Annotated in this window: 115 protein-coding genes and 1 pseudogene; 61 read left to right on the top strand and 55 right to left on the bottom strand. The window is 65.5% G+C overall.

The genetic code is table 11. From position 1 onward, the window contains the following. Positions 1-75 precede the first annotated feature (75 nt). Complete coding sequence (locus U8L64_RS03505; protein WP_333394036.1) at positions 76-2094, bottom strand: ribonucleoside triphosphate reductase; 2019 nt, start codon at positions 2092-2094, stop codon at positions 76-78. Positions 2095-2331: 237 nt separating this feature from the next. Between U8L64_RS03505 and U8L64_RS03500 the strand changes: the two genes are divergently transcribed. Then, positions 2332-3009 (top strand): Crp/Fnr family transcriptional regulator, encoded by a 678-nt coding sequence (locus U8L64_RS03500; RefSeq protein WP_054093522.1) that lies wholly within the window; start codon positions 2332-2334, stop codon positions 3007-3009. 99 nt (positions 3010-3108) lie between these two features. Continuing rightward, a complete protein-coding gene (locus tag U8L64_RS03495) occupies positions 3109-3504 on the top strand; it encodes a putative zinc-binding protein (RefSeq protein WP_043297961.1) in 396 nt (131 codons plus the stop codon). A 101-nt stretch (positions 3505-3605) separates the two neighbouring features. On the opposite strand, the gene ubiT is transcribed toward U8L64_RS03495, so the two are convergent. The 5 genes from ubiT to norR form a co-directional block, all read right to left on the bottom strand. Further along, positions 3606-4094, bottom strand: coding sequence for a ubiquinone anaerobic biosynthesis accessory factor UbiT (ubiT, locus tag U8L64_RS03490; protein ID WP_043297962.1), 489 nt, complete (start codon positions 4092-4094; stop codon positions 3606-3608). Continuing rightward, positions 4088-4978: a U32 family peptidase gene (locus U8L64_RS03485; protein WP_234303318.1), complete on the bottom strand. Its 891-nt coding sequence runs from the start codon at positions 4976-4978 to the stop codon at positions 4088-4090. The genes ubiT and U8L64_RS03485 overlap by 7 nt, the downstream gene beginning before the upstream one ends. A gap of 14 nt (positions 4979-4992) precedes the next feature. Next, on the bottom strand, positions 4993-5988 hold the full coding sequence (gene ubiU / locus U8L64_RS03480; protein ID WP_043297964.1) for a ubiquinone anaerobic biosynthesis protein UbiU: 996 nt from the start codon (positions 5986-5988) through the stop codon (positions 4993-4995). Between the two features lie 196 nt (positions 5989-6184). Further along, on the bottom strand, positions 6185-6394 hold the full coding sequence (locus U8L64_RS03475; RefSeq protein ID WP_003287976.1) for a hypothetical protein: 210 nt from the start codon (positions 6392-6394) through the stop codon (positions 6185-6187). Between the two features lie 81 nt (positions 6395-6475). Further along, the gene (gene norR, locus U8L64_RS03470) at positions 6476-7999 is read right to left on the bottom strand and encodes a nitric oxide reductase transcriptional regulator NorR (protein WP_043297965.1); all 1524 of its coding nucleotides are present in this window, start codon (positions 7997-7999) and stop codon (positions 6476-6478) included. Positions 8000-8150: 151 nt separating this feature from the next. Between norR and ytfE the strand changes: the two genes are divergently transcribed. The 4 genes from ytfE to U8L64_RS03450 all read left to right on the top strand — a co-directional run bounded on the left by ytfE (position 8151) and on the right by U8L64_RS03450 (position 10120). Next, entirely contained in the window at positions 8151-8822 is a 672-nt protein-coding gene (gene ytfE / locus U8L64_RS03465; RefSeq protein WP_043297966.1) for an iron-sulfur cluster repair protein YtfE, read from the top strand. Positions 8823-8882: 60 nt separating this feature from the next. Then, entirely contained in the window at positions 8883-9041 is a 159-nt protein-coding gene (locus tag U8L64_RS03460; RefSeq protein ID WP_156716262.1) for a hypothetical protein, read from the top strand. 145 nt (positions 9042-9186) lie between these two features. Then, complete coding sequence (locus U8L64_RS03455; RefSeq protein WP_008567389.1) at positions 9187-9870, top strand: Crp/Fnr family transcriptional regulator; 684 nt, start codon at positions 9187-9189, stop codon at positions 9868-9870. A gap of 52 nt (positions 9871-9922) precedes the next feature. Further along, positions 9923-10120 (top strand): DnrP protein, encoded by a 198-nt coding sequence (locus U8L64_RS03450; RefSeq protein WP_333394022.1) that lies wholly within the window; start codon positions 9923-9925, stop codon positions 10118-10120. Positions 10121-10202: 82 nt separating this feature from the next. Here U8L64_RS03450 and U8L64_RS03445 read toward each other — a convergent pair whose 3' ends face one another. After that, positions 10203-11366, bottom strand: coding sequence for a type III PLP-dependent enzyme (locus tag U8L64_RS03445; RefSeq protein ID WP_043297967.1), 1164 nt, complete (start codon positions 11364-11366; stop codon positions 10203-10205). 393 nt (positions 11367-11759) lie between these two features. Here U8L64_RS03445 and U8L64_RS03440 point away from each other — a divergent pair, with 393 nt between their 5' ends. Then, entirely contained in the window at positions 11760-13343 is a 1584-nt protein-coding gene (locus tag U8L64_RS03440; protein ID WP_043297968.1) for a peptide chain release factor 3, read from the top strand. 68 nt (positions 13344-13411) lie between these two features. Continuing rightward, a complete protein-coding gene (locus U8L64_RS03435) occupies positions 13412-13720 on the top strand; it encodes a hypothetical protein (protein ID WP_138301060.1) in 309 nt (102 codons plus the stop codon). A gap of 21 nt (positions 13721-13741) precedes the next feature. Here U8L64_RS03435 and U8L64_RS03430 read toward each other — a convergent pair whose 3' ends face one another. Continuing rightward, positions 13742-14059, bottom strand: coding sequence for a TraR/DksA family transcriptional regulator (locus U8L64_RS03430; protein ID WP_043297970.1), 318 nt, complete (start codon positions 14057-14059; stop codon positions 13742-13744). 144 nt (positions 14060-14203) lie between these two features. Between U8L64_RS03430 and U8L64_RS03425 the strand changes: the two genes are divergently transcribed. From U8L64_RS03425 to U8L64_RS03405, 5 genes are all read left to right on the top strand, one after another. Beyond that, positions 14204-14509: a nucleotide pyrophosphohydrolase gene (locus U8L64_RS03425; RefSeq protein WP_138301059.1), complete on the top strand. Its 306-nt coding sequence runs from the start codon at positions 14204-14206 to the stop codon at positions 14507-14509. Further along, complete coding sequence (locus U8L64_RS03420) at positions 14506-15255, top strand: methyltransferase domain-containing protein (protein ID WP_333394016.1); 750 nt, start codon at positions 14506-14508, stop codon at positions 15253-15255. Before U8L64_RS03425 ends, U8L64_RS03420 begins: the two co-directional genes overlap by 4 nt. A 16-nt stretch (positions 15256-15271) precedes the next feature. Next, entirely contained in the window at positions 15272-15877 is a 606-nt protein-coding gene (locus tag U8L64_RS03415; protein WP_077682620.1) for a DUF4136 domain-containing protein, read from the top strand. 88 nt (positions 15878-15965) lie between these two features. Continuing rightward, complete coding sequence (locus tag U8L64_RS03410; protein WP_043297974.1) at positions 15966-16526, top strand: DUF4136 domain-containing protein; 561 nt, start codon at positions 15966-15968, stop codon at positions 16524-16526. Between the two features lie 87 nt (positions 16527-16613). Continuing rightward, entirely contained in the window at positions 16614-17063 is a 450-nt protein-coding gene (locus U8L64_RS03405) for a DMT family transporter (RefSeq protein WP_043297975.1), read from the top strand. Between the two features lie 6 nt (positions 17064-17069). Here U8L64_RS03405 and U8L64_RS03400 read toward each other — a convergent pair whose 3' ends face one another. After that, positions 17070-17999: an SdiA-regulated domain-containing protein gene (locus U8L64_RS03400; protein WP_043297976.1), complete on the bottom strand. Its 930-nt coding sequence runs from the start codon at positions 17997-17999 to the stop codon at positions 17070-17072. A 243-nt stretch (positions 18000-18242) separates the two neighbouring features. On the opposite strand from U8L64_RS03400, the gene U8L64_RS03395 reads away from it, so the two are divergent. The 3 genes from U8L64_RS03395 (at position 18243) to U8L64_RS03385 (ending at position 20465) form a co-directional block, all read left to right on the top strand. Next, the gene (locus U8L64_RS03395) at positions 18243-18536 is read left to right on the top strand and encodes a hypothetical protein (protein ID WP_043297977.1); all 294 of its coding nucleotides are present in this window, start codon (positions 18243-18245) and stop codon (positions 18534-18536) included. 89 nt (positions 18537-18625) lie between these two features. After that, complete coding sequence (locus U8L64_RS03390) at positions 18626-20005, top strand: MATE family efflux transporter (protein ID WP_043297978.1); 1380 nt, start codon at positions 18626-18628, stop codon at positions 20003-20005. A gap of 1 nt (position 20006) precedes the next feature. Then, complete coding sequence (locus U8L64_RS03385) at positions 20007-20465, top strand: DUF2214 family protein (RefSeq protein ID WP_043297979.1); 459 nt, start codon at positions 20007-20009, stop codon at positions 20463-20465. Between the two features lie 6 nt (positions 20466-20471). On the opposite strand, the gene speA is transcribed toward U8L64_RS03385, so the two are convergent. The 9 genes from speA to U8L64_RS03340 form a co-directional block, all read right to left on the bottom strand. After that, positions 20472-22382, bottom strand: a complete 1911-nt coding sequence (gene speA / locus U8L64_RS03380) for an arginine decarboxylase (protein ID WP_234303313.1) — start codon at positions 22380-22382, stop codon at positions 20472-20474. A 117-nt stretch (positions 22383-22499) separates the two neighbouring features. Then, positions 22500-22871, bottom strand: coding sequence for a translation initiation factor Sui1 (locus U8L64_RS03375; RefSeq protein WP_138301054.1), 372 nt, complete (start codon positions 22869-22871; stop codon positions 22500-22502). Positions 22872-22972: 101 nt separating this feature from the next. Then, positions 22973-24076, bottom strand: a complete 1104-nt coding sequence (thiO, locus tag U8L64_RS03370; protein ID WP_333394006.1) for a glycine oxidase ThiO — start codon at positions 24074-24076, stop codon at positions 22973-22975. 60 nt (positions 24077-24136) lie between these two features. Then, a complete protein-coding gene (locus tag U8L64_RS03365) occupies positions 24137-24553 on the bottom strand; it encodes a type IV pilin protein (RefSeq protein WP_333394003.1) in 417 nt (138 codons plus the stop codon). Further along, positions 24550-27786 carry a pilus assembly protein gene (locus tag U8L64_RS03360; RefSeq protein ID WP_333394000.1) on the bottom strand — a complete coding sequence of 1079 codons (3237 nt, stop codon included), beginning with the start codon at positions 27784-27786 and terminating at the stop codon, positions 24550-24552. The genes U8L64_RS03365 and U8L64_RS03360 overlap by 4 nt, the downstream gene beginning before the upstream one ends. 8 nt (positions 27787-27794) lie before the next feature. Beyond that, positions 27795-28283 carry a pilus assembly PilX family protein gene (locus tag U8L64_RS03355; protein WP_333393997.1) on the bottom strand — a complete coding sequence of 163 codons (489 nt, stop codon included), beginning with the start codon at positions 28281-28283 and terminating at the stop codon, positions 27795-27797. A gap of 5 nt (positions 28284-28288) precedes the next feature. Beyond that, the gene (locus U8L64_RS03350; RefSeq protein WP_175415073.1) at positions 28289-29311 is read right to left on the bottom strand and encodes a PilW family protein; all 1023 of its coding nucleotides are present in this window, start codon (positions 29309-29311) and stop codon (positions 28289-28291) included. Further along, positions 29308-29745, bottom strand: coding sequence for a type IV pilus modification protein PilV (gene pilV / locus U8L64_RS03345; protein WP_138301049.1), 438 nt, complete (start codon positions 29743-29745; stop codon positions 29308-29310). Before pilV ends, U8L64_RS03350 begins: the two co-directional genes overlap by 4 nt. After that, positions 29745-30242 carry a GspH/FimT family pseudopilin gene (locus U8L64_RS03340; RefSeq protein WP_333393993.1) on the bottom strand — a complete coding sequence of 166 codons (498 nt, stop codon included), beginning with the start codon at positions 30240-30242 and terminating at the stop codon, positions 29745-29747. The genes pilV and U8L64_RS03340 overlap by 1 nt, the downstream gene beginning before the upstream one ends. A 132-nt stretch (positions 30243-30374) precedes the next feature. On the opposite strand from U8L64_RS03340, the gene U8L64_RS03335 reads away from it, so the two are divergent. Then, positions 30375-30887: a GspH/FimT family pseudopilin gene (locus U8L64_RS03335; protein WP_333393991.1), complete on the top strand. Its 513-nt coding sequence runs from the start codon at positions 30375-30377 to the stop codon at positions 30885-30887. On the opposite strand, the gene ispH is transcribed toward U8L64_RS03335, so the two are convergent. The 6 genes from ispH to murJ form a co-directional block, all read right to left on the bottom strand. After that, positions 30884-31828: a 4-hydroxy-3-methylbut-2-enyl diphosphate reductase gene (gene ispH, locus U8L64_RS03330; RefSeq protein ID WP_333393988.1), complete on the bottom strand. Its 945-nt coding sequence runs from the start codon at positions 31826-31828 to the stop codon at positions 30884-30886. The two genes, U8L64_RS03335 and ispH, sit on opposite strands and share 4 nt — an antisense overlap. 106 nt (positions 31829-31934) lie before the next feature. Then, entirely contained in the window at positions 31935-32372 is a 438-nt protein-coding gene (locus U8L64_RS03325; RefSeq protein WP_043297990.1) for an FKBP-type peptidyl-prolyl cis-trans isomerase, read from the bottom strand. Further along, the gene (gene lspA, locus U8L64_RS03320; protein WP_054093503.1) at positions 32365-32868 is read right to left on the bottom strand and encodes a signal peptidase II; all 504 of its coding nucleotides are present in this window, start codon (positions 32866-32868) and stop codon (positions 32365-32367) included. Before lspA ends, U8L64_RS03325 begins: the two co-directional genes overlap by 8 nt. Before the next feature lie 21 nt (positions 32869-32889). Next, the gene (gene ileS, locus U8L64_RS03315; RefSeq protein WP_333393982.1) at positions 32890-35721 is read right to left on the bottom strand and encodes an isoleucine--tRNA ligase; all 2832 of its coding nucleotides are present in this window, start codon (positions 35719-35721) and stop codon (positions 32890-32892) included. Next, positions 35718-36671, bottom strand: coding sequence for a bifunctional riboflavin kinase/FAD synthetase (ribF, locus tag U8L64_RS03310; RefSeq protein ID WP_333393980.1), 954 nt, complete (start codon positions 36669-36671; stop codon positions 35718-35720). Before ribF ends, ileS begins: the two co-directional genes overlap by 4 nt. An 83-nt stretch (positions 36672-36754) precedes the next feature. Beyond that, the gene (gene murJ, locus U8L64_RS03305) at positions 36755-38302 is read right to left on the bottom strand and encodes a murein biosynthesis integral membrane protein MurJ (protein ID WP_333394098.1); all 1548 of its coding nucleotides are present in this window, start codon (positions 38300-38302) and stop codon (positions 36755-36757) included. 220 nt (positions 38303-38522) lie between these two features. Between murJ and rpsT the strand changes: the two genes are divergently transcribed. Next, positions 38523-38801 carry a 30S ribosomal protein S20 gene (gene rpsT / locus U8L64_RS03300; RefSeq protein WP_003288018.1) on the top strand — a complete coding sequence of 93 codons (279 nt, stop codon included), beginning with the start codon at positions 38523-38525 and terminating at the stop codon, positions 38799-38801. An 85-nt stretch (positions 38802-38886) separates the two neighbouring features. Here the strand turns inward: rpsT and U8L64_RS03295 are convergent, their stop codons facing one another. The 5 genes from U8L64_RS03295 to rplU form a co-directional block, all read right to left on the bottom strand. Further along, complete coding sequence (locus U8L64_RS03295; protein WP_054093499.1) at positions 38887-39351, bottom strand: CreA family protein; 465 nt, start codon at positions 39349-39351, stop codon at positions 38887-38889. Between the two features lie 7 nt (positions 39352-39358). Continuing rightward, positions 39359-40477, bottom strand: coding sequence for a glutamate 5-kinase (proB, locus tag U8L64_RS03290; protein WP_333394096.1), 1119 nt, complete (start codon positions 40475-40477; stop codon positions 39359-39361). A 100-nt stretch (positions 40478-40577) separates the two neighbouring features. Continuing rightward, positions 40578-41795, bottom strand: a complete 1218-nt coding sequence (cgtA, locus tag U8L64_RS03285) for an Obg family GTPase CgtA (RefSeq protein ID WP_054093497.1) — start codon at positions 41793-41795, stop codon at positions 40578-40580. 152 nt (positions 41796-41947) lie between these two features. Further along, positions 41948-42205 (bottom strand): 50S ribosomal protein L27, encoded by a 258-nt coding sequence (gene rpmA, locus U8L64_RS03280; protein ID WP_008567431.1) that lies wholly within the window; start codon positions 42203-42205, stop codon positions 41948-41950. A 35-nt stretch (positions 42206-42240) separates the two neighbouring features. Next, positions 42241-42552, bottom strand: a complete 312-nt coding sequence (gene rplU / locus U8L64_RS03275; protein WP_043297998.1) for a 50S ribosomal protein L21 — start codon at positions 42550-42552, stop codon at positions 42241-42243. A gap of 242 nt (positions 42553-42794) precedes the next feature. Here rplU and U8L64_RS03270 point away from each other — a divergent pair, with 242 nt between their 5' ends. Together U8L64_RS03270 and U8L64_RS03265 are read left to right on the top strand one after the other, a co-directional pair. Continuing rightward, complete coding sequence (locus tag U8L64_RS03270; RefSeq protein ID WP_333393963.1) at positions 42795-43763, top strand: polyprenyl synthetase family protein; 969 nt, start codon at positions 42795-42797, stop codon at positions 43761-43763. Positions 43764-43904: 141 nt separating this feature from the next. Next, complete coding sequence (locus tag U8L64_RS03265) at positions 43905-44132, top strand: PA4570 family protein (RefSeq protein ID WP_138301043.1); 228 nt, start codon at positions 43905-43907, stop codon at positions 44130-44132. A gap of 33 nt (positions 44133-44165) precedes the next feature. Here the strand turns inward: U8L64_RS03265 and U8L64_RS03260 are convergent, their stop codons facing one another. From U8L64_RS03260 to U8L64_RS03245, 4 genes are all read right to left on the bottom strand, one after another. Continuing rightward, positions 44166-44783: an FKBP-type peptidyl-prolyl cis-trans isomerase gene (locus tag U8L64_RS03260; protein WP_043298001.1), complete on the bottom strand. Its 618-nt coding sequence runs from the start codon at positions 44781-44783 to the stop codon at positions 44166-44168. Positions 44784-44862: 79 nt separating this feature from the next. Continuing rightward, positions 44863-45351, bottom strand: coding sequence for a TIGR00645 family protein (locus tag U8L64_RS03255; protein ID WP_008567437.1), 489 nt, complete (start codon positions 45349-45351; stop codon positions 44863-44865). Positions 45352-45513: 162 nt separating this feature from the next. Further along, on the bottom strand, positions 45514-45855 hold the full coding sequence (locus tag U8L64_RS03250; protein WP_043298002.1) for a PA4575 family protein: 342 nt from the start codon (positions 45853-45855) through the stop codon (positions 45514-45516). 169 nt (positions 45856-46024) lie between these two features. Further along, positions 46025-48463, bottom strand: a complete 2439-nt coding sequence (locus U8L64_RS03245; RefSeq protein WP_167135961.1) for a Lon protease family protein — start codon at positions 48461-48463, stop codon at positions 46025-46027. Positions 48464-48731: 268 nt separating this feature from the next. On the opposite strand from U8L64_RS03245, the gene U8L64_RS03240 reads away from it, so the two are divergent. The 6 genes from U8L64_RS03240 (at position 48732) to U8L64_RS03215 (ending at position 55539) form a co-directional block, all read left to right on the top strand. Continuing rightward, positions 48732-49760: a cytochrome-c peroxidase gene (locus U8L64_RS03240; RefSeq protein ID WP_077682604.1), complete on the top strand. Its 1029-nt coding sequence runs from the start codon at positions 48732-48734 to the stop codon at positions 49758-49760. A 131-nt stretch (positions 49761-49891) separates the two neighbouring features. Continuing rightward, positions 49892-50227 carry a cupin domain-containing protein gene (locus tag U8L64_RS03235; RefSeq protein ID WP_223249989.1) on the top strand — a complete coding sequence of 112 codons (336 nt, stop codon included), beginning with the start codon at positions 49892-49894 and terminating at the stop codon, positions 50225-50227. Positions 50228-50417: 190 nt separating this feature from the next. Continuing rightward, entirely contained in the window at positions 50418-51287 is an 870-nt protein-coding gene (locus U8L64_RS03230) for a c-type cytochrome (RefSeq protein WP_043298006.1), read from the top strand. 42 nt (positions 51288-51329) lie between these two features. Beyond that, positions 51330-52700 carry a cbb3-type cytochrome c oxidase subunit I gene (locus tag U8L64_RS03225; protein WP_333393947.1) on the top strand — a complete coding sequence of 457 codons (1371 nt, stop codon included), beginning with the start codon at positions 51330-51332 and terminating at the stop codon, positions 52698-52700. A 5-nt stretch (positions 52701-52705) separates the two neighbouring features. Further along, positions 52706-53527, top strand: coding sequence for a CbbQ/NirQ/NorQ/GpvN family protein (locus U8L64_RS03220; RefSeq protein ID WP_242683874.1), 822 nt, complete (start codon positions 52706-52708; stop codon positions 53525-53527). Next, complete coding sequence (locus U8L64_RS03215; protein ID WP_333393941.1) at positions 53527-55539, top strand: nitric oxide reductase activation protein NorD; 2013 nt, start codon at positions 53527-53529, stop codon at positions 55537-55539. Before U8L64_RS03220 ends, U8L64_RS03215 begins: the two co-directional genes overlap by 1 nt. 57 nt (positions 55540-55596) lie before the next feature. Here U8L64_RS03215 and mscL read toward each other — a convergent pair whose 3' ends face one another. Next, positions 55597-56013: a large-conductance mechanosensitive channel protein MscL gene (gene mscL / locus U8L64_RS03210; RefSeq protein ID WP_155551484.1), complete on the bottom strand. Its 417-nt coding sequence runs from the start codon at positions 56011-56013 to the stop codon at positions 55597-55599. Between the two features lie 219 nt (positions 56014-56232). Here mscL and U8L64_RS03205 point away from each other — a divergent pair, with 219 nt between their 5' ends. Continuing rightward, positions 56233-56502 carry a YdcH family protein gene (locus U8L64_RS03205; protein WP_234303303.1) on the top strand — a complete coding sequence of 90 codons (270 nt, stop codon included), beginning with the start codon at positions 56233-56235 and terminating at the stop codon, positions 56500-56502. Between the two features lie 57 nt (positions 56503-56559). Here the strand turns inward: U8L64_RS03205 and U8L64_RS03200 are convergent, their stop codons facing one another. Then, on the bottom strand, positions 56560-56994 hold the full coding sequence (locus U8L64_RS03200; protein WP_333393933.1) for a CopD family protein: 435 nt from the start codon (positions 56992-56994) through the stop codon (positions 56560-56562). A 116-nt stretch (positions 56995-57110) separates the two neighbouring features. Here U8L64_RS03200 and radA point away from each other — a divergent pair, with 116 nt between their 5' ends. Continuing rightward, positions 57111-58472 (top strand): DNA repair protein RadA, encoded by a 1362-nt coding sequence (radA, locus tag U8L64_RS03195; protein WP_054093487.1) that lies wholly within the window; start codon positions 57111-57113, stop codon positions 58470-58472. Between the two features lie 3 nt (positions 58473-58475). On the opposite strand, the gene U8L64_RS03190 is transcribed toward radA, so the two are convergent. The 4 genes from U8L64_RS03190 to U8L64_RS03175 form a co-directional block, all read right to left on the bottom strand. Next, a complete protein-coding gene (locus U8L64_RS03190; protein WP_054093486.1) occupies positions 58476-58844 on the bottom strand; it encodes a PilZ domain-containing protein in 369 nt (122 codons plus the stop codon). A 58-nt stretch (positions 58845-58902) separates the two neighbouring features. Continuing rightward, positions 58903-59364 (bottom strand): methyltransferase family protein, encoded by a 462-nt coding sequence (locus U8L64_RS03185; protein WP_054093485.1) that lies wholly within the window; start codon positions 59362-59364, stop codon positions 58903-58905. A 73-nt stretch (positions 59365-59437) separates the two neighbouring features. Further along, complete coding sequence (locus tag U8L64_RS03180; RefSeq protein WP_333393928.1) at positions 59438-60070, bottom strand: response regulator transcription factor; 633 nt, start codon at positions 60068-60070, stop codon at positions 59438-59440. Positions 60071-60103: 33 nt separating this feature from the next. Beyond that, positions 60104-61453 (bottom strand): cache domain-containing protein, encoded by a 1350-nt coding sequence (locus tag U8L64_RS03175; protein ID WP_333393926.1) that lies wholly within the window; start codon positions 61451-61453, stop codon positions 60104-60106. Between the two features lie 213 nt (positions 61454-61666). Here U8L64_RS03175 and U8L64_RS03170 point away from each other — a divergent pair, with 213 nt between their 5' ends. The 3 genes from U8L64_RS03170 (at position 61667) to yjiA (ending at position 65114) form a co-directional block, all read left to right on the top strand. Continuing rightward, positions 61667-63724 carry a carbon starvation CstA family protein gene (locus tag U8L64_RS03170; RefSeq protein ID WP_333393924.1) on the top strand — a complete coding sequence of 686 codons (2058 nt, stop codon included), beginning with the start codon at positions 61667-61669 and terminating at the stop codon, positions 63722-63724. A 57-nt stretch (positions 63725-63781) separates the two neighbouring features. Next, complete coding sequence (locus U8L64_RS03165; RefSeq protein WP_043298018.1) at positions 63782-63985, top strand: YbdD/YjiX family protein; 204 nt, start codon at positions 63782-63784, stop codon at positions 63983-63985. 157 nt (positions 63986-64142) lie between these two features. Continuing rightward, the gene (gene yjiA / locus U8L64_RS03160; RefSeq protein WP_333393922.1) at positions 64143-65114 is read left to right on the top strand and encodes a GTPase; all 972 of its coding nucleotides are present in this window, start codon (positions 64143-64145) and stop codon (positions 65112-65114) included. 172 nt (positions 65115-65286) lie between these two features. Here the strand turns inward: yjiA and glyA are convergent, their stop codons facing one another. Beyond that, positions 65287-66540, bottom strand: a complete 1254-nt coding sequence (gene glyA, locus U8L64_RS03155) for a serine hydroxymethyltransferase (RefSeq protein ID WP_333393920.1) — start codon at positions 66538-66540, stop codon at positions 65287-65289. Positions 66541-66791: 251 nt separating this feature from the next. Here glyA and ettA point away from each other — a divergent pair, with 251 nt between their 5' ends. Both ettA and gdhA read left to right on the top strand, forming a co-directional pair. After that, the gene (gene ettA / locus U8L64_RS03150) at positions 66792-68459 is read left to right on the top strand and encodes an energy-dependent translational throttle protein EttA (RefSeq protein WP_333393918.1); all 1668 of its coding nucleotides are present in this window, start codon (positions 66792-66794) and stop codon (positions 68457-68459) included. A gap of 334 nt (positions 68460-68793) precedes the next feature. Further along, positions 68794-70134 carry an NADP-specific glutamate dehydrogenase gene (gene gdhA, locus U8L64_RS03145; RefSeq protein ID WP_043298022.1) on the top strand — a complete coding sequence of 447 codons (1341 nt, stop codon included), beginning with the start codon at positions 68794-68796 and terminating at the stop codon, positions 70132-70134. Positions 70135-70368: 234 nt separating this feature from the next. On the opposite strand, the gene U8L64_RS03140 is transcribed toward gdhA, so the two are convergent. Beyond that, positions 70369-71145 carry a ferredoxin--NADP reductase gene (locus tag U8L64_RS03140; protein WP_138301033.1) on the bottom strand — a complete coding sequence of 259 codons (777 nt, stop codon included), beginning with the start codon at positions 71143-71145 and terminating at the stop codon, positions 70369-70371. Positions 71146-71241: 96 nt separating this feature from the next. On the opposite strand from U8L64_RS03140, the gene U8L64_RS03135 reads away from it, so the two are divergent. Further along, positions 71242-72369, top strand: a complete 1128-nt coding sequence (locus U8L64_RS03135; RefSeq protein WP_333393912.1) for a class I SAM-dependent methyltransferase — start codon at positions 71242-71244, stop codon at positions 72367-72369. Here the strand turns inward: U8L64_RS03135 and U8L64_RS03130 are convergent. Beyond that, on the bottom strand, positions 72366-72923 hold the full coding sequence (locus U8L64_RS03130; protein WP_333393910.1) for a DJ-1 family glyoxalase III: 558 nt from the start codon (positions 72921-72923) through the stop codon (positions 72366-72368). The genes U8L64_RS03135 and U8L64_RS03130 overlap by 4 nt on opposite strands. A gap of 135 nt (positions 72924-73058) precedes the next feature. On the opposite strand from U8L64_RS03130, the gene U8L64_RS03125 reads away from it, so the two are divergent. Then, complete coding sequence (locus U8L64_RS03125; RefSeq protein ID WP_043298026.1) at positions 73059-74351, top strand: NCS2 family permease; 1293 nt, start codon at positions 73059-73061, stop codon at positions 74349-74351. A gap of 136 nt (positions 74352-74487) precedes the next feature. Beyond that, entirely contained in the window at positions 74488-75576 is a 1089-nt protein-coding gene (gene trmA, locus U8L64_RS03120; RefSeq protein ID WP_234303296.1) for a tRNA (uridine(54)-C5)-methyltransferase TrmA, read from the top strand. A 111-nt stretch (positions 75577-75687) separates the two neighbouring features. Here the strand turns inward: trmA and U8L64_RS03115 are convergent, their stop codons facing one another. Further along, a complete protein-coding gene (locus U8L64_RS03115; protein WP_333393907.1) occupies positions 75688-77301 on the bottom strand; it encodes a 2Fe-2S iron-sulfur cluster-binding protein in 1614 nt (537 codons plus the stop codon). Positions 77302-77440: 139 nt separating this feature from the next. On the opposite strand from U8L64_RS03115, the gene U8L64_RS03110 reads away from it, so the two are divergent. From U8L64_RS03110 to U8L64_RS03085, 6 genes are all read left to right on the top strand, one after another. Further along, the gene (locus U8L64_RS03110; protein WP_033937770.1) at positions 77441-77848 is read left to right on the top strand and encodes a DUF1924 domain-containing protein; all 408 of its coding nucleotides are present in this window, start codon (positions 77441-77443) and stop codon (positions 77846-77848) included. A gap of 9 nt (positions 77849-77857) precedes the next feature. Beyond that, positions 77858-78382, top strand: a complete 525-nt coding sequence (locus tag U8L64_RS03105; RefSeq protein ID WP_333393901.1) for a hypothetical protein — start codon at positions 77858-77860, stop codon at positions 78380-78382. A gap of 94 nt (positions 78383-78476) precedes the next feature. Next, the gene (locus U8L64_RS03100; protein WP_054093473.1) at positions 78477-79037 is read left to right on the top strand and encodes an RNA polymerase sigma factor; all 561 of its coding nucleotides are present in this window, start codon (positions 78477-78479) and stop codon (positions 79035-79037) included. Further along, positions 79030-79458: an anti-sigma factor family protein gene (locus tag U8L64_RS03095; RefSeq protein ID WP_054093472.1), complete on the top strand. Its 429-nt coding sequence runs from the start codon at positions 79030-79032 to the stop codon at positions 79456-79458. Before U8L64_RS03100 ends, U8L64_RS03095 begins: the two co-directional genes overlap by 8 nt. After that, positions 79455-79919: a periplasmic heavy metal sensor gene (locus U8L64_RS03090; protein ID WP_061340095.1), complete on the top strand. Its 465-nt coding sequence runs from the start codon at positions 79455-79457 to the stop codon at positions 79917-79919. The genes U8L64_RS03095 and U8L64_RS03090 overlap by 4 nt, the downstream gene beginning before the upstream one ends. A gap of 92 nt (positions 79920-80011) precedes the next feature. Next, positions 80012-80494: a hypothetical protein gene (locus U8L64_RS03085; RefSeq protein ID WP_043298033.1), complete on the top strand. Its 483-nt coding sequence runs from the start codon at positions 80012-80014 to the stop codon at positions 80492-80494. Positions 80495-80504: 10 nt separating this feature from the next. On the opposite strand, the gene U8L64_RS03080 is transcribed toward U8L64_RS03085, so the two are convergent. The 6 genes from U8L64_RS03080 to U8L64_RS03055 all read right to left on the bottom strand — a co-directional run bounded on the left by U8L64_RS03080 (position 80505) and on the right by U8L64_RS03055 (position 86461). Beyond that, the gene (locus U8L64_RS03080) at positions 80505-82625 is read right to left on the bottom strand and encodes an LTA synthase family protein (RefSeq protein WP_333393895.1); all 2121 of its coding nucleotides are present in this window, start codon (positions 82623-82625) and stop codon (positions 80505-80507) included. Between the two features lie 25 nt (positions 82626-82650). Further along, entirely contained in the window at positions 82651-83043 is a 393-nt protein-coding gene (locus U8L64_RS03075) for a diacylglycerol kinase (RefSeq protein WP_333393893.1), read from the bottom strand. Continuing rightward, positions 83033-83752, bottom strand: a complete 720-nt coding sequence (locus U8L64_RS03070) for a lipopolysaccharide kinase InaA family protein (RefSeq protein WP_333393890.1) — start codon at positions 83750-83752, stop codon at positions 83033-83035. The genes U8L64_RS03075 and U8L64_RS03070 overlap by 11 nt, the downstream gene beginning before the upstream one ends. 2 nt (positions 83753-83754) lie before the next feature. Next, positions 83755-84432 (bottom strand): class I SAM-dependent methyltransferase, encoded by a 678-nt coding sequence (locus U8L64_RS03065; protein ID WP_333393888.1) that lies wholly within the window; start codon positions 84430-84432, stop codon positions 83755-83757. 81 nt (positions 84433-84513) lie between these two features. Continuing rightward, a complete protein-coding gene (locus tag U8L64_RS03060) occupies positions 84514-85788 on the bottom strand; it encodes a sensor histidine kinase (protein ID WP_333393886.1) in 1275 nt (424 codons plus the stop codon). Then, positions 85778-86461: a response regulator transcription factor gene (locus tag U8L64_RS03055; protein ID WP_008570520.1), complete on the bottom strand. Its 684-nt coding sequence runs from the start codon at positions 86459-86461 to the stop codon at positions 85778-85780. Before U8L64_RS03055 ends, U8L64_RS03060 begins: the two co-directional genes overlap by 11 nt. A 102-nt stretch (positions 86462-86563) precedes the next feature. Between U8L64_RS03055 and U8L64_RS03050 the strand changes: the two genes are divergently transcribed. Together U8L64_RS03050 and U8L64_RS03045 are read left to right on the top strand one after the other, a co-directional pair. Beyond that, positions 86564-88522, top strand: a complete 1959-nt coding sequence (locus U8L64_RS03050) for an LTA synthase family protein (RefSeq protein ID WP_333393883.1) — start codon at positions 86564-86566, stop codon at positions 88520-88522. Between the two features lie 40 nt (positions 88523-88562). Next, complete coding sequence (locus U8L64_RS03045) at positions 88563-89303, top strand: phosphatase PAP2 family protein (RefSeq protein ID WP_054093465.1); 741 nt, start codon at positions 88563-88565, stop codon at positions 89301-89303. A 21-nt stretch (positions 89304-89324) separates the two neighbouring features. Here the strand turns inward: U8L64_RS03045 and U8L64_RS03040 are convergent, their stop codons facing one another. Further along, positions 89325-89714, bottom strand: coding sequence for a hypothetical protein (locus U8L64_RS03040; RefSeq protein ID WP_052079038.1), 390 nt, complete (start codon positions 89712-89714; stop codon positions 89325-89327). Between the two features lie 148 nt (positions 89715-89862). Next, complete coding sequence (locus U8L64_RS03035; RefSeq protein ID WP_054093661.1) at positions 89863-90813, bottom strand: SdiA-regulated domain-containing protein; 951 nt, start codon at positions 90811-90813, stop codon at positions 89863-89865. 245 nt (positions 90814-91058) lie between these two features. Here U8L64_RS03035 and U8L64_RS03030 point away from each other — a divergent pair, with 245 nt between their 5' ends. The 9 genes from U8L64_RS03030 (at position 91059) to codA (ending at position 99660) form a co-directional block, all read left to right on the top strand. Continuing rightward, positions 91059-91748, top strand: a complete 690-nt coding sequence (locus tag U8L64_RS03030) for a thermostable hemolysin (protein ID WP_156716226.1) — start codon at positions 91059-91061, stop codon at positions 91746-91748. After that, positions 91732-93177 carry an AMP-binding protein gene (locus U8L64_RS03025; protein WP_333393878.1) on the top strand — a complete coding sequence of 482 codons (1446 nt, stop codon included), beginning with the start codon at positions 91732-91734 and terminating at the stop codon, positions 93175-93177. The genes U8L64_RS03030 and U8L64_RS03025 overlap by 17 nt, the downstream gene beginning before the upstream one ends. Positions 93178-93205: 28 nt before the next feature. Then, positions 93206-93877 (top strand): TenA family transcriptional regulator, encoded by a 672-nt coding sequence (locus tag U8L64_RS03020; RefSeq protein ID WP_008570528.1) that lies wholly within the window; start codon positions 93206-93208, stop codon positions 93875-93877. Beyond that, positions 93864-94697: an SDR family oxidoreductase gene (locus U8L64_RS03015; protein ID WP_333393876.1), complete on the top strand. Its 834-nt coding sequence runs from the start codon at positions 93864-93866 to the stop codon at positions 94695-94697. Before U8L64_RS03020 ends, U8L64_RS03015 begins: the two co-directional genes overlap by 14 nt. Continuing rightward, complete coding sequence (locus U8L64_RS03010) at positions 94694-95344, top strand: tetratricopeptide repeat protein (RefSeq protein ID WP_333393873.1); 651 nt, start codon at positions 94694-94696, stop codon at positions 95342-95344. Before U8L64_RS03015 ends, U8L64_RS03010 begins: the two co-directional genes overlap by 4 nt. 61 nt (positions 95345-95405) lie before the next feature. Continuing rightward, the gene (locus U8L64_RS03005; RefSeq protein ID WP_333393871.1) at positions 95406-96065 is read left to right on the top strand and encodes a response regulator transcription factor; all 660 of its coding nucleotides are present in this window, start codon (positions 95406-95408) and stop codon (positions 96063-96065) included. Next, entirely contained in the window at positions 96059-97480 is a 1422-nt protein-coding gene (locus U8L64_RS03000) for an ATP-binding protein (RefSeq protein ID WP_333393870.1), read from the top strand. The genes U8L64_RS03005 and U8L64_RS03000 overlap by 7 nt, the downstream gene beginning before the upstream one ends. Before the next feature lie 39 nt (positions 97481-97519). Further along, positions 97520-98281 carry a phytanoyl-CoA dioxygenase family protein gene (locus tag U8L64_RS02995; protein ID WP_333393868.1) on the top strand — a complete coding sequence of 254 codons (762 nt, stop codon included), beginning with the start codon at positions 97520-97522 and terminating at the stop codon, positions 98279-98281. 143 nt (positions 98282-98424) lie between these two features. After that, complete coding sequence (gene codA, locus U8L64_RS02990; RefSeq protein ID WP_333393865.1) at positions 98425-99660, top strand: cytosine deaminase; 1236 nt, start codon at positions 98425-98427, stop codon at positions 99658-99660. On the opposite strand, the gene U8L64_RS02985 is transcribed toward codA, so the two are convergent. Further along, the gene (locus U8L64_RS02985) at positions 99654-100334 is read right to left on the bottom strand and encodes a c-type cytochrome (RefSeq protein WP_043298049.1); all 681 of its coding nucleotides are present in this window, start codon (positions 100332-100334) and stop codon (positions 99654-99656) included. The genes codA and U8L64_RS02985 overlap by 7 nt on opposite strands. A gap of 326 nt (positions 100335-100660) precedes the next feature. On the opposite strand from U8L64_RS02985, the gene U8L64_RS02980 reads away from it, so the two are divergent. Further along, entirely contained in the window at positions 100661-101164 is a 504-nt protein-coding gene (locus tag U8L64_RS02980) for an acyl-CoA thioesterase (RefSeq protein ID WP_008570537.1), read from the top strand. Positions 101165-101263: 99 nt separating this feature from the next. Further along, positions 101264-101608, top strand: coding sequence for a zinc ribbon domain-containing protein YjdM (locus U8L64_RS02975; protein WP_077682563.1), 345 nt, complete (start codon positions 101264-101266; stop codon positions 101606-101608). Positions 101609-101657: 49 nt separating this feature from the next. Here the strand turns inward: U8L64_RS02975 and U8L64_RS02970 are convergent, their stop codons facing one another. Further along, entirely contained in the window at positions 101658-102362 is a 705-nt protein-coding gene (locus U8L64_RS02970; protein WP_102827687.1) for a DUF1294 domain-containing protein, read from the bottom strand. 119 nt (positions 102363-102481) lie between these two features. Here U8L64_RS02970 and U8L64_RS02965 point away from each other — a divergent pair, with 119 nt between their 5' ends. The 3 genes from U8L64_RS02965 (at position 102482) to U8L64_RS02955 (ending at position 105635) form a co-directional block, all read left to right on the top strand. Then, complete coding sequence (locus U8L64_RS02965; RefSeq protein ID WP_333393859.1) at positions 102482-103315, top strand: NYN domain-containing protein; 834 nt, start codon at positions 102482-102484, stop codon at positions 103313-103315. 150 nt (positions 103316-103465) lie between these two features. Then, entirely contained in the window at positions 103466-103852 is a 387-nt protein-coding gene (locus tag U8L64_RS02960) for a hypothetical protein (RefSeq protein WP_054093451.1), read from the top strand. Between the two features lie 229 nt (positions 103853-104081). Continuing rightward, positions 104082-105635, top strand: coding sequence for a sensor domain-containing diguanylate cyclase (locus tag U8L64_RS02955; protein WP_333393856.1), 1554 nt, complete (start codon positions 104082-104084; stop codon positions 105633-105635). Between the two features lie 10 nt (positions 105636-105645). On the opposite strand, the gene U8L64_RS02950 is transcribed toward U8L64_RS02955, so the two are convergent. After that, complete coding sequence (locus U8L64_RS02950; protein ID WP_054093449.1) at positions 105646-105975, bottom strand: four-helix bundle copper-binding protein; 330 nt, start codon at positions 105973-105975, stop codon at positions 105646-105648. 195 nt (positions 105976-106170) lie between these two features. Here U8L64_RS02950 and U8L64_RS02945 point away from each other — a divergent pair, with 195 nt between their 5' ends. The 3 genes from U8L64_RS02945 to U8L64_RS02935 all read left to right on the top strand — a co-directional run bounded on the left by U8L64_RS02945 (position 106171) and on the right by U8L64_RS02935 (position 108423). Further along, entirely contained in the window at positions 106171-106761 is a 591-nt protein-coding gene (locus U8L64_RS02945) for an IMPACT family protein (protein ID WP_333393854.1), read from the top strand. Between the two features lie 430 nt (positions 106762-107191). After that, positions 107192-108142 (top strand): adenosine deaminase, encoded by a 951-nt coding sequence (locus U8L64_RS02940; RefSeq protein WP_043298057.1) that lies wholly within the window; start codon positions 107192-107194, stop codon positions 108140-108142. 110 nt (positions 108143-108252) lie between these two features. Beyond that, positions 108253-108423: a hypothetical protein gene (locus U8L64_RS02935; protein WP_175415072.1), complete on the top strand. Its 171-nt coding sequence runs from the start codon at positions 108253-108255 to the stop codon at positions 108421-108423. Here U8L64_RS02935 and U8L64_RS02930 read toward each other — a convergent pair. After that, positions 108424-108689 (bottom strand): annotated as a pseudogene (locus U8L64_RS02930) (Bcr/CflA family drug resistance efflux transporter); the annotation flags it as partial.

The following is a 108689-nucleotide window of genomic DNA, read 5'->3' as shown; positions in this document are numbered from 1 at the left end:
GTGCTTCTCCTTACTTGCTGGGGTGTGAGTATGCAGCGCCGCACCGCGCGGAGCTGCGGGGCATGCGGTCGCAGCTCAGGCGGGCAACGCCGCTTCGGCGCGCTGCTTGTGCAGCAGGGCCTCGTCGCACTTGGGGCAGAACTCGTGTTCGCCGGCCAGGTAGCCGTGCACCGGGCAGATCGAGAACGTCGGCGTCACCGTCAGGTATGGCAGGCGGAAACGCGACAGCGCGTTGCGCACCAGCTTCTTGCAGGCCTCGGTGGAGGAAATCTGCTCGGCCATGTACAGGTGCAGCACGGTGCCGCCGGTGTACTTGGTCTGCAGCTCGTCCTGCAGCGCCAGCGCCTCGAAGGGATCGTCGGTGAAGCCTACCGGCAGCTGCGAGGAGTTGGTGTAGTACGGCGCCTCGGCCGAGCCGGCCTGGAGGATGTCCGGGAAACGCTTGCGGTCTTCCTTGGCGAAGCGGTAGGTGGTGCCCTCGGCAGGTGTCGCTTCGAGGTTGTAGAGGTGGCCGGTGTCTTCCTGGAACTGCACCAGCCGCGCGCGGACATGGTCGAGCAGCTCCACCGCCAGCGCGCGGCCGGCCGGCGTGTGCATGCCCTCGCTGTCATCGGTGAAGTTGCGCACCATCTCGTGCAGGCCGTTCACGCCGATGGTGGAGAAGTGATTGCGCAACGTGCCGAGGTAGCGCTTGGTGTACGGGTAGAGCCCGGCATCCATGTGGTGCTGAATCACCTTGCGCTTGACCTCCAGGCTCTGCCGCGCCATTTCCAGCAGGGCATCCAGATGCTCGAGCAACGCCGCCTTGTCACCGGCATGCAGATAGCCCAGGCGCGCGCAGTTGATGGTCACCACGCCGAGCGAGCCGGTCTGCTCGGCCGAACCGAACAGACCGCCGCCGCGCTTGAGCAGCTCACGCACGTCCAGCTGCAGGCGGCAGCACATCGAGCGCACCTGGTTGGGCTGCATATCGGAATTGAGGAAGTTCTGGAAGTACGGCAGGCCGTAGCGTGCGGTCATCTCGAACAGGCGCTCGGCGTTCTCGCTGTCCCACGGGAAATCGTGGGTGATGTTGTAGGTCGGGATCGGGAAGGTGAACACCCGGCCGAGGCCATCACCGGCCTGCATCACCTCGATATAGGCCCGATTGATGAGCTCCATCTCGGCCTGCAGCTCGCCGTAGGCGAAGGGCATTTCCTCGCCGCCGATATAGGGAATCTGCTCACGCAGGTCCTCGGGGCAGACCCAGTCGAAGGTCAGGTTGGTGAACGGCGTCTGCGTGCCCCAGCGCGACGGCACGTTGAGGTTGTAGATGAACTCCTGGATCACCTGGCGCACCTCGTCATAACCGAGATTGTCCTTGCGCACGAAGGGCGCGAGGTAGGTATCGAAGCTGCTGAACGCCTGGGCACCGGCCCACTCGTTCTGCAGCGTGCCGAGGAAGTTGACCATCTGTCCCAGCGCACTGGACAGGTGCTTCGGCGGCCCCGCCTCGACACGCCCGGGAATGCCGTTGAAGCCCTCGTTGAGCAGCGTGCGCAGCGACCAGCCGGCGCAGTAGCCGGCGAGCATATCCAGATCATGGATGTGCAGATCGCCGTCGCGGTGGGCACGGCCGATCTCCGGGCTATAGACCTCGTCCAGCCAGTAGTTGGCGGTGACCTTGCCGGACACGTTGAGAATCAGCCCGCCCAGCGAATAGCCCTGGTTGGCATTGGCGCGCACGCGCCAGTCCTCGCGCGAGAGGTATTCGTTCATTGAGGAGGCGACATCGACGATGGCCTTGCGGTCGCGGCGCAGGCGCCCGTGGCGCTCGCGGTAGACGATGTAGGCGCGCGCGGTGTCGAAGTAACCCGCGCGCATCAGCGCATGTTCGACGCGATCCTGCACCTGTTCGACATCGACCTCGTCCAGCGCGCCAAGCTGCCGCTGCACGGTGTCGGCCAGCGTCAGCGCTGCCGCACCACCGAATTCGCCAGTGGCCTCACCCGCCGCGGCGATGGCGCGGCTGATCTTGTCCAACTCGAACGCGACCCGCCGTCCATCGCGCTTGCGCAGCATCCGTGACACCGCGCCCTCAACCCGCTCGTCCATCCCGCCTCCGAATACTATATGTAGATACTCAATTCACACATACACACAATATGGTGGGAATCTACGGGCTAAAGGGCTGCAGCGAATTGACCATCATCAAGTCGGGCAAAACATCGACCGGAGGCGTTCAGCGAGGTGCGACGGCGCCCCAACTTGTCCGCGGTCAAGGAAAATCCGGGCAGCCACCTTCTAGGATGCAGCCTCGAACCATCCCGGCCCGGTGCCGGGGGAGGAGCCATGCTTACAGAACCGTCGCTCATCGCCGGGCTGCGCCGTCATCACCTGTTCAGCCGCCTGCCGGAAGCCGCCATGCAGGAAATCTGCGCCACGGCCAATCTCAAGCGCCTGCCCGCAGGTGCCTCGCTATTTCATCAGGGCGACAGGGCCGACCGTTTCTATTTCCTGTTCAGCGGGCAGATCAAGCTGCACCGGGTCATCTGCGACGGCCAGGAGAAACTGGTCGAGGTGATGCGTCCGGGCGAGTCGTTTGCCGAGGCGCTGCTGTTTCGCGGCACCCCGCTGTATCCGGTCAGCGCCACAGCGCTCAAGACCAGCCTGGTCGCCAGCCTGAACGGCCCCCAGTACCGCCGCATGCTCGAGGAGCACCCGGCGATCTGCCTGGAAATCCTCGCCACGCTCAGCGTGCGCCTGCACCAACGCATGGGTGAGATCGACACCCTCACGCTGGCCAACGCCAGCCGCCGCGTGGCGCGCTTTCTCGCCCAGGCGCAGAGCGACGACAGCGGCGTAATCACACTCGACGTGCCCAAGCGGCTGATCGCCTCCAAGCTGGGTATCCAGCCGGAAACCTTTTCGCGCATCCTGCATCGGCTGGTGGAGTCCGGAACCATTGCCGTGCAACGCCGCCGCATCGAGATTCTCGACAGCCGCGCGCTGACCGCCTACGACGAATAGACCTGCGGCAGATCGCCTCAGGCATCTTGATCATCATCAAGGCCGCGCCCGGGGTCGGGCGCGATACTGCCTTTCGGTTTCACGCAGCGGGAGGAGCTCATGACCAAGTCCAGCATTCAACCTTTGGTGTATTCCTGCTCGGGCTGCTCCAACGTGGCGCAGATGGCCAATACCCTCGCCGTACGCCTCGACCGCGCCGGGCTGGCGGAAATGTCCTGCATCGCCGGCGTCGGCGGTCGCGTCGAGGCGCTGGTGCGCAAGGCGCATTCCGGCCGGCCGATCCTGGCCATCGACGGCTGCCCGCTGCATTGCGCCCGCGCATGCCTGGCACAGCATGGCGTCACGCCCGACGTGCACATCACCCTCAGCAGCTACGGTCTGCGCAAGCGCTATCGCGAGGACTGCAGCGAGGAAGAAGCCAACGCGTTGTTCGAGGACATGAAGGACATCATCGCCAGCGACCGCATGCAGCCGCGCCGCCTGCGGGTCTGCTGAACCACACGATCCATCTGCGCGCGCTTAGCGGCGCTTCGAAGTACGAATAAAAAAGGCGGGGCATGCCCCGCCTTGTCGCCCCCCTCAGAGCAACTATCTCGTTACGCCGGCTGTGCCTTGCCTGCGCGCGCCACTTCCTCACCGGCGCCTTGCAGCATCTTCCACAACCAGGACGGCAGCGTATCGGGATCGAGGCTGTCGATCAGGTTCTTGATCGCCAGGCCCAGCTCGGTATCGCCTTCGATGATCAGCCGACGACGGAAGAACAGCGTGTCCGGGTCTTCCTGACGGCTGGCCAGCAGGAGGAATTCGCGCCAGTTGCCGCGGATGCTCACTTCCACCGGCGCCTGCGCGGCGATGCGCAGCTTTTCCCGGTCGCAGGTCAGACACCAGGCCAGTCCGAGATCGATGACCTCGAGCTTCATCCAGTGGCCTTCCAGCACGTCGAAGGCGCCATCGGCCAGCGCCTCGGCGAAGATCTGATTGAGACTGCGCTCCAGCGCCAGGCGCTGCAGCAGGAATGGCGTCTTGGCCGCCAGCGGCAGCAGGCGCCCGCCGAGGTTCACCAGATGGGCACGCGGGTTCAGCATAGACCGGCCTCCTCGGCACGCAGCATGCCCGGCTGGCCATGCCAATAACCATTGCAACCGTCCACCGCCAGCGGCGGCAGTGCGCCCTTGCGCACGGCGTCGAACGCGGCGATCACCTCTTCCATGCCGGCGGCACGCGGGCTCAGACGCAGCAGGTCGGCACCACTGTCGACCAGCCCTTCGTAGTCGGCCAGCAGGTTGCTGACCGAGGCAGACATAGTCTGGATGCCGTTGATGGTGAACAGCGCCTCGCCCTCCTGGCTGAGCAGCGGAATGCCCTCGGGGTAGTTCTGGCAGCAGAACTGGCAATCGTCCTTCGGCCGATTCTCGGCGCGGGCGGTGAAGCAGCGCGCCGAATAGGCCAGCGGCAGGTGGCCGTAGGCGAAGATCTCGATCTCCGGCAGCGTGACGCCCAGCCGCTGCAGCTGCGCGCGGGCGCTCTTGATCAGCGCGCCGGAGGCCTCCACCGGCGGCACCCAGCGCTGCATGCCACTGTTGACCAGTTCGGCCAATGCATGGCCGTTGTACAGGTTCAGCGCCGGACCGCCGACGAACGGCAGCTTGCGTTCGGCCAGCAGTTGCACCGCGCCCATGTCGTTGGCTTCGACCAGCAGCTGGCCGTTCTCGCATAGGCGGCGCAGGCTGGAAAGCTCGGAGGCCGCCTCGACCAGCGTCAGGCCCGACAGCACCAATTGTGCCGAGGTGACTTCGGCCAGATCGCGCGCCAGCCCCATCCAGTCGTCGAGCATCATCGCGCGGCGCTTGGAGCAGACCGTCTCGCCCATGTAGATCACGTCCAGCGGCTGGCTGGCCATGTTGGCGTAGAAGTCCAGGGTTTGCTGACGGTCCCAGTAGAACAGGATGGGGCCCAGGGAAAGTTTCATGGTGGCTTCCTCGTTCATTGCCAGGCCCGGTGGTAGGCACCCAGGGTGGTTTGCGAGCCTTCGGACAGCCCGTCGAGCGCCTCGCGCCACGCCGGCTGCACGCTGTAGCGCTGCGGCGCCTTGAGGTAGCTGTCCAGCGCGGCGCGCCAGACGCGGGTGACCTGCTCGACGTAGGCCGGGCTGCGCTGGCGGCCTTCGATTTTCATCGCGGTGACACCGATGGCGGCCAGCTCGGGAATCAGGTCGAGGGTGTTCAGACTGGTCGGCTCTTCGAGCGCATGGAAACGCTGGCCGTTGACCATGAAGCGGCCCTTGCACAGCGTCGGATAGCCGGCCGATTCGCCCTCGGCGTAACGATCGATGAGCACGTTGTTCAGGCGCGAGGTCAGCCCTTCGGGCTCCTCGCTCCAGCGCACTGCCTTGGCCGGCGAGCAGACACCGCAAAGGTTCGGCGACTCGCCGGTGAGATAGGACGACAGGTGGCAGCGGCCCTCGGCCATGATGCACAGGCTGCCGAAGGCGAACACTTCGATCGGCACCGGACTGCTGGCGGCGACCTGCTTGACCTGCTTGAGCGAGAGCACGCGCGGCAGCACCGCACGGCTGATGCCGTAGCGTTCCTGGTAGAACCCCAGCGCCGCGGCGTTGGTCGCCGAGCCCTGTACCGAGAGGTGCAGCTTGAGCTTCGGATGACGTTTGCTGGCGTAGCCGAGCACACCGGGGTCGGCGGCGATCAGCGCATCGACGCCCATGTCCGCCGCCTGGTCCACCGAACGCTGCCAGCGCTCCCAGCCCTCGGGCTGTGCGTAGGTGTTGACGGCTACGTACAGCTGACGACCCTTCTCGCGGATCAGCTGCAGCCCCTTGTCGAGCTGCTTCTCGTCGAGGTTGAGTCCGGCGAAATGACGGGCGTTGGTGTCGTCGCGAAAACCGACATAGATGGCATCGGCGCCCTGCTGGACGGCGGCCTTGAGCGCGGGCAGGCTTCCTGCCGGGCAGACCAGGTGCATGGCAACTCCTAGACGTTCGGATAATGCACGCTGCACCCCGAGGCACAGCGATCGTTCGGGCTGAACGGAGCAAAAAACAGCCGGCAGTCTAGGCAGCTGACAGGGGGCCAGCATTGATGGGCGTCAAGATCGACCCGGGGGCTGCCGGCGCCACGAACGGCGCGTCCGGCATGGCGAAAGCCCGGCGGGCAATGGCTCAAACGCCCTCGTCGCCCTCGAACTCCTCGGTGGCGCGGGCGACCATCTGCCGCCAGGCGCCGGACTCTTCGCCGAGCAGGCGCATGGCCTTGAGCGTGGCGACAAAGGCTTCGCGATAGTGCAGCGGTTCGTTTTCGCGGGCGGCCAGCTCGGCATGAGCCAGCGCCTGGCTCAGCAAGCCGTCGAATTCTTCCTGGTTCAGCGCCATGACGGGTCTCCTCAGCGGGTGCGCAATGAGGGTAGACCATGCCGTCGCGCCAGCGTCTCCAGCCGGCCGACGACCGTCGTGCTACTTGAGCTTGAGCCGGCGCGCGAGCTTGTGCAGGTTGCTCGGATCGACATCCAGTAGTCGCGCGGCCTGCGCCCAGTTCTCGCCGCTGGCCTCGAGCGCCCGGACGATTGCCAGGCGCTGGCTGGCATCCACCGCCTCGCGCAGCGGCAGGATTCGCTCGCCCACCTGTAGCGGCTCGACCACCACCGCGGCGGGGCCTTCGGGACGACTGTCCAGCGCCAGCATGTCGGCCTCCAGGGTGAGAATCTCACTGCGCGAGCCGCCGCGGCTGAGCAGACGCAGCGCGGCGCGGCTGATTACGTGCTCCAGTTCGCGCACATTGCCTGGCCAGTCGTAACCGAGCAGCGCGCGCTCGGCGGCCGGCGACAGGCGCACACTGCGCAACCCCAGGCGTGCGCGATTGAGCTCGAGGAAGTGCCCGGCGAGGATCAGCACATCGTTGCCACGCTCGCGCAGCGGCGGGATCGGCGCCGGGTAGACTGACAGGCGATGGTAGAGATCGGCGCGGAAATGCCCGTCGCGTACGCTGTCGCGCAGGTTGCGGTTGGTCGCGGCGATGATGCGCACGTCCACCCGCCGCGGCTGATCGGCCCCCAGACGCTGGATCTCGCCATTCTGCAGCGCGCGCAGCAGCTTGGCCTGCACCGTCAGCGGCAGCTCACCGACCTCGTCGAGCAGCAGCGTGCCGCCATTGGCCGCGTCGAACCGCCCCGGGCGGTCGGTGGTAGCGCCGGAGAACGCGCCCTTCACGTGGCCGAACAGCTCGCTCTCGGCCAGCGACTCGGGCAGCGCCGCGCAGTTGACGTGCACCAGCGGCTTGTTGCGCCGCCGCGAGTGACGGTGCAACCAGCGGGCGAACAGCTCCTTGCCGACACCGGTTTCGCCGAGCAGCAGCACCGGCAGCTCGGAATCGGCGACCACCTGCAGCTCGCGCAGCAGATCGCGGATCACCGCGCTGTGGCCGAGGATTTCACCGTCATCCTGAATCAGGCGCGCCTCCAGCGTATCCGTACGCGCCAGGCGCAGGCCGCGATTCTCGTGCTCCAGACGGGTGATGCGCACCGCCGCCTCGATCACCAGCGCATAGCGCTGCAGGTCGCGGCGCGCGTCATCGTCGAAGGTGCCGGCATGCAGCGCATCGAGCGTCAGCGCGCCCCACAGCTTGCCCTCGACGTAGAGGCTGACGCCCATGCAATCGTGCACCGGCAGCGGTTCGCCGACGCGCTCGTCGAGCAGGCCGTCGTAGGGATCGGGCAGCCGGCTATCCGGCTCGAACCAGGTCGGCTCACGCTGCGAGAGAATGGCCGCCAGCCGCGGATGCTGGGCGACGATGAAGCGCCGGCCGAGCGCCTCCTGCACCAGCCCGACCGCTGCCATCGGACGCAGACTGTCATCGTCCAGGCGCAGCAGCACCACGGCGCCGCAGCGAAACCGCTGATGCAGGGTGTGCACCAGACGTTGCAGACGCACTGCATTGGGCAGTTCGGTGACCAGATCGGCGAGAAGCGCTTCTTCCATCATGGTTTTTCGGACCCTCAAGGTTTTTATAACCCTAACCGCGAATGGTCGATTTAACCAGCAAGATTCGCCAACCCCCGACAATTCGCCGGTTCCGACCTGGCACAGCGCTTGCGACCGTGCAGACAACTTCCCACCAACCGGATATTCGATCATGACCGTTGCGTTGACCGACCAAACCCTTGGCAATCTGGCCTGCTCCATCCCCGGCGCCACCCGTGTGTTCCACCAGTACCGCCTGGATTTCTGCTGTGGCGGCAACGTCCCGCTGCATGAAGCCGCCGCCAGCCGCGGCCTCGACGCTGCGCAGATCGCAGCCGAACTGACGGCGCTCGGCGCCTCGGCCGATGGCGAGCCGGACTGGCGCAGCGCACCGACCAACGAGCTGATCGAACACATCCTCGAGCGCTTCCACGAACGCCATCGCGAACAGCTGCCCGAGCTGATCCGCCTGGCCAGCCGCGTCGAACACGTTCACGGTGCCAAGCCGGACTGCCCGAACGGGCTGGCCGAGATGCTGTGGACGCTGCAGCAGGAGCTGGAAAGCCACATGCTCAAAGAGGAACAGATCCTCTTCCCGATGCTGCAGCGCGGCATCAAGACCCCGCAGACCGACGGCCCGATCTCGGTGATGCGCTACGAGCACGACCAGCACGGCGACGCGCTGGCGCGCCTGTCCGCGTTGACCAATGACATCACCCCGCCGGCCAACGCCTGCAACACCTGGCGTGCGCTGTACCGCGGGCTGGAAGAGCTGCACGGCGATCTGATGCAGCACATTCACCTGGAAAACAACATCCTCTTTCGTGGTGCCGAAGCCCGCTGAAGAAAGAGGCATGCCGTGGCGGACGGCGTGTCCGCCACTCCTGCAGTAACGGAGGCCCGCATGAACACAGTCATTCAACCCCTTGCCTGGGGCCTTGTCCTGGCCTCGATCCTGGCAACCGCGAGCAGCCTGGCGCTGGATCTGGTCGCCAGCACCGCCCAGCCCGTCGCCCCGAACCCGCAGGCGGTTGCCGAATTGCAGCCGCTACGCGCCGAATAGGCATCGCCGCGTACCCCGGAGAGCGCTCGAACCGACGCGCCGGTCAATGCTATCGTCGCATCACCGCCGTGCGCCTCCGGTCCAGGCCGAGCCGCTGAGCGGTCGAGCTCGCGCTCCTCACATCAAGAACTCAGGAATGCCTTGCATGGTGCTTCATCGCGTACATCACCAGATCCTTCGCAGCCACCACCTGTTCGAGCCGTTGAACGACGAGCAGATGGACGAGCTGATGAATGCCAGCCAGCTGCTCAATCTCGACAAGGGCGACAACCTGTTCCTGCAGGGCGAGCCGGCGCATTCGTTCTACTTCGTGATTTCCGGCGCCATCAAGATCTACCGCCTGACGCCTGATGGCCAGGAGAAGGTCTTCGAGGTCATCGGCAACCGGCAGACCTTCGCCGAAGCCATGATGCTGATGGACACGCCCAACTACGTCGCCTCGGCGCAGGCGGTGTGCCCGTCGCAGGTCTACCGTTTCTCCAACACGGCCTACATGCGCCTACTGGAGGCCAACCAGCGCCTGGCCTTCGCCCTGCTCGGCAAACTCAGCGTGCGCTTGCACCAGCGGATCAACGAGATCGAAACGCTGTCGCTGAAGAACGCCACCCACCGCGTGGTGCGTTATCTGCTGACCCAGCTGGCGCGGGTCAAGGACGGCAGCACCAGCTTCGAGCTGCCGATGGCCAAGCAGCTGGTGGCCGGGCACCTGTCGATTCAGCCGGAAACCTTCTCGCGAATCATCCGCCGCCTGATCGACGAGGAAATCATCGCCCAGGAAGGCCGGCTGATCAGCATCCTCGATCGCCAGCGGCTGGAGCAGTTCGAATGAGCCGACGCGGGCCCATCGCCCTGCCGCATCCGTAGCCACAGGAGCATCGACCATGCCCAAATGCCTCTACTGCCAGGAGGAAAACCCACCGTACCAGGCCGACTGCCTGAACTGCGGCATGCCGCTGCCGGCACGGGCCGACAGCGCCGGCGAGCGGCGTCAGCGGCGCTTCCTGTGGTTCTGCATCGCACTGACCATCTTCTGCGCGGTGATGATCGTCTGGCTGCCGCGCGGCAGCATCTTTGGCTGAAGCCACCCGGCTCGCACGCCGCTTTCTGCAGCACCAACGAAAACGCCCCGACTGCGCGGGGCGTTGCTTCGTAGCATCCGACCTAGATGTAAAAGGCCTTCAGCGGCGGGAAGCCGTTGAACTCCACCGCGCTGTAGCTGGTGGTGTAGGCACCGGTGGACAGCCAGTAGAGGCGGTCGCCGATGGCCAGGTTCAGCGGCAGGCCGTACTTGTAGTTCTCGTACATGATGTCGGCGCTGTCGCAGGTCGGACCGGCGATCACCACTTCCTCCACCTCGCCCTTCTTCTCGGTGTAGATGGGGAACTTGATGGACTCGTCCATCGTCTCGATCAGACCGCTGAACTTGCCCACATCGACGTACACCCAGCGCTCGACGGCGGTACGCGACTTGCGCGCCACCAGCACCACTTCGCTGACCAGAATGCCGGCGTTGGCAATCAGCGAACGGCCCGGCTCAAGGATGATTTCCGGCAGATCATCGCCGAAGTCTTCCTTGAGGAAGCGGATGATTTCCTCGGCATAGGTTTCCAGGCTGTTGGTGCGGGTGATGTAGTTGGCCGGGAAGCCGCCACCCATGTTGATCATCTTCAGCTCGATGCCGTCTTCTTCCTTCAGGCGCTCGAAGATCACCTTGACCTTGGCGATGGCGGCGTCCCACACGGAGATGTCGCGCTGCTGCGAGCCGACATGGAACGACAAACCGTACGGTACCAGACCCAGCTGGCGGGCGAGGATCAAGAGGTCCATCGCCATGTCGGTCTGGCAGCCGAACTTGCGCGACAGCGGCCAGTCGGCAGTGGTCGAGCCCTCGGTGAGGATGCGTACGTAAACCTTGGAGCCCGGCGCGGCCTTGGCGATGTTGCGCAGGTCGGCCTCGGAATCGGTAGCGAACATGCGCACGCCCTTCTCGAAGAAGTAGCGGATGTCCTTGGCTTTCTTGATGGTGTTGCCGTAGCTGATGCGCTCCGGGCCGACGCCGCGCGACATGACCTTGTCCAGCTCGTAGATCGAGGCGATGTCGAAGCTCGAGCCCTTGTCACGCAGCAGATCGATGATTTCCACGGCCGGATTGGCCTTGACCGCGTAGTAGACCTTGGCGAACTCGAACCCGGCGCGCAGGTCGTCATAGGCCTTGCTGATAGTGTCGGTGTCGATGACGACGAAGGGGGTTTCCTGCTGGTCGGCGAAGGCCTTCATTTTCTGGAAGGTCGCGCGGGGGAAATAGTCTTCGATCTTGACGGTCATGCCTGAACTCCAAAACGGGAAACGAAAGTCGGATTAGGGATGAAAAACAGAACGCCTGATCAGTTTCCCCACTTTGGTTCGCCTACTTCCCAAGGCATGTCGCCGAGTATCGCGGGCGCGATCTCTCGTCGTCAGTACTTGAGCCGGATGGATCGTTGCCAGCATGGACGTTCGGGCGCGAACTTTAGGACCAAGGGGGACATAGATCAATCAAAAAAACACCCTCGCCACGCATCCGTTTCCGGCTTGTTCTCGATTCAAAACAAAGCGTCCCAGAAACTGCACAAACAGCGATTTTCCGGCGTCCGGCGAACCGCAGTCCGAGGCATTTGCCGCTATAATCGCCGCCTTTTCTGACAGACCGACTACTCGTCGACGGGTTCCTTTATTCCGATGACCACTCAGGCCGCCGAAGTCGCGAAGCGCCGTACCTTCGCCATCATTTCCCACCCCGATGCGGGCAAGACCACCATCACCGAGAAGCTATTGCTGATGGGCAAGGCCATCGAGGTCGCCGGCACGGTGAAGTCGCGCAAATCCGACCGTCACGCCACCTCCGACTGGATGGAGATGGAGAAGCAGCGCGGCATCTCCATCACCACCTCGGTGATGCAGTTCCCCTACCGCGAGCACATGATCAACCTGCTCGACACCCCCGGCCACGAAGACTTCTCCGAAGACACCTACCGCACCCTGACCGCGGTGGACAGCGCGCTGATGGTGCTCGACGGCGGCAAGGGCGTGGAGCCACGCACCATCGCCCTGATGGAAGTCTGCCGCCTGCGCGACACGCCCATTGTCAGCTTCATCAACAAGCTCGACCGCGACATTCGCGATCCGATCGAACTGCTCGACGAGATCGAGGCGGTGCTGAAGATCAAGGCCGCGCCGATCACCTGGCCGATCGGCTGCTACCGCGACTTCAAGGGCGTGTACCACCTGCACGAGGACAAGATCATCGTCTACGTGCCGGGCCACGGCCATGAGCGCACCGAGCAGCGGGTGATCAACAAACTGGACTCCGACGAAGCGCGTGCCCACCTGGGCGATATGTACGAGCGCTTCATCGAGGAGCTGGAACTGGTCCAGGGTGCCTGCCACGAGTTCGACCAGCAGGCCTTCCTCAAGGGCGAGATGACCCCGGTATTCTTCGGCACCGCGCTCGGCAACTTCGGCGTTGACCAAGTGCTCGACGCCATCGTCGACTGGGCGCCGATGCCGCTGTCGCGCGCCGCCCACGAGCGGGTGGTCGAGCCGGTCGAGGAGAAGTTCTCCGGCTTCGTGTTCAAGATCCAGGCGAACATGGACCCCAAGCACCGCGACCGCATCGCCTTCATGCGCATCTGCTCCGGCAAGTACGAGAAGGGTATGAAGATGCGCCACGTGCGGATCAAGAAGGATCTGAAGATCGCCGACGCGCTGACCTTCTTCTCCAGCGAGCGTGAAATGCTGGAAGAGGCCTATGCCGGCGACATCATCGGCCTGCACAACCACGGCACCATCCAGATCGGCGACACCTTCAGCGAAGGCGAGGTGCTGGGCTTCACCGGCATCCCGCACTTCGCCCCGGAGCTGTTCCGCCGCGTGCGCCTGAAGGACCCGCTGAAGTCCAAGCAGCTACGCCAGGGCCTGCAGGAGCTGGCCGAAGAAGGCGCCACCCAGGTGTTCTTCCCCGAGCGCAACAACGACATCATCCTCGGCGCGGTCGGCGTGTTGCAGTTCGACGTGGTCGCCAGCCGCCTGAAGGAGGAATACAAGGTCGAGTGCGCGTATGAAGCGATCAACGTCTGGTCAGCCCGCTGGATCGAGTGCAGCGACGAGAAGAAGCTCAAGGAATTCCAGGACAAGGCTTACGAGAACCTCGCCATCGACGGCGGAGGCCACCTCACCTACCTGGCACCGACCCGCGTCAATCTCAGCCTGATGGAAGAGCGCTGGCCGGATGTGAAATTCCGCGCCACCCGCGAGCATCACTGAGACCCGCCGCGCAGGCGGCGCGTGAACGATAGACTATGCTCCGGCGCTCGACTTCCGGAGCAACCCTCGTGCAACGCCTGCTGATTCTTCTCGCCCTGCTCGCCCCTGCCACTCAGGCGGGGGTGCTGATCAACAGTCCTTATTGGGTGATCGCCCTGGACTGCCCGAACAACCCGCGTTGCTATGCCTCCAGCAATGCTGGCTATACGGGCTCGCTGAACGGTGCCCGGCGCTTCGACGATCCAACGCAGGCGGGGAAGTTCATGAACAGCCTGACCTCAAGCCTGCGCGGCAAGTCTCCACGCATCGAACAGCACGGCGAGCAGCAGTGCGTCGAACCCAAGGGTGACCGCCCACTCCACGGAAAGCGCTGCTGACCGGACTCCACGCAGCGGGGTTCAGCCAGCCGCGCACTGCCGGCAGAACTCCGCCGCCGGCTTCGCCCGCAGACGCGCCTCGTCGATCGGCTCGCCACAGCGCTGGCATACGCCATAGCGGCCCTGCGCCAGCCGCTGGCGCGCCAGACCGACCAGACGCAACTCCTCTTCGGCCTCGATCAGCAGACTGCGCAGAACATCATCGTTTTGCCGCTCCTGTGCCTGCTCGGCGAAATCCGGGTCGTGAGCCTTCGCCAGATCACGACGCAGCGCGGCGGCACGCTGCAGGTATTCGCTGGACAGGCGCTCGAGCTCTTCACGCGGTTCGAATCGGGACATGGTTCGCCTCCTGAGTAATGATTTGAGTGTGGCCGCTTCCAGGAATCGCGCACTGATAGCCGTCAATCCCGCTGCACCGCCAGCCCCTTGCGAGCCGGCGACGAGTGGCGGAAGCTAGCCGCCTTCCCGCAGAACGTGGTCTTCATGAATATCCAAGCCATCACCCAGCGCCTGCACGCGATCCGCGACAGCAATGACTGGCAGCGTTTTCACAGTCCGAAGAACCTGGCCATGGCAGCTAGCGTGGAAATGGCCGAACTGGTGGAAATCTTCCAGTGGCTCAGCGAGGATGAATCGCGCCGACTACCCGCCGAGCGGCTCGAACACGCCGGCCAGGAAGTCGGCGACATCCTCATGTACCTGCTGTTGATGTGCAGCGAGCTGGGCATCGACATGGAGCAGGCACTGCTGAGCAAGCTGGCCGACAACGAGAGGCGCTTTGCCCGATGAGCGATCGCCACTTCGACGAGCTCGCCGCGCGCTTCGCCGAGAAGATCTACGGCGGCGACAAGGGTGCGATCCGCCTCGCCGTGCTGCAGGCCGATCTGGCCGAGGTGCTGGCGCCGCGCCCGCTGCGCGTGCTCGACATCGGCGCCGGACTCGGCCACATGAGCCTCTGGCTGGCGCAGCAGGGGCATGACGTCACGCTCGCCGAGCCCGCGGCGCCGATGCTCGAGGGCGCGCGGGCGCGCTTCGCCGAAGCCGGCCAGCACGCCACGTTCATTCAGGCGCCCTGGCAGGAAGTCGAGACACTCGTCGACGGCCGCTTCGATCTGGTGATCTGCCACGCGGTATTGGAGTGGCTCGCAGAGCCGCAGGCGATCCTGCCGCTGCTGCATCGCCTGACCGCCAGCGATGGCTGGCTGTCACTGGCGTTCTACAACCGCGACGCACTGATCTACCGCAACCTGCTCAAGGGACATTTCAAGAAGCTGCGCGCGCAATCGTTCGCCGGCGAACGGCAGAGCCTGACCCCGCAGCAGCCGCTCGATCCGCGCGAGCTGGCGACGCAACTCGCCCCGTTATGGCAGGTCGAACACAGGAGCGGCGTGCGCGTGTTCCACGACTACATGCCGCCCGAATTCCAGGCGCGCACCGAGCCGGCCGAGCTGCTGGAGATGGAGCTGGCCTACCGGCGTCACCCGACCTTCGCCGGTCTCGGGCGCTACCTGCACTGGCTGTGCCGACCGCGCTGACGGCGAGGAGGTATTCATGGCACGCTCGTTCGCACGCCTCACGCTCTGTCTGCTGACGCTGGGCCTGAGCGCCTGCCAGCACGACAACCCCTACACCAGCACGGCCGCACCCGTCCCGGCGGCGCCGCCGGCCGGCGCCGCCACACCCGACCGCAGCGCCTATCCGGCAGCACCTGTGGAGTTCTCCAGCTATCGCACCTGGAGCTGGCGCAACCCGCCGGCCGGCACCGGCTCGTTGACGCCCGAAGAACTGCAGGAGATCGTCGCCAGCGCGCTCGATCAGCACGGCCTGCGCCCGGCCGCGCCAGGCGGTGCGGCCGACCTGCAGATCGCCGCCCAGGTGCGCAGCGAGACCCGCCTGCGGCAGGTCTACGACGACTACGGCAGCTACTACGGCCGCGGCCGTTACGGCAGCGACTACGGCATGTGGGGGCATGCGCCGCTGGTGCGGACCTACGAGGAAACCGTACTGGTGGTACACCTCGAACTGTTCGATCCGCGCCGCGCCGCCGTGGTCTGGAGCAACCAGGCGCAGGCACGCCAGGGTGGCGACCGCAGCCAGCTGCGTGACGCCCTGCGCGAGGCTGTAGACCGCGCACTGGCGGACTATCCGCCGCGCTGAGCCATTGGCCGGCAGCGCGGCACGCGCTCGCACACCAACCAGCGCGCGCGGGCATACACTCAAACATATGCCGCATCGGAGACCGCTCATGTACCGCCATCTGCTGCTGATTCCACTGCTGGTCCTGCTTGTCGCCTGCCAGAGCGCGCCGTTGCAGCGCGACTTCGATCCCGACCGCGACTTCAGCCGCTATCGCAACTGGGGCTGGAAGGAACCGGCGCTTCAGTACCGTCCGGATGACCCGCGCATTCGCAGCGATCTCACCGAACAGCGCGTGCGCAATGCCCTTGCCGAGCAGCTCGAGCAGCGCGGGCTGCGTCCGGCGACCGCCAGCGCGCCGGCGCAGGTGCTGGTGCAGGCCTGGTTGATCGTCGAACAACGCACGCAGACTTACACCAGCATGTCCGGCGGCGCCTGGGGCGGGGCCTGGCCCGGTTTCTGGGGCGCCCCGATCTATGCCGATACGCGCACCGTGGACTATCAGGTCGGCACGCTGCAGATCGACTTCTACGACGCCGCCGACGGCAAGCTGGTCTGGCGCGGCAGTACCGAGCGAATCCTGCCGAGGAGCGCCGGAACGCCTGCCGAGCGCGAACGCATGCTGCGCGAAACCGTGGCCCAGCTGCTGGCGCACTATCCGCCGCGCTGAGCGGCGCATCGCCGATAGCGTCCCCCTGGCCAGCCCGCGTCGGACTGCCCATACTGCCGCCCCTTTTTATCCGCGGAGATACGCTGCATGCCTGCTGTAGCCTGGTGGTTGCTCGCCCTGCCTTTCGTTGCCGGAGCCTTCATGCCGTTGCAGGCAGGGATCAACGGACAGCTGGCGCGCCAGTTGGGCAGCGTGATGGGCGCCGCCCTGCTGTCGTTCGCCGTGGGTACGCTGGCGTTGCTTTGCGTGGTCGCGGCGCAGCGCGACCTGCCGGCGCTGCAGACGCTGAAAAGCCTGAACTGGTGGCACTGGAGCGGCGGCCTGCTAGGCGCGTTCTTCATCGCCACCGCCGCGTTTGCCGCGCCGCGTACCGGCGCGTTGCTGTTTATGGCGCTGGTGCTGGCCGGGCAGCTGTGCATGGCGCTGCTGCTGGATCACTTCGGCTGGGCGGGCTTTCGCCCGGCGCCGCTCAGCCCTGGCAAAGTCGCCGGCCTGCTGCTGATCGTCGTCGGCGTCTGGCTGATCCGCCGCAGCTGACACCAATCAGTCGCGGTCGAAGGCGTAGAACAGGTTCGGCTCGCTGACCAGATAGAGATTGCCGCGCGCGTCGAAGGTCATGCCCTCCGCCTGCGGCACGCTGCGCTCCAGTCCGGCAAAACCGCTCCACAGCGAGCGGAAGCTGACCATCCGTCCCTGGCCATCCAGCTCGAGCATCATCCTCGCTTCGTCGCTGAGCAGCACCAGGTTCCCGGTGCGCTCGTCGAAATGCACCGAAGCCAGGTCGCTGGCCATGTCCTTGTCCTCGATCCACGCCTCGCGGTCGATGATCTTCAGCTCCATCGTGCCGCCCAGGCTGCGCTTGAGGCCGTGGATCTCGTAGAGCTTGCGCGGCGAGTGCTCCTTGACCACGAATAGCCGATCGCCGGCGCGATCGTAACCGACGCCTTCGAAGCCGCTGTTGCCCGGTGCGTGCAGAGAGAGGCTGATCGCCTGGTAGTCCGCGCGCTGCAACGGCCCGGCCGCGGTCGGCAGCGGCACGACGACCAGCGTCTGGTTGCGTTCCTCGGCCATCACCAGCAGGTCGTCGCCGAGGTAGGTCACGCCTTCGACATCGCTGAACCCCTCGAGTCGGTAGCGCGCTAGCAGGCGACCGTCGGTATCCAGGGCGAGCAGTTCCTCCGGATTGTTGACGACCGCCCAGAGCTGGTCGCGCTGCTCGTCGTAGGTGAGACCGGACAGATTGTTCGCCACGCCGGTTACCGGCGCCGCCTCGGTGCGCACGCGGTATTCCGGCAGCCAGAGGCTGCGTTCGCTCAACCGACTTTCGTGCCAGGCGGTACTCAGGGAAAAGAACAGACGCTCGTCGAGGTGAAAGGTGGTGCTCACATAACCGCAGAGCAGAAGCAGCCCGGCGATCCACATTTGCGGGCGCACACCGCCGGTCAGGCGCAGGCGTCTGGAACTTGCAGGCATTGGCTGGCTCTCGTTCGTTCTGGCCTGCCCGCACCTTGCGGCAAAGCCGTTGCAATTGGATGACGCTGACAACACGCCCCGATCACCGACACGAATAGCCAAGCCAGAGTCCGACTGCCCTCGCCGCTCGAGGTTCCGTGGCGCACCGTTCAAGCTGACGGAACTCGCCGGCCGTCTCGACGGACAAAGCGAGGTCGGCGGCGGGTATGGCACGCCGCCATTTCAGCGGAGCGGGAGAACAGCATGCGGGTGGAAGGCGTTTTCGAATGGCTGGGCCAGGTTCTCGGAACGGTGATTCGCTACATCGTCGAAGCACTCAGCGGCTTCTTCGGATTCTTCGTGACTGCGGGACACGATTTCCTCGAGGGACTGTCGCGCACGCTGGGCATGGACCGCTCGCTGCTCAGTCTGGCGGCGCTGGTGATCGGGCTGCTGTTGCTGGTGGCGGCGGTACGGGCGTTCCTCCGGCGAGCATTCATCAGCGGTCTGGTCTGGCTGTTCCTCGGCCTGTGGCTGTTGAGCTGGTTGATCCGCTGAGTCGCCGGCGGTGACCGGCGCCGCCCGCCGCAGCTGCGTTCGACGTCGGGGACACGTATAGTTTCGGGCCGTTCTGGAGTGCTCTCGTGATGTCCCGGCTGTTCGCTGCCTGGCGCCATGCTCCGACTCATCGCCGAGTCTGGAGCCTGTCCGCGCCGATGATTCTGTCCAACCTCTCCGTGCCCCTGGTCACGCTGGTGGACAGTGCGGTGGTCGGCCATCTGCCGCACCCACATCAACTGGCCGCGGTCGCGGTTGGCGGCAGCCTGTACACCCTGCTGGTCTGGCTGATGGGCTTTCTGCGCATGGGCACCACCGGGTTCGCCGCTCAGGCCAGCGGCCGCCGCGACGGCGGCGCGCTGCGCCAGGTCCTGCTGCAGGGGCTATTGCTGGCGCTGGGCTTCGGGCTGCTGCTCGGGTCGCTGGCGGTGCCGCTCAAAGGCCTGGCGTTGCAGTTGATGCAGCCTTCGGCGGCACTCGACGCATTGACCCGCGATTATTTCCATACCCGCCTGTTCGGCTTGCCGGCCGCGCTGGCCAGCTATGCCCTGATCGGCTGGCTGCTCGGCGCGCAGAATGCGCGAGGACCGCTGGCGATCCTGCTCACCACTAACCTGCTCAACGTCGTGCTGGATCTGTGGTTCGTGCTCGGTCTGGAATGGGGTGTGCTCGGCGCAGCACGCGCCTCGGTGATCGCCGAATGGAGCGGCGCGCTGCTCGGCCTGACGCTGGCGGCACGCGCCCTCCGCCGCCATCCGGGCCAGGTCGATTACGCGCAGCTGCGCCGCTGGGCCAGCTGGCGACCGCTGATGGCGGTCAACCGCGACATCTTCCTGCGCTCGCTGGCGCTGCAGCTGGTGTTCTTCATGGTGACGGTGCAGGGCACTCGCCTGGGCGACGCCACCGTCGCGGCCAATGCGCTGCTGCTCAACGGTATGCTGCTCACCGCCCATGCGCTGGATGGCCTGGCCCATGCGGTGGAGGCGCTCTGCGGCCACGCCATCGGCGCGCGCGACCGCCTGGCCCTGCGCCGGGTGCTGGTGGTCGCCGGCGGCTGGTCGCTACTGGCCAGCCTCGCCTTCGCGCTGTTCTTCCTGCTCGGCGGTGAGTTGTTCATTCGTCTGCAGACCGATATGCCCGAGGTGCGCCAATTGGCCTGGACTTATCTGCCCTATCTCGCCGCGCTGCCGCTGATCGCCGTCTGGAGTTACCTGCTCGACGGCCTGTTCATCGGCGCCACCCGCGCCCGCGAGATGCGCGACAGCATGCTGCTCGCCGTCGCGCTCAGCCTGCCGCTGGGCTGGCTGTTGCAGGACATGGGCAATCACGGATTGTGGCTGGCGTTCCTCTGCTTCATGCTGCTGCGAGGAGTCTGCCTCGGCGGGCTGGCGTGGCGCCTGCAGGTTCGCCAGGCGTGGCTCGCACCGACCCACGGCACACCTTCGGGACATCCAGCCAAAGGACACTGACATGGCCTACGCCATCGCCGCCTACCTGCACTTTCTGGCGGTCTTCCTGCTGTTTGCATTGCTGCTGCTGGAACACCAGCTGCTGCGGCGGCCGTTGAGCTTCGCCCGCGCCCGCAGCCTGTTTCGCACCGACCTGCTGTTCGGCATCGTCGCCGGGGCAGCGCTGGTCAGCGGAGTCGCACGCGCCGGCTGGTATGGCAAAGGCGCCGACTATTACCTGCAGAACAGCCTGTTCCACGCCAAGGTCGGCCTGTTCGTCATCGTTGCCGTGCTGTCGATCTATCCGACCGTAACTTTCCTCGGCTGGCGCAGCGCGCTGCGTAACCGCCAGGTGCCGGTACTCAGCGCCCCCACGGCACGCTGGCTGACCTGGGTGATTCGTCTGGAGCTGCTGCTGTTGCTGGTCATCCCGCTGCTGGCCGCGCTGATGGCGCGCGGCTTCGGCGTGCTGACCGGCTGAGCCGGCTCAAGGCGTGAGGTAGGACGAGCGGGTCAGCCCCAGGCGCAGCGCATCGATGAACTGGGTGCGTTCCTTGGCGCTGAGCTTGGCGCTGGCGACCTTGTCGCGGTAGTAGGTCATCAGCTCCTCGGGCGACAGATGCACGTAGCGCAGCATGTCCTCGATGGTGTCGTGGGTCTCGATGCCCGCGTGGTAGTAGCTGCCGTCCTCACGCTGATAGACGTTCACCGAGTCGGTGTCGCCGAACAGGTTGTGCATGTCGCCGAGGATCTCCTGATAGGCGCCGACCAGAAACACCCCGAGGAAATACTCCTCGCCCGGCGCGACCTCGTGCACCGGCATGCTGCTTTCGATGCTCTGCTCGTCGACGTAGTGCTTGATCTTGCCGTCCGAGTCGCAGGTCAGGTCCTGTAGCACGGCACGGCGAACCGGCTCCTCGGTCAGCCGCTGCAGCGGCACGATCGGCAGAATCTGGTCGATGGCCCAGGTATCCGGCAGGCTCTGGAACACTGAAAAGTTGCAGATGTACTTGTCGGCGAGCTTGTCGTTGAGTTCGTCGAGCACCGCGCGATGCGAACGCTGGCGTGCCTTGAGCTGGTTGTACAGACGGCGGCAGATGGCGAAGTAGCTCTGCTCGGCCAATGCCTTCTGCGCCAGGGTCAGCTTGCCGGAGGCGTACTGCGCGCCGGACTCGCTCATGTAGTGGGTGGCGCGCCAGTAGGTTTCGGTGACCATTTCCGGATCGGTCGGACCGAGCAGATCGACCAGCGACTGGACGATGTCCGGCAGCTCGTCGTAGTTGTCGATCTGCGGTACCTCGTCGTTGTGCCGCTCGATATCGGTGACCTGCATCACCAGAACCGCGTGGTGCGCGGTCATCGCGCGGCCGCTCTCGGAGAAGATGTGCGGGTGCGGCAGTTCCTGGCGGTCGCAGAACTCCTTGAGCATGCCGACCACGGTGCCGGCGTACTCGTCCATGTCGTAATTGATCGAGCTGGCGTTGCGCGAATGGGTGCCGTCGTAATCGACGCCCAGCCCGCCGCCGACATCGATGTAATCCACCGGCAGGCCCAGCGCGCGCAGCTCGGCGTAATAGCGGATGGCCTCGCGAAACCCCTGGCGGTAGTCGGCCAGGTTGGCGATCTGCGAACCCATGTGAAAGTGCAGCAGACGGATGCCCTGATCCATGCCCGCGACGCGGAAGCGCTCGATCACCGAGAGTAGCTGCGCCGCCGAGAGACCGAACTTGGAGCGCTCGCCGCCGGTATCGGCCCACTTGGACGAGGCCAGCGAGGAGAGCCGCACGCGCAGCCCGATCTGCGGCATCAGCTTGAGCTCGTTGGCCTCATCGATCACCAGGCCGACCTCGGATTCCTTCTCGATGACGATGAACACGTTGTGGCCGAGCTTCTGCCCCATGAGCGCCAGGCGGATGAACTCACGGTCCTTGTAGCCGTTGCAGACGATGGTGCCGCCCTTCGGCGCCAGTGCCAGCACGGCCATCAGCTCCGGCTTCGAGCCGGCTTCCAGCCCGATGGAGACGTTCTGCGTGGCGATGATATTTTCCACCACCGCTTCCTGCTGATTGACCTTGATCGGGTACAGCGCGGTGTATCTGCCGGCGTACTCCATCCGCTCGATGTTGGCGTCGAAGGCGCCGGTCAGACGCCGCACGCGGTCCTGCAGGATGTCCGGAAAGCGCACCAGCAGCGGTAGCGAAAGCCCCGCCTCGCGCAGCTGGTGGATCAGCCGGTTGAACTCGATCGGCGCGCCGTCGCGCTGCGGCCGTACTTCGACGCCGCCTTCGTCGTTGATCGCGAAGTAGCCGGCGCCCCAATGGCGAATCCCATAGATGCTGCGGCTGTCCGCGGCGGTCCACTGGCTGCCGTCATCTTTACGTGTGCGTCGTACGGGCATCGGAGTCTCCCTGAAATGGTTGCATGCCGCGCGGCTCGTACTGGCCGGCGCAAGGGCTAATCGGCTTGGACAGCCTGATACGGAAAATCGCGCAAATGTTCGGCGGGGCGCCGGTGCTCAGCCGCCGGATTTCTTGGCCTGGAAGCCACGCTTGATCAGTTCGTCGAGCAGCAGTTGGACGTGGTCGCCCTGGATTTCGATGACGCCGTCCTTCAGCGCCCCGCCGGTGCCGCAGCGGCGCTTCAGCGCGCTGGCCAGCTCCTTGAGTTCGGCCTCGACGAGCGGTACACCGGTGATGGTGGTGACCGTCTTGCCGCCACGCCCCTTGCTCTCGCGTCGCACCCGGGCGATGCCGTCGCCCTCGGGGATAGCGTTCTGCTTGCAGATGCAGGCATCCAGCGGTCGTGCACAGTCAGGACAGTGCCGGCCGGCATCGGTGGAATAGACCAGCCCGCCCAGACCGGCCAGTGATGTGGTTTTCTTGGCCACGCATACCTCGTCGCAAAAGAAACAGCCCCGGCATGCCGGGGCTGCGATGCGCAGAATCTAGCAGCAAAGCACGCCGGCCCGCAGCTCCCGCAACGCCAAGCCTACGAGGTTGCGACCTGGAGACGCGTACCCGGTGCGTAGGGTTGCGGATCGATGATCGGCTCACGATCCAGCATCAAATCGGCCAGCAGCTGGCAGGAGGCCGGCGCCAGCACCAGGCCGTTGCGGAAGTGCCCGCAGTTCAGCCACAACCCGTCGAAGCCGTCCACCGCACCTATATAAGGCACACCATCCGGCGAGCCAGGCCGCAAGCCGGCCCAATGCTTCACCACCGGCGCATCGGCGAGCGCCGGCAGCAACTCGGCCGCGGTCTTGCGCAGACTCTGCAGTGCATCTTCGGTCGGCACCTTGTCGAAACCGACATCCTCCAGCGTGCTGCCAACCAGGATATGACCATCGCGCCGCGGAATCGCATAGCGCCGCTTGGCCAACACCATGCTCGGCAGGAAGTCCTCGGCGCATTTGAACAGGATCATCTGGCCCTTCATCGGCTTGACCGGCAGATCCAGTCCCAATGTCCGAAGCAGCTCACCGCTCCAGGCGCCCGCCGCGACCACCACTCGCTCGGCACGCATCTCGCCTTGCGCCGTGCAGACGCCCACGACCCGCGTGCCCTCGCGCACGAAGCCGGTCACCGGGCACTGCTCGATCAGCCGCACGTTCGGCAACTGCTGCAGCGCAGCCCGCAGCGCTTGCAGCAGGCGCGGGTTGCGCACGTTGGCAACCCCGGACATGTACACCGCCCGCTCGAACCCTGGGCCCAGCGCCGGCACGGCGGCATGCACCTGTGCCACCGGCACGGACTGCAACGGCCGGCCATGCTGCCGAGCCCAGCCGAGCGCCTGGTCTTCATCCTGCAGATCGAGCCAGTACAGGCCGGTCTCGTATACCTCGGGATCGATCTGCGTCTGCTCCAGCAACTGCTCGCCCAGCTGCGGATAGAAATCCTGCGACCAGTGCGACAGCGCCGTGACCGCCGGGCTGTAGCGCCACGGATAAAGCGGCGAGACGATCCCACCGCCGGCCCAGGAGGCTTCGCTGCCTGCTGTACCCGACTCCAACAGCACCACATCGCCGCCCGCTTGGGCCAGGTGATAGGCCGACAGCATCCCAATCACGCCCGCACCGACAATTACACTCTGCATTCTTCCCCCAATGAAAACGGGCCACAAAAAAGTGGCCCGTTATACAACAGCATCAGATCCTCACCAACAATCGGCAACACCCTTGCCGCTGTTGCTATCAAGCGCGCGCGCCCCCGCATGAGTGATCTCGAAGTTGCCGCATGCATCGGACGCCATCGATCCAGTACGGGTGGCGCGCAACCTGAAGGTAGTGGCGGTCGCTGCCACCGCCCCTATTTGATAGTTGGCTGCCCCACTGGGCGGCACATCCACTTGGAATACCGCCGCTACCTCGCCATCCGCCCCAAGATAAGTGTTGTTCGCCGAGTAAAAACGCTCCAGCGCCTGCGCACCGCTCAGCAACGCCGCCTTGGCCTCCGCACGCTTGCTTTTGCGCACGGACTCCGTGTAGCTGGGGTAGGCGATGGCCGCCAGAATGCCGACGATCACCACCACTATCATCAATTCGATCAAGGTGAATCCCGGTTGGCGCTTCATTTGATTTGTCTCCACGACATACGGCCGGGGCTACCGCCACTTCCCGATAGATCGAACTGGTTGATATCCCCGGAAAGACCTGAACTGTAACCGTAATCAGAGCCATCGCCGAACAGATTACCTGGCGCATCCATCGTGCCATCCGACAGTTTGAACCCACTGGGCGCGCACTGTGCGCTGCCGCAGCTGACGACGTCGGCTGAGTCGAAGTAGCGGTCGTTGGTCACATCAAACAGGCTATCGGTCAGACGTCCTCCGCTGAGTGCATCAACGCCCAGCAACCAGCTTTCCCCCCCGGACAGGCACGGATCGCTACGCGGGATAAAGGTGGTGAACAAGACCCGGTCCTTGGACAGCGATGGGGTTGCCACAATACGCTCGCCGTCCAGAGCCGCATCGCCGACACGCAGGTTGATATACCAGCCGTGATGCGTAGCCCAGTCGATTGGATTCTGCGTCAGCACGCGATACTGCTGGCCGTTGGACGTCGTCTCGTTGACGAATTGCTGCTCCAGCAGTTTCAGCTTCGACACTTCGTTGTTGCCGGAAAGGTCACGGTCCCAGATGCCGTAGATCGTCTGCAGTGCGGTGTTCGTCTTATCGCCGGAGACCAGATACTGGCCGGTCCCGAACACCACCAGTCGCCCACTTTCGGGATGCTGCCTGACACGTACCTTGGCCGTGATTGGCTGCCGAGTGTCGGAGTTGCGCGCTTTGAACAAGAGACTGCTGGACCACTGGTTAGTGTTGCTGGAGCTCAGATTGAACTTCCAAAGATTACCTAGCACGTCGCCGGCGTAGACATGAGTGACACGCCGGTTAGCATCGTAGAACGCTGTGGCGGTTGAGAGCCCGTTGGAAGCAGTACTTCCATCAGGATCGGTGACGCTTAACTTCTTGATCACTTCTCCAGTGATCGAATCCACTACATAGAGCACTGCCTGGCCGGCATTACTGTCATAGCCGTTGCCGAAGATAGTGACGTAGCGATCGCTTTGGCCGATCAGCACACGGGCCACCGTGGGCTCGCCGAACTGATAGCCGAGGTCGTTCCACGGGTTGGTCGACAGATTCGTATCCGGCGCGGTGCGCTCCCACTTGATATCGGGCTCATCGAACGCTCGATCCGTCATGTCCAGCGCGAAGATGCCCCGGCCGCCATAGCCTAGCGCGCCGACCAGATAGGTTTTCCAGCCGCTGTCATAGAGATCCCCTAGACCAAAGGAGCCGTCAACGTAAAACTGGTGGCTATAGTTCGACTCGGTCAGCGCCATCAGACCGGGGGTGGCTCCGGGGCTGATGGTGCGTTTGCGGAACACGCTGGCCGGAACATAGGCGAAGGATTCGACACCCGTTGCTGCATCGAAGCCGTGCAGCATGCCATCGTTGGCACCCACAATGAGAAGCGCGTCCTGATCGGCCTTGCCCTCAACATAGGCCAGATAACTGTCTGCAGGTTCGTTGCTGTCAGATGCATCGTTCGGCACGTTGTAGCCGTTGTTCTGCTGACCGACATAGATCGGGTCCGAATTGACGATATCGCCAAGCGGCGATGTGCGGCTGCGCAGACGCTGATCGGCATAGGGCGCTTCGAGCGCGACACCATCGCTGCCGCCCTTAAGCCAGTTGAGCCGCTTCAGCGCATTGGTGTTGTCGGCCTCCCCAGTCTTGGTCAGGCTGGCCTGCTGCGCAGCATTGAGATTGCTCCAGGTCAGCGCCTGCCCGCGACTACCGGTGAAGCTGGCATCATCGTTGTAGGTAAAGATGCGCCGCTCGGCCGGTTCTGGGAAGACTCCGCTATCGGATGTCCGCCAAGCGACACTGCCAACTTTCCCGTCCATGTTTACCCGATAGGCAAGCACTTCACCGGTCCACTCGGTGCTGTTGTAGCGCGCCTGGTAGATGAGCGCACCTTCCTGGATACGCTTGGTGTTGGCCGACACGGCAGAAGCTGAACTGATTTGCTGACGGATGGACTGCAGCGCACTGTTGAGCGCACTGGTCAATTGGTTCGAGTCGTTAGCCGTGTAGTAGGCACCATGACCGTACTCAGCAGCATCCTCGAGCATCTGATTATCGACAGCGAAGCCGACGGTGTAGGTGTGAAGGTTCTGCTTCGCGTACGCACTGTCATTGAAGCTCTTGCCTGCCTGATCATTGCCGCTCTTGATCAGGTCAATGTCATAGGCGAACTTCGCTATATCGTCCAGATAAAAAGTACTGCCCTCGCCTGTACCCGACAAGGTCCCATCGGAATATGGCTGACCACTAGGCTCGTTTTTGCCATCCCAGTCAGGAATGTTGTTTGCTCCAGCCACTTCGGCATTGTCTCGATCTGGGTCATTATCGGGAAACGACGCATCGTGGGTGGGCAAGCCATCGGTAAGAATCACGCCGAAATTCTTTTGGCACCGGTACTGTACTGGACTGGTGTAATCGCTTGAGCCGGATCCTTGATAACGGCTCATCCCGCGAAAGTAGCGCGACACTTCGTAATAGCTTTCGGCAAGCGGTGTATTGGCAGTTGGCTGCAACTGCTCGATACCGGCGATCAGATTTGCGTAATTCTGATCTGCCTGTGTCTGGGTAACGCCTCGCGCGGAGGAAAGCGCCAACACTTGATTTAAGATGCTTCCACCCGGACCGGAATTAGAGTGAGTCGCTGCGTTGAACGCGGACAATCCTATACGCATGCCCCGATTTGCCGAGACAATTGCCTTGGCCGCATCGCGCGCGACCGCCATTCGGTATTCATTAGGCAATACGGCGCGAAGGTCGTTTCCGCTGTCACCGCCTTCGGTATAGGTGTTATATATATACGCAAGGTAATTTGAAGTATACCGCGTGCTACCATTACCCGCGGGATCCGGCAGCGCATAACAGCGGCGGCCGCTTCCATCCGTAGAGGCGTAGAGCGCCTTGTAGCCCGAGGCGCAAGTCCATTTACTAAGCGTTGAGAGCGAGATATTTCCATCAAACTCGCCGCCACCCCAATAACTATAACCACCACTGGAATAAATATAATAGGGCGGGGGGAATTCACTCGAGTCAACACCGAGCGGCGGAATGGCATTATACATGCTGCCCGAATTATCCACCAGCAACATTACATTAGGCGGAACGCTTCCTGAAATGGAAAGCGGCTCATTGGGAAAAGGGCCAAGCGCATAAACCGGCGATGCCAGATAAAATGCCAGAGCCGCCCCTAAAGCCGTAGCCTTATATTTGTCCATATGCATCCTTAACGACTCACTGTCGACTGCAGTATCACCACGGCATCACCCGAACCGCCCGCCGCGCGAGCCGTAACCCGATAGGAGTTGACGACGGGAACCTCACCTTCATCGCTCGGTGCGAAGGTCTGGGTCGTGAGCCATTCAATGGTATATCTGGGAGCGCTTTGCACGCCGGCATAACTATCGGAAACCTGTTGGGATCTATTAGCCCACGGATAGTTGTCCTCAATAGGTCGAACCCCCGTGTAGTCGGGACTCATCAATCCATTGGTACCTGAAGCGGAAAACACTATTCCCGCCTGGCGAAGATGGTCCTCGCCGACACGCAGAGCTGCTTCTGCAGTCTGAAATGCGAGATTCCTGTCCCGCTCGTTGCCGGCCATTCGCTCTTGAAGCGTAGAGTCCTGAATGGATGCAATTCCGATCATGGTCAGTATCAGGAGAAACACTAGGCTGATAATCAGCGCCGAGCCACTTTGCACGTGTTTTCGCATAACATTCACCGAACCCGATTTCGAATTGCGACAACACTGCCAAACGTCTGCCGCAGACGACCATCGGCGGCGACTGCAGCACCATTGAAGTTGATCGACTGCACTGCCTCGCCTGCCTTTGCTACCACGTTGTCGTCCGCACTGCTCAAGAGCAACCTGAAGCGAATACTCACAACCCGGGACCAGTCGGTAACGTTATTTGCCGTTCGATATTCGTTGGCGATCGGGTTGTTGCCAGTCCGTATTCCATATTCAACCTGGAAATCCTCGACGCCATCTACAAGCTCGGCAGGATTGGCGCTTGTGTCGGCGCGGTTGGCGAAGCGTCGCTGCATCCACAGCGCCCTGATTGGAGTCCCATCATTTGACAGGCGCGCAGTATCTCTTACGAAGAACGTAATTTCTTCGAATGCCATCACCTCGGCATCCGTCCCGTATGCCTTGCTGAGCCGGTTGCTTGTGTTGAGGTTATTCGCATGTGCCACTGTCGTTTTCCCCCCAGAAGCGGAGACACTCGTCGCCCGAAAGATATCCGCAGACATGCAATCAGCGATAAACAGAGTATCTTCTGCTCGTAGCCCCAACCGATTATCAACTACCTGAATATTGGCATTATCGACAGCCATATTCCCAGTAAGCTGCAAACCTAGATTGGAGGCCTTACGGATAATTAGCACATCTGTCCCAACACTTGCACTCCAGGCATTACCGGAAGTGACGTTATTAGCCCCCCCCATAATCGCTCCCAATGGATTCGCCGCATCCAACGGAGGAGGAGAAGCGATAATATTAATGTCTATCTCTTCAATATTACCGCACCCCATGTAGCCCGCCATCCGACTCTCCGCAGCTAGCAATCCAACGGCGAATCGCCCATTTTCCTGCAACCTAGACATTGCATCCTGCACTCGGAAGGTCGTCTTGCTCGCAAGAAACATCTGCATGACTGCGGCACCAATTACAAGGCTCAAGGCAAGTGCCACCATGAGTTCTACCAGGCTCAGTCCTTTGCTCCACTTGAAATTCACAGACAATCCCTCTCGCATAGTCGGGTGGTGAATACGAACTGCTGTGCCGCTTCGCCACCCGACTTGCTCTCGTCCCACTGCACAGTTATCGAATAGATATCGCCGTTCTTGCTCACGCTTCCATTACCTACGGGCAGCTGAGTCGCCATCGCTGTCTTCCATTCACGCAGGTCTGTGCTGGCTATACCGCTACCGCTTGGCGCGCTATCGGTCAGGCCAATTGAATAACTTCCCGCCAAAGCAGCCGGTGCATTGGCCCGCATACGATCGGCAATGTCGTAAGCCAGAAAGGTGGCATGCGAGCGAAAACTTGCTGTCTGGTTATATTGGAGAGCATTCAATTGAAGCCCTATCATGCCGAGAATCCCGACACCCAGTATCAGCATCGACACAAGAACCTCGATAAGCCCGAAGCCTCCCTCCCTTCTCTCCATCACTGGCACTCCCTTCGCGAAACCGCAGCCCTTCCAGTTGCATTAATGCTGATTATCCGCTCGTAGCGACATTCGAGATTGGTCATCGTATAGGCGAAGTTCACGGCTGTACCGGCAGCCACACTGTCCAGACGACCTTGTGCATTGAAGATAATTTCACCTACCACAGACGTCAGGCTTGCATTCCCATCGAGCCCTGGAAAAAGCCTTATCAGTTCACCATCGTCAAATGTGGAGTTGGAATTTGCATCTCTCCAGATTCTCCACCCGGCATGCCAGTTACCGTTACTCAAGGACGATATCCTGACCGGACCTCCTCGCTTGATCGATTCGCTCCTAGCGAGATTGAGAGCATTCAGCAACAGACCAGATTGCGTCTGCGCACGGTTCTGACGCATCAGATTGCTAAATCCAGGCACAGCGATACTCAATACAATCGCCAGAATGGCAACGGTCACCAACAATTCGGTCAACGTAAATCCAAGACTTCGCCGCATGCAAACCTTCCCCTTGAGATGCGCCGACAGTATTCTCTGGCCCGCTTGAGTATTCATTCAGAGGCGGATGGTCGGAGGCGAAAGCCGGACGACTGGTACCCTTTCGCCAGATCCAACCGAAGGCAGGAAGCCATGCATACATCAAAGGGACTTAGTCTCGTAGAGTTACTTGTCACACTTTCGATAGTCAGCATTGTTTTACTAATCGCCGTGCCGGGAATGGGCTGGCTGCGCCAGGGTCAGGAACTCGCCAGCTCCCTTTCGATGCTAAGGGGAAGCTTGGCCTATGCACGACAAGAGGCGATTCGAACCGGTAGCAGCGTGTCGATCACACCAAAGCAGAACCGCTGGCGGAATGGATGGCAGGTCTTCCTAGACACAAACCACGACGGCATCCTGCAAGAGCACGAACGGGTGCTGAGAGATGCACCGCCGGTAGGACCAGCGCTTTCCCTTACCGGCAATACGCCCGTGCAGAGCTACATCCGCTATACCCCGAGCGGCAGAGCCACACTGATCAGCGGCGCCTACCAGATGGGCACACTGGCGCTCTGTCATGGGGACGATGGCAAGGGTTACATGTTGCGCATCAATAACGCGGGTCGGGTATCGGCGGTCGCCGTCAGCGATTGTGAAGCCTTCTAAAGTGTTTTAACCCGCAACTCCTTCGGCATCGAGAACGTCACGTTCTCCGGGCGCCCTTCCAGCTCGTCCGTTCCGTCGGCGCCCCACTCCTTCAATCGCCCGATGACCCCGCGCACCAGCACTTCCGGGGCGGAGGCGCCGGCCGTGATGCCGATGCGCTGGACATTCTCGAACCACTCACGCTTGAGATCCTCGGCACCGTCGATCAGATATGCCGGCGTGTTCATGCGCTGGGCCAGTTCGCGCAGGCGGTTGGAATTGGAGCTGTTGGGACTGCCGACCACCAACACCACATCGCACTCGTCGGCCAGCTGCTTTACCGCATCCTGGCGATTCTGCGTGGCGTAGCAGATGTCATCCTTGCGCGGCCCGCCGATGCTGGGGAACTTGCTACGCAGCGCATCAATGACCCGACTGGTGTCGTCCATCGACAGCGTGGTCTGGGTGACGAACGCCAGTGCCTCGGGATTGCGCACCTGTAGCCGCTCGACGTCCGCCTCATCCTCGACCAGATAGATCGCACCGCCGTTGCGCGCGTCATACTGGCCCATCGTACCTTCGACCTCCGGGTGTCCCTGGTGGCCGATGAGGATGCACTCACGCCCTTCCCGGCTGTACTTGGCCACTTCCAGATGCACCTTCGTCACCAGCGGACAGGTCGCGTCGAAGACCTTCAAACCGCGCTTGTCTGCCTCCTGGCGAACCGCCTGGGAAACGCCGTGGGCGCTGAAGATGACGATGACGTCGTCCGGAACCTGATCCAGCTCTTCGACAAATACCGCGCCGCGCTCTCGCAGGTCTTCCACCACGAACTTGTTATGCACTACCTCGTGGCGCACGTAGATCGGCGGGCCGAACACTTCGAGCGCACGGTTGACGATCTCGATCGCACGGTCGACGCCGGCACAGAAGCCGCGGGGGTTGGCGAGTTTGATTTGCATAGTGGGTCTCGGCGCGCGGAGCTTGAAAACGAAGGAGGAGTAACACTACAGCTCAGCTAATCCTGCAATCACAGTGGCCAGCGGATGCCCGCCAGCCCCGACCAGGTTAGACCGGGCGAACGTCGATGATCTCGACTTCGAAGGTCAGCGTCTTGCCGGCCAGCGGATGGTTGAAATCAACCGTGACCTGGCGCTCGTCGAACGCCTTCACCACGCCCGGCAGTTCGGTGCGTGCGGCGTCCTGAAAACTCACCATCAGGCCCTCGGACAGCTCCATGCCCTCGAACTGGCTGCGCGGCATCACCTGCACGTTCTGTGGGTTGACCTGACCGAAGCCCTGTTCCGGGGCAATCTGCAAGGTGCGCTTGTCACCGGCTTTGAAACCGTAGAGCTGCTGCTCGAAGCCAGGCAGCAAGTTGCCGTCGCCCACCTTGAAGGTGGCAGGCTTCTTATCAAACGTACTGTCGACCAGCTCGCCTGTTTCCAGGCTGAGCGCGAAATGCAGGGTGACTTCCTTGTCCGGCCCGATGCGCTGTTCAGTCATGTGCGGATTCTCCGGTCTTATTGCCCTTGAGCATGTCCAACGCCAGCATCAGGGCGCCTACGGTGATGGCGCTATCGGCGATATTGAAGGCTGGGAAATACCAGCGGTTCTGCCAATGCACCAGGATGAAATCGACCACGTGGCCCAGCACCACGCGATCGTAGAGATTGCCCAGCGCACCGCCCAGCACCAGCGCCAACGCTACTGCTAGCCAGGTCTCGCTGGCCTTCAAGCGCTTCATCCAGACCACCAGCACGACGCTCACGCCAATGGCGATCACGGCGAACAGCCAGCGCTGCCAGCCGTTGTGATCGGCGAGAAAACTGAAGGCCGCTCCGGTGTTGTAGGCCAACGTCCAGGCGAAATAGCCGGGGATGACATCGACCTTCTGGTACAGGCTGAAATTGGCCTCGAACCAGTGCTTCGTGACTTGATCGACCACGATCACCAGCACGCTGAGCCAGAGCCAGGCGAGCTTGCCGAGACGGCTGGTCATTGCCGTGCCTCCGAAAACGCATCACGCATGGTGACGCACCTCGCCAGCACCTTCGATGTTTTCCACGCAGCGACCGCAGATTTCCGGATGCGCCGCATGGCTGCCGACGTCCGGCAGGTGGTGCCAGCAGCGCCCGCACTTGGCATGTTCCGTCTTGCGAACCACCAGTTTGAGGCCGGTCAGCTCGCTGTCCACCGCGGCGGCCGGTGCCTGCGCCAGAGGAGCGACTTCGACTGCGGAGGTGATCAGTACGAAACGCAGCTCGTCGCCCAGCTTGGCCAGCTCGGCCGCCAGCGACTCATCGGCGTACAGCGTGACTTCCGCCTGCAGGTTGCCGCCAATGGTCTTGGCGTTGCGCTGGTTTTCCAGCTCCTTGTTCACCGCTGCCTTGACCGCCATGACCTTGTCCCAGAACGCGCGATCGAGCTCGAAGCCTTCCGGCAACTCGGTCAGCCCCTGATACCAGGTGTTGAGCATCACCGACTCGTTGCGCTGGCCCGGCAGGTATTGCCAGATTTCCTCGGCGGTAAACGCCAGGATCGGCGCGATCCAGCGCACCAGCGCCTCGGCGATGTGGTACAGCGCGGTCTGGCAGGAACGCCGTGGCAGGCTGTCGGCACCGGTGGTGTACTGGCGGTCCTTGATGATGTCGAGGTAGAAACCGCCCAACTCCTGCACACAGAAGTTGTGCACTTTCTGGTAGACGTTCCAGAACTTGTAGGTCTCGTAGGCTTCCTCGATTTCACGCTGCAGCAACAGGGCACGGTCGATGGCCCAGCGATCCAGGGCGATCAGCTGGCCGTTGCCCACCATGTGCTGTGTCGGGTCGAAGCCGTCGAGGTTGGAAAGCAGGAAGCGCGCGGTGTTGCGGATGCGCCGGTAGGCATCAGCGCTGCGCTGCAGGATCTGCGTGGACACCGCCATCTCGCCCGAATAGTCGGTGGCCGAAACCCACAGGCGCAGGATATCGGCGCCCATGCTGTCGGTGATTTCCTGCGGGGCAATGACGTTGCCCAGGGACTTGGACATCTTGCGGCCGTTCTCGTCCACGGTGAAGCCGTGGGTCAGCAGGCCGCGGTATGGCGCGTGACCATCAATGGCGGCGCCAGTCAGCAACGACGAATGGAACCAGCCGCGATGCTGGTCGGAGCCTTCCAGATAGAGATCGGCGCGCGGGCCTTCGTCGTGGCCCATCGGATGCGAACCGCGCATCACGTGCCAGTGAGTGGTGCCGGAGTCGAACCAGACGTCCAGCGTGTCGTTGGTCTTCTCGTACTGCCCGGCCTCGTCGCCGAGCAGCTCGGCCGGATCGAGCTTGAACCAAGCCTCAATGCCCTCGCGCTCGACGCGCTGGGCGACCTGCTCCATCAGTTCGACCGTGCGCGGATGCAGCTCGCCGCTTTCCTTGTGCAGGAAGAACGGGATCGGCACGCCCCAGTTGCGCTGACGCGAGATGCACCAGTCGGGGCGCCCAGCAATCATGCCGTGCAGACGCGCCTGACCCCAGGCCGGGACGAACTGGGTCTGCTCAATGGCATCCAGCGCGCGGCGGCGCAGCGAGCTGCCGTCGTGAGCGACCTTGTCCATGCCAACAAACCACTGCGCGGTGGCGCGGTAGATCAGCGGCGTCTTATGTCGCCAGCAATGCATGTAGCTGTGCTGGATAGCCTCGTGCTTGAGCAGCGCACCGACTTCACGCAGTTTCTCGACGATGGCCGGGTTGGCCTTCCAGATGAACTGGCCGCCGAAGAACGGCAGGTCCGCGACGTATACGCCGTGGCTCTGCACCGGGCTGAGAATGTCGTCGTTCTCCATGCCGTAGTGCTTGCAGGTGCGGAAGTCATCCTCGCCATAGGCCGGCGACGAGTGAACGATGCCGGTGCCCGCGCCGGTTTCCACGTACTCGGCCAGATAGACCGGCGAGAAGCGCTCGTAGAACGGGTGGCGGAAGCGGATCAGCTCCAGCGCGCGACCTTCGCAGCGAGCGACGATCTCGCCGCTCAGGCCATAACGTTGCAGGCAGGACTCCACCAGCTCCTCGGCCAGCACCAACAGCCGTTCGCCGGTGTCGACCAGCGCATAGATGAACTCGGGGTGAACGTTGAGCGCCTGGTTCGCAGGGATGGTCCAGGGCGTGGTGGTCCAGATGACGATGCTGGCCGGCTTGGCTAGATCAGCAACACCGAAGGCGGCCGCGAGCTTGTCGGCATCTTCAACGGCAAAGGCCACGTCGATAGCATCGGATTTCTTGTCCTGGTATTCGACTTCCGCTTCGGCCAGGGCCGAACCGCAATCGAAGCACCAGTTCACCGGCTTCAGTCCCTTGAAGACGAAGCCACCCTCGACCATCTTCGCCAGGGCGCGGATCTCGCCAGCTTCGTTGGCGAAATCCATTGTCTTGTAGGGATTGTCCCAGTCGCCGAGCACGCCGAGACGGATGAAGTCGGCCTTCTGCCCTTCGATCTGCTCGGCGGCGTAGGTGCGGCAGCGCTCGCGGGTCAGGTCCGCCGGCTGGTTCTTGCCGAAGGTGGTCTCGACTTTGTGCTCGATGGGCAGGCCGTGGCAGTCCCAGCCCGGTACATAAGGCGCATCGAAGCCGGCCAGGGTGCGCGACCGGACGATCATGTCCTTGATGACCTTGTTCACCGCGTGGCCGATGTGGATATTGCCGTTCGCGTAGGGCGGGCCATCGTGCAGGACGAATTTCGGGCGACCTTCGCCGATCTGCCGCAGCTTCCGGTACAGGTCGATGCTGTTCCAGCGCTGCAGAATCTCCGGCTCGCGCTGTGGCAGACCGGCCTTCATCGGAAATGCCGTGGACGGCAGATTGAGGGTCGCTTTGTAATCGGTCATTTCAGTCCTGACTCGTGGGTGAGTGAAGCCCGCCAATAAGCGCGGGCGGCGGCGATATCCGCGTCTATCGCCGTCTTGAGTGCCTCCAGCGAGGCGAAACGCTGCTCGTCGCGCAGCTTGCGATGAAAGGTTACGCATACCCGCCGGCCGTACAGGTCACCCTGATAGTCGAGCAGATGCACCTCCAGATGCGGCTTGCCATCGCTCTCGACGGACGGGCGCGTGCCGATGTTGGCAACGCCAGCCAGTTGCCCGCCATCCAGCTCCAGGCTGACCACGAACACCCCGCTCAGCGGCGTGCTGCGGCGCTTGAGCTGGATATTGGCGGTTGGCGCGCCGAGCTGGCGGCCGAGCTTCTGCCCGTGTATCACCCGTCCGCCCAGGCTGAACGGCCGACCCAGTAGCGCCTCGACCGCCTGCAGATCTCCGCCAGCCAATGCCTGACGCACGCGCGTGCTGCTGACCCGCTCGCCATCCACCTCGATGGTGGTCGCCGCCTCGACGGTGAAGCCCTCGGCGGCGCCGGCCTTGCGCAGAAAATCAAAGTCGCCGGCGCGGTCGCAACCGAAGCGGAAGTCGTCCCCCACCTCCAAATGGCGCACCCCCAGCCCCTGCACGAGGGTGGCATGAACGAACTCGGCGGCGCTCAGCTCGCGCAGTCGCCGATTGAAGGCCAGGCACAGCACCCGGTCGACACCTTGCTCGCTCAGCAGGCAGAGTTTTTCGCGCAGACGAGTCAGACGCGCGGGCGCCTTGTCCGGAGCGAAGAATTCACGCGGCTGTGGCTCGAAGATGACCACGCAACTGGGCACGCCCAATTCGGCTGCACGCTCGCGCAGACGCGCCAGGATGGCCTGATGCCCCCGGTGCACGCCGTCGAAGTTGCCGATGGTGGCGACGCAACCCCGATGCCGGGGGCGCAGGTTGTGAAGGCCTCGAACCAGCTGCATACGCACTTCTTGCTTGAAAAGTGGCCGATTATACGCATGTGCGGAGCATCCCGGACAGGTTTGCTCCCTACCGCCCGGTGCGATCAGTGGCGAAAATGCCGCGGTCGCAGACCGAGCATCACCAGGCCGGCAACGAATGCCGCCAACCCGGCACAAATCAGCAGCGTCAGACGCAGCGCCCGCTGCTGCCAGCCCCAGGCGAACCATTCCGACGAGGGCACATTGAGCCACCAGACCACCGCCACCATGGCTGCGCAACCGCCAGCCAGGCGCAGCGCAAACAGCCACCACCCGGCAGCGGGTCGATAGACACCGATCTTGTAGAGCCCCCAGAACAGCAGGAACGCGTTCAGCATCGACGACAGCGAGGTCGCCAGCGCCAGGCCGACGTGCTTGAGCGGCCAGATCAGAATCAGATTCATCACCATGTTCGCGACCATACAGATGATCGCCACGCGCACCGGCGTCTTCAGATCCTGACGAGCGAAGAATCCCGGGGCCAGCACCTTGATCAGCATGAACGCCAGCACGCCAAGCGAGTACGCCTGCAACGCGCGAGCCGACTGGACCACCGCCTCCTCCGTCATCGCCCCGTAAAAGAACAGCCCGGCAATCATCGGCTCGGCAAGGATGCCGAGCGCCAGCGCGGCAGGCACGCCCACCAGCAGGACCATCCGCAGCGCCCAATCGAGCGTGGAGGAAAACGCCTGCGGATCGTCACTGGCATGCTGACGCGACAGACTGGGCAGGATCACCGTACCGATGGCGATGCCGAACGCGCCCAACGGCAACTCGGACAGGCGGTCGGCGTAGTACAACCACGAGACACTGCCAGTCTGCAGGAACGAGGCCAGCACAGTATCCAGCAACAGGTTGATCTGGCTGACCGACACGCCGAACAATGCCGGCACCATCAGCAACATGATCCGCCGCACCCCCTCGTCGCCCGGTTTGAACCTGGGCCTAGGTAGCAATCCCAACTTCGCCACGTAGGGCAACTGGAACGTCAGCTGGGCGAAACCAGCAATGAAGACCCCCCAGGCCAGCGCCATCACCGGCTGATCGAAATACGGCGTCAGGAATACCGCCGAGACGATCATGCAGATATTCAGCAGCACGGGAGTGAAGCCGGGCACAGCGAAATGCCCGTAGCTGTTGAGCACTCCGGACGTGAAGGCGGTGAGCGAAATCAGCAGCAGGTAGGGAAAAGTGATGCGCAGCAGATCGCCGGCCAATTGCATCTTCGCCGGATCGTCATGGAAGCCCGGCGCGAACACCATCACCACATAGGGCGCAAACAGCACGCCCACGGCGGTCAGGCCGGCCAGCACCAGGCCGAGCATGCCAGCCGTGCGATCGACCAGCTGCTTGACCTCCGCCAGGGAGCGCTTGGCGCGATACTCCGACAGCACCGGCACGAACGCCTGAGCGAAAGCTCCTTCGGCGAACAGCCGGCGCAGGAAGTTGGGGATCTTGAAGGCGATGAAGAAGGCATCCGCCGCCGCCCCAGAGCCAAAATAGCTGGCCACGACCATATCGCGTACCATACCCAGCACGCGCGACAGCAGCGTCATGGCACTGACCACCGCGCTGGAGCGCAACAATCCGCCCTTGCCGTTGTTTTCGGACATCAGTCTTTCCTGGAATCGCAGCGGGTTTCGGCATGACGCGTTCGCGCCGGCCGGTTCGTTGGCCAGATACGACACGCAACGAGGCGGCGAGTTTAGCCGCAGCCCACCTGTCCGACCAGCTTCGCGCGCCCGCGACACAGGCTTGACAAGCGCGTGACGCATCGGCATGATTCGCGGCCTTATTTGCTTTGCAATCCCCACGTTTTCGAGGAGTTCGACGGTGGCCAACAGCCCTTCCGCCAAAAAACGCGCAATTCAGGCTGAGAAGCGTCGCAGCCACAACGCCAGCTTGCGCTCCATGGTCCGCACCTACATCAAGAATGTGGTCAAGGCCATCGACGCCAAGGACCTGGACAAGGCCCGCGCAGCCTACACCGCAGCCGTACCGGTCATTGACCGCATGGCCGACAAAGGCATCATTCACAAGAACAAAGCTGCTCGCCACAAGAGCCGCCTGAACGGCCACATCAAGGCCCTCGGCGAAGCTGCCGCAGCCTGATTACGCTGCAAGTTCTTTGAAAAAACCGGCCTTGCGCCGGTTTTTTCATATCTTCACTTTTATCTTTATGCACTGCCAGCGCGGATCAGCGGGCAGTCGACCAAGGCAGCACCGGAATCGCCGTCACTGCATTCTGCGGACTACCCTCGATCACGCGATCGCTATAGACCAGATACACCAGCGTATTGCGCGACTCATCGAAGAAGCGCACCACCTGCATGGTCTTGAACACCAGCGACGTCCGCTCTTTGAAGACCACCTCACCATCCTCGAGCTTCTCGGCAAAGCGAATCGGCCCGACCTGACGACAGGCGATCGAGGCCTCTGCCCGATCCTCGGCCAACCCGAGCCCACCCTTGATCCCGCCGGTTTTTGCGCGCGACAGATAACAGGTCACACCCGCAACCTTGGGGTCATCGAAGGCCTCGACCACGATCTTGTGATTCGGCCCAAGCCATTTGAATACCGTATCGACCGAGCCGATCTCTTCGGCCATTGCCAGCCCCGACAACGCCAATCCCGCCGCCAGCCCCACGAAAGCAGCACGCATAGCCACCTCAGACCAGAATCATGTTGTCGCGATGCACCAGCTCCGGCTCATCGACATAGCCGAGCAACTTTTCGATTTCATCCGATGGGCGCCCGAGGATTCGCTGCGCCTCGGCAACGCTGTAGTTCACCAGACCGCGCGCGACCTCTTCGCCCTGCGGACCGACACAGACCACCATCTCACCGCGACGAAAACTGCCCTGCACCGCCCTCACACCGACCGGCAAGAGGCTGCGATTGCCCTGACGCAGCGCATACACGGCGCCCTCATCCAGCGTCAGGGTACCGCGCGTTTGCAGATGCCCCGCCAGCCATTGTTTGCGCGCCGCGTGCCGACTGCACTCGGGCGCGAGCAACGTCCCCAGGCGTTCGCCAGCCTTGAGCCGTGCAAGCACCTGCTCGATGCGCCCGCCGACAATCACCGTATGCGCACCGGAGCGCGCCGCCAGTCGCGCCGCGCGCAACTTGGTCTGCATACCGCCACGCCCCAGCGCACCCCCGGCGCCACCGGCAACGGCATCCAGCGCCGGATCGTCGGCACGCGCCTCACTGATGAGGTTGGCATCAGGATTGGTCCGCGGATCAGCATCGAACATGCCGTCACGATCGGTAAGAATGACCAGTAAATCAGCCTCGACCAGATTGGCCACCAAGGCAGCAAGCGTGTCGTTGTCGCCAAAGCGGATTTCGTCGGTGACGACGGTGTCGTTCTCGTTGATCACCGGCACCACACCGAGATCAATCAGCGTGCGCAGCGTACTGCGCGCGTTGAGGTAGCGCTTGCGATCAGAAAGGTCGTCGTGGGTTACCAGGATCTGCGCCGTCTGCTGATTGCAACGCGCAAAACTCGACTCCCACGCACGGATCAATCCCATTTGCCCGACTGCCGCAGCCGCCTGCAACTCATGCACAGCCTTCGGCCGCGCCGCCCAGCCCAGACGACTCATGCCGGCAGCCACCGCACCCGACGACACTAGCACCAGCTCGACACCGGCAGCACGCAAGGCCACCATTTGGTCCACCCAAACCGCCATTGCTGCCTGATCGAGACCACGCCCATCGGCGGTCAGCAGCGCACTGCCGATTTTCACCACCCAGCGCCGCGCACCGCTCACCTTGTCCCGCATCGTTCCCGCCTTGTCATTCGGCCAAAACCTTTCCGGGGCGGCCACGCATGAGCACGCCTTCCCGACCTCTCACCCGAATCTGCTTGCCGTGCGCTCAAACTCAGCGCACGTAGAAGATCTCGGCACCACCCTCGTCATCATCATCGTCATCGAAGTCGTCATCATCGACCTCGTCAGCTGCCTTGACGCCCGCGCGACGCAGCGCTCGCTGGTCGTCCAGCTCCTGCAGACGTGCACGCGCCTCGTCCTCAATCTGACGATCGAGCTCGGCCAGCGCCTCGGCATATTGCGGGTCCTCGGCAATACGCAGCGTACGCTCATCGAGATAGCGCATGATCGCCTGAGCCAACGCCTCGGTACCGTCGCTTTCCAGCGCCGAGATCACGAACACCGGTCCCTTCCAGTCCAGCCGCTCGACCACCTGACGCATGCGCTCCTCGCGCTCCTCGTCGAGCAGCTGATCAGCCTTGTTCAGCACCAACCAACGATCACGCTGCATCAGCGCCGGACTGAACTTCTCCAGCTCGCGCAGGATGACCTCGGCGGCATCGGCCGGATCACTGCCATCCGGCGGCACCATATCGACCAGATGCAGCAGCAAACGGGTACGCGCCAGGTGCTTGAGGAAGCGAATGCCCAGTCCGGCACCCTCTGCCGCCCCCTCGATCAACCCAGGAATATCGGCGATGACGAAGCTCTTGTAGCGCCCCACGCTGACCACACCGAGATTCGGCACCAGCGTGGTGAACGGGTAGTCGGCAACTTTCGGTTTGGCCGCAGAAACCGAGCGAATAAAGGTGCTCTTTCCGGCGTTCGGCAACCCCAGCAGGCCGACGTCGGCCAGCACCTTCAGCTCCAGCTTGAGATCACGCGCATCCCCCGGCTTGCCCGGCGTGGTCTGCCGCGGCGCACGGTTGGTGCTGGATTTGAAACGGGTATTGCCCAGCCCATGCCAGCCACCCTGCGCCACCAGCAGGCGCTGACCCGCCTTGGTCAGATCACCCATGATTTCCTGGGTCGCAGCATCGATGACCGTGGTGCCCACCGGCACCGGCAGAATCAAATCCTCGCCCTTGGCGCCAGTACAGTCGGTGCTGCCACCCTTCTGCCCGTTCTGCGCATGGAAGCGACGGGTGTAGCGGTAGTCCACCAGAGTGTTGAGATTCTCGTCGGCCTCGAGATAGACCGAGCCACCATCACCGCCATCGCCACCGTTGGGGCCGCCCTTCTCGATGAACTTCTCACGCCGGAAGCTCATCATGCCGTTGCCGCCGTCGCCGGCCTTTACAAAAATCGATACTTCATCGACGAATTTCATGGGAACGCCTCCCGTCACAGGACGGGCTTAGGAAACAGAAACGTAAGGATCTTGCAAAAACGCTGAGGCATACAGCGTTTTGCAAGAGCCTCACAGGATACAGAAACAAAAAAGCCCCGTCGCATGACAGGGCTTTTCCAGCAACGCCGCAGTTAGGCTGCGACGACGCTCACGTAGCGACGGCCAAAAGCGCCCTTCACTTCGAACTTGACCACACCTTCGACCTTGGCGAAGAGGGTGTGATCCTTGCCCATGCCAACGCCATAACCGGCGTGGAACTGGGTGCCACGCTGGCGAACGATGATGTTGCCGGCCTTGATGACCTGGCCACCAAACATCTTCACGCCAAGGCGTTTGCTTTCGGAATCGCGACCGTTGCGGGTACTACCGCCAGCTTTTTTGTGTGCCATGAGTTCAATACTCCTGTAGGGGGATTCAGGCCCGATTAGCCCTGAATACCGGTGATTTTGACCTCAGTGAACCACTGACGGTGGCCCTGACGCTTCATGTGATGCTTACGACGACGGAACTTGATGATAGTGACCTTGTCGTGGCGACCCTGGGCAACCACCTCAGCGGTAACCTTGGCACCGTCGACCACCGGAGCGCCGATCTTCACGTCGTCGCCGTTGCCAACCAGCAGAACGCGATCGAAAGTGACAGCCTCGCCAGTCGGAACTTCGAGTTTTTCAATCTTGAGGAATTCGCCTTCGGCAACCTTGTACTGCTTGCCGCCGGTCACAATAACTGCGTACATCTGTGTATCTCCGTTGATCCTGCTCACCCAGCGCTTTATAGAAGGTATTGGTGGCTGGCATGGCTGCATGGGGCCGGATGAGACGCCCGTGCAATTGCGTAAGGCAGGGAAATGCCCGTGGGGAAAGTTCAGGGTCCGCGATTGTACGCACGTGACAATGGCGGCGCAAGGCCCAGCGGCGCTCGCCTTGACAGTGCCAGAGCCGACTCATAGCATGCCGCGCAATCTGCGAGGAGTCCCTGATGCAACCCCAGTCTTTCTACCAGGTAGTGGCCGACGATTTTGCCGCTGTCGACGGCATCATTCGCAAGCAACTGACCTCGCGCGTTCCGCTGGTGGAAAAGATCGGGGACTATATCACCTCGGCGGGGGGCAAGCGTCTACGCCCCCTGCTGGTGCTACTCAGCGGCAGCGCGCTGGGGCATAAGGGCGATCAGTTGCGTCTGCTGGCGGCAATCATCGAGTTCCTGCACACCTCAACACTGCTGCATGACGACGTAGTCGACATGTCCGGCATGCGCCGTGGCCGCTCGACGGCCAATGCCCTCTGGGGCAATGCGCCGAGCGTACTGGTGGGCGACTTCCTCTATGCCCGCTCGTTCGAAATGATGGTCGAACTCGGCTCGATGCCGGTCATGCGCATCATTTCCCAGGCAACCCGCGTGATCGCCGAAGGCGAAGTGCTGCAACTATCGAAGGTTCGCGACGCCAGCACGACCGAAGCCATCTACATGGAAGTGATTCGCGGCAAGACCGCGATGCTCTTTGAAGCATCCACCCATAGTGCTGCTACTCTGGCGGGCGCGACCGCAGAGCAATGCGAAGCCCTGCGCACCTTCGGCGACCAGCTCGGCATCGCCTTCCAGCTGGTCGATGACCTGCTGGACTACCAGGGCGACGCGGAAACCCTGGGCAAGAACGTCGGCGACGATCTGGCCGAAGGCAAACCCACGCTACCGCTGATTTACACCATGCGCGAAGGCACCGCGGAACAGGCCGAACTGGTTCGTCGCGCAATTCAGAAGGGCGGCGTCGAAGATCTGGAAAGCATCCGCAGCGCGGTCGAAGCCTCGGGTGCACTGGCCTATACCGCACAGCTGGCACGCGACCATGTCGAGCGCGCCATTGGCTGCCTGGAACTCATTCCCGCCAACCACTACCGCGATGCGCTGGTGGAACTGAGCCGTTTCGCCATCGCCCGCACTCACTAAGCGAGCCACCTTCGCGCCAGTCGGCGCTAGCGAAATCCAATCCCTCCTTTTCCAGACCACCCTTCGCACGGTGGTCTTTCTGCGCTTGCACTCCTGCTAATAACAATTATTCTCATTAATACATTCAACTGGAGGTGCCGCATGACTTATCTGATCGATGCCTGGCTGGACCGACCACAACCCTACCTGCGCATACTCGACCGGCAAACGGGAACAGTCTGCGTATCGCTGGAAGGCGAAGCTCTGGAGGAACTGCGCGAGCAGGGAGACCTGGATCTGCACGAGCTGAGCACCAGTGAACCCTGTGTGCTCAAGGAACAGGTACGCAACCTGTTCCTGTACAGCTATGCCCGGGCCTTGCGCCCGTAGCGAAGCGAGGCGGCACGAACTGCCGCCTGCGAATCAGAGCACGTCGAGCAGCTCGACATCGAACACCAGCACGCTGTGCGGCGGGATGCTGCCGACGCCCTGGGCACCGTAGGCCAGTTCGCTGGGCACGTAGAGACGCCATTTGCTGCCGGCATTCATCAGCTGCAGAGCCTCGGTCCAGCCAGCGATCACGCCACCGACCGGAAATTCGGCCGGCTGGCCGCGCTCGTAGGAACTGTCGAACACGCTGCCATCGATCAGGGTGCCATGGTAATGCGTGCGCACGTTGTCTTCGCGAGTCGGACGAGCGCCCTCACCGGTCACGAGCACTTCGTACTGCAGGCCGGACGCCAGCACCGTGACGCCGTCACGCTGGGCATTTTCAGCCAGGAAGGCGCGCCCCTCGGCAGCAGCCGCCTCGGCCTTCTGCTGCGCTTCGGCCTGCATGCGCTCGCGAATGACGGCGAAGCTGGCGTTGAGTTCCTGCGGACTGACCTGGCTGGCAGCTCCGGCGAACGCATCGCGAATACCGGCGATCACCGCATCCAGGCTGACCCCCGGCGGCGGGTTGTCGCGCAGCTGATCGCCCAGCTGGCGGCCGATGCCGTAGCTCACGCGGGTTTCGTCGGTAGAGAGGTTGAGTTCGGTCATGCCGAGGCTCCGAAAGGCGAAAAGGGTCGCTAGCCTAGCACAGCTCGCCGCCCTCTCCGCGCCTGCGACCCAGACGACGTCAGTGCTTGGTGAGCTTGTCCAGGTAGCCCATGACGAACGCCGAAAGCACGAAGGTCAGATGAATGATCACGTACCACATCAGCTTCTCGCTCTCCAGCTGCTGGGCGTCCATGAACATGCGCAGCAGGTGAATCGAAGAAATCGCGACGATGGACGCCGCGACCTTCATCTTCAGCGAGCCGGAGTCCATCTTGCCGAGCCAGTCGAGCTTCTCCTTGCCCTCGGCGATATCCAGCTGGGACACAAAATTCTCATAGCCGGAAATCATCACCATCACCAGCAGACCGCCAACCAGCGCCATGTCGATCAGCGACAGCAGCTTGAGGATCAGTTCGGCCTCACTGAGCGCGAGGATCGCCGGCAGGATGTGAAATATTTCCTGGAAGAACTTGATCGCCAGCGCCAACAGCGCAAACGCCAGACCGAAATAGATAGGCGCCAGCAGCCAGCGCGCCGCATACATGGTGTTTTCAAGAAAGCGTTCCATGGGGCTCTCACAACCAGGGAGGAAATTCGGCTGGCGAGTATACGCAGCACGAAATGACGGACAAGTCGAGGATGTGCCGCGATATTACGCTGTGGATAACAGCCCGAAAGAATCGACACTGTTCAGGCGCTGCCGCTGCGCGAGCATGACCCGCACGGCGTGTCATCTCTCCGGCTGGGACTCCCACCCGCCCAGGAAGCGCGCCTGATTGGCGTTGACCCGGCGCAGCTCGGCTTGCATGTGCAACTGCCAGATGGCCGGATCCTCGGAGGGGCAATAGCCCTGCCCCTGCAGGTTGCTGGCGATCATCTCCAGCACCGACTCGGCCATGCGCGGTCCGCGGAACGGACCCTGCACCTTTATCGCTGTGGGCTGCGAATCGGCCAGACCGGCCGCACAGAGCAGCGTCCACAGACCGTTACCGCCCGCCAGCGGGCGGATCATGCATTCGATACGGGTCACCAGACCCAGGCATTGACGATTCAGGCATAGCGCGTGCGACATGGCGGCGGTCCTCGCAACCTGGCTGCCGCAACGCCGAAGGCCAGCGCTGCCAGGCAGCCTGCTTATCCCCACCGGCTGTGGATAAACCTGTGGATGGACGGTAAATGGAGCCTGCCCGGTAGACCCGCCGCCTGCGCTATCGTTCCGCTTGTTAGGCGAAAAGTGCCATCTATTTGCCTTCTTCCTCCGGCGCCTTCGCGCCAGCCGGGCGAACCTCTTCCGGCTTGTCGTCGTCTTCCAGACCGATGGCAGCGATATCGCGCAGCCGTTCCACCACGCGCGCATTCACGCTGCCGGACGGAAAGCGCCCCTGCTCGTCCGCTGCGCCCACCTGCTCGCCGACCAGCAGCGACAGCGCCTCATCGACCTGACGCACCGCGTAGACGTGGAAGCGCTCGCAGCGAACCGCCTCGAGTACCCGCTCGTCGAGCATCAGCGTAGCGACGTTGGCGAAAGGAATGATCACGCCCTGCTCGCCGGTCAGCCCGCGCGCCTCGCAGAGGCGGAAGAAGCCCTCGATCTTCTCGTTGACCCCGCCAACCGCCTGGACCTCGCCGAACTGGTTGATCGAGCCAGTGATGGCGAAACACTGTTTGAGCGGCGTGCGCGACAGCGCGGAAATCAGCGCGCAGCACTCGCCCAGCGAGGCGCTGTCGCCGTCGACATAACCGTACGACTGCTCCAGCGCGATGCTCGCCGAGATCTCCAGCGGAAACTCCTGCGCATAGCGGCTGCCGAGATAGCCGGTGAGGATCATCACGCCCTTGGAGTGGATCGGCTGGCCGAGGTTAACCTCGCGCTCGATGTCGACGATGCCCGAGCCGCCTGGATAGACGGTGGCGGAAATGCGCGCCGGCATGCCGAACGCCGAATCGCCCACCTCCAGTACCGTCAGCCCGTTGCACTTGCCGATGGCCGCGCCTTCGCTGTCGATCAGGATCACGCCGGCGAGGATGTCATCGAGGATGCGCGCCGACACCCGGCCGGTGCGCGTCGCCTTGGCCTTCAGCGCACGTTCGATGTGGCCGACGTCCGTCACCGCGTCCTTGGCCAGCTGACGGATGAAGTCGGCCTCGCTGACCAGCTGGAACAGATCGCCGATACGCGCCGACAGCCGCCCCTGGTGCTCAGCCAGCCGCGCGCTGTAAGTCGCCAGCCGCGCCACCGCGGCGGCGCTCAGCGGCGCCATGCCCTCCTCCGAGGTGCGGGTCTTGAGCAGTTGGGCGAACTGCTCGAGGCTGTCCTCGGCCAGCGGGATGTCCTCGTCGAAGTCCACCAGCACCCGGAACATCTCCTGGAAGTCCGGGTCCAGGTCCTGCAGCGTGTAGTACAGCTGCCGCGAGCCGATGATGATCACCTTGACGTTGAGCGGAATCACTTCGGGCGTCAGCGTCACCGTGGCCAGACGACCGAGCTCGGCCAGCGGCGACTCCATCTTCAGCTTGCGTGACTGCAGGGCACGCTTGAGCGCCTCCCAGACGAAGGGTTCGCCGAGCAGTTTCTCCGCCTCGAGCATGAGAAAGCCGCCGTTGGCGCGATGCAGCGCACCAGGGCGCAATTGCCGGTAGCTGGTGTAGAGCGCGCCCTGATCGGTGTTGTATTCGATGCGGCCGAACAGGTTGTCGTAGGTCGGATGCGGCTCGAAGACCACCGGCGCACCGGCGTCGAGGCTGTGGCCGACCATCAGACTCGGGCTGTACTGCTCCTCCAGCAGCACCCGGCTCTGCGCTTCCGGGCGATTCTCGTCCACCAACTGCTCGACCACCGTCTTCAGCAGGTTGACCTGCACCGCTTGCAGATAGGCCTCGACCCCGGCGTTCTCCGCATACTTCTGCGACAACGGCGCCAGCAGCGGCTGTAACGCCTGGCTGATGGTTTCGTCATTGAGCAGGCGCAGCTGATTGGTCGACTCGCGCTTCCACTGCGGCAGGCTGGCCAGCTCCTCGTTCAGGCGTACCTCCAGCGCGGAAATATCGTTGTGGTAGCGCTCGCGCTCGGCTTCGGGCAGCAGGGCGAAATCGGCTTCGTCCAGCGCCTTGCCATCCTTCATCGGGGTGAAGGCGATATTGCTGGCATCGCGGTACAGCGCGATCTCCTTCTCCAGTGCGAGCTTTTCGATGATGTCCAGCGCCTTGTCGTAGCGCTGATTGAACGCGCGATCGATGGCGCTCTTCTTCTGCTGAAAGCTCGGGTGCTCGAACACCGCCGGAAAGGTCGCCAGCAGGTTGTCGATCAGCTGGTTGATGTCGGCGATGAAGGCCGCCGCACTGCCCGGCTCCAGCTTGAGCACACGCGGCTCGCGCGGTTCGTCGAAATTGTTGATGTACAGCCAGTCGGCCGGCGTCTGCAGGCGCTTGCCTTCGGCGCGCAGATAGCGGCGCACGAAGGAGAAACGACCGGTGCCCGGCTCGCCCATGACGTAGACGTTATAGCCGGGGCGCGGCATCGCCACGCCGAACTGCAACGCCTCGACCGCCCGTTCCTGGCCAAGCACGCCGAGGAACGGCTCCAGCTCGTCGGTGTTGGTGAAGTTGAACTGGCTGGGGTCGAACGGACGGGTCAGCGCATCGGGTGCCAGGCGCAGCCCGGCCGCGATATTTTCAGACATCAGGAATCCTTGAGGATGGCACGCGGGCCACGATTGATGCCGCCATTCTGGCGTCGCCACCGACACGCCGCAAGGCTGCCGGCTGCAGCGTCGGTGCTTCGGGCCGAGCCGCGTCCGCGATCGCACGAACAGGCGAACCCGAACCACGCTGTCACACGCCGACACACTTGGTCGCAGCCGTATGTCCCCGTCGGTTTGATTCAGGTCAACCGTCCGCGCCGCCGAAAGGGGCTTGCTAGAGCCTTCCCAAACAAGGAGACCTATCGTGATGCGTCCCTCTCACGCCCTGTTGCTTAGCAGCCTACTTTTTTCCGCCTCAGCGCATGCCGACGAGCTGCGCGAGCGCGCCAACGCCGTCTTCAAGCCGATTCCAGCCAAGGTCACCGAAGTTCGCGGCAAGTCCGTCAGCGAGAACCAGGCATTGCTCGGCCACAAGCTGTGGTTCGATCCGCGCCTGTCCAGCAGTCACATCATCAGCTGCAACAGTTGCCACAACCTCAGCATCGGCGGCAGCGACAACGTGCCGACCTCCATCGGTCACGGCTGGCAGAAAGGCCCGCGCAACTCGCCGACCGTGCTCAACGCGGTATTCAATGCCGCGCAGTTCTGGGACGGACGCGCCAAGGACCTGCAGGAACAGGCCAAGGGCCCGGTGCAAGCCAGCGTCGAAATGAACAGCACGCCCGAGCGCGTCGTCGCCACGCTCAAGAGCATCCCGGAGTATGTCGCCGAGTTCGGCAAGGCCTTCCCCAACGACGAAGACCCGGTCAGCTTCGACAACATGGCCTACGCGCTGGAGGCCTTCGAGGTCAGCCTGACCACGCCGAACTCGCCGTTCGACCGCTTCCTCAAGGGCGAGGACAAGGCTCTGGATGATCAGCAGAAGAAAGGCCTCGCGCTGTTCATGGACGTCGGCTGCAGCGCCTGCCACAGCGGCGTCAACCTGGGCGGCCAGAGCTACTTCCCGTTCGGCGTGATCAAGAAGCCGGGCGCGGAGATCCTGCCGACAGGCGACAAGGGCCGCTTCGCCGTGACCAACACCGCCAACGACGAATATGTGTTCCGCGCCGCGCCACTGCGCAACATCGCCCTGACGCCGCCGTACTTCCACAGTGGCGAGGTCTGGGAACTGGAACAGGCGGTGGCGATCATGGGCGACAGCCAGCTCGGCCGCCAGCTCTCCGAAGATGAGGTCGGTGCGATCACCGCCTTCCTCCACAGCCTCACCGGCGAGCAGCCCCAGGTCGCCTATCCGCTGCTGCCGGCAAGCACCGCCAGCACACCGAAGCCCGAGTAAGCGGCTCTGCGATCCCGGTGCAGGCGCATCGGGATTGCCCTGGACGCAACGGCCCCCTCGTCCGGCTGGTTGGACAACCCCGGACACCTCTACTAGCCTCGAGCAAGACATGACCAAAGTGAATGTCGCTCATGGCTCTGAAGCATGCCCGATCCGGTGAAGTGATCCATCTGCTGCGTGCAGACCAGCTTCCCGAACTCAAGTCGCAAGCCCTCGTCAGTACGCCCGAGCTGGAGGTCATGCGTCTGGTGCTCAATGCCGGGCATGTCGTTCCCAGCCACGCCGTGGCGGGCTCCATCACCATCCATTGCCTGCAAGGCAGCATCGAGGTCCAGGCCGACGGGCGCCGGCAGACGCTGCACGCCAACGACATGATCTATCTGGCCGGCCAGGCCGAGCATGCCTTACAGGCCATCACCGATACGGTCACGCTGGTGACCATCCTGCGCGTGCCGGCACCGCCCTGATCGCGTCGGCCGCAAGCACCGGACTTCCCCCACCACGTCACTCCACAGAGGAATGCGGCCTTGGAAAGAGCTCTACGGATACTCAGCTTCGTGGTCCTCGCGCTGATGCTGGTTGCCATTCTGTACGCCGGCGGCATCGGTATCACCCACTGGACAGGCATCGGCGTGTGACGGCCGTTGAGGCATCTCAATGAACAAACGACAAACCCGCTCCTTCGCCGTCATCTCCACCGCCATCGCCACGGTGGTCTTCCTCGGCCTCACGGTGGACAGCCACCGGCAGTTTCCCAAGCTGACCAACGCCGAGACCATCACCCCCGAGGTGACTCGCGGCAAGGACGTCTGGCACGCGAAGAACTGCATCAACTGCCACACCCTGTTTGGCGAAGGCGCCTATTACGCGCCAGACCTCACGAAGATTTCCCAGCTGCGCGGCGCGCCCTACCTCACTGCCTTTCTCAAGGACCCAGGCAGGTTCTACGACGAACAGCGCCATCGCCGGCTGATGCCCAACCAGAACCTCAGCGACGAGGAAATCGCCGCGCTGATCGCCTTCTTCGACTGGGTCGCCAACGTCGACAACCAAGGCTGGCCGCCGCGACCGATCCTGGTCACCGGCTCGTCGATTCCCGGCACCGACCTGACGCTGGCGCAGCAGGACGCTTCCGGGCCCGGCAAGGCCGACGCCGCGCTGCCGCCGGGAGCACGCCCGATCGGCGGCGCCGAGGATCCGATCGCCAAGGGTGAGGCGCTGTTCCGCACCGCCAGCCCGGCCTGCAATGCCTGCCACTCCATCGCGCCGGGCGTGAACCTGGCCGGGCCGACGCTGGCGGGCCTCGCCTCGCGAGCCGAACAGACGATGGCCTCGGCGGACTACAAAGGCAGCGCCGACAGCATCGAGGCGTACATCCGCGAGTCCATCGTCTCCCCCAGCACCTATCTGCATCCGGGCGACATGTATTCGGCGGGCGGCACCTCGTTCATGCCGAATACCTACGCCCAGTCGCTCACCGACGAGCAGCTCGACCAACTGGTCGCGTACCTCGCGACATTCAAATAACAGCGGCAGCTGCCGCGGGACGACACTTGTAGAGGTCAGGCTATGCGCTACAAATCACAGTCCGTCGCTTATTGGTATTTCGCCGTCGCAATGGTGCTGTTCGGCCTGCAACTGGTATTCGGCCTGCTCTCGGCAGCGAAATACCTGGGCCCCGATCCGCTGCTGAACCTGCTGCCCTTCGACGTCACCAAGGTGATTCACACCAACCTGCTGATCGTCTGGGTGCTCACCGGCTTCATGGGCGCCACCTACTGGATGGTCCCGGACGAATCGCGCAGCGAGCTGCACAGCACCAAGCTGGCCTACATCCAGCTCGGCCTGTGGGTGGTGATGGGCGTCAGCGCCATCATCGGCTACCTGTTCCGCTTCGGCACCGGCAACAAGCTGCTGGAGCAGCCACTGCCGCACAAGATCGTCATCGTCATCTGCATGCTGATCTTCCTCTACAACATCGGCATGACGATCAAGAAGTCCGGCCGCTTCACCACTACCGAGGGCGTGCTGTTGCTCGGTCTGGCCAGCGCCGCGGTGCTCTACCTGCCGGCCCTGCTGCATTACGAGAACTACACGGTGTCGATCTACTACCGCTGGTGGACCATTCACCTGTGGGTCGAAGGGGTGTGGGAGATGATCCAGGGCGGCTTCCTCGCCTACCTGCTGATCCGCCTGTCCGGCGCCGATCGCGAGGTGATGGAGAAGTGGCTGTACGTGATTGTCGGCCTGGTGTTCATCGCCGGCATACTCGGCACCGCGCACCACTATTACTGGGTCGGCGTACCCGGTTACTGGCTGCCGCTCGGCGGCTTCTTCAGCGCGCTGGAGCCGCTGGCGCTGATCGGCATGGCGATGTACGCCTACTACGCCATGCGCCGCTCGGGCCTGGCGCATCCGAACAAGCTGGCGCTGCACTGGACCCTCGGCAGCGCGGTGTTCACCCTGTTCGGCGCAGGCCTGCTGGGTTTTGCCCACACCTTCCCCAGCGTCAACAAGTGGACCCACGGCACGCTGATCACCGCCATGCACGGCCATGCCGCGTTCTACGGCGCCTACGCGATGATCGTGATGGCGATGATCGTCTATGCCCTGCCGTCGCTGACCCGCGGCCGCGAAGAGGAAGGCGGCACCATCGGCTACTGGGCGTTCTGGCTGCAGCTGGCCGGCATGTTCGGCATGACCCTGTCGTTCGCTACCGCCGGCATCGGTCAGGTCTATCTGGAGCGCATCCTCGGCATGGGCTACCTGGACACACAGCTGAAGATCCAGATCCACTTCCTCATGCTGGTGGCCACCGCCTCGATCTTCGCCACCGGCGTCGGGCTGTTCATCTATGACTTCTTCCGCCACCCGCGACGGATCGAGGTCGAGACGGACGAGGTGCAGCCGACCAGCGCTCCGGCCCGGCACGTACTGTGACCGACATGAATGTCTCGCCCATGCCGCGCGGCGAACGCCTGCCGTTTGCGGCTGCCGAGCCCTGGTACCAGCCGCATGCCGACGAGGTGCAGGTCTTCGAGCAGTGCCACGCGCGCCAGCTGGCGGTGATGCTCAAAGGGCCGACCGGCTGTGGCAAGACACGCTTCGTCGAGCACATGGCCTGGCGCCTGGGCCGGCCGCTGGTTACCGTGTCCTGTCACGACGACATGACCGCCAGCGACCTGCTCGGGCGCTTCCTCATCGGCGCCGATGGCACACGCTGGATCGACGGCCCGCTGACCCGTGCGGTGCGCGAGGGCGCCATCTGTTACCTCGACGAAGTGGTCGAAGCGCGCCAGGACACCATCGTCGTGCTGCATCCGCTGACCGACTACCGGCGCATCCTGCCGCTGGACAAGACCGGCGAAACCCTCGAGGCGGCGCCGGGCTTCCAGCTGGTGGTGTCCTACAACCCGGGCTACCAGCGCATGCTCAAGGACCTCAAGCCCAGTACCCGCCAGCGCTTCGTCGCGCTGGAGTTCGACTTCCCCGATGCCGAGCGCGAGGCCGCCATCGTCGAGCGCGAAGGCGCTATCGATGCGCCCACCGCGCGCGCACTGGTCAGCCTCGCCGGGCGCCTGCGCGCGTTGCAGGATCGCGGATTGGCGGAGCTGCCCAGCACCCGCCTGCTGATCGCCACGGCGCGCCTGATCGGCAGCGGCGTCGCGTTGCGCAGCGCCTGCAACGTCGCGCTGATCGCCCCGCTGTCGGACGACCCCGCGCTGGTCGGCGCCATGCGCGAGCTGGTCGACCTGACCTTCGTCTGATGGCCGAAGCCGAAGACGTCGTCACCGACGTTGCCCGCCATGCCACCGTTTACGTTCAGGCGCTCTGGCGCCGGCGGCGCGAAGCCGCAGCACCGACACTGCCGACCCTGACGGACGTCGCCGACCACCTCGACCTGCTGCTGCATGCCAGCCTCGGGCAACGCTTCACGCTGCGCGCGGCGCAGCCGCCGGCGCCACCTACGTTGCTGGAGAAACTGTTCCGCCGCGTCGAGGCACCCTATCCGCAGCACGCCGTGCCGGCCACCGATGGCCGCACGATCTGGCTGCCGGCACGCCTGGATGCGGTCGATCCGGCCGGCGCCCGCACGCTGTATCGCACCCTCGCCCTGCAACAGGCGATGCGCGCGCGGCGGGGTGCGGCGGCGCTTGTGCAATGCATCGACTCACCGTTGCAGCGCAGCCTGTTCCTGCTGCTCGAAGCCTGGGCGGCGGATACGCAACTGATCGCGCAGCTACCGGGCCTGCACGCCGCCATACAGCAGCAGCGCAGCCAGATGCTGGCCGTGCGTCCACCGCTGGCCCGCTTCAGTGCCGCGCGCCAGCCGCTGGAAGCGTTCCTGCGCCGATTGCTGCAGTCGCGCAGCGACGCTGCGCCCGACGAACTGCCGGCGACTTTCGACGGCCATCAGGCGTTGCAGCTGGCGGCACGGCTGGCGGCCCGTCTCTATCCACACGGCGAACCGGCTGGCGCCACGCTGCTGCCCGACCTGTGGACCGGCGAGCTGCGCGCACCGTCCCGGCTGGATCCGCTCGATGCGACGACGACCGCACCGGACCCCGCCGCCGCACCACCGCGCAGCGCTCGCCTGCCGCGTCGGCCGCAGGTGCGCGAGGCGGCCGATGACGAGGACGACGACACCCAGCCGGGCGTCTGGATGGTGCAGCCTTCGCCTCCGCTGGAACATGCCGAGGACCCGCTCGGCATGCAGCGCCCCAGTGATCGCGACGAGGCAACCGCGGCCGAGGACTTCGCCGACTCGCTCAGCGAGCTCAACGAGGCGCGACTGGTGGTCAGCCCCGGGAGCCCGAAGGAAGTCCTGCTGTCCGACGATCCACCCGAGCCGCGCGCGCGCTTCAGCCGCAACACGCCGAACGCCACCGCCGCCCTGCGCTACCCGGAGTGGGACTACCGCAGCCGAAGTTACCGCCATCCGGGCGCGCAGGTGCTGTTGTTGCCGGCAGAGCCCGGACCACAGCAGTGGATCGAACAGACGCTCGAACGCCATCGCAGCATGCTGGCGACCATCCGCCGGCAGTTCGAGCAGCTCAGCGCACGGCGTCTGCGTCTGCGCCGCCAGCTGGATGGCGACGAGGTGGATCTGGACGCCTACCTCGACGGCCTCGCCGAGGCCCGCGCCGGCCTGAGCATGCCGCAGGCGCTGTACCAGACGCAGCGACTGCAGCAGCATGACCTGGCGATCATGCTGCTGGTCGATGCCAGCGGCTCCACCGACGGCTGGCTGAGCAATCACCGCCGGGTCATCGACGTCGAGCGCGAGGCGTTGCTGCTGGTGTGCCTGGCGCTCGACGGGCTGGGCGAGCCCTACAGCGTGCAGAGCTTCTCCGGTCAGGGACCGAACGCAGTGACGGTGCGCAGCCTCAAGGCCTTCGGCGAGCGCTACGGCGAAAGCGTCGGCCGGCGCATTGCCGGGCTGGAACCGGAGCACTACACCCGCGCCGGCACCGCCATCCGCCACGCCAGCAGCCTGCTGATGCAGCAGCCGGCGACGCACCGGCTGCTGTTGCTGCTCTCCGATGGCAAGCCCAACGACGTTGACGAATACGAAGGCCGCTATGGCGTCGAGGACCTGCGCCAGTCGATCACCGAGGCACGGTTGCAGGGCATCCGGCCGTTCTGCCTGACCATCGACCGTCAGGCCGCCAGCTACCTCCCGGCCGTGTTCGGCGTGCACCAGTACGCCCTGCTGCCCAAGCCAGAGCTGCTGCCACGCGTGCTGCTGGACTGGCTCAGGCGACTGATCGCCGCCTGAGCGGCGCCAAACGAAAACGCCCTGCAGGTGCAGGGCGTTCGGTCAGCGCGAATGCGCTCAGGGCTGGTTGCGGTTCTGCTCACGCAGCAGGTCGCGGATCTCGGTGAGCAGCAGCTCCTCCTTGGTCGGCGCCGGCGGCGCGGCGGGCGCTTCGGCCTCCTTGCGACGCAGCGAGTTCATTGCCTTGATCGCGATGAAGATGGCGAACGCGACAATCAGGAAATCCACCACCGTCTGGATGAACGCGCCGTAGCGCAGCAGCACTGCCGGGGTTTCGCCAACCGCCTCCTTGAGCACGATCGCCAGATCGGAGAAATCCACGCCACCGATCAGCAGCCCCAGCGGCGGCATCACCACTCCGTCGACGAACGAAGAAACGATCTTGCCGAACGCCGCCCCGATGATGATACCGACGGCCATGTCGATCACATTGCCGCGCATGGCAAACGCCTTGAATTCGCTGATCAGGCTCATATGAGAAATCCTTAGCTGAGGAAGAAGTGCCAGCATGCGCGCCGCTCCGCGACGGCCGAGGCCCGCCGTAGAGCATAGGCGTTCGGTCGTGAGTCGACCACACCAACCGCACGTTCGTCGCGCGCCGCCAGCGCCGCGGCAATCGCTTGATCGCCGTCAACCGAGGAACACGGAGGCGCGGCTAAGGTAGCGCTTCCCTGTACATCCCGGAGCAGTTCCATGCACGTTGAACACCACCCCCTGGTCAAGGATTTCCCCGAAAAGCGCGAGCAGCTGCAGAAACTGCGTCAGGAAGATCCGGCTTTCGCCCGCAAGGCCGATGACTACGAAGCGCTGGACAAGCGCATCTGCCGCGTCGAAGACGGCGTTGAAACCCTCGACGATGCCGCACTGAACGCCCTCAAGCAGGAGCGTGTGAATCTGAAAGACGACATCGCCCGCGACCTCAAGCGCGCCGGTGGCAGCTGCTGCGGCGGCTGCTGCGGCTGAAGCCCGGCAGATGGTCAAGAAGCCCGCATTCGCGGGCTTCTTTGTTTGTGCCGTCCGTCAGAACAGCCCGCCGAAGCGGAATCCCGCGCCAACCCAGACGAATGCTACGGCGGTCAGCGTGATCAGCACGATATGCGCGCCCAGTTGCGGCAAACGTTGCGCGTCGAGTTTGGGAATCAGCGCCAGCCGCGCGTGCACGCCCAGCACTGCGGTCAGCCCGAGCAGCACCAGCTTGGCCTGGATCAGCTGCGCCGCCGGCGTCGCGCCGAACCACTGCGCATGCGGTAGCCACATGCTGGCCATCCACAAGCCCGTGACGATCTGGATCAGCAGCGCCGGAATGCCGATACGCTCGTAGATCTGCTCGAAGTTGCGCACCGGCTGCGGGTCGCGCTGGCGCAGCGCCTTGGGCAACACGCCGAACAACAGCACCAGATGACCGCCGACCCAGACGCTGGCGCCCAGCAGGTGCAGAAACAACAGATGACGCATGGCGCTCACTCCCGTTCGATTTGTTTACAGTCTGGCGGCTGCCGCGCCGCTTGTGGCTGATGGCAATCAAGTCAGCCGTTATCATGCGACTCCATTTGCCCCACGCGGAGTTTCCCATGGCCAAGGCCAAGCGCATGTATGGCTGCACCGAATGCGGCTCGACCTTCCCCAAGTGGGCCGGCCAATGCGGCGACTGCGGCGCCTGGAACACGCTGGTGGAAACCGTCGTCGAGGCCGCTCCCGCAGCGTCGGGGCGTGCCGGCTGGGCCGGTGATCAGGCCAACATCAAGACGCTGGCCGAAGTCAGCGTGGAAGAAGTGCCGCGCTTCTCCACCGCCTCCGGCGAGCTGGACCGCGTGCTCGGCGGCGGCCTGGTGGACGGCTCGGTGGTGCTGATCGGCGGCGACCCCGGGATCGGCAAGTCGACCATCCTGCTGCAGACCCTGTGCGCCATCGCCCAGCGCTATCCGGCACTGTACGTCACCGGTGAGGAATCCCAGCAGCAGGTCGCGATGCGCGCGCGCCGCCTGGACCTGCCGCAGGACAAGCTCAAGGTAATGACCGAAACCTGCATCGAGTCGATCATCGCCACCGCCCGGCTGGAAAAGCCTAAGGTGATGGTGATCGACTCGATCCAGACCATCTTCACCGAGCAGCTGCAGTCCGCGCCCGGCGGCGTCGCCCAGGTGCGCGAGAGCGCGGCGCTGCTGGTGCGCTACGCCAAGCAGAGCGGCACGGCGATCTTCCTGGTCGGGCACGTCACCAAGGAAGGCGCCCTGGCCGGGCCGCGCGTGCTCGAACATATGGTCGACACGGTGCTCTATTTCGAGGGCGAGTCCGACGGCCGCCTGCGCCTGTTGCGCGCGGTGAAGAACCGCTTCGGCGCGGTGAACGAACTCGGCGTGTTCGGCATGACCGACAAGGGTCTGAAGGAAGTCACCAACCCCTCGGCGATCTTCCTCACCCGCGCCCAGGAGGCGGTGCCGGGCAGCGTGGTGATGGCCACGTGGGAAGGCACCCGGCCGATGCTGGTGGAGGTGCAGGCGCTGGTCGACACCAGCCACCTGGCCAACCCGCGCCGCGTCACCCTGGGCCTCGACCAGAACCGCCTGGCCATGCTGCTGGCCGTGCTGCATCGCCATGGCAGCATCCCGACCTACGACCAGGACGTGTTCATCAACGTGGTCGGCGGCGTGAAGGTACTGGAAACCGCGGCGGATCTGGCGCTGATGGCCGCGGTGATCTCCAGCCTGCGCAACCGGCCGCTGGATACCGATCTGTTGGTATTCGGCGAGGTGGGCCTGTCCGGCGAGATCCGCCCGGTGCCGAGCGGTCAGGAGCGCCTGAAGGAGGCCGCCAAGCACGGCTTCAAGCGCGCCATCGTCCCCAAGGGCAACGCGCCGAAGGAGGCGCCGAGCGGGCTGCAGATCATCGCGGTGACGCGTCTGGAACAGGCGCTCGACGCGCTGTTCGAGTGACCGCTAGAAACCGCCCAGCGCCGCCAGCTCGCGCTCCAGCAACGTCTCGTCGCCGAGGTTGAGTTCGACCAGCCGGCGCAGGTGGGCGATCGAGTCGAGGTCGATGTGCTGGCAGGCGAAACCGATCAGCTCGCCCTCCTCGTGGGCCATCGTCACCTCCATGCGCACCTCCGCGTCACCGGACAGCCGCACCCGCGCCTGAAACGGTTGCGCGGCGTCGGCGTCCCACTGCTGCGGCCGGCGCACCAGCAGGCCCCGGAGCGACAGATCATGCAGCTCCACCGGCCAGCACCGCTCGCCCTGGCTCAGCTCGGTGGTGGCGTCGAACTCGATGCGCTGGAAGCGCCGACGGTCGCTGGGGGAATCAGTCATCAGAAAATCACTCCGCAAAACCTGGAATCACTATAGACAGCCGCGTCGGCGCATGCCGTCACAACCAGCGGCGCACGCGTCGGCAATAGTCACGGTAAGCGTCGCCGAACAGCTCGTTCAGCAGGCGCTCCTCGTGGACGATCACCCCGCGCTGCATGCTGTAGATCAGCAGCGGCAGCAGCAACCACGGCCACAGCGTGCCCCACAGCAAGGCGATGCCGACGTAGATCAGGCTGTCGGCCAGGTAGATCGGATTGCGCGAGAAGCGGAACGGCCCCTCTTCCAACAGCTTCGCCGGCGTGCCGTAAGGATTGACCGTGGTGCGCCGCCAGAGCATCAGCAAGCCGGCCCAGAGCATCAGCACCACACCGGCGTCGATCAGCCCCCAGCCGAGATAGTGCGTCCACAGATTCTGCGGCAGCCCGAGCGGCAGCAACCCATCGAGCGCCCAGGCGGCGGCGAGAAACAGCAGGTAGATCAGCGGGGGTGGCAGCAGGACGCCATTGGCACGCTTGAACATGGAAGGCTCCGGGTCGGGCGATTCGCTGCAGTCTACGCGGTTCGCTGGAGCACCGCTGCGCTAGGCCCGACGCCTAGCGCGGGGCGATGCTCAGCGCGTACTTGATCAGCGCCGCCGTGCCGTCGATGTTCAGCTTGCGGCGGATGCTCAGCCGGTGGGTTTCCACGGTACGCACGCTGATCGCCAGTTCCCGCGCCATCGCCTTGCTGTCCAGACCGCGGGCAAGCATCTGCAGGATCTGCTCCTCGCGCGGGGTGAGGTTGTGCGCGGCGGCGTCCTGCCGCTGTTCGGCCAGTCGACGGGTGATTTCCGCGCTGTAGAAAGTGCCGCCGGCGGCGACCGCCTCGATCGCGGCGATGATCTCCCGCGCCGAGGAATCCTTGAGAACGTAGCCACGCGCGCCGGCATGGATCGAACTGCGCACGTATTCGAGGTTGTCGTACATGCTCAGCATCAGCACTTGCAGCCGCGGGTACAGCTGGCACAGGCGCCGGGTCAGCTCGAGGCCGTTGGTGTCCTTCAGGCCGATGTCCAGCAGCAGCAGGTCCGGTTGTACCTGTTCGAGCAGTTCGAGCGCCGCGGCGCCGCTGTCCGCCTCGCCAACCACCTCGATCTGCGGCATCACGGCCAACAGCGCGCGAATGCCGTCGCGCACCAGCGTGTGGTCATCGACGAGGGCTATGCGGATCGGGGTGCCGGAATTCATGGGCGACTCTTCTGGCAGGCGGTGGCTCGCGGCTCAACTCGCCGAGACCGGCAATACTACATGCATCGCGCTGCCCTCAGAGCTGGACGAAAGACTGAGTTGTCCGCCGAGGTGCTCGACCCGCTCGCGGATGTTGCGCAGGCCGATGCCGCCGGGCATGCGCTCGATGGTGCGCGGATCGAAGCCGATGCCATCGTCGCGCACTTGCAGCTGCACGCCGTCGGCGCTCGGCGCGAGGTCGATCTGAACCAGGCTGGCGCGGGCATGCCGTTCGATGTTGGTCAGCGCTTCCTGGACGATACGAAACAGCGCCACCGCCACCGCATCGGGCAACGGTGCATCGCCCAGCTGCTGGCGGCAGACCACCGTCAATCCACACCGCTGCTCGAATTCCGTGGCCAGCTGGCCGATGGTCGCCGACAGCCCGAGGGTGTCGAGCAGCGAGGGGCGCAGATCGTGGGAGATGCGCCGTACCTCGCCGATGGCGCCGCCAAGCCGTTCGATGGCCTGTTCGAGGCTGTCCAGGCCGCCGCTGGCGCCGCGCTGCAGCTGATGGGCGGCCAGCTCGAACTGGAACTTGATCGACACCAGCAGCTGGCTAATGCCGTCATGCAGCTCGCGCGACACCCGCGAGCGCTCATCCTCCTGCAGGCTGAGCAGACGCTGGTTGAGTGCCTGCAGCTTGCGGTCGGCCAGACGGTGCTCCTTGATGCTCAACATCAGGCTGCCGATGAACACCACCAGCACCACGATCAGCGTCACCCCGGCGATGGCGATCATCGTCGCGCGGATACCGCTGGCCACCTCCGAGCGCACCTGCCGGGTGGCCTGCTCGATGTCTTCCAGGTAGATGCCGGTGCCGACCATCCAGCCCCAGCCGTCAAGCATGGTCACGTAGGCCAGCTTGTCGGTTTCCTGCCCGCTCGATGGCTTGCGCCAGGAGTAGCGCTGGAAACCGTCGCCGCTCATGGCGCTCTTGAGCAGCGCCTGGATCACCGGCAGGCCGTGGATGTCGGTCATGTGCCAGAGATCGCGGCCGACCAGCTCCGCCTGGCGCGGATGCATCAGGTTGCGGCCGCGGTCGTCGTAGACGAACAGATAGCCATCCTCGCCGAAACTGATTTTGCCCAGCACATCCAGCGCCTGCTTCTGCGCCGCGGCGTCGCCGCGCCCGCCATCGTGCAGCGGTGCGATCACGCTCAGCGCCATCGCCACGTAGTTCTTCAGCTCGGCCTGCTTGCTGGACAGGATGGCGCTCTCGATCAGCTGCACCTGCTGCTCGCCGAGCCGCTGGTTCTGCAGCAGCACCAGCGCGCAGATGATCGCCACCGCCAGCAACAGCGGCAGGATGCCGAGGGCAACGATCTTGTGCTTGAGCTGCATGGGACGTCTCGCGAATCGGAATGCGCGGATGCGCTGGGTCGGGGGCTCGCGACGCGCCTACGTAAATCTACGTAGCCACGCTGAGTAGTACTGCGAATACCGGCGATTGCAGGTTGTGGCGATAGTAGCAAGGCTCGCCCGAGGCGCGCGCATTCACCATGCCCAATAACAATGACGCCGCAGACCCTACAGTCGACGGCGGGAGATCTTCTTATGAACCGATTGGTCAGCCAGCTCGCCTGGTTCGCCCTCGCAGTGCTGGGCGCCGTCGCCCTCGGTGTCGTCGCACTGCGCCGCGGCGAAGCCATCAACGCACTCTGGATCGTGGTCGCCGCCGTGGCGATCTATCTGGTTGCCTACCGCTACTACAGCCTGTTCATCGCCACCAAGGTGATGCAGCTGGACCCCACCCGCGCTACCCCCGCCGTGCTCAACAACGATGGTCTGGACTTCGTGCCGACCAACAAGCACGTGCTGTTCGGCCACCACTTCGCCGCCATCGCCGGCGCCGGCCCGCTGGTCGGCCCGGTGCTCGCTGCGCAGATGGGCTATCTGCCCGGCACGCTCTGGCTGATCGCCGGCGTGGTGCTGGCCGGTGCGGTGCAGGACTTCATGGTCCTGTTCCTCTCCACGCGTCGCAACGCCCGCTCGCTGGGCGACATGGTGCGCGAGGAGATGGGGCGCATCCCCGGCACCATCGCGCTGTTCGGCTGCTTCCTGATCATGATCATAATCCTCGCGGTACTCGCGCTGATCGTGGTGAAGGCGCTGGCGCACAGCCCGTGGGGCATGTTCACGGTGATGGCGACCATCCCGATCGCCATGTTCATGGGCGTGTACATGCGCTACCTGCGTCCTGGCCGCATCGGCGAGATTTCCATCATCGGCGTGGCGCTGCTGCTCGGCTCGATCTGGCTCGGCGGGGAGATTTCCACCGATCCGTACTGGGCTGGCGTGTTCACTTTCACCGGCGAGCAGATCACCTGGATGCTGGTCGGCTACGGCTTCGTCGCCGCGGTACTGCCGGTGTGGCTGATCCTCGCGCCGCGCGACTACCTGTCGACCTTCCTCAAGATCGGCACCATCGCCGCGCTGGCCGTCGGCATCCTGATCCTCGCCCCCGAGCTGAAGATGCCGGCGCTGACCCAGTTCACCGACGGCACCGGCCCGGTGTGGAAGGGCGCGCTGTTCCCGTTCCTGTTCATTACCATCGCCTGCGGCGCGGTCTCCGGCTTCCACGCGCTGATCAGCTCGGGCACCACGCCCAAGCTGCTGGCCAACGAAACCCATGCCCGCTACATCGGTTACGGTGGCATGCTGATGGAGTCGATGGTCGCCATCATGGCCATGGTCGCCGCCTCGGTGATCGAGCCGGGCGTGTACTTCGCCATGAACAGCCCGCCGGCAGTGGTCGGTGCCGACGTCGCCAGCGTGGCCGCGGCGGTCAGCAACTGGGGCTTCGCCATCACCCCCGAAGCGCTGGAAGGCGTCGCCCGCGACATCGGCGAAACCAGCATCCTCAACCGCGCCGGCGGCGCGCCGACGCTCGCCGTGGGTATCGCACAGATCCTCCACCAGGTGCTGCCGGGCGAGAACACCATGGCGTTCTGGTACCACTTCGCGATCCTGTTCGAGGCACTGTTCATCCTCACCGCGGTGGACGCCGGCACCCGTGCCGGGCGCTTCATGCTGCAGGACCTGCTCGGCAACTTCGTGCCGGCGCTCAAGCGCACCGACTCCTGGGGCGCCAACGTGATCGCCACCGCCGGTTGCGTGGCGCTGTGGGGCTACCTGCTGTACCAGGGCGTGATCGACCCGCTGGGCGGCATCAATACCCTGTGGCCGCTGTTCGGCATCTCCAACCAGATGCTCGCCGGTATCGCGCTGATGCTCTGCAGCGTGGTGCTGATCAAGATGAAGCGTCAGCAGTACGTCTGGGTCACCCTGCTGCCGGCCCTGTGGCTGCTGATCTGCACCACTGTCGCCAGCCTGATCAAGCTGTTCGACGCCAACCCGGCGGTGGGCTTCCTCGCCCTGGCCGACAAGTACCGCACCGCGCTTGACGCCGGCCAGGTACTGGCGCCGGCCAAGGACCTGGGGCAGATGCAGAACGTGATCATGAACGCCTACACCAACGCCGGTCTGACCGTGCTGTTCCTGGTGGTGGTGTTCAGTATCCTGTTCTATGCGTTGAAGGTCGGCCGCGCCGCCTGGATTCGCAGCGAGCGCACGGACAAGGAAATGCCCTTCGAGAGCATGCCCAGCGCCTGACCCGGCCGCGCCGGGCGCCGCGAGGCGCCCGGCCTTCATTGCAAGAGGAGCACCGCCGTGTTCAACGACCTCAGCCGCATGGGCAAGTACCTCGGCCAGGCCGCGCGCATGCTGGTCGGCATGCCCGACTACGACACCTACCTCGAGCACATGCGCAACACGCACCCGGACCAGCCGGTGATGAGCTACGAGGCGTTCTTCCGCGAGCGCCAGGATGCGCGCTACGGGGGCGGTAAGGGCAGGCCCGTGCGCTGCTGTTAAAGCCGTAGGGCGGAACGCCGCAGGCTTTTCCACCGATTCGCGGTGCCTGACGGTGGACAACGCTTCGCGGTTGTCCACCCTACGCCAGATGCCGCCCCTGCCATTGATTCCCGTGCCACGCCTTGCCGTGGCGCGTTTCGTTGCGAGGAGTGCCTTCATGTCGCAAGCTCCCATCCCGGTCACCGTGCTGACCGGCTTTCTCGGCGCCGGCAAGACCACCCTGCTCAGGCACATGCTGCAGGCCGAGCACGGCCTGAAGCTGGCGGTGATCGAGAACGAGTTCAGCGAGACGCCCATCGACGGCCAGTTGCTCGGCAGCGAGCCGGTCGAGCTGCTGACCCTGGCCAATGGCTGCGTCTGCTGCTCGATCCATGTCGAGCTGGAGAAGGCGCTGTACCTGCTGCTGGACAAGCTGGACAGCGGCGAGCTGGCCTTCGAGCGCCTGGTCATCGAATGCACCGGCCTGGCCGATCCGGCGCCGGTGGCGCAGACCTTCTTCGCCGGCGACGAGCTGTGCGAGCGCTACGTGCTCGACGGCATCATCACCCTGGTGGATGCGGCCAATGCCGAGCGCCATCTGCAGGAATCCATTGCCCAGGCACAGGTCGGTTTTGCCGACCGTATCCTGCTGAGCAAGACCGACCTGGTCGAAGCCCCGGCCGTCGAGGCGCTGAGCCAGCGCCTGCAGCGGATCAACCGCCGCGCGCCGATCCATATCGTCGAGCACGGGCGCATCGAACTGGCCGAACTGCTCGATATCCGCGGCTTCAACCTCAACGCCGACATCGCCCCGACACCGGTCCTGCGGCCGTTGCTGCCGGCGACCAGCAAGGACCGCATCGCCACGCTGGTACTGCACAGCGAGCGTCCGCTGGACATGCAGCGCCTGAGCGCCTTCATGGAAGACCTGCTGGAGCACCACGGCAATTCGCTGCTGCGCTACAAGGGCGTGCTGGAGGTGGCCGGCGAGCCGCGCCGACTGGTGTTTCAAGGCGTGCTCAGGCTGTACGGCTTCGACTGGGACGCCGAATGGGCCGAAGGCGAGGCGCGGCGCAGCGTGCTGGTGTTCATCGGCGACAACCTGCCGGAAGCCGACATTCGCGCCGGCTTCGCCGCGATACAGGCGTAGGGAGGACAACGGCGCAGCCTTGTCCACCGCCCCGCGCTGCGGCTGGCGCGAGCCGGACCAGGCCACAGGCTGCTAACCCGCGCTGCACGCTGCCGGCCTGATTCCGCAACATTTCCTGCAAAAAAAAAGAAACCCGGCCGAGGCCGGGTTTCTTCATTGCCGCGCGCGAACCTTACTTGCCGTACACCGGCAGCTTGGCGCAAACGGCCTGGACCTTGGCGCGCACCGCATCGACCACGGACTCGTCACCCATGTTGTCGAGGATGTCGCAGATCCAGCCAGCCAGTTCACGGCACTCGGCTTCCTTGAAACCACGGGTGGTGACCGCCGGGGTGCCGATGCGCAGGCCGGAAGTGACGAACGGCGAACGCGGGTCGTTCGGCACGCTGTTCTTGTTCACGGTGATGAAGGCGCGGCCCAGAGCGGCGTCCGCGTCCTTGCCGGTGATGTCCTGCTTGATCAGCGAGAGCAGGAACAGGTGGTTCTGCGTGCCACCGGACACCACGTCGAAACCGCGCTGGATGAACACTTCGGCCATGGCCTGGGCGTTATTCACCACTTGCTGCTGGTATGCCTTGAACTCGGGCTGCAGGGCTTCCTTGAAGCACACCGCCTTGGCGGCGATGACGTGCTCCAGCGGGCCACCCTGGGCACCCGGGAAGACTGCGGAGTTGAGCTTCTTCTCGATCTCCTCGTTCTTCTTCGCCAGGATCAGGCCGCCGCGCGGGCCGCGCAGGGTCTTGTGGGTGGTGGTGGTGACCACGTCAGCGAACGGCACCGGGTTTGGGTAGACGCCAGCGGCGACCAGACCGGCCACGTGGGCCATGTCGACGAACAGGTAGGCACCGACCTTGTCGGCGATTTCGCGGAAACGCGGGAAGTCGAGTTTCTGCGAGTAGGCGGAGAAGCCGGCGACGATCATCTTCGGCTTGTGCTCGACGGCCAAACGCTCGACTTCGTCATAGTCGATCAGGCCCTGGTCGTTGATGCCGTACTGCACGGCGTTGTACAGCTTGCCGGAGGACGACACGGACGCGCCGTGGGTCAGGTGGCCGCCGTGGGCCAGGCTCATGCCGAGGATGGTGTCGCCCGCGCTGAGCAGCGCCAGGTAGACAGCAGCGTTGGCCTGGGAACCGGCGTGCGGCTGGACGTTGGCGTAGTCGGCGCCGAACAGCTCTTTGGCGCGGTCGATGGCCAGCTGCTCGACCACGTCGACGTGCTCGCAACCGCCGTAGTAGCGCTTGCCCGGGTAGCCTTCGGCGTACTTGTTGGTCAGCACCGAACCCTGGGCTTCCATCACCGCCGGGCTGGTGTAGTTCTCCGAGGCGATCAGCTCGATGTGGTCTTCCTGACGCTGGGCTTCCTGCTGCATGGCAGCGAAGAGTTCGGCGTCGAAGCGTTCGATGGTCAAGTCACGGCTGAACATGGCAGTCCTCTGAAGTCAGCTGGCGGTAAAAATAGAGCGGCGGATTCTACCCCAATCCGCCGCGCGACGGGTATGAGCGCCGGTCATGCACAAGATGAGCGCGGCTGCCGCAAGGCGCCGCCCCGGCCGGGCGCCGCGGTTTGCCCTGCCCGGTGCATTCGGGTAGCGTTGCGCCCTTTAAGCGCGCCCCGGCTACGCGGCTTCGCGCAGCGGGTTCGAGTCTCTTCATCACCGTCACGGGCATCGTTTTCATGGCTCAATACGTCTACACCATGCACCGGCTGAGCAAGGTCGTTCCGCCGAAGCGTGAGATCCTCAAGAACATTTCCCTGTCGTTCTTCCCGGGCGCCAAGATCGGCGTGCTCGGCCTGAACGGCGCCGGTAAGTCCACCCTGCTGCGCATCATGGCCGGCGTCGACACCGAGTTCGACGGCGAGGCCCGCGCCATGCCGGGCATCAATGTCGGCTACCTGCCGCAGGAGCCGCAGCTCGACCCCGAGAAGACCGTGCGCGAGATCGTCGAGGAAGCGGTCAGCGTGATCAAGGACGCCCAGGCGCGTCTGGACGCCGTCTACGCCGCCTACGCCGAGCCGGATGCCGACTTCGATGCGCTGGCCGCCGAGCAGGCCAAGCTCGAAGCGATCCTGCAGGCATCCGACGGTCACAACCTGGAGCGCCAGCTGGAAGTCGCCGCCGATGCCCTGCGCCTGCCGGCGTGGGACGCCAAGGTCGCGCACCTGTCCGGCGGCGAGAAGCGCCGCGTCGCGCTGTGCCGCCTGCTGCTGTCGGCGCCGGACATGCTGCTGCTGGACGAACCGACCAACCACCTGGACGCCGACTCGGTGGCCTGGCTGGAACATTTCCTCCACGACTTCCCCGGCACCGTGGTGGCGATCACCCACGACCGCTACTTCCTCGATAACGTCGCCGGCTGGATTCTCGAACTCGACCGTGGTCAGGGCATCCCGTTCGAGGGCAACTACTCACAGTGGCTGGAAGCCAAGGCCACGCGCCTGGAGCAGGAAGCCAAGCAGGAGTCGGCGCACAAGAAGGCCATGAAGGCGGAACTGGAGTGGGTGCGCCAGGGCGCCAAGGCCCGCCAGTCGAAGTCCAAGGCCCGTCTGGCGCGCTTCGAGGAAATGCAGTCGCAGGAATTCCAGAAGCGCAGCGAAACCAACGAGATCTACATCCCGGCCGGCCCGCGCCTGGGCGACAAGGTCATCGAACTGCACAACGTCCGCAAGGGCTACGGCGATCGCGTGCTGATCGACGACCTTTCCTTCAGCGTGCCGAAAGGCGCCATCGTCGGCGTGATCGGCGGCAACGGCGCGGGCAAGTCCACGCTGTTCCGCATGCTGATGGGCAAGGAAACCCCGGATTCGGGCAGCATCGAGATCGGCGAAACCGTACAGCTGGCCTGCGTCGACCAGAGCCGCGACGACCTGGACGGCAACAAGACGGTCTGGGAAGCGGTTTCCGACGGCCTCGACCAGATCCGCATCGGCAACTACGAGGTGCCGTCGCGCAGCTACGTCGGCCGCTTCAACTTCAAGGGCGCCGACCAGCAGAAGTTCGTCAAGGACCTCTCGGGCGGTGAGCGCGGCCGCCTGCACCTGGCGCTGACGCTCAAGCAGGGCGCCAACGTGCTGCTGCTCGACGAACCGTCCAACGACCTCGACGTGGAAACCCTGCGCTCGCTGGAAGAAGCGCTGCTGGACTTCCCCGGCTCGGCCATCGTCATTTCCCACGACCGCTGGTTCCTCGACCGCGTGGCCACCCACATCCTCTCCTACGAGGACGACGGCGGCGTGGTGTTCTTCGAAGGCAACTACAGCGACTACGAAGCCGACCGCAAGAAGCGCCTCGGCGACGCCGCTTCGCAGCCGCACCGGGTCAAGTACAAAAAGCTCGCACAATAATGGTGCACGACGGAGCCGCAAGGCTCCGTTTTTTTGTCCGGCGAACTTCGGGTGCGCCAGAACGGCGCTCGCTAGCAGCCTCTCCGCCTTTTTGCCTGCGACATTTTCGCGCACAGCGAACGACGACGAACCCCGCTCCAGGCCAATTCCCATCGGGCACTCCGCCGCGAATGCACCAATATAGTGCACTCAAAATCGGCGAACAGGATGCGTTTTGCACCGCTTCGGCGCATCGCGATGTACGTCGCACTTTCATGGAACGAATCAGGTTTGCTAAAGTCGCCCGCCAAAAAATTTTTAATGACGGCCGCACACGGTCGCCGAGGGCCCAAAAATGATCGAAACCGTTGATGCCTTTCTCGCCCGGCTCAAGCAGCGCGACCCCCATCAGCCAGAATTCCATCAGGCCGTAGAAGAGGTCGTCCGTAGCCTCTGGTCTTTCCTCGAAGCCAATCCGCGCTACATGCAGGCCGGCATCCTCGAACGCATGGTCGAGCCGGAACGCGCCATCATGTTCCGCGTACCGTGGATCGACGATCAGGGCCGCGTGCAGGTCAACCGCGGTTTCCGTATCCAGATGAGCAGCGCCATCGGCCCGTACAAGGGCGGCCTGCGCTTCCACCCGTCGGTCAACATCGGCGTGCTGAAATTCCTCGCCTTCGAGCAGGTATTCAAGAACTCCCTGACCTCGCTGCCAATGGGCGGCGGCAAGGGCGGCTCGGACTTCAACCCGAAGGGCAAGAGCGACAACGAAGTGATGCGCTTCTGCCAGTCGTTCATGAGCGAGCTGTACCGCCACATCGGTGCGGATCTCGACGTACCGGCCGGTGACATCGGCGTCGGCGGCCGCGAGATCGGCTTCCTCTTCGGCCAGTACAAGCGTCTGTCCAATCAGTTCACCTCGGTGCTGACCGGCAAGGGCCTCGCCTACGGCGGCAGCCTGATCCGCCCGGAAGCCACCGGCTACGGCTGCGTGTACTTCGCCCAGGAAATGCTCAAGAACATCCAGAGCGGCTTCGAGGGCAAGCGTGTCTCCATCTCCGGCTCCGGTAACGTCGCGCAATATGCCGCGCAGAAGGTCATGGAGCTGGGCGGCCACGTGGTTTCGCTGTCCGATTCGGGCGGCACCCTGCACTTCCCGGATGGCATGACCTGCGAGCAGTGGGACTACCTGATGGACCTGAAGAACGTCCGTCGCGGCCGCCTGGAAGAAATGGGCGCGCACTTCGGCGTCACCTACCTAGCCGACCAGCGTCCATGGAGCCTGCCGTGCGACATCGCGCTGCCGTGCGCCACGCAGAACGAACTGGACGGCGACGACGCCCGCACGCTGCTGAAGAACGGCTGCATCTGCGTGGCCGAAGGCGCCAACATGCCGTCGACGCTGGAAGCCGTGGACCTGTTCCTCGAGGCCGGCATCCTCTACGCACCGGGCAAGGCCTCCAACGCCGGCGGCGTGGCCTGCTCGGGTCTGGAAATGAGCCAGAACGCCATGCGCCTGCACTGGAGCGCCGGCGAGGTGGACACCAAGCTGCACAGCATCATGCAGTCGATCCACCACGCCTGCGTCGCCTACGGCGAGGAAGCGGACGGCCGGATCAACTACGTCAAGGGCGCAAACATCGCCGGCTTCGTCAAGGTTGCCGACGCCATGCTGGCCCAGGGCGTGGTGTAACCGCTACCGCAAGCCCCAGGCTGTACGCAACAAGAAAAGCCCCCGCCGGGTTGTCCGGCGGGGGCTTTTCGTTTGGGGGCCGGACTTGTCCGTAGGGTGGAAAACTCGCGCAGCGATTTTCCACGCGGCACATGCGCCGAAAGGGTGTTGCGCGTGGATGGCTTCGGCCATCCACCCTACGCATGGCCAAGTCGCAGGATCTTTTTCACCCCCTGCGGCCGGGCGGCGCTCCGCTTACCAGTAATTCTCCACCGCCACCTGTCCTGGCTTGCGGGTCAGCGCGAGGTTGAGGTCGCGGGCCTTCAGCACGGCGCGGGTATCTTCGATCATCTGCGGGTTGCCGCAGAGCATGATCCGCGAATGCTCGGGGGTCAGCTGCAGATCGGCGGCGCGCTCCAGCTCGCCGCTCTCGATCAGCGTGGTGATGCGCGCGTGCAGGGCGCCAGGCACCTGTTCGCGGGTGACCACCGGCAGGTACAGCAGCTTCGAACCCAGCCCGTCCAGATACTCGCGCTGCGGCAGTTCGGCGATCAGCCGCTGATAGGCCAGCTCGCGCGCTTCGCGCACGCTGTAGACGAGGATGATGCGCTCGAAGCGTTGCCAGGCCTGGAAATCCTGCAGGATCGACAGGAACGGCGCGATGCCGGTGCCGGTGGCCAACAACCAGAGGTCGCGCCCATCGGGGAAACGGTCCAGGGTCAGGAAGCCGAAGGCCTGCTTGTCGATCAGCAGCTCGTCGCCGACCTTGAGCCGGCTCAGTTCGCTGGTGAACTCGCCGTCCGGCACGACGATGGAGAAGAAGTCGAGAAACTCGTCGTGCGGTGCCGAGACCATCGAATAGGCGCGCCAGACAATGCAGCCGCTGGGCTTGCGCACGCCGAGGCGGGCGAACTGGCCGGCGCTGAAACGGAATCCCGGATCGCGACTGGTGCGCAGGGTGAACAGGCTGGGCGTCAGCGTCTGCACCTCGAGCAGGCGCTGGCGGGTGAACTTCTCTTCGCTGGCGGTCATACTTCGCTCCCTCCGAGCCTCTTTCGGACCTGCCGCACGCAGCGTCCGTAACGCCTTGATACTCCTTTCCGACGCCGACAAACACCGCCAGTTCTCATGCCTATTCTCGACACGCCCTACGCCCGCCTCGACCTGATCCGCCAGCCGGAGCAGCCGAACGAGCCGCTGCAGGCCTTCGATGCCGCCGACGAATACCTGCTCGCCGAGCTGCATCCGCGCGCCCTGCCGACGACCACGCGGGTGCTGATTCTCAACGACAGCTTCGGCGCGCTGGCCTGCGCCCTGGCGGCGCATGTCGACGTGACCAGCAGCGGCGACTCGCATCTGGCCCATCTGGCGCTGCAGAAGAACCTGGCGCGCAACGGGCTGCCGGCCGAGCGCGTGCGCTTCGTCCCGGCCAGCGAAGTGGCCCAGGGGCCGTTCGATCTGGTGCTGATTCGCGTACCGAAGACCCTGGCCTTGCTGGAAGAGCAGCTGATTCGCCTGCACGACCAACTGGCGCCGGGCGCACAGGTGATCGCCGCGGCGATGATCAAGCACCTGCCGCGCGCCGCCGGCGAACTGCTGGAGCAGTACATCGGCCCGCTGCAGGCCTCGCTGGCGGTAAAGAAGGCCCGCCTGCTCAGCGCCACGCCAAGCGCGAAACCGGCACCGCGGTCGCCCTACCCGACCCGCTACCAGCTCGAACAGCCGAAACTCGAATTGCTCAACCACGCCAACCTGTTCTGCCGCGAGGGTCTGGACATCGGCACCCGCGCCTTCCTGCCGCATCTGCCCAAGGCGCTGGGCGCGCTGCGCGTGGCCGATCTCGGTTGCGGCAACGGCGTACTCGGCATCGTTTATGCGCTGAACAACCCACAGGCCGAACTGACGCTGGTGGACGAGAGCTACATGGCCGTGCAGTCGGCGCGGGAAAACTGGCAGGCCATTCACGGCGAGCGCCCGGTGGAGATTCGTGCCGGCGATGGCCTCGCCGAGCAGCCGCCGGCCTCGCTGGACCTGGTGTTGTGCAATCCGCCGTTCCACCAGCAGCAGGTGGTCGGCGATTTCCTCGCCTGGCGCATGTTCACCCAGGCCAAGGCCGCGCTGCGCCAGGGCGGCGAACTGTGGATCGTCGGCAACCGCCACCTGGGCTATCACCTCAAGCTCAAGCGCCTCTACGGGCGGGTCGAGCAGGTCGCGGCGACGCCCAAGTTCGTCATCCTGCGCGCGATCAAGGGTTAGCCGGCTACCAGCATGTCGGCAGCCACCTCGCGGCGCTTGCTGCGGCCGGCCAGGCGCTCGACCAGCGTCAGGGCGAACTCCAGTGCGGTCGCCGGGCCCTGGCTGGTAATGCAGTTGCCGTCGACCACCACCGACTGATCGACGAACACGCTGCCGCTCAGCCTGTCGCTCATGCCCGGATAGCAGGTGACGCGGCGCCCCTTGAGCACGCCGTAGGCATGCAGCGCCACCGCCGGCGCGGCGCAGATCGCGGCGAACTCGCGACCGCCGGCCGCCTGCTGACGCACGCGCTCGGCCAGCGGCTCCAGCTCGCCGAGCGTCTGCGCGCCGGGCATGCCGCCAGGTAGCACGATCAGGTCGAAATCCTGCGCCAGCACGTCGAGCAGCATGGCATCGGCGGTGATCCGCGTACCGCGCGCGCAGGTCAGCATGCGCCGCTCCTCGGCGCTGGCGACGGTGACGTCGAGGTCGGCGCGGCGCAGCACGTCGATCAGGGTGACAGCTTCGAGATCCTCGGAACCGTCGGCGATCGGAATCAGGACACGTTTGCTCATGGGGCTTCTCCTGCTCGATGGAAATTCAAACGCACGTTCGGCCGGTGTAACATGCGCCGCCTTTGCGAGCGCCCTACGGATGGGCTTTGCTGTAGCAGGCCCACCTCCCCCACGACCGGCACGAGAGAATCGACCATGCTGGAAAAGCTGTTCCAACTCAAGGCGCACGGCACCAACGTGCGTACCGAGATCCTGGCCGGTGTCACCACCTTCCTGACCATGGCCTACATCCTCTTCGTCAACCCGAGCATCCTCAGCGAAACCGGCATGGACAAGGGCGCGATCTTCGTCGCCACCTGCCTGGCGGCGGCCATCGGTTCGGCGGTGATGGGCCTGATTGCCAACTACCCGATCGCCCTGGCGCCGGGCATGGGCCTCAACGCCTTCTTCACCTACACCGTGGTGCTGGGCATGGGCCACACCTGGCAGGTCGCGCTCGGCGCGGTATTCGTCTCCGCGTGTCTGTTCTTCCTGCTGTCGATCTTCAGAATCCGCGAATGGATCATCAACAGCATCCCACTGGAACTGCGCTCGGCCATCGCCGCGGGCATCGGCCTGTTCCTCGCGTTGATCGCCCTGCAGAGCGCCGGCATCGTCGTCGACAACCCGGCGACCCTGGTCGGCATGGGCGACCTCGGCAAGCCGCAGGCGCTGCTGGCGATCCTCGGCTTCTTCCTGATCATCGGCCTGGAAGCCCGCGGCGTCACCGGCGCGGTGCTGATCAGCATCCTCCTGGTGACGGTCATCAGCATCCTGCTCGGGGTGTCCGAGTTCGGAGGCGTGGTGTCGATGCCACCGTCGCTGGCGCCGACCTTCCTGCAACTCGACATCATGGGCGCGCTGGATGTGGGGCTGGTCAGCGTGATCTTCGCCTTCCTCTTCGTCGACCTGTTCGACAACTCCGGCACGCTCATCGCGGTGGCGAAGAAGGCCGGCTTGATGCGCAAGGACGGCTACCTGCCGAAGATGGGCCGCGCGCTGATCGCCGACAGCACCGCGGCGCTCGGCGGCTCGCTGCTGGGCACCTCGACCACCACCAGCTACATCGAATCGGCCGCGGGCGTCAGCGCCGGGGGGCGTACCGGGCTGACCGCCATCGTGGTTGCCGTGCTGTTCCTGCTGGCGCTGTTCTTCGCGCCGCTGGCCGGCAGCGTACCGGCGTTCGCCACCGCGCCGGCACTGCTGTTCGTTGCCGTGCTGATGGCCTCCGGCCTTGCCGAGATCGACTGGCATGACCTCACCGTCGCCGCGCCGGTGCTGATCACCGCCCTGGCGATGCCGCTGACCTACTCCATCGCCACCGGTATCGCCTTCGGCTTCATCGCCTGGGTCGCCGCCAAGTTCCTCGCCGGCCGCGCGCGCGAGCTGAGCGTGGCGATGTGGGTGCTGTCGGCGCTGTTCGTGGTCAAGCTGGCATTCCCCGGCTGATCGCGGCCGCCGCTCAGGTCGGGCGACCACGCGCGCCCGGCCTGACAACCCTCCCCGCCGTCCGTACAATCGTCGCCCCACCGCTGGCGCTCGCCCAGCCGCCCGCCGCCGGCTCCATCACGCAACGACCGCCGCCATGACCCAGCTTCGCTTCGACCCCGCCCGCTACGACAGCCAACTCGCCGAGAAGGCCGCGCGCCTGCAGGCACTGCTCGCGCCCTTCGCCGCACCCGCCGCGCAGGTCTTCGACTCGCCGCGCGAGCACTACCGCCTGCGCGCCGAATTCCGCCTGTGGCGCGAAGACGGCCAGCGCCACTACGCGATGTTCGAGCCGGGCGACAAGCACAAGGCGATCCTGATCGACGAGTTCCCCATCGCCAGCCGCCGCATCAATGAGCTGATGCCACAACTGAAAGCTGCCTGGCAGGCATCGGAAGTGCTGAGCTTCAAGCTGTTCCAGGTGGAATTTCTCACCACCCTGGCAGGCGACGCGCTGATCACCCTCGCCTACCACCGCCCGCTGGACGAGGCCTGGCAGGCCGCAGCCGAACAGCTCGCCGCGCAACTGGGCGTCAGCCTGGTCGGCCGCTCCAAGGGCAAGCGCATCGTCATCGGCCGCGACTACGTGGAAGAAGCACTGGTCGTCGCCGGACGGACATTCCGCTATCGCCAACCGGAGGGCGCCTTCACCCAGCCCAACGGCGAGGTCTGCCAGAAGATGCTCAACTGGGCCTTCGACGCGCTCGGTCAGCGCGACGACGACCTGCTGGAGCTGTACTGCGGTAACGGCAACTTCACTCTGCCACTGGCCACCCGCGTGCGTCGCGTGCTGGCCACCGAGATCAGCAAGACCTCGGTCAACGCGGCGCTGGCCAATATCGCTGACAACGGCATCGACAACATCGAGCTGGTGCGGCTCTCCGCCGAGGAGCTGACCCAGGCCCTCAACGAGGTGCGGCCGTTCCGCCGCCTCGCCGATATCGATCTGAAGAGCTACGACTTCGGCAGCGTCTTCGTCGACCCACCGCGCGCCGGCATGGACCCGGATACCTGCGAGCTGACCCGTCGCTTCGAGCGCATCCTCTACATCTCCTGCAACCCGGAAACCCTGGCGCAGAACATCGCCCAGCTGGCCGACACCCACCGCATCGAACGCTGCGCGCTGTTCGACCAGTTCCCCTACACCCACCACATGGAGTCCGGGGTGCTGCTGGTCCGCCGCTGAGCCACACCCAGCGCCGCGACACGGCGGATAAGGCTGCGCCGTTATCCGCCCTACACCCCGTCGATCACCCGATGCGCAGGCTGGAAAACGGCCAACGGCCTTACCCACACGTCAGTATTCGACCTGCAGTTCGGCGCTGCGCGGTTCGGCTTGGCAGGCCAGCGCCCAGCCCTGACGCACCTCGCTTTCGCTCAGCACCTGGTTGCTGCGCATGCTCACGCTGCCCTCCACCACCCGGCACTTGCAGGCGGCGCAGACACCCGAGCGGCACGCGCTCGGCGGTTGCAGGCCAGCCTGTTCCATGGCCTCCAGCAGCACCTCGCCGCGCGGCACGTCCAGCTCGTGACGGCGACCGTCGAGCGCGACCCGCAGGCGGCTGCGGCGCCCGCCCGGTGCGGCCGTCGGCGCTGCGGCGGCAAAGCGTTCCAGATGGATACGCGCCGCATCCACACCCCGCTCGCCCAGCGCGGCACCGGCGGCATCCATGAACGGCTGCGGCCCGCAGATGAAGGCGTCGGCCACCGTCCAGTCGGCAATCTTCGTGGCAATCGCCGGGCCGCTCGGCACACCCTGCTCGGCATCGAGCCAGATGCGCAGCTGCAGGCGCTCGGGGTAACGCGCAAACCACTCGGCCAGCTCCTCGGCAAAGATCAGCGAGGCGGCATCGCGGCTGGCATAGAACAGCCGTACCTGCCCGCTGCCCTCGACCAGCGCCGCCTGCAGGATCGCCATCAGCGGCGTGATACCGCTGCCGGCGCCGAGCAGCAGCAGATCGTCATCCAGGTTGCGCGGCACGAACACGCCGGCCGGCGGCAGCGCCTCGATGCAATCGCCGGCCTGCAGGTTGTCCAGCAGCCAGTTCGACGCGCGGCCGCTGGGCACCCGCTTGATGGTGATGCGCAGCGCGCCATCCGCCTGCGGCCGCTGCGACAGCGAGTAGCAGCGCAGCAGCGCCGGCTCGGCAGCGGGCACCTTCAGCGTGAGGAACTGCCCCGGCTGCGCGGCAAAGCGTGCGCGCTGGGCGGCCGGCACCTGCAGGGTGAACGAGCAGCTGTCGGCGGTTTCGGCCTGGCGTGAGACGATGCGCAGACGGGTGAATTCACCGGCAACCGGCGTCGGCGACGATGCGAGTGAGGTCGCCACCGCAGTCGCTGCCGGCGCCGCGGCCGAAGCCGAAGCCGAAGCCGAAGCCGAAGGTGCAGTCGAAGCCGCCCCCGCCTTGGGCACGCCGCGCAGCATCGGCCATACCGACTTGCGGCGGAACAGCAGCACATAGCCGACATGCAGGCCGATCAGCCACAGCCCCAGGTTGGCGAAGAACTCGTGCACCTCCTCGGCATCGCCCATCCAGCCGATGAAATCGATGTCGCTGGCAGCGCCGAAGACATCCGGCCCCACGCCCGGCAGCGCGGCCAGCACATCGCCGTTATCGACCATGCCCAGGCCGACCAGGCTGGCGACGGCGAAACTGCCCAGCGCGCCGACCGTCAGCCACTTGCCGAGGCTCGACAGGCCGGGCTTGCTCCGCTGGCCCTTCGGCGGCAGCAGCTGCGGGAAGCCGCGCAGGCGCAGCGGCACGATCAGCAGGCGCCACACCAACAGCGCGACCAGGCCGTAGCCCAGCCAGATATGCAGCGTCTCGGCGTCGTCACCGCTGAGGTAGGCGCCAAGAAAGAAACCGGCCAGCAGCCAGTGGAACAGACGGAAACGATTGAAAGCAGCCACGACGGCGATCCTCTTTGATGGATGCCGTCTTTGTATTCCCGCGAGCTGAAACGAAACTGAACGCCACCGGCCGCTGCGGTTCAGCTTGGCGTAAGGCAGCGCGCCTAGGCTGCGCTCATTCCCAACCGGAGAGCGCACCATGAAAGCCCGCTGGATCATCCTCCTGTCCTGCTGCCTGAGCCTGCCGGCCCTGGCCGAAACCGAACACCCGCTGCTGGCCGGCTACGCCGCCCAGGCGCGCCAGGAGAATCCGAACTTCGCCGGTTTCTCCGCCGAGCGCGGCAAGGCGCTGTACTTCGCCGAGGAGCAGCGCGACGGCAAGACCATGAGCTGCACCACCTGCCACACCGCCGACCCGCGCCAGCCCGGCAAGACCCCGGCGCACCGCAAGGTCGATCCGCTGGCGCCGGCAGCCAACCCCGAGCGCTTCACCGACCTGAAGAAGGTCGAGAAATGGTTCCGCCGCAACTGCGACGACGTCTACGCCCGTGAATGCACCGCGCAGGAGAAGGGCGACTTCATCAGCTGGATCGACAGCATCAAATAGGAGCCGGCCATGAAGATTGCACCCCTCGCCGCCGTCGCCGGGCTGGGCCTGACCCTGGTACTGGCCGGCCTCAGCTTCGCTGATGACGACGACCATCACGAGCGCAAGGGCTACAAGCGGCCCAAGCGCCTGTCGGTACCCAGCGACGCGCCGCTGGTGTGGAAGGAAGAATGCGCGGCCTGCCACATGCTCTATTCCCCCGGCCTGCTTCCTGCCGATGCCTGGCGCGAGCAGATGCGCACCCTGGGCGACCACTACGGCAGCAACGCGTCGCTGGACCCGCTGCAGGAAAAGGAAATTCTCGATTTCCTGGTCCGCGCCTCGGCCGCCAACCGCCTGCCGGTGGAACCGTCACCGACCGCCGGCGAGCCGCCACGCATCAGCCAGACGCGCTGGTTCGAGCACAAGCATGACGAAGTCAGCGAAGCCAAGTTCGCCCGCGAGGCGGTCGGCGGCCGCTTCAACTGCGTAGCCTGCCATCGCGACGCGGAAAAAGGCGACTTCGACGAGGACCGGGTGAAGATTCCACGCTGAGGCAAAAATAACCGGAACATTTCGCCAACCGTTGCGTTATATCCCTGCGGCAACCCGGCCGGCAGCGTATGCGGTCAGCCCAGACGAGCGCTTAATGAACGACAGCGAACAGGACCTCATCCAGCAGGCCGCGCGTGGTGATCGCCAGGCGTTCGGCACGCTGGTGCGCGTCCATCAGGCGCGGGTCTACCACTTCCTCCGTCGCCTGCTCGGCAGCACCGACGAGGCCGCGGACCTGACCCAGGAAACGTTCATCCGCGCCTTCCAGGCGCTGCCCAGATGGCGCCCGGAGGCACGCTTGCAGACCTGGCTGCTGCAGATCGCGCGCAATGCCGCGCTGGATACGCTGCGCCAGCGGCAGCGCTACGTCGACGTGGCGCCGGAGGAGCAGGCCGAGCCGGTCGATCCGGCGCCGTCGCCGCTAAGCCGACTGCAGAGCGCGCGCGATCTGGCATTGCTGGAACGCTTGCTGGCCCGCCTGCCCCACGAACAGCGCGAGATCCTGCTGCTGCGCGAGGTGGAAGGGCTGGCCTACGACGAACTGGCCGCCACGCTGCAGCTCAACGCCGGCACCGTCAAGTCGCGCCTGGCGCGCGCCCGCGAGGCGCTGCTGCACGGCTACCGTCAGGCCAACGGAGGCACCCTCGATGACTGAGCACCTGGACATGGCGACGCTGTCCGCCTACCTCGACAACCAACTCGACGCCGCCGAACAGCGCCACGCCGACGGCCACCTGGCGGTTTGTCCGCAGTGTCGCGCGACGCTGGCCGAACTCGACGGGCTCGGCCAGGGCTTGCGTGCGCTGGCCTGTCCGGAGCTGCCGGCCGGGTTGCAGGCGCGTCTGCAGCGGCCCTTTGCGCCGCCACCCGCGCGCAGCGGGTGGGCGCGCCACTGGGCGCAGGGTATCGGTGCCGCGGCATCGGTTCTGCTCGGCCTGCTGCTCGGCTACACCCTGCCCGGCCAGCCGTCGGGCAGCTCACCCAGCCACGACCTGCTCGCCGTCCTCGGCAGCGCGCCACCCGGCGCGCTCTGCGCGCGTCCCGAATTCTGCTATCTGAAGGTAAACCTGAAATGAGCAACACCACCCTGCGCAACGCCCTGGCCCTGTCGGTGCTGGTCAACGTCGGCGTGCTCGCCGGCCTCGGCTGGCAGAAACTCAGTCGCGATGGCCTGCCGATGCCCTCTGGCGCACCGACCGAGCTGTCGCGCGAGCTGCAACTGAGCGCCAGCCAGCTGCAGCGCTGGCACGATGCCGAGGCGCCGTTCCTGGCCTACCTGCGCGCCTCCAACGCCAGCCTCGGCGAACACCGCAACCGGCTGATCGAGGCGATCTTCGCCGAACAGGTGGACCGCACGGTGATCGACGCCGAGCAGGCGAAGATCGCCGAACTGCAGAACGAACAGCAGCGCCTGCTCATCGACCAGCTGCTGCAGGAGCGCGAGATCCTCGAACCGCAGCAGCGCGCGCGGCTCGCCCAGGTGCTCACGCAGCAGTCGTTCGGCGCCGACAGCATCGAGCAACTGCACCGCAAATGACCGATTGCACCGCGCCATGGAACAAATCCATCGCGCCTGCGTTAGAACATCAGGAGCCGCACTTCGCCGGCTCGCTCAATGGAGTTCTATCGATGATCCGCAAACCCCAGGCGCTCGCCCTCGCCATCATCCTCGCCGGCACCCTCGGCCATGCCGGCGCCAGCCTCGCCGCCACCAGTCATGACCACGGCCACGTCGAAGGCGCGCCGGCGCTGCAACTCGATGCCGGCAAGCGCTGGGCCACCGATGCGCCGCTGCGCCAGGCGATGGGCACCATCAACCACGACATGCGCCAGGCACTGCCGGCGATCCATGAGGACCGTCTGCCCGCCGCCCGCTATGGCGAACTGGCCGAGACGGTGCGTGGCCAGGTCGCCTACATGGTGGAGAACTGCAAGCTGAGCGCCGAGGCCGACGCGCAGCTGCACCTGATCATCGCTCAGCTGCTCGCCGGCGCCGACGCCATGAGCGGCGCCCCGGCCGGCCAGCGCGACGGCGCGGTGACCGTGGTCGGCGCGCTGGGCGACTACGCCACCTACTTCGCCGACGACGGCTTCAAGCCGCTGGAACACTGATCGCCGCCGCTCAGCCCTTGTCCGGTCGCGCCGGCGTGACCGCTTTCACCGCAAGCGGCACCTCGGCGGTCACCGCGTCCGACTCGCCCTCGCCGCTGCGATCGCCACTGGTGTTGGCCAGCAGGCTGGCGGTGGCGGTCTGTAGATAGGCGTGCAGCTGGCGCAGCAGCTGCGGCTGATCCTCGGCCGCGGCGATCCGCTCGCCCGCAGGTGCGCGGCCCAGGCGATAGCGATACAGCCGCGCCGGCTGTTCCTTGGGCTGCACCAGCACCCGATCACCGCGGATCAGCGCCACCGTCTGGTCGCTGCCCGACGGCTTGACGATGCCGAATCCCGGATCGTTCGCCGGCAGGCTGAGCAGGTCGCGGCCCCAGCATTGGTGACGCACCTCGCCACCGAGGCGGCCCATGATGGTCGGCACCACGTCCACCTGCGTACCGACCACCTCGCGACGGCTGCCGAAACGCTCGGTGACGCCCGGGGCGATCAGCAGCAGCGGCACGTGGAAGCGCAGCAGATCCATCTCGGTGACTTCCTCCGGCGCGCCGAACCCGTGGTCGCCGACCACGACGAACAAGGTCTGCTTGAACCAGGGCTGGTTACGCACCTTGTCGAAGAACTGCCCCAGCGCCCAGTCCGAATAACGCATCGCCGTCAGATGCTGGTCCAGCGCGCCATGCCCCTCGACAGCAGCGACCGGCAACTGCTCGGGTAGCGCATACGGCGTGTGGTTGGACAGCGTCTGCAGCAGCGCATAGAACGGCGCGCCGTTATCCAGCTTGTCCAGCTCCTCGGCGGCGCGGGTGAACATGTCCTGGTCGGAAACGCCCCAGGTCGGGTCGGAAACCACCGGATTCACATAGTCGTTGCGGCCAACGAAGCGCTTCATGCCCTGGTTGCCGAAGAACCCCGCCTGGTTGTCCCAGGCGAAATCGCCGTTGTAGACGTAGACGTCGTCGAACGCCCGCGCACCGAGCAGCTGCGGCAGGCCGGAGAAGCGATGGCCGCCTTCGGGCGTCTGCATCAGGTACTCGAAGCCCGGCAGGTTGGGAAAGCAGGCCATGCTGGCGAACATGCCCTGGTGGGTGTGGGTGCCGTTGGCGAAGAAGCGCTCGAACAACAGCCCCTCGCCGGCCAGGCGGTCGAAGTTCGGCGTGATGCCGTCGGCACTGCCGAGCGCGCCGACATAGCGGCCGGCGAAGCTCTCCATGAGGATCACCACTACGTTGCGCACCGCCAGCTGGCCGGCCGCCGGCGGCTGGAAGTCACGGCGCACCGGCGCCAGCTCGGCATCCACCAGCCGGTCGTTGGCGGTCAGCAGCAGCTCGCGGGTGATCGCCTGCGCATCCGCCACCGGCAGTGTCGCCTTCCAGCTGTTATCGCGATGGCTCGAGAAGCGGTTGCGCGCCGCATCGTAGAGCGACAACGTGGCGTTCTGCCCGAGGTGGTTGGCGAAGGTCGAGGCGGTGGTGAAGGCATCGCCCCAGCGCAGCGGCGGCCCCTGACGCAGCGTGCCGCGCGCGGCCACCACACTGACCACCAGCAACACGCCGAACACCGCGAACCGCGCCGGCCAGCGCGCGCCGCGGCGGGCCGGCGCGCCCGCCAGGCTCACCGGGGCGGCGCGGGTGCGGCGCTCCAGCCAGCCGAACAGCGCGAACAGCGCGGCGCTCGCCGCGAGCCAGGCGGCCAGCAGCCGCAGCACCGGGAAGCCGTGCCAGAGCATGCTCAGCACCGTCGCCGGGTCTTCCTGCAGGTACTGGAACACCAGGCTGTTGAGACGCTGGTGAAACTCGCGATAGAAGTTCAGCTCGATCAGCCCGAGCAGGATCGCCACGCTGGCGCAAACACCCAGCCATAGCTGCTGCAGCCGGCGGGCGGCCATTGCCCGGCTACTGAGTACCGCGAGCAGCAGCGGCACGAGGATGTACACCGTCACCCGCAGGTCGAAACGCAGGCCGTTGCCGAACGCCTCGACGAAACTGGCCAGCGGTGTACTGCCGATCAGCTCGCGGTTGAACAGCAGCAGGCCCAGGCGCAGCAGGGCGAACAGCGCCAGCAGCGCAACGGCGCTGGCGAGGATGAAGCGCAGATGTGCGGCGAGACCGGAGCCGCGCGGGAAGAAACGCATGCGATGTCCTTTCAGAAGATGCGGTTCAGAGCAGGATCACGCCCCAGATCAGGCCGACCAGGCACAGCGCCAGCAGTTGCGCGGCGCTGCCCATGTCCTTGGCCCGCCCGGAGAGCGGATGCAGATCGGGGGAAATGCGGTCGACGGTGGCCTCGATGGCCGAGTTGAGCAGCTCGACGATCAGCCCGAGCACCACCACACCGATCAGCACCGCGCGCTCGACGCGGCTGACGTCGAGCAGCAGGGCCACGGGGATCAGCAGCAGGTTCAACCACACCAGCTGACGGAACGCCGCTTCGCCGGCGTACGCGGCCTTCAGGCCGGCCAGCGAATAGCCGGCCGCATTGCAGATGCGCGCCAGCCCGCCGCGCCCCTTGAGTGCCGCGGCGGCGCCCAGCGGGTTCGGTTCAGATGACATGGGCATCCGCCTCGCTGGCCGTCGTGTGCGCGGCGAGCAGCCGCAACCAGTCCTCGACGGGCATGTCCTGGCGGTGCCGATTGAGCTGGCGCAGGTCGTGGCGCGCCGCAGCGCTGCGGCGCAGCCGGCGGCGGCTCTTCTCCAGATCGAGCAGCGCAACCTCGACCCAGGCTGCATCGCCTACGCCATGCACGCGCAGGAAGATGTGCTTGGGATAGCAGCAGCCGTGCTGCCAGCGCGCCCGGTGAATGCGACTCAGGGCGACGCCGACCGCCGCCAGCATGCGCTGGTGGACGAGCGTGCCGTGGCGCGCGGCGTGACCGTCGCGGTACCAGTTCTCCAGGCTGACGAAGCCGTCCAGCTCGGCGGTGATCAGCAGCGCCTGCCACTGCCCGGCCTGCTGGCGCGTACCGCAGTAGATCACCTGCGGCACGCGCACCCCGGCGTCGGCAAAGGCCTGCAAGGCGCGCAGTTCGCGCAGCGCGGTGGGCCGGCCGAACGGATGGGCGAGCGTGCGATACAGATGGCCGACCTGGCGCTTGCAATACAGCAGCGGCTGCCCGGCATCGCGCAGGCGCAGGCGCTGTACGCCGCTTTCGCCATCGCGGCGCTGGTTGGGCGCCTCGACCCATTCGCCGTGAGTGTCCCACCAGCGCTGGAAGGTGCTGGTCAGGGTTTCGCGGGCCGGCAGTACGAGTGGCTGATTCATGCTCACCCCCGCTTGCGCAGCACGTAGACCCGCCACATGGCGTAGCCGGGCAGGAAGTCGCGGTGCTCGAGGATGTCGAAACCGGCCTGAGCGAACTCTGCCTCGATGGTCGAACGGGCGACGACGAAGCGGTTCTGGTTGTCCTTGGCCGGCCGCCGACGCTCCAGACGCTTGCGCTTCCAGGCCTTGTAGTTGCCGTCCACCCACAGCGAGACGATCAGCGTGTCGCGGGTGACGCGGTGGAACTCGCGCAGCATCGCCAGGCGGTGCTGCGGGTCGGCGATGTGGTGCAGCAGGCGCATGCAGAAGATGCAGTCCACCGCGTTGTCGCCCATGTCGATGGCGAACGCCGAGGTCTGGAAGGTTTCCACGCGCTTGACCACTTCCAGCGGCTGCGCGCCCTCGGCGATGGCCAGCATGTCGGCGGAGTTGTCTGCGGCGAAGATCATCCGGCTCGGATGCTCGGCCAGCAGCGGCCAGAAGCGCCCCGCGCCACAGGGCAGGTCGAGCACCAGATCGGGATCGCCGGCAACCTTCAGCGCCCGCCGCGCCAGCTGCTCATCACGCCAGTGCGACAGGCGCCGCGCCAGGCCGTCCTGGTGCTTTTGCAGATATTCGTAGGCGTGCTCGCGATCGTACTTGCGCGAGAACTCCAGTTCGATGGGGCTCGATCTCGTCATGGCGGGCGTTCCGGTTGGGATGGTGACGCCACACTAGCGAGGCCGGGATCAAGGCCCTGTCAAAAGAACGTGAAAAAAACGTCAAGCCTCGCGATTCGACAAGCGCACCCGGAAACAGCTGCCCTGCGGCTCGCGCGGCGTCATGCCGACGTCCCAGCCCTGGTGCGCGCAGATCCGCTTGACCAGTGACAGCCCCAGGCCCAGCCCCTCGCCACGCCCCTCGGCGCCGCGCACGAATGGCTGGAACATGCGTTCCTGCTGGTCCGGTGGGATACCCACGCCGCTGTCCTCGACCCGAAAACCGCCGTCGACAAGCACCAGCGTCACGCTGCCGCTATCGGTGTAGTGCAACGCGTTGCGCAGCAGGTTGGACATCACCGTGCCGAGCAGCGTGCGGTTGTAGGCACCGTGGTCATCGCCCTCGATCTTCAGCACGAAGCCCAGGCCCTTCTCCGCCAGCAGCGGCCCCCAGCGCTCGCTCTGTTCGGTGGCGACGCCGGCCAGCGTCGCGTCGCCGCCGAACGAGGCCTGCTCCGGCCGCGCGCGCGCCAGCAGCAGGAAGGTTTCCACCAGCTCATGCATTTCCTGCGCGGCACGCTGGATGCGCGCCGCCTGCTGTTGCGCCCGCGGCGGCAGCGCGGCCTGTTCGAGCAGTTCGCAGGCGCCGAGCACCACCATCAGCGGCGTGCGCAGCTCGTGACTGACGTCGGCGGTGAACAACCGCTCGCGTTCCAGGGTCCGGCGTAGCTGACCAAGCGTGCTGTCGAACGCGGCGGCCAGATGGCCCACCTCGTCGTCCGGATACTGCAGGGCCAGCGGTGGCGCCAGCGGATGCAACTGGTCGCGATGGCGCACCTGATTGGCCAGCCGGCTGACCGGCGCCATCACCCGGTTCGCCATCAGCCGCCCCAGCCCCCAGGCACCCAGCACGCTGAGGACGAAGCCGGCGAGCACCACGTTGAACAGCGCGTTCTCGCGTGCCTCGAACTCGTTCTGATCTTCCATCAGCACGTAGCGCTCGCCCGCCCGGTCGCGGACGAACACATAGAAGGCCTCGTCGTCGCGCACCAGTTCGGTGAACCCCGGCGCGAGCGCGGCAAGCTCTTCGGGCAGGCCGTACTGCGGCAAGCCGGAGGCGAAGAAGCGCGTACTGGCATCCAGGCGTGGCGCCTGGCCGTGGGCCAGATCGACATCGAGCACGGTGTCCATCTCGCGGCTCATTTCCTCGGTGACCAGCTGTGCCTCGATGAAGTACACCACCGCCACGATGCCGATGGAAAACACGCCACTGACCAGCAGCGTCATCAGCGTGAAGGCGATGACGATGCGCCGGGCGAAGGGCTGTCTAGCGAGCATCGCCGTCCTCCGCCAGGCGGAAACCGACGCCATGCACGGTGTGCAGCAGCGGCCGGTCGAAGGGCTTGTCGAGTACCTGGCGCAGCTGATGGATGTGGCTGCGCAGGCTGTCGCTGTCGGGAATGTCGTCGCCCCACAGCGCCTCTTCCAGCTGTTCGCGGCGCACCACCGCCGGGCTCTTCTGCATCAGCAGCGCCAGCAGCTTGTGGCCGATGGGGTTGAGCCGCAGCGGCTGGCCGGCGCGGCTGGCCTGCAGGGTGTCGAGGTCATAATGCAGGTCGCCGACCTGCAGCTGGCGTTTGCGCGCGCCCTGGCTGCGCCGCAGGATCGCCTCGATGCGCGCCACCAGCTCGGACAGCGCGAACGGCTTGACCAGATAGTCGTCGGCGCCCACGCCCAGCCCTTGCAGGCGGTCGGCCAGGGCATCACGCGCGGTGAGCATGATGATCGGCGTATCGCGTCCGGCGTCCTCGCGCAGGCGCTTGCACACCTGGTAGCCGTCGATGCCCGGCAGCATCACGTCCAGCACGATCAGGTCGTAGTCCTGGGTGGCGGCCAGGTGCAGGCCGCCGAGGCCGTCCTGCGCGCAGTCGACCACGTAGCCCTTGAGTTCCAGATAGTCCAGCACGTTGGCCAGGATGTCGCGGTTGTCTTCGATGACCAGGATGCGCATGTCGCCTCACGCGGATGACGAAATTTTCACGGCTTCTTTACGAAGGCCTCACGAGGGCACGCGCAGACTCCGGCGCGTTCAACCTCGCCGTGGAATCATACGATGCCTCTTCTGCGCCATGCTCAGCTTCGTTACCTGTCCCTGCTGCTCGGCCTCTGGCTGGGTGTGTTCCTGCTCACCCGCAGCGTGCTGCTCGCCGCCCACTGGACGGACGCCGTTAGCGGGGCGGGCAGCCTGCTGCAGATCTACGCCGTGGGGCTGGTCTATGACCTGGCCTACCTGGCCTTCGCCGCGCTACCGCTGGCGCTCTACCTGCTGGCGTGCCCGACGCGCATCTGGCACAGCCGCTGGCATCGGCTCGCGCTGCAACTGCTGCTCGGCCTGAGCCTGTACGCGATGCTGTTCACCGCGCTCGCCGAATGGCTGTTCTGGGACGAGTTCGGCGTGCGCTTCAACTTCATCGCCGTGGACTATCTGGTGTATTCCGACGAGGTGCTCGCCAACATCCGCGAGTCCTACCCGGTCTTTGTCCTGCTGACGCTGCTGGCGCTGCTCACGCTGCTCGCCATGAGCGCGCTGCAGCCGCTGCTGCGCCGCGCGCTGGCTGCACCGAGCCTGGGCCGGCGCGGGCGTGGAACGGCCCTGGCCAGCCTGCTGGCGGCGGCGCTCGGTGCCGGGCTGCTGGTCGGCCAGGACTTCCCACGCGGCAGCGGCGGCAACGCCTACCAGCGCGAACTGGCGAGCAACGGCCCGTTCCAGTTCTTCGCCGCGTTCCGCAACAACGAGCTGGACTACCCGCAGTTCTACGCCACGCTGCCCGAGCAGGCGGTCGGCAACGACCTGCGCGCCGAAGTCGGCGAGCCGAATGCGCGGTTCATCGGCAGTGATCCGCTGGACATCCGCCGGGTGATCGACAATCCGGGCGCGGCGCGACCACTGAACATCGTGCTGGTCACGGTGGAGAGCCTCAGCGCCAAATACCTCGGCAGCTTCGGCGACAGCCGCGGGCTGACGCCCAACCTCGACGCGCTGCGCCGGCAGAGCCTGTTCTTCACCGATTTCTACGCCACCGGCACGCGCACCGACCGAGGCCTGGAGGCCATCTCCCTGTCGGTGCCGCCGACGCCGGGGCGTTCGATCGTCAAGCGCATCGGCCGCGAGAGCGGCTTCGCCAGCCTCGGCCAGCAGCTCGCCAACAAGGGCTACGACAGCGTGTTCCTCTACGGCGGACGCGGCTATTTCGACAACATGAGCGCGTTCTTCAGCGGCAACGGCTACCGCGTGGTCGACCAGAGCAGCGCGGACGAGGCGGACATCCACTTCAAGAATGCCTGGGGCATGGCCGACGAAGACCTTTACCGGCTGGCGCTGCACGAAGCCGACGCCGATCACGCCGCCGGCAAGCCGTTCCTGCTGCAGCTGATGACCACCTCCAACCACCGCCCCTACAGCTACCCGGACGGACGCATCGACATCCCTTCGGGCGAAGGCCGCGAAGGCGCGGTGAAGTACACCGACTACGCCATCGGCGAATTCCTCGCCCAGGCGCGCGGCAAGCCATGGTTTGCCAACACCCTGTTCGTCTTCGTCGCCGACCACACCGCCGGCAGCGCCGGCTCGCAGGACCTGCCGGTGGCCAACTACCACATTCCGCTGTTCATCTACGCCCCGGGGCTGATCGAGCCGCGCGAATTCACCGGCGTGGCCAGCCAGATCGATCTGGCGCCGACCCTGCTCGGCCTGTTGAACATGGACTACGTCTCGACCTTCTTCGGCCGCAACCTGTTGCGCGAGGACGCCGCGCCGGGCCGCGCGCTGATCGGCAACTACCAGCACCTGGGGCTGTTCGACGGCCAGGACCTGGCGATCCTCAGCCCGCGCCAGGGCGTGCGCCGCCACGACGACGCGCTCGGCGCGAGCCGTGAGTCCAGCGCCGCGGCGGACGATCCGCTGGTTCGCCGCGACATCGCCTACTACCAGGGCGCCAGCTACGACTACCAGCATGCGCTGCTCAGCTGGCAGCCCACGCAGGCGCCGGCCGACCGGCTCAGCCAACGCTAACACCTCGCCCGGCGCCGCCCGCGGCGCCTCTGGAGCCCCCATGTCCGTTCTCGCGCCAACCGCCGGCGGCAGCCGGCCGTTCAACTTCCCCCTCGGCTTCGGCCTGCCCGCGCTGTTGATGGCGGCGCTGCTGATCGGCGAACCGAGCCAGCTGGATTTCGCCCTGTCGCGGCTGTTCTACGAGCCCGGTGCAGGCTTCGTCGGCCGGCACAGCTGGCTGCTCGAGGATTTCCTGCATGACCGCGTCAAGCAATTGGTGATCTTGATCGGCGTGCTGGCCATCGCCGGCTTCCTGCTCAGCCTGCTGCCCACACGCCTGGCGCGCTGGCGCCGCCCGCTGGGCTATCTGGTGCTGGCGCTGGGGCTGTCGACCAGCATCGTCTCGCCGCTGAAAACCCTCACCGGCGTGCATTGCCCCTGGAGCCTGAGCGAGTTCGGCGGCACGGAGACGTTCACGCCGCTGCTCGCCGACCGCGCGCCGACGCTGAAGCCGGGACGCTGCTGGCCCGGCGGCCACGCGTCGGCCGGTTTCTCGCTGCTGGCGCTGTACTTCGTCCTGCGCGACCGCCGCCCGCGCCTGGCGCATATCGCGCTGGGCGTGGCGCTGGCTCTGGGCACACTGATGTCGGCGGGGCGGGTGATGCAGGGTGCGCACTTTGCCTCGCACAACCTGTGGACGTTGCTGTTCGACTGGACGATCTGCCTGGCCTGCTACCGGCTGCTGCTCTACCGTCGCGCGGCGACGCCGGCACCAGGCATCGTTGTCACCGCCGCGACCTAGGCGGCGGCCTGGCGCCGCCGGTCAGCGATGCAGCGCCTGCGCCTTGGCCTGATCGACATGGTGGCGCCACTCGCGGTCGCGCTGGCGCTCCAGCGCATTGCCGCGCCGCTCGGCGAGCCCGCTGCGCGCCTGCAGCAATGCCTGGCACTGGCGATAGCCATCGTTCCAGCCCTCGGCATACAGCGGCTGGCCCAGGTAACGCGGCACGTCCTTGCGGAACTGCGCCAGCGCGCCGCCGGCCTGGCGGCCACTGGCGCAGCCGTCGCCGAAACCAGCGGCGTATTCCGGCGGATAGGCGTCCGACAGCTGAGGCGTCGCACTCTGGCAGCCGGCCAGGGAAAATCCGGCGAGCAGCAGCGCCAGCAGAGTCGGGCGATTATGGCGAGCGGAACGAAGCAGACGAGCGGTCATCAGGGCACCCCGGCGTGGCAGGCAGGAAGCCGGCGGCGCAGTGCACTCCCCGGCGGTGAAAGCAGTCTGCGCGGGGACCCGTCAGGGTTTCGTCAAATCGATGTGAAGGCCGCGTGAAGGCCGTGGCGTTGCTGAGCGAGGCCCGGCGCTAGCTGCCCTGGCGGCGGAAGCTGTAGAACAGGTTGGGCTCGCTGACCACGTAGAGCGTGCCGTCGTTGTCGATGGTCACGCCCTCGGGCTGCGGCGCCGAGCGCCGCAGATCGCTGAACAGCCCGAGGCCGCGATAGCTACGCATGCGGCCGTCGCCGTCGAGCTCCATCAGCAGGCGCGACTCGTCGCTGAGCAGGATCAGATGGCCGGTTTCGGCATCGAACTGCAGATCCGACAGATCGGTGGCGAACACCTGATCGGCGATCCAGTCACTGCGGTCGCGAATGCTCAGCTGCATGCGCCCGTCCAGGCTCGCCGCCAGCCCGCCGATCTCGTAGAGCTGGCGCGGATCGCGCTCCTTGGCAACGAACAGGCGATCGCCGGCGGCATCGTAGGTCACGCCCTCGAAACCCTTGTTGCCGTTGAGGTTGATGCCCAGCGAGAAGAACTGCGCCTCGGCGATATCGATGGCTCGCGGCCGCGTCGGCAGCTGGAAGATGCTCAGCTGCTGGCTGCGCTCGTCGGACACCGCGACGCGGCCGCCACCCAGGTAGGCCAGCCCCTCGATGTCGCCGAAGCCGCGCAGCGGGAAGCGTTCGAGCAGTTCGCCGGTCTTGCTCAGCACCACGATCTGCGTCGGTCCGCCGTTGATCACGCCAAGCAGGCGGTCGAGGTCGCGGTCGTAGGTGATCGCCGACAGGTTGCGGGTGATACCGGCCACCGGCTTGGCCTCGATCAGCACGCGATAGTCCGGCAACCAGCGATCCGTGGTTTCCGCCCCGGCGACCGGCGCCGCATGCGTCAGGTGGAAATACAGCCGCTCGTCCCAGTGCAACGCGACCCCCACCGTCAGCCCGATCGCCAGCAGCAGCCCCAGGCCGAGCCAGCGATAGACCCGCTTGGGCAGCGCATTCAGGCGCGGCAGGCCATTCGGCGCAATCGACGGCATCGCACGGATTTGCTTCATCGCGGGGCTCCTTGGCCGGCCTGGCAGATCGCTTCGGTGCATCCAGCGGCGGTCGCCCGGCGCGCTGAACGGTGCGCCGAACATAGCCGGGGGAATGTGAAAAAAACGTCGCACGACGCGCGGCTAACGCCGCAATGGCTACGTAGGCAGGTTTTCAACGGCCTGTTAAGACAGCCTTAAGTTTGCCGCCGAAGAATCAGCCCCAGATTCCTAACCGAGGTTCCCCGATGGAACTGCCCTGGGTTGATCACACCGATGTACTGGCCCGTATCGGCCGCGAGCCGGCGCTGAGCCTGCAGCTGGCGCAGGCCGACGCGGGCGAGCGGCGCGCCGCGCTGGAAAGGTTCATCCGTCAGCGCTTCGCCGAGCATTACGGCGCGCGAGTGCAGCACTTCATGCCCTGCCTGCTCGGCCTGCACGGCGAGCACGGCGAGGTGCAGGGTGCAGTCGGCCTGCGCAGCGCGCGGCGCCGGCCGCTGTTTCTCGAACGCTATCTGGACGACCCCATCGAGCAGGCGGTGAGCCAGCGCTGCGGGCGTGCGGTGCCGCGTGAGGAGATCGTCGAGGTCGGCAACCTGGCCGCCTTCGGCAACGCCTCGGCGCGCCTGCTGATCGTCGCGCTGACCGATCTTTTGGTCGCCCAGGGTTTTCGCTGGGTGGTGTTCACCGGCACGCCGGCGCTGCTCAACAGCTTCCAGCGCCTGGCGCTCGATCCGCTGGCGCTCGGCCTGGCCGATCCGGCGCGCATGGGCGAGGAGCTGGCCGACTGGGGCAGCTACTACGCCTGCCGGCCGCAGCTGATGGCCGGCGAGATCCTGCCCGGCCACCAGCGCCTGACGCAGCTGGGCGTGTACGCGCGGCTCGGTTACCAGCCGCTGTTCGAAGCCAGCGAGGTGCCGCATGCAGCCTGCAGCTGAACGTTTCTTCCGGGCGCTCGACCAGCACAGCGGCATCGCCCTCAGCGAGGGCCCGCGCCAGCTGAGCTACGCCGAGCTGCGCCACGAGGTCGGCGCGCGCGCCAGCCAGCTGGAACAGCTCGGCGTGCAGCGCGTCGCCCTGGCGCTGGACAACGGGCTGGAATGGGCGCTGTGGGACCTGGCGCTGCTGCGTGCCGGCCTGGTCTGCGTGCCGCTGCCGGGGTTCTTTTCCCCGGCGCAGCAGGAGCATGTGCTGAACCATGCCGGTATCGACTGCCTGATCGGTGCGGCCAGCCCGCTCAGCGAGCGCTGCGGCTTCCGCCCGACCGCCTCCGGCCTGCTGCAGCGCGAGCCGCAGACGGTCACACCGGTGCCGGCCGGCACGCTGAAGCTCACCTACACCTCCGGCACTACCGGCCAGCCCAAGGGCGTCTGTCTGGATGCCGCCGCGCAGCTGGCAGTGGCCGAGAGCCTGTGGCAGGCCAGCCTGCCCTGTGAGGTGCGCCAGCACCTGTGCGTGCTGCCGTTGGCGACGCTGCTGGAAAACATCGCCGGGCTGTATGCGCCGCTGCTGGCCGGTGCACGGATCGAGCTGCGGCCGCTGGCGGAGATCGGCTTCAGCGGAGCGGCGGGTTTCGAGCTGCCGCGCCTGCTCGCCACGCTGCAGGCCAGTCAGCCGCACAGCCTGATCCTGCTGCCGCAGCTGCTGCTGGCGCTGGTCAGCGCCGCCGAGCAAGGCGTGCCGCTGCCCGCGTCGCTGCGCTTCATCGCCGTTGGTGGCGGCCGCGTGGCGCCGCAGCTGCTGGAGCGCGCCGCGCGCCTCGGCCTGCCGGTGTTCGAGGGCTACGGGTTGTCCGAATGCGCCTCGGTGGTCTGCCTGAACACGCCGGAAGCGCGGCGCATCGGCACGGTCGGCCGGCCGTTGCCGCACGTCGAGCTGCGCCTGGCCGATGACGGCGAGGTGCTGGTGCGCGGCCCGCACATGCTCGGTTATCTCGGCGAGCCACCGCTGACGGACGACTGGCTGGCCACCGGCGATCTCGGCCACGTCGAGGACGGTTTCCTGATCCTGCACGGGCGCAAGAAGCACCAGTTCGTCACCGCCTACGGGCGTAACGTCAACCCGGAGTGGGTCGAGGCCGAGCTGGTGCAGCAGGCGCCCATTGCCCAGGCCTGGCTGCACGGCGAGGCGCTGGCGCAGAACGTCGCCGTGCTGGTGCCACGGCGCGCCGAGCTGAGCGACGCCGAGCTGCAGGCGGCGGTCGAGCGGGTCAACGCCGGCCTGCCGGACTACGCCCGCGTGCACCACTGGCTGCGCGCCGCCAAACCCTTCAGCGCCGGCAACGGTCTGGCCACCGCCAACGGCCGGCTGCGCCGCGATGCCCTGCTCAGTCATTACCAGGCGGCCGTTGCCGCCGTTCTTTCCTGATTTCCTTTTCCGATCGCGAGGTACGCCCATGGACTTCTTCGACCACCTGCAACACCAGACCAGTGCCGAACGCGAATACCTGCTCGGCGCGCCGATCATCCATGCCGCACTGGCCGGCACGGCGACGCACGCGCAGTACATCGCCTTCCTCACCCAGGCCTACCACCACGTCAAGCACACCGTACCGCTGCTGATGGCCTGCGGCGCGCGCCTGCCGGAGCGCCTGGAGTGGCTGCGCGAGGCCATCGCCGAGTACATCGAGGAGGAGATCGGCCACCAGGAATGGATTCTCAACGACATCCGCGCCTGCGGCGGCGATGCCGAGGCGGTGCGCCACGGCCAGCCGGCGCTGCCCACCGAGCTGATGGTCGCCTACGTCTACGACCGCATCGCCCGGCACAACCCGGCGAGCTTCTTCGGCATGGTCAACGTGCTCGAAGGCACCAGCATCGCCCTGGCGACCCAGGCCGCCGGCGTGCTGCAGGCCAAGCTCGGGTTGCCGGCCAAGGCCTTCAGCTACCTGACTTCGCACGGCAGCCTGGACCTGGAGCACATCGAGTTCTTCAAGCGGCTGATGAACCGCCTCGACGACGAGGACGACAAGGCCGCGGTGGTGCACACCGCCCGCGTGGTCTATCGCCTTTACGGCGACATCTTCCGCAGCCTGACCACCGCGGAGCCCCGCCATGCAACTGCGTGACGCGCGCATCCTGCTCACCGGCGCCAGTGGCGGCATCGGCCAGGTGCTGGTCGAGCGGCTCTGCGCCGGCGGCGCGCAGGTGCTGCTGGTCGGTCGCGACAGCCTGGCGCTGGAGACGCTGGCCCAGCGCTACCCGGGGCAGGTCAGCCTGGTCTGTGCGGACCTCGCTCAGCGCAGCGGCCGGCATCTGGTGCTGGATGCGGCGCGGCGTTTCGGCGGCCTCAACTGCGTGATCAACGCCGCCGGGATCAACCAGTTCAGCCTGCTCGAGCAGCAGGACGAGGACGCCATCGCCCGGCTGATCGGCGTCAACGTCACCGCCACGCTGCAGCTGACCCACCTGCTGCTGCCGCTGCTGCGCCAGCAACCGCAGGCGCTGCTGGTCAACCTCGGCTCGACCTTCGGCTCCATCGGCTACCCGGGCTTCGCCGCGTACTGCGCGAGCAAGTTCGCCCTGCGCGGTTTCTCCGAGGCGTTGCGCCGCGAGCTGGCCGACAGCCACGTCAAGGTGCTCTACATCGCCCCGCGCGCCACCCGCACGGCAATGAACAGCGCCGACGTGGTGGCGATGAACGATGCGCTGAAGGTCGGCATGGACGACCCGCAGGCCGTGGCGCGGCAGATCGTCCGCGCCATCGTCGCCGAACGCGAGGAGCTGTACCTCGGCTGGCCGGAAAAGCTCTTCGTGCGCCTCAACAGCCTGCTGCCGCGCATGGTCGACCAGGCGCTGCGCAAGCAGTTGCCGGTGATCAAGCGCTTCGCCCACGGCGCGCCCGCGACCGCCCCCAATCCCCCCACCTCACGCGGAGAACAGCCATGAAACGTCTGCTCGGTCTTTGCAGCGTCCTGCTGGCGCTGGCCAGCCAACCCTCCTTCGCCCTCAGCGCGGCCGGCGAATCGTCGCTGCAGCAGATCCAGGCGCGCTGGGCGGAGATCAACTACCAGCTGCCCGCGGCGCAGCGCGAAGCGGCCTTCGCCAAGCTCGCCGCGGAAGCCGAACGCGCGGTAGCCGGCGAACCGCAGGCCGCCGAGCTGCATATCTGGCACGGCATCGTGCTCAGCACCTGGGCTGGCGCCAAGGGCGGGCTCGGCGCGCTCGGCCTGGTCAAACAGGCCAAGGCGGAACTGGAAAAAGCCATCGAGCTCGACGCACAGGCACTCGACGGCTCGGCCTATACCAGCCTGGCCAGCCTCTACTACCAGGTGCCCGGCTGGCCGATCGGCTTCGGTGACGAGGACAAGGCCGAGGCACTGTTCCAGCAGGCGCTGGCGCTGAACCCGAACGGCATCGACCCGAACTACTTCCACGGCGATTTCCTGCTGCGCCAGAAGCGCTATGGCGAAGCGCGCGCCGCACTGGAGAAGGCACTCGCCGCGCCGGCCCGCCCCGGTCGCGAGGTCGCCGATGCCGGCCGCCGCGACGAAGCCCGCACGCTGCTCGCGCAGGTCAAGGAAAAGCTGGAATAACCGGGTGCGGCGGCGTTGAATGCACAGCAACGCCGCGCCCCTTCAAGACGACAGGAACGACATGCGCATTCTGCTGGTGGAAGACGATCGCGCCCTCGGCGAGGGCATCCGCACCGCGCTCAAGCCCGAGGGCTACACCGTCGACTGGCTGCAGGACGGCGCCAGCGCGCTACATGCGCTGAGCCACGAGAGCTTCGAGCTGGCCATCCTCGACCTCGGCCTGCCGCGGCTCGACGGCCTGGAAGTGCTCCAGCGCCTGCGCGCGGCGGGCAATCCGGTGCCGGTGCTGGTGCTCACCGCGCGCGACGCCACCAGCGACCGCATCGCCGGGCTGGACGCCGGCGCCGACGACTACCTGGTCAAGCCATTCGACGTCGCCGAACTCAAGGCCCGCCTGCGCGCCCTGCTGCGGCGCAGCTTCAACCGCCCGGAACCGACCCTGGAATACCGCGGCATCCAGCTCGATCCGGTCAACCAGCAGGTCAGCTACCAGGGCGCGCCGGTCAGCCTGCCGCGCAAGGAATTCGTCCTGTTGCACGAACTGCTCGCCCAGCCCGGCCGCGTGCTGACCCGCGACCGACTGCAACAGGCGCTCTACGGCTGGGATGAGGACATCGAAAGCAACGCGCTGGAGGTGCATATCCACCACCTGCGCAAGAAGTTCTTCCCCGAGCTGATCCGCACCGTGCGCGGCGTCGGCTATCTGGTGGACAAATGCTGAAGCGCTCGATCCGCCAGCGCACCCTGGCGCTGCTGCTCGGCACCCTGCTGGTTTCGCTGAGCCTGATCTCCTGGCAGAGCTACCGCGACGCCCGCCACGAAACCGAGGAGCTGTTCGACGCGCAGCTGGCGCAGAGCGCGCGGCTGGTGCAGGGACTGATGGCGCGCGACATGGACCAGCAGACCCGCCGCGCGCTGCAGCAGGCGCTGGACGCCGCGGTGAATGCCCGGCGCGATCAGGGCGTGCCGGGGCACGACTACGAGACCAAGCTGGGTTTGCAGGTCTACGCCGCCGACGGCAGTACCGTGCTGCAGTCGGCCGGCGCCCCGGAAGGCGCCCTGCAGCAGCTGCTCGGCGCGACAGGCAGCTCGCCGACGCCGTTCGCCGGCCTGTCCGGCGGCTATCACGATGTGGTGCTCGATGGCCGCGACTGGCGGCTGTTCCTGCTGGAAGACCAGCAGGACGCACTGTGGATCCTGGTCAGCGAACGCGAAGACGTGCGCGGCGAACTGGTCGAGAAGATCGCCCGGCGCAGCCTGCTGCCCGATCTGGTCGGCCTGCCGTTGCTGGCGCTGCTGATCTGGCTCGCGGTGGGCTGGGGCCTGCGGCCGCTGGCGCACATGGCGCAGCTGCTGAAGGATCGCGCGCCGGACAACCTCGCCCCGCTGCTGCTGGCGCCGCTGCCGCAGGAGCTGGAGCCGGTGGCTGCCTCGCTCAACCGCCTGCTGCAACAGGTCAACCAGCTGCTGGAGCGGGAAAAGCGCTTCATCGCCGACGCCGCCCACGAGCTGCGCACGCCGCTGGCGGTGCTGCGCATTCACGCGCAGAACGCCCAGCAGGCCAGCAGCCCGCGCGACCGCGAGGAAGCGCTGGAACAGCTGCTCGCCGGCGTCGACCGCACCACCCGCGTGGTCGCCCAGCTGCTGACCCTCGCCCGCCTGGAGCCCAGCGCGCAGCAGCTACGGCTGGTGCCGCTCGACCTCGGCGTGCTGGCGCGCGAAACCCTCGCCGAGCTGACTCCACTGGCCCTGGCGCGCGAGCAGGAGCTGGCGCTGGAGGTGGACGAGCACGCCGATCTGCAGCTGCACGGCGATGCCGCGAGCCTGGTCACGCTGCTGCAGAACCTGCTGGGCAACGCGCTGCAGTACACCCCGCACCAGGGGCGCATCGAGGTGCGCCTGCACGCCAGCGCCGATGCGCTGAATCTGGATGTCGCCGACAGCGGCCCGGGAGTCGCCGCCGAACTGCGCGAGCAGCTGTTCGAGCGCTTCGTGCGCCTCGGCGACGGTGAAGGCGCCGGGCTGGGCCTGTCGATCGTCGCGCGCATTGCCGAACTGCATGGCGCGACGGTGGAACTGCTGGATTCATCGCTGGGCGGTCTGTGCGTACGGGTACGCTTCCCGCGCGGCCGCTAGGCGCCAGATGGCAAACCGACCGTTGCGAGGCGCACGCGCATGACCGCGACCACCCTCACCGCCGCACGACTCGCGGCCATGCACCGCGAGGGCTTCGTGCTGCTGCCGGGCGTGCTCGACGCGGCCGGCATCGCCGCCCTGCGCGAGGCCATCGACCGGCTGACGCCGATCGGCCTGGATTATCAGGGGCTGGTGGACGATCACTACACCTGCGTGTTCAACCGCGCGCCGTTCTGGCTGCGCTTTCTCGACCTGCCGGGCGTCATCGAGCTGGCCGAAGCGGCACTCGGCGCGGACTGCCACATCATCGGCCAGACCGCCTGGCGCAGCCGCCCGGGTTTCATCGGCGGCGAACTGCACATCGACTATCTGCCGATGGAGCTGCCACCGCAGCTGCTGGCCGATCCGGCGTTCGAGCTGCCGATGCAGATCTGTACCGCGCATCTGTACCTGGACGACATCGACGCCGACCTCTGCCCGACGCTGGTGATCGCCGGCAGCCACCGCGCCGGGCGCAAGCCATGCCCCGGCGAAACCACCTGGCAGGGACGCGCGGCCGAGCCGGTGCTGTGCCGGGCCGGCGATGTGCTGTTCTTCCGTAGCGACCTCTGGCATGCGGGCAGCCGCAACCGCACACCGGATCGCAGCCGTTACCTGCTGCAGATCCACTATGGCCGGCGGATGGTCGCGCAGAAGTTCTCGCCGTACCTGCAGTTCACCTTCAACCCCGCCGTGCTGGCCGCCGCCACGCTGCGTCAGCGGCGCCTGCTGGGCGAGCACGAGCCTGCCGAATACGATTGAGCGGGCACTCGGCGAGCCTGCTGCGGGTTACGCGCCGGACGCTCCCTGACGTTCGGCCCCGATGCCACGCGAATGCCGCGCAGGCGATATAGTCCTGCGCAGTGGCGCGCCGCGCCCGAAACCACCGCAACGAAGGAGTCGCGATGAACATCGTCAATGCCCGCCTGCGTGGCCGCGAAGGCCTGCAGCGCATCGAACTGGACGGCTCGCGCATCGCCGCCATCACAGTGCAGCAGGCACCGGCCGAGGCCGGCCCGGGCGACCTCGACGCCGCCAGTAACCTGGTGGTGCCGCCGTTCGTCGAGCCGCATATTCATCTGGACGCCACGCTCACCGCCGGCGAGCCGGCCTGGAACATGAGCGGCACGCTGTTCGAGGGCATCGAGCGCTGGAGCGAACGCAAGGCGCAGGTGACCCACGAAGACACCAAGACGCGCGCAAAGAAGACCATCGACATGCTGGTCGAGCACGGCATCCAGCACGTGCGCACCCACGTCGATGTCACCGACCCGACGCTGTCGGCGCTGAAGTCGATGCTCGAGGTGCGCGAGGAAACCCGCCACCTGATCGACCTGCAGATCGTCGCGTTCCCGCAGGAGGGCATCGAGTCGTTCAACGGCGGCCGCGAGCTGATGGCCGAGGCGGTGGCGCTGGGCGCCGACGTGGTCGGCGGCATCCCGCACTTCGAGAACACCCGCGAACAGGGCGTCAGCTCGATCCACTTCCTGATGGACCTGGCCGAGCGCACCGGCTGCCTGGTGGACGTGCACTGCGACGAGACCGACGACCCGCACTCGCGCTTTCTCGAGGTGCTCGCCGAGCAGGCACGCGTGCGCGGCATGGGCGCGCGCGTCACCGCCAGCCACACCACGGCGATGGGCTCCTACGACAACGCCTACTGTTCCAAGCTGTTCCGCCTGCTGAAGCAGAGCGGCATCAACTTCGTCTCCTGTCCGACCGAGAGCATCCACCTGCAGGGCCGCTTCGATACGTTCCCCAAGCGGCGCGGCCTGACCCGCGTCGCCGAGCTGGATCGCGCCGGGCTGAATGTCTGCTTCGGTCAGGATTCGATCGTCGATCCGTGGTACCCGCTGGGCAACGGCAACATCCTGCGCATCCTCGATGCCGGGCTGCACATCTGCCACATGCTCGGCTACGCGGACCTGCAGCGCTGCCTGGATCTGGTCACGGACAACAGCGCGCGCACACTGAACCTCGGCGAGCGCTACGGGCTGGAAGCGGGACGGCCGGCGAACCTGCTGATTCTCTCCGCGCCGGACGACTACGAGCTGCTGCGCAGCCAGGGCCAGGCGCTGGTTTCGGTGCGTAACGGCAAGGTGCTGATGCGCCGCCATCCGGCGCGCATCGAGCGTCAGTGAGCGGCGATCTCGCGCAGGCGCGCGGCCGCGGCCAGCTCCTCGGCCGGCTTGAGCTGCAGCTGCGACAGGTAGGCGGCGAGCGCGCCGATATCGGCCGGTGACAACTTGCCGGCGATCGGCATCATCACCGAGCCGGCACGGCTGGGATCGTTGTCGCGAAAGCGCGTCAACGCCTTGCGCAAATACTCGTCAGGCTGGCCAGCCAGCCGCGGCATGGTTTCCATACCCTCGGCATGCACGCCGTGACAGCCGGTGCAGGTGGACTTGAACAGCGCCTCGCCGCGTGCGCGCAGCGGTTCGTTGGCGGCGGCGGTCGGCGGGTTGACCTTCTGCTGACTGAAGTACACCGCAACGTTGACGCGATCTTCCAGCGTCAGGTTCTCCGCCAGCTTGGACATGACGAAGTCGGTGCGCTGGCCGCTGGCGAACTTCTCGAACGCCTGGAACAGGTACAGCGGATTCTGCGCCGCCAGGTTGGGAATGTGCGCGCGCTTGCTGTTGCCCGTCTCGCCGTGGCAGTAGCTGCAGAACAGCGCCCGTTCCTGGCCCGCGGCGTAGGCCTGCTCTCGCCGCGTATCGTCGGCCATCAGGTAGCTGAAGCGTTTCATCGCCTCGTCACTGGCGTGGGCGGACGTGGCAAGGCAGCTGAGCAGAACGAGTGCAAGAAGGCGCATGGGGCATCCGTTACCGAGAGGGCCGAAGGGCGTTGCGGGGTGGCCGACTATAGAAGCGCGCCCCACGCGCAACCCCGGCACAAATCAACAAAAGCGCTTCGCTGGCAGCGCAACCGCCGGACTTTTGCGACGGCGCTCACAAATTGCCGGTGCAGGCAGGGCAAAAGCGCCGCTTACCCCCTCGGATTCACCAGATTCCAGCGCTGCGCGCCTGCGCCGCATTGACGATCGAAAAAAAAGATGAAACCGATACAAAAATGCCACACACAGGACGGCGGCGTTCGACTAAAGTAGCAGCCCCCTAGAACACCAGGAGCCGCAAGCCCATGCCAGACGCACATGCAGAACTGACCATGACCGTTCTGATGACACCGGATAAGGCCAACTTCTCTGGCAACGTCCATGGCGGCACGCTGCTCAAGTACCTCGACGAAGTGGCCTACGCCTGCGCCAGCCGCTACGCCGGGCAGTATGTGGTGACCCTTTCGGTGGACCAGGTGGTGTTCCGCCAGCCGGTGCATGTCGGCGAACTGGTGACCTTCCTCGCCTCGGTGAACTACACCGGCACCACGTCGATGGAAATCGGCATCAAGGTCGTCACCGAAGACATTCGAGGCAAGGCCGTGCGGCATACCAATAGTTGCTTCTTCACGATGGTCGCCCTCGGCGAGGACGGCAAGCCGGTGCCGGTGCCACCGCTGAACCCGAAGACGCCCGAGCAGCGTCGCCGCTTCGCCCAGGCCTACCAGCGCCGCGAGATTCGCCGCGAACTGGAGCAGCGCTATCAGGACCTGCGCACCGGCAACGAGCGCCTCGCCGCTGTGCAGTAAACCGTCCTCCCGCAGCGGGCTGCTGGCCCGCTCGCCGCACGATCCGGCAAAACCTTATACAATGCGCGGCTTTCCGCCATCAGCCCGTGAGGTTCTGCCGTGAGCACTCTGCCGCCCTGCCCCAAATGCAACTCCGAATACACCTACGAGGACGGCCAGATGCTGGTCTGCCCCGAGTGCGCCCACGAGTGGAGCGCCACCGAAAGCGCGGCCGATAGCGGCGACGGCGACAAGGTGATCAAGGATTCGGTCGGCAACACCCTGCAGGACGGCGACACCGTCACCGTGATCAAGGACCTCAAGGTCAAGGGCTCGTCGCTGGTGGTCAAGGTCGGCACCAAGGTGAAGAACATCCGCCTGTGCGACGGCGACCACGACATCGACTGCAAGATCGACGGCATCGGCGCGATGAAGCTCAAGTCCGAGTTCGTCCGCAAGGTCTGACCCCCTCGCGCGCAACAACCAAGCCCGGCACCCGCCGGGCTTTTGCGTTTCAGAGCAGACGCAGCAGCCAGTCCAGCCGTTCGCGGGTGAAGCCGCTGCCAACGAACAGCAGGTCGATCCACAGCGCCTGGTGCAGCACCACGATCAGCCAGAACGCCGCCTGATAGCTCGGTTTGCGGGTCTTGTGGCGAAACGCCTGCTGCGCCAGCAGCGCGCCCGGCCAGCCGCCGGCCAGTTCAAACAGGTGCAGGGTGGTTTCCGGCGTGCGCCAGCGCTGCTTCAGCGCACTGTGCTTGTCACGCCAGTAGAGCAGGAAGGTCAGCAGGCTGGCGCACAAATAGATCAGCAAGGGCAGTGGCGAACCGAGCCGGTACAGGCTGCCAACCAGCGGCAGCAGGCACAGCAGCGCGAACAGCAGCAGCTTGGCCGGCAGATGCCGGATGGCGCCGGAGCCAGCCTGGCGCGGCGTGCGAGCCGGCGCGCGCGGCCTGGCCGGGCGCGAATCACCAGCTGGGCGCTGGCGGATCTTCGGCTGGTCCAGCGCCAGCGGCGCATCCAGCCGCAGATGCTCGGCACGCAGCCGCCCCTGCGTGTCGCGTCCCGGCACATAGAGCACCCGATCGCCCACCAGCGGGCGGCGCTCGCCATGCACCACGCTGATGTGCGCGAACACATCTTCGCCGCCCTGCTCCGGGCGGATGAAGCCGAAGCCCTTGAGATCATTCCAGCTTTTCAGCGTACCGCGGCGTTCCATGCGAACTTCCCGTGCAGACGAAAGCGCGCATGCTAACCGAGCCGGCGCGGCAACGACGCTATGGCCAGCGGCCGCACGCCAGCGTTATGGTCGGAGCATTCTCCTGACAAGGACGCAACATGGCCGCCAAGCCCAGCAATTCGAACAAGCAGAAACACCTGGCCGTACTGATCGATGCCGACAACGCGCCCGCATCCATCGTCGAGGCGCTGTTCGAGGAGATCGCCAAATACGGCCTCGCCAGCGTCCGGCGCATCTACGGCGACTGGACCAAACCCAACCTGGGCAGCTGGAAGAAGGTGCTGCTCGACCACTCCATCCAGCCGATCCAGCAGTTCGCCTACACCTCCGGCAAGAACGCCACCGACAGCGCACTGATCATCGACGCGATGGACCTGCTCTACACCCAACGCTTCGACGGCTTCTGCCTGGTTTCCAGCGACAGCGACTTCACCCGCCTGGCCGCGCGGATTCGCGAGGAGGGCCTGACCGTCTACGGCTTCGGCGAACAGAAGACGCCCTCGCCGTTCGTGTCCGCCTGCGACAAGTTCATTTACACCGAGCTGCTGCGCGACGATGCGCCGAAGGCCGCCACCGAGGTCGCCGCACCGGAACGGCTGGCCGCCGCCGCAGCGCAGGTCGAGCAGGCGCAAAGCCGCACGCCGCGCGGCGCCAGCAAGACCGAGGCGCTCAAGTGCCAGCAGGTGCCGGTGGACTTCATCGCCAAGGTGCTCGACGACCTTTCCGAGGAGGACGACTGGATTCAGCTCGGCACGCTCGGGCAGAACATCAGCAAGCTGCGTCCGGCATTCGATCCGCGCCTGTACGGCTGCCGCAAACTCAGCGACCTGGTCGCCGGCCAGCCATCGCGCTTCGAGCTGGAGTCGCGCGGCAGCAGCGCCACCGGCGGCAAGGACCTCTACGTGCGTCTGCGCAAGCACGGCAAGCACTGAACCAGGGTGCTCGCCTGCTCGCGATCACCGCTCATCGAACCGACGGCGCTCAGGCCCTTCTAAAGGGGACCCGAACGTAGAGGCACCTCTGTTTTCAACGCGGCGATGGCAACGCAGGCAGTTATTTAGAGGTGCACGAAGGAGGTTTCCATGAGCAAGCAACTTCTCGTCGCCCTCGCCTGCGCCGCGCAGGCCTTCGCGCCCTGGGCCAGCGCGCAGACACCCCAGCCGGAGATCGTCGCCCATCTCAACGGTCTGGATGTCGAGATCAGCCCGATGGGCGTGCCGGCCCGCTCCGAGGGCATCGAAGGCGAACTGCTGGGCGTGCGTGCGGTGAAGGTAATGAACCGCACCGAGGGGCAGATCACCTGCGAATTCCATGTTCCCGCCGAAGCGCGCTCGAGTACCTCGGCCTCGCCCGTGTTCAATGTCGCTCCCAACACCCAGCGCACCGAGCGCGTGCCGGGTGAGTACTCGCCCGATCAGCCCTACGCCGAAATCACCTGCCGAAGCAGCGATACGCCGGCACAGCAATAGAAGCTCCTGTGCAGCGGCCTCTGCACTGCGGCGGGCGCAAATGGCAGATCTGGTACCGGCAGCCGCTAGAGCCGTTCGTCCGGTAGACGTTTTACTGGCGCTTTGCTAGCTTTTTGACATCCAAGCAATATCCCGACGAGCCATCGTCGCGCCGGCGCGCTGGGCAAGCCATGTCGCCGCGCGTGTCTGCACTCGGTAACGGGACGCCTGCCTGTATGTGGAAGAGCCTATGCTGACCAAACGCCGGCGGTCCTTTACCGGGTTCATCTTGCTGTCGCTCGTGCTGCTCGGTTTCTCGGCGCACCTGTTGCTCAAGAGCGAGCTTCAACGCTGGGAAATCCGCTTCGCCCAGCAGGTGAACAATGTCGCCAGCAGCGTGCACAACCACCTCAATACCAACGAGGCGGTTCTCGCCGGTTTCTCCGCTTTTCTCCAGGCGGTCGAGCAGAACGACAGCGAGGCCGCCGCCCGCTATGCCTCGGGCGTGGTCGCCGCCTACCCGCAGATCTACATGCTCGAAGTGGCGAGCCGGGTCGCGCTGGACGAGCAGGACGCCGTCGTCGAGCTGCTGCGCCGCACCTGGCGCGAGGACTTCCGGCTGCGGGACTTTCCCTTGCAGGCCGCGCATCCGATGCCAGCTCGCCTACCGCTGGACGAGACCTGGCCGGTGGTTTTCATGTACCCGTCGTACCCCCAGGCTCAAGCCATCTACGGCGTCCGGCTGGAAACCGTGGGGTATCTGGCGTACGCGCTGCAGGCGGCGCGCAAACGTCCCCGCTCGGTCGCCTCGCCGGTGTTTGCGATGTTCGAGGGCGGCGACGCCTACATCCTGCTGCGCCGGGTCGAGCGGCCGGTAGATAACCCGTCGAGTACCCGCGCCAACCTGTTCGGCAACAGCATGGTGGCCATGCTGCTGATCAAGACTGAGTCGCTGCGCGACATCGCGCGCAACGCCAGCACCGATCCGCACCTGCGCATCGAGGCTTCGCTGCACGCCGCTGCGGGCGGTACCAGCGAGCTGTTCGCCAGTGGCCCGGTGCGCCACGGCGCGTTGGACGCACTGCTGCCGCGGCTGCGCGAGCAGATCGTGCTCGACAGCCGGTCGCAGCCCACCACGCTGCGATTCGAGCGTCAGCTGCATCTTGACGACCTGCTGACCGGAGAAACCCTGACGCTGCTGGCCATCCTTGCCGGCGCCCTGGTGCTGACGCCGACGGTGCTGGTCAGTCATTTCCGGCGTATCGAGCACAGTGCGCGCGAGCATGAGCGCTCCACCTATCTCGCCACCCACGACGCGCTGACCGGCCTGCCGAACCGCCACCTGCTGGCCGCCCGCTTCAGCGAAGCCTGTGCCTACCAGCAGCGGCACGGCACGCCGTTCGCGCTGATGGTGATCGACCTGGACCACTTCAAGGACATCAATGACCAGCGCGGTCACGAGATCGGCGACCAGGTGTTGCAGGCGGTTGCCCAGCGCATGCTGCACGCAAGCCGCGCCTACGACACGGTGGCGCGCTACGGTGGCGACGAGTTCGTCGTTCTGCTGCGCGACGTGACGCTGCCGGAGCATGCACTGGGTGCCGGGCAGTCGCTTCTGCGCGCGATCAGCGCGCCCATCGCCACCGATGCGGGCGAGCAGACAATCGCCTGCAGCATCGGCATCGCCCTGTATCCGGCCCACGGCGAGACGTTCGAGGCCCTGCTGACCGCGGCGGACCAGGCGATGTACCGCATCAAGCAGAGCGGCCGCAACGACGTCGCCCTCAGCGACGCCGAGGGCTGACGACCGGCCGTCAGGCAGCCATGCGTTCGCACTCTTCGGCGCAGCGCTGGCACGCCTGCGCACAATCCTGGCAATGCGCGTGTGCGTGCTTGGCGCACTCCTGCGCGCAATCACGGCAGGCTTGTGCGCACAGCCGGCAGGCGAGCTGCGCATAGGGACTGTCACGGGTCATCAGCAGCGCGGCGACCGCGCAGAGGTCGGCGCAATCGCGGTCGAGCTGAATGCAGCGCGCCATCATTTTCACGTCGTCTTCGCGCAGGCACGACGCCGCGCAGGTTTCACACGTCAGGGCGCAGCTGGAACAGGCCTGGATGCATGACTGGTATTGGGGATTGAGCATGACAAGATCCTCCGTTCGGTCATCGGCGAAAGGCGCGGCACGCGGACTCGGCGGCGGCGCCTATCTGCTAGGGCGCCCGCGGGCCGCTGGAAGTTCAGCCTGCTCGCCCGGCGGTCTCCCCGTCGCGCGCCGCACAGCCGTGCCGCTGCCGTTACAATGGCCGCCCGTCATTCGCCGCCCAGCGCCGTATCCGCCATGCCTTTCACCCTCAGCGCGCCCTGTGAACTGCTGGAAGTCATCAGCAAGAGCCGCTTCCTCGCCAAGGCCGCACCAGTCTCCACCGCCGACGAGGCGCAGGCCTTCATCCATGCCGTCAGCGATCCGATCGCGACGCACAACTGCTGGGCCTGGAAGATCGGCAACCAGTACCGCTTCAGCGACGACGGCGAGCCCGGCGGCACCGCCGGACGGCCGATGCTGACGGCCATCGAGGGACAGGACTTCGACCGGGTGGCGGTGGTGGTGATCCGCTGGTTCGGCGGCATCAAGCTCGGCACCGGCGGGCTGGCCCGCGCCTACGGCGGCACCACGGCCAAATGCCTGCAGGCCGGCGAGCGCAGCGAACTGGTGTCGCGCTCGCGCTGCCGCTGTCATTGCCGCTTCGCCGAGCTGGCGCTGGTCAAATCCCGCCTGGCGGATTTCGACGCGCTACTGGAGGACGAGCGCTTCGACGCCGAAGGCGCCACCCTCGATATCGCACTGCCGGCGGCCAGCCTGCAACCGCTAGCGCGCCTGCTCGCCGATATCAGCCGCGGCCGCAGCCAGCTGCAAGCGCTCGACGACTGAGCATCGAGTTTGCCCACAATTACTGTGGACGCCGCTGTGGATAACCTTTGCATGATGGTCCGCGAGGCCGCTGCCATGCGGCCCCGCGGCGGCCGCTCAGAATTTGAGCAACAGCCTCCGATATTTCTTGCGCACCGCCCCAACCCGTTGAATAGCCGCATTTTTTGACTGATGAGTCGAGAGATGACGTTTTGCCATCTGCTGGCACTTCGGTCCTGCAAGTTATGCCCGGATGAGGTGGAGAACTCTGTGGATAACGCTGGGAACAAACGCGCCGGCGCCCGCCACTGCTGGGCTTCAGACCGCTGGTCAAATAATCACCAGGCCAGCCTGGACAGTCGCATGGTTGTCATACGGCGCTGCTAGGGCATATCGGTCGCGACAGCCCACCGATAGAATGCCCCGACACCCGGACGACGAGAATCGCGCTATGTACGAATGGCTGAACAACCTGCCCAAGGCAGAACTCCATCTGCATCTGGAAGGCTCGCTGGAACCCGAACTGCTGTTCCGCCTCGCCGAACGCAACAAGATCGCCCTGCCGTGGAAGGACGTGGAGACCCTGCGCCAGGCCTACGCCTTCAACAACCTGCAGGAGTTTCTCGATCTCTATTACCGCGGTGCCGATGTGCTGCGCACCGAGCAGGACTTCTACGACCTGACCTGGGCCTACCTGCAGAAATGCGAGGAGCAGGACGTGGTGCACACCGAACCGTTCTTCGACCCGCAGACCCACACCGATCGCGGTGTGCCTTTCGAGGCCGTGCTCAACGGCATCAGCGCGGCGCTGGCCGACGGTCGTGAGCTGCTGGGCATCAGCAGCGGGCTGATCTTGAGCTTCCTGCGCCATCTGCCGGAAGAGGCAGCGTTCAAGACGCTGGAACAGGCGCTGCCGTATCGCAACGCATTCTTCGCCGTCGGGCTGGACAGCTCCGAAGTCGGCCATCCGCCGAGCAAGTTCCAGCGCGTGTTCGACAAGGCCCGCGCCGAGGGCCTGCTGACCGTCGCACATGCCGGCGAGGAAGGCCCGCCGGAATACATCTGGCAGGCGCTGGATCTGCTCAAGGTCAGCCGCATCGACCACGGCGTACGCGCCGCCGAAGACCCGAAGCTGATCGCCCGGCTGATCGAGGAGCAGATCCCGCTGACGGTCTGCCCGCTGTCCAACACCAAGCTCAAGGTGTTCGGCGACATGCGCCAGCACAACATCCTCGACCTGCTGGAACAGGGCGTGAAGGTCACGGTGAACTCGGACGACCCGGCCTACTTCGGTGGCTACGTGACCGAGAACTTCATGGCGCTGCACGAGAGCCTGGGTATGACCGAGGAGCAGGCCCGGCGCCTGGCGCAGAACAGCCTGGACGCACGCCTGGCCTACTGACGACCGGCGCCCTGCGAGGCGGCCGTCGCCGTGCGACAACACGCCCGGCGCGCCGCTGCGCTCGCAGGTCTAGAGTGGACTTTCCGCTCACCAATCCTCGAGGGTTCGCCATGAACATTCTCGTCCGCCCGCTCACGCCTCGCCGCGATGGTGCCTGGCAGGTCCGGCTGGATCGTCATCCGGTCACCTTCCGCAACGAGGCCGAAGCTCGCGCCTTCGTCAACACGCTGCAGCGCCGGCTAACCGCGCCACACAGCTTGCCGGTCCGCGCCAGCGTTTAGTTAGTTGGTCCGCGCCCGCGCCGTCACCCAAGCGGTGACGGCGGCCAGCAGCCCGCACAGGCTGATGACCGCGGCCATCGGCACCGCCGAGCCGTCATGCAGCGCCCCCACGGCGGCGGCCGCCGCCGCGGCGATGGCGAACTGCAGGCTGCCGAGCAGCGCCGAGGCGCTACCGGCGTTGGCACGCTGATCGGCCATCGCGCATGCGGTGGCGTTGGGCAGCAGGCAGCCCAGGCACGCCACCGAGCAGAACAGCGGCAGCATCA

The sequence above is a fragment of the Pseudomonas sp. FIP_A4 genome (assembly GCF_036701605.1).
Classification (GTDB): domain Bacteria; phylum Pseudomonadota; class Gammaproteobacteria; order Pseudomonadales; family Pseudomonadaceae; genus Stutzerimonas; species Stutzerimonas phenolilytica.
The sequence above is the reverse complement of the archived record's forward strand: the minus strand, read 5'-3'. Positions and strand labels throughout refer to the sequence as shown.

What these genes read in the sequence shown, in the direction of transcription:
- U8L64_RS03505 (WP_333394036.1), bottom strand. Translation starts at nt 2,094, where the DNA reads ATGGACGAGCGGGTTGAGGGCGCGGTGTCACGGATGCTGCGCAAGCGC.
- U8L64_RS03500 (WP_054093522.1), top strand. Translation starts at nt 2,332, where the DNA reads ATGCTTACAGAACCGTCGCTCATCGCCGGGCTGCGCCGTCATCACCTG.
- U8L64_RS03495 (WP_043297961.1), top strand. Translation starts at nt 3,109, where the DNA reads ATGACCAAGTCCAGCATTCAACCTTTGGTGTATTCCTGCTCGGGCTGC.
- ubiT (WP_043297962.1), bottom strand. Translation starts at nt 4,094, where the DNA reads ATGCTGAACCCGCGTGCCCATCTGGTGAACCTCGGCGGGCGCCTGCTG.
- U8L64_RS03485 (WP_234303318.1), bottom strand. Translation starts at nt 4,978, where the DNA reads ATGAAACTTTCCCTGGGCCCCATCCTGTTCTACTGGGACCGTCAGCAA.
- ubiU (WP_043297964.1), bottom strand. Translation starts at nt 5,988, where the DNA reads ATGCACCTGGTCTGCCCGGCAGGAAGCCTGCCCGCGCTCAAGGCCGCC.
- U8L64_RS03475 (WP_003287976.1), bottom strand. Translation starts at nt 6,394, where the DNA reads ATGGCGCTGAACCAGGAAGAATTCGACGGCTTGCTGAGCCAGGCGCTG.
- norR (WP_043297965.1), bottom strand. Translation starts at nt 7,999, where the DNA reads ATGATGGAAGAAGCGCTTCTCGCCGATCTGGTCACCGAACTGCCCAAT.
- ytfE (WP_043297966.1), top strand. Translation starts at nt 8,151, where the DNA reads ATGACCGTTGCGTTGACCGACCAAACCCTTGGCAATCTGGCCTGCTCC.
- U8L64_RS03460 (WP_156716262.1), top strand. Translation starts at nt 8,883, where the DNA reads ATGAACACAGTCATTCAACCCCTTGCCTGGGGCCTTGTCCTGGCCTCG.
- U8L64_RS03455 (WP_008567389.1), top strand. Translation starts at nt 9,187, where the DNA reads ATGGTGCTTCATCGCGTACATCACCAGATCCTTCGCAGCCACCACCTG.
- U8L64_RS03450 (WP_333394022.1), top strand. Translation starts at nt 9,923, where the DNA reads ATGCCCAAATGCCTCTACTGCCAGGAGGAAAACCCACCGTACCAGGCC.
- U8L64_RS03445 (WP_043297967.1), bottom strand. Translation starts at nt 11,366, where the DNA reads ATGACCGTCAAGATCGAAGACTATTTCCCCCGCGCGACCTTCCAGAAA.
- U8L64_RS03440 (WP_043297968.1), top strand. Translation starts at nt 11,760, where the DNA reads ATGACCACTCAGGCCGCCGAAGTCGCGAAGCGCCGTACCTTCGCCATC.
- U8L64_RS03430 (WP_043297970.1), bottom strand. Translation starts at nt 14,059, where the DNA reads ATGTCCCGATTCGAACCGCGTGAAGAGCTCGAGCGCCTGTCCAGCGAA.
- U8L64_RS03425 (WP_138301059.1), top strand. Translation starts at nt 14,204, where the DNA reads ATGAATATCCAAGCCATCACCCAGCGCCTGCACGCGATCCGCGACAGC.
- U8L64_RS03420 (WP_333394016.1), top strand. Translation starts at nt 14,506, where the DNA reads ATGAGCGATCGCCACTTCGACGAGCTCGCCGCGCGCTTCGCCGAGAAG.
- U8L64_RS03415 (WP_077682620.1), top strand. Translation starts at nt 15,272, where the DNA reads ATGGCACGCTCGTTCGCACGCCTCACGCTCTGTCTGCTGACGCTGGGC.
- U8L64_RS03410 (WP_043297974.1), top strand. Translation starts at nt 15,966, where the DNA reads ATGTACCGCCATCTGCTGCTGATTCCACTGCTGGTCCTGCTTGTCGCC.
- U8L64_RS03405 (WP_043297975.1), top strand. Translation starts at nt 16,614, where the DNA reads ATGCCTGCTGTAGCCTGGTGGTTGCTCGCCCTGCCTTTCGTTGCCGGA.
- U8L64_RS03400 (WP_043297976.1), bottom strand. Translation starts at nt 17,999, where the DNA reads ATGCCTGCAAGTTCCAGACGCCTGCGCCTGACCGGCGGTGTGCGCCCG.
- U8L64_RS03395 (WP_043297977.1), top strand. Translation starts at nt 18,243, where the DNA reads ATGCGGGTGGAAGGCGTTTTCGAATGGCTGGGCCAGGTTCTCGGAACG.
- U8L64_RS03390 (WP_043297978.1), top strand. Translation starts at nt 18,626, where the DNA reads ATGTCCCGGCTGTTCGCTGCCTGGCGCCATGCTCCGACTCATCGCCGA.
- U8L64_RS03385 (WP_043297979.1), top strand. Translation starts at nt 20,007, where the DNA reads ATGGCCTACGCCATCGCCGCCTACCTGCACTTTCTGGCGGTCTTCCTG.
- speA (WP_234303313.1), bottom strand. Translation starts at nt 22,382, where the DNA reads ATGCCCGTACGACGCACACGTAAAGATGACGGCAGCCAGTGGACCGCC.
- thiO (WP_333394006.1), bottom strand. Translation starts at nt 24,076, where the DNA reads ATGCAGAGTGTAATTGTCGGTGCGGGCGTGATTGGGATGCTGTCGGCC.
- U8L64_RS03365 (WP_333394003.1), bottom strand. Translation starts at nt 24,553, where the DNA reads ATGAAGCGCCAACCGGGATTCACCTTGATCGAATTGATGATAGTGGTG.
- U8L64_RS03360 (WP_333394000.1), bottom strand. Translation starts at nt 27,786, where the DNA reads ATGGACAAATATAAGGCTACGGCTTTAGGGGCGGCTCTGGCATTTTAT.
- U8L64_RS03355 (WP_333393997.1), bottom strand. Translation starts at nt 28,283, where the DNA reads ATGCGAAAACACGTGCAAAGTGGCTCGGCGCTGATTATCAGCCTAGTG.
- pilV (WP_138301049.1), bottom strand. Translation starts at nt 29,745, where the DNA reads ATGGAGAGAAGGGAGGGAGGCTTCGGGCTTATCGAGGTTCTTGTGTCG.
- U8L64_RS03340 (WP_333393993.1), bottom strand. Translation starts at nt 30,242, where the DNA reads ATGCGGCGAAGTCTTGGATTTACGTTGACCGAATTGTTGGTGACCGTT.
- U8L64_RS03335 (WP_333393991.1), top strand. Translation starts at nt 30,375, where the DNA reads ATGCATACATCAAAGGGACTTAGTCTCGTAGAGTTACTTGTCACACTT.
- ispH (WP_333393988.1), bottom strand. Translation starts at nt 31,828, where the DNA reads ATGCAAATCAAACTCGCCAACCCCCGCGGCTTCTGTGCCGGCGTCGAC.
- U8L64_RS03325 (WP_043297990.1), bottom strand. Translation starts at nt 32,372, where the DNA reads ATGACTGAACAGCGCATCGGGCCGGACAAGGAAGTCACCCTGCATTTC.
- lspA (WP_054093503.1), bottom strand. Translation starts at nt 32,868, where the DNA reads ATGACCAGCCGTCTCGGCAAGCTCGCCTGGCTCTGGCTCAGCGTGCTG.
- ileS (WP_333393982.1), bottom strand. Translation starts at nt 35,721, where the DNA reads ATGACCGATTACAAAGCGACCCTCAATCTGCCGTCCACGGCATTTCCG.
- ribF (WP_333393980.1), bottom strand. Translation starts at nt 36,671, where the DNA reads ATGCAGCTGGTTCGAGGCCTTCACAACCTGCGCCCCCGGCATCGGGGT.
- murJ (WP_333394098.1), bottom strand. Translation starts at nt 38,302, where the DNA reads ATGTCCGAAAACAACGGCAAGGGCGGATTGTTGCGCTCCAGCGCGGTG.
- U8L64_RS03295 (WP_054093499.1), bottom strand. Translation starts at nt 39,351, where the DNA reads ATGCGTGCTGCTTTCGTGGGGCTGGCGGCGGGATTGGCGTTGTCGGGG.
- proB (WP_333394096.1), bottom strand. Translation starts at nt 40,477, where the DNA reads ATGCGGGACAAGGTGAGCGGTGCGCGGCGCTGGGTGGTGAAAATCGGC.
- cgtA (WP_054093497.1), bottom strand. Translation starts at nt 41,795, where the DNA reads ATGAAATTCGTCGATGAAGTATCGATTTTTGTAAAGGCCGGCGACGGC.
- rpmA (WP_008567431.1), bottom strand. Translation starts at nt 42,205, where the DNA reads ATGGCACACAAAAAAGCTGGCGGTAGTACCCGCAACGGTCGCGATTCC.
- rplU (WP_043297998.1), bottom strand. Translation starts at nt 42,552, where the DNA reads ATGTACGCAGTTATTGTGACCGGCGGCAAGCAGTACAAGGTTGCCGAA.
- U8L64_RS03270 (WP_333393963.1), top strand. Translation starts at nt 42,795, where the DNA reads ATGCAACCCCAGTCTTTCTACCAGGTAGTGGCCGACGATTTTGCCGCT.
- U8L64_RS03265 (WP_138301043.1), top strand. Translation starts at nt 43,905, where the DNA reads ATGACTTATCTGATCGATGCCTGGCTGGACCGACCACAACCCTACCTG.
- U8L64_RS03260 (WP_043298001.1), bottom strand. Translation starts at nt 44,783, where the DNA reads ATGACCGAACTCAACCTCTCTACCGACGAAACCCGCGTGAGCTACGGC.
- U8L64_RS03255 (WP_008567437.1), bottom strand. Translation starts at nt 45,351, where the DNA reads ATGGAACGCTTTCTTGAAAACACCATGTATGCGGCGCGCTGGCTGCTG.
- U8L64_RS03250 (WP_043298002.1), bottom strand. Translation starts at nt 45,855, where the DNA reads ATGTCGCACGCGCTATGCCTGAATCGTCAATGCCTGGGTCTGGTGACC.
- U8L64_RS03245 (WP_167135961.1), bottom strand. Translation starts at nt 48,463, where the DNA reads ATGTCTGAAAATATCGCGGCCGGGCTGCGCCTGGCACCCGATGCGCTG.
- U8L64_RS03240 (WP_077682604.1), top strand. Translation starts at nt 48,732, where the DNA reads ATGCGTCCCTCTCACGCCCTGTTGCTTAGCAGCCTACTTTTTTCCGCC.
- U8L64_RS03235 (WP_223249989.1), top strand. Translation starts at nt 49,892, where the DNA reads ATGGCTCTGAAGCATGCCCGATCCGGTGAAGTGATCCATCTGCTGCGT.
- U8L64_RS03230 (WP_043298006.1), top strand. Translation starts at nt 50,418, where the DNA reads ATGAACAAACGACAAACCCGCTCCTTCGCCGTCATCTCCACCGCCATC.
- U8L64_RS03225 (WP_333393947.1), top strand. Translation starts at nt 51,330, where the DNA reads ATGCGCTACAAATCACAGTCCGTCGCTTATTGGTATTTCGCCGTCGCA.
- U8L64_RS03220 (WP_242683874.1), top strand. Translation starts at nt 52,706, where the DNA reads ATGAATGTCTCGCCCATGCCGCGCGGCGAACGCCTGCCGTTTGCGGCT.
- U8L64_RS03215 (WP_333393941.1), top strand. Translation starts at nt 53,527, where the DNA reads ATGGCCGAAGCCGAAGACGTCGTCACCGACGTTGCCCGCCATGCCACC.
- mscL (WP_155551484.1), bottom strand. Translation starts at nt 56,013, where the DNA reads ATGAGCCTGATCAGCGAATTCAAGGCGTTTGCCATGCGCGGCAATGTG.
- U8L64_RS03205 (WP_234303303.1), top strand. Translation starts at nt 56,233, where the DNA reads ATGCACGTTGAACACCACCCCCTGGTCAAGGATTTCCCCGAAAAGCGC.
- U8L64_RS03200 (WP_333393933.1), bottom strand. Translation starts at nt 56,994, where the DNA reads ATGCGTCATCTGTTGTTTCTGCACCTGCTGGGCGCCAGCGTCTGGGTC.
- radA (WP_054093487.1), top strand. Translation starts at nt 57,111, where the DNA reads ATGGCCAAGGCCAAGCGCATGTATGGCTGCACCGAATGCGGCTCGACC.
- U8L64_RS03190 (WP_054093486.1), bottom strand. Translation starts at nt 58,844, where the DNA reads ATGACTGATTCCCCCAGCGACCGTCGGCGCTTCCAGCGCATCGAGTTC.
- U8L64_RS03185 (WP_054093485.1), bottom strand. Translation starts at nt 59,364, where the DNA reads ATGTTCAAGCGTGCCAATGGCGTCCTGCTGCCACCCCCGCTGATCTAC.
- U8L64_RS03180 (WP_333393928.1), bottom strand. Translation starts at nt 60,070, where the DNA reads ATGAATTCCGGCACCCCGATCCGCATAGCCCTCGTCGATGACCACACG.
- U8L64_RS03175 (WP_333393926.1), bottom strand. Translation starts at nt 61,453, where the DNA reads ATGCAGCTCAAGCACAAGATCGTTGCCCTCGGCATCCTGCCGCTGTTG.
- U8L64_RS03170 (WP_333393924.1), top strand. Translation starts at nt 61,667, where the DNA reads ATGAACCGATTGGTCAGCCAGCTCGCCTGGTTCGCCCTCGCAGTGCTG.
- yjiA (WP_333393922.1), top strand. Translation starts at nt 64,143, where the DNA reads ATGTCGCAAGCTCCCATCCCGGTCACCGTGCTGACCGGCTTTCTCGGC.
- glyA (WP_333393920.1), bottom strand. Translation starts at nt 66,540, where the DNA reads ATGTTCAGCCGTGACTTGACCATCGAACGCTTCGACGCCGAACTCTTC.
- ettA (WP_333393918.1), top strand. Translation starts at nt 66,792, where the DNA reads ATGGCTCAATACGTCTACACCATGCACCGGCTGAGCAAGGTCGTTCCG.
- gdhA (WP_043298022.1), top strand. Translation starts at nt 68,794, where the DNA reads ATGATCGAAACCGTTGATGCCTTTCTCGCCCGGCTCAAGCAGCGCGAC.
- U8L64_RS03140 (WP_138301033.1), bottom strand. Translation starts at nt 71,145, where the DNA reads ATGACCGCCAGCGAAGAGAAGTTCACCCGCCAGCGCCTGCTCGAGGTG.
- U8L64_RS03135 (WP_333393912.1), top strand. Translation starts at nt 71,242, where the DNA reads ATGCCTATTCTCGACACGCCCTACGCCCGCCTCGACCTGATCCGCCAG.
- U8L64_RS03130 (WP_333393910.1), bottom strand. Translation starts at nt 72,923, where the DNA reads ATGAGCAAACGTGTCCTGATTCCGATCGCCGACGGTTCCGAGGATCTC.
- U8L64_RS03125 (WP_043298026.1), top strand. Translation starts at nt 73,059, where the DNA reads ATGCTGGAAAAGCTGTTCCAACTCAAGGCGCACGGCACCAACGTGCGT.
- trmA (WP_234303296.1), top strand. Translation starts at nt 74,488, where the DNA reads ATGACCCAGCTTCGCTTCGACCCCGCCCGCTACGACAGCCAACTCGCC.
- U8L64_RS03110 (WP_033937770.1), top strand. Translation starts at nt 77,441, where the DNA reads ATGAAAGCCCGCTGGATCATCCTCCTGTCCTGCTGCCTGAGCCTGCCG.
- U8L64_RS03105 (WP_333393901.1), top strand. Translation starts at nt 77,858, where the DNA reads ATGAAGATTGCACCCCTCGCCGCCGTCGCCGGGCTGGGCCTGACCCTG.
- U8L64_RS03100 (WP_054093473.1), top strand. Translation starts at nt 78,477, where the DNA reads ATGAACGACAGCGAACAGGACCTCATCCAGCAGGCCGCGCGTGGTGAT.
- U8L64_RS03095 (WP_054093472.1), top strand. Translation starts at nt 79,030, where the DNA reads ATGACTGAGCACCTGGACATGGCGACGCTGTCCGCCTACCTCGACAAC.
- U8L64_RS03090 (WP_061340095.1), top strand. Translation starts at nt 79,455, where the DNA reads ATGAGCAACACCACCCTGCGCAACGCCCTGGCCCTGTCGGTGCTGGTC.
- U8L64_RS03085 (WP_043298033.1), top strand. Translation starts at nt 80,012, where the DNA reads ATGATCCGCAAACCCCAGGCGCTCGCCCTCGCCATCATCCTCGCCGGC.
- U8L64_RS03080 (WP_333393895.1), bottom strand. Translation starts at nt 82,625, where the DNA reads ATGCGTTTCTTCCCGCGCGGCTCCGGTCTCGCCGCACATCTGCGCTTC.
- U8L64_RS03075 (WP_333393893.1), bottom strand. Translation starts at nt 83,043, where the DNA reads ATGTCATCTGAACCGAACCCGCTGGGCGCCGCCGCGGCACTCAAGGGG.
- U8L64_RS03070 (WP_333393890.1), bottom strand. Translation starts at nt 83,752, where the DNA reads ATGAATCAGCCACTCGTACTGCCGGCCCGCGAAACCCTGACCAGCACC.
- U8L64_RS03065 (WP_333393888.1), bottom strand. Translation starts at nt 84,432, where the DNA reads ATGACGAGATCGAGCCCCATCGAACTGGAGTTCTCGCGCAAGTACGAT.
- U8L64_RS03060 (WP_333393886.1), bottom strand. Translation starts at nt 85,788, where the DNA reads ATGCTCGCTAGACAGCCCTTCGCCCGGCGCATCGTCATCGCCTTCACG.
- U8L64_RS03055 (WP_008570520.1), bottom strand. Translation starts at nt 86,461, where the DNA reads ATGCGCATCCTGGTCATCGAAGACAACCGCGACATCCTGGCCAACGTG.
- U8L64_RS03050 (WP_333393883.1), top strand. Translation starts at nt 86,564, where the DNA reads ATGCCTCTTCTGCGCCATGCTCAGCTTCGTTACCTGTCCCTGCTGCTC.
- U8L64_RS03045 (WP_054093465.1), top strand. Translation starts at nt 88,563, where the DNA reads ATGTCCGTTCTCGCGCCAACCGCCGGCGGCAGCCGGCCGTTCAACTTC.
- U8L64_RS03040 (WP_052079038.1), bottom strand. Translation starts at nt 89,714, where the DNA reads ATGACCGCTCGTCTGCTTCGTTCCGCTCGCCATAATCGCCCGACTCTG.
- U8L64_RS03035 (WP_054093661.1), bottom strand. Translation starts at nt 90,813, where the DNA reads ATGCCGTCGATTGCGCCGAATGGCCTGCCGCGCCTGAATGCGCTGCCC.
- U8L64_RS03030 (WP_156716226.1), top strand. Translation starts at nt 91,059, where the DNA reads ATGGAACTGCCCTGGGTTGATCACACCGATGTACTGGCCCGTATCGGC.
- U8L64_RS03025 (WP_333393878.1), top strand. Translation starts at nt 91,732, where the DNA reads ATGCAGCCTGCAGCTGAACGTTTCTTCCGGGCGCTCGACCAGCACAGC.
- U8L64_RS03020 (WP_008570528.1), top strand. Translation starts at nt 93,206, where the DNA reads ATGGACTTCTTCGACCACCTGCAACACCAGACCAGTGCCGAACGCGAA.
- U8L64_RS03015 (WP_333393876.1), top strand. Translation starts at nt 93,864, where the DNA reads ATGCAACTGCGTGACGCGCGCATCCTGCTCACCGGCGCCAGTGGCGGC.
- U8L64_RS03010 (WP_333393873.1), top strand. Translation starts at nt 94,694, where the DNA reads ATGAAACGTCTGCTCGGTCTTTGCAGCGTCCTGCTGGCGCTGGCCAGC.
- U8L64_RS03005 (WP_333393871.1), top strand. Translation starts at nt 95,406, where the DNA reads ATGCGCATTCTGCTGGTGGAAGACGATCGCGCCCTCGGCGAGGGCATC.
- U8L64_RS03000 (WP_333393870.1), top strand. Translation starts at nt 96,059, where the DNA reads ATGCTGAAGCGCTCGATCCGCCAGCGCACCCTGGCGCTGCTGCTCGGC.
- U8L64_RS02995 (WP_333393868.1), top strand. Translation starts at nt 97,520, where the DNA reads ATGACCGCGACCACCCTCACCGCCGCACGACTCGCGGCCATGCACCGC.
- codA (WP_333393865.1), top strand. Translation starts at nt 98,425, where the DNA reads ATGAACATCGTCAATGCCCGCCTGCGTGGCCGCGAAGGCCTGCAGCGC.
- U8L64_RS02985 (WP_043298049.1), bottom strand. Translation starts at nt 100,334, where the DNA reads ATGCGCCTTCTTGCACTCGTTCTGCTCAGCTGCCTTGCCACGTCCGCC.
- U8L64_RS02980 (WP_008570537.1), top strand. Translation starts at nt 100,661, where the DNA reads ATGCCAGACGCACATGCAGAACTGACCATGACCGTTCTGATGACACCG.
- U8L64_RS02970 (WP_102827687.1), bottom strand. Translation starts at nt 102,362, where the DNA reads ATGGAACGCCGCGGTACGCTGAAAAGCTGGAATGATCTCAAGGGCTTC.
- U8L64_RS02965 (WP_333393859.1), top strand. Translation starts at nt 102,482, where the DNA reads ATGGCCGCCAAGCCCAGCAATTCGAACAAGCAGAAACACCTGGCCGTA.
- U8L64_RS02960 (WP_054093451.1), top strand. Translation starts at nt 103,466, where the DNA reads ATGAGCAAGCAACTTCTCGTCGCCCTCGCCTGCGCCGCGCAGGCCTTC.
- U8L64_RS02955 (WP_333393856.1), top strand. Translation starts at nt 104,082, where the DNA reads ATGCTGACCAAACGCCGGCGGTCCTTTACCGGGTTCATCTTGCTGTCG.
- U8L64_RS02950 (WP_054093449.1), bottom strand. Translation starts at nt 105,975, where the DNA reads ATGCTCAATCCCCAATACCAGTCATGCATCCAGGCCTGTTCCAGCTGC.
- U8L64_RS02945 (WP_333393854.1), top strand. Translation starts at nt 106,171, where the DNA reads ATGCCTTTCACCCTCAGCGCGCCCTGTGAACTGCTGGAAGTCATCAGC.
- U8L64_RS02940 (WP_043298057.1), top strand. Translation starts at nt 107,192, where the DNA reads ATGTACGAATGGCTGAACAACCTGCCCAAGGCAGAACTCCATCTGCAT.
- U8L64_RS02935 (WP_175415072.1), top strand. Translation starts at nt 108,253, where the DNA reads ATGAACATTCTCGTCCGCCCGCTCACGCCTCGCCGCGATGGTGCCTGG.